We start from the raw sequence: 114286 nt of genomic DNA, 5'->3' as shown, positions 1-114286 counted from the left end.
GGTTTTCCTGCACGCGCTGCGGTGCTGCGGCGACGGCCGGCTGGGGCGCCGGTTCCGGAGCGGGCTGAGGCGGAGCGGCGTTGACCTGCGGCGCCAGGCGCTCGGAGCGCTCGCGTGTCAGCGAGCGGGTCACAGGTTCTGCTGCGGGAGCCATGGCGACGGCGAAGCGGCCACCATCGGACGAATTGCCGTCGCTGTAGCCGGGGCTGGCATAGGCCATGACCGCCGGCTGCTGACGCGGCGCGGCGCGGCGGCCGCGTGCGGTTGGGCGGGCATCGGCCTCCTCGTCGTCGCCGCCGAACAGCGAGGCCCAGAGGCTCTTGCGGCCCGAGGCCATGACGGCGCCCTCGTCGAGTTCGGCCGTGGCATAGCCGGCGACCGCGCCGCCGCCCGACAGGATCTCTGCCTTGGCGAGCTCATAGCCGGCCATCGGCTGGCCGTCTGCCGGCAGATGGACGGTCTTCTCGTCGGGGAAGAGGCGCACGAGCTGGTCGCGCGTCATGCGCGGCCAGGAGCGGACCGAGCCGACATCGAGATGGACGAAGGGGGTATGGGCGTTCGGGTAGAAGCCGACGCCGCCGCGCTGGAGCCGCATGCCGATCTCGCGGATGCGGGCGGTCGGCACGTCCGGCAGATAGAAGTCCATCGCCTTGCCGAGCATGTGCTGGCTGTGTTTGGCGACGGCGCGTGAGCGGCGGCGCAGCATCGCGTTGGTGCCGGGCGCCCGATAGGAGGAGACGACGTGGAAGGGCTGGTCGGAGCCGAGCTGGCGCTGGACCTCCCAGACGACGTCGAAGAGCCGCGGGTCCATCCGGGTCGGCTCGTCGGTGCGCCAGTCGCGCAGCGCCCAGTTCAATTTCTCCAGCCCGGCGGAATCGTAGCGGCCGTCACGCTTGAAGGTGACGGTCGTCTCTTCCTTCGTGTGCATGTGCCGGATGGTGATGGTGCGGGTATCGCCATTGGCGGCGGCGTCCTGCGTGCCGCGGATGCCGACCAGCGAGGCGACCACGGCCAAGCCAAGCGCCAGCGCCTGTCGCGCGGTCGGCCTTGTGCCGGACGGCGCGCATCCTGCAAGCGTGGCGGTTGTCCTGCCCAATCTGTCTGACCCGTCTCGGTGCCCCCGCCGAAGCGGTGCGATAAACGTGAACGAACAGTTGCGGAGAAGCGTTAACGTCTCGTTAGCGAGCCGGCAATCGCCACGCCAAGAAATTCCTGCCGAACGTGGCTAAAGTCGGATCATGGCGAAAAGGTGCCCATAAGATAGGGCACCTCTGCCCAGAGACCCTCAGCCGCCCTGGTGCTCCAGCGCCTGCCGGACCAGCCGGTGGAAGCCGTAGACATCGTCGAAGCGGGTGATCTGGCCGTCGTCGCCGACGACGATGGTGTTGTAGACGAGGTGGATCGGCAGGGGCTGCGGCAGGTTGATGCGGCGCTCGCCCGAGCCGATCAGGCGCTTCAGCCGCTCATGCGACCATTCCGGGCCGAGCACCTGGTCTGCCAGCGCGAAGGGGTTCTCGACGCGGACGCAGCCATGGCTGAGCGCGCGGCGCTCGCCGGCGAAAAGGCGGCGATTCGGCGTGTCGTGCAGATAGACCGCATGCTCGTTCGGGAACATGAACTTGATCCAGCCGAGCGCGTTGCGCTCGCCCGGCGGCTGCCGCACCGAGATGCCGCCGCCCTTGGTGCGGGTCACGACATAGCCGCGCTTGGCGGCGTATTCCGGATCGGCCGCGAGGCCCGGCAGGAATTCCTTCTTCAGGATCGAGGGCGGCACGTACCAGGACGGGTTGACGATGACGTGGTCCATCTTGTGCGAGAAGATGGGCGTCGCCGATTCCGGCTTGCCGATGATGGCGCGGGTCTCGTGCACGACCTTGCCGGAGCGGATGACACGCACGCGCATCTCCGGGACATTGGCCATGATGTGGTCGGTGCCGAGATCGGGCGGCAGCCAGCGCCAGCGCTCCATTTGGGCGATGATGTCCTCTTCGCCGCGCGCGCTGGCCGGCTTGCCGAGCGCGGCGAGCGTGCGCTCGCTGAGGATGCCGTTGGCCGGCAGCCCGGCCTTCTTCTGGAAATCGGTCAGGGCCAGCGCGGTCGAGCGGTCGAAGACCGGCTCCTCGCTGGGGCCAAGGCCAAGGCGGGCGCGCACCAGCGGCACGCGATCGTCGCGCATGCCGAGCTTGAGCGGCGGGCCGGCGGGAATGCGCACCAGCGGCGTGTCGTCGAGATGCTCGCGCATCTCCGCGAGCTTGGCCTTGAGGCGGCGATAGCCCTCATGTGGCGGGTTGTAGGCGGCGAGCACGGCACCGGCATCGGCCGCGCCGGCCAGCTCCGAGAGCACTTCGGTCGCCGAGGGCAGGTAGAGGGTCGGGGTGATCAGCTTGGAGAGCTGGCGCGGGTTGAGGCGGCCGCCACGGGCGTCGCGGGCATAGAGCACGGCGATGGCCGAGAGACGGATATCGGCCTCGGCGAGCTTCGCCCTGTCGCTCGCCTCGAAGACGGGCAGCGCATAGTCGTTCGGACGCAGGCCGTCCTCGCCGGCGCGGCCGAGCTGTGTCGCGATGCGCTTGCCGGCCTCGTTCCAGCCCTTGGCGCCGACCCAGAAGGGGCGGTTCTCATTGGCCTGATACGCCGCGACGATTTCGTTGCGCTCGCGCTCGCCGAGGCGACGCAGCGTCAGCGCCTCAGGCAGGGCAGCGGCGATGGCGGCGGAGAACTCGGAGCCAGGCGGCAATTCGACGACGACCTTCGGCACGTCCGGCATGGGCACCAGCGGCTCGACGGTGCGCAGCGGCCCGGCCTGTGGGGCAGCCTCAGTCGGAGCCGGCGATTTGACGACGGGGGTCAGGGCCGGGTCGGCGGCCGGCATCTCGATCGCGGGAATGTCGAGCGTGACCGCTTCCTCGGTGATGTCGAGGGGGGCGGCGGCATCCTGCTTCGCGGGGTCCAGCAGGCGGTTTCCGGGGATCACCGTGCCGGTGACGATTTCGGCATCGGCGGAATGAGCCGGGGCGGTCGCGGTCTGCGCGGCGGGGGGCGGCGGCGCGACATCGGACAGGCTGAGTTCCGGCTGCTCCGGCAGCGGGATGCCGAGCGTCGCATCGGTGGTGAGAGGGGTCTCGGCGCGGAGCGGGAGGCATCCCAGGATGATGGCCAGGGCGGATGCCGAGGTCAGTTTCGCCCAATGGCGAGGACGCATGGTCGCTATCCCGATTGCTGCCGAACCCCGCCATTCCTGCGTGACTCGGCTGGTTGAGACAAGATGCGGCGGTGCAACAGACCGCCCCATTTCGATTGGTCGCTGCTTATGCCGCGTCGGTTTCATCGCCGTTCGATTCGCTCTCGATCAGCCCGTAATCCTTGAGCTTGCGGTAGAGCGTCGAGCGGCCGATGCCGAGCTTGCGCGAGACCTCGGACATGTGGCCGCGGTAATGCGCGAGCGCGAAGGTGATGATCTCGCGTTCGAGGTCGTCGAGCTTGCGCATGTCGGAGCCGGTGACGAGGTCGAGCGCGTTGGGATCGCGCACCGGCATCTGGATGATGCGTGGCGGCGGCTCGCCTTGCGTCTCGGGGCGGGCGAGCGGGGCGGGGGCCGGCGGAATGCGAACCTCGTAGCCGTCCATCTGCGCGGCGATCTGCGGGAATTCGGTGACGTCGAGCTCCGGACCGTCGGCGAGGACCACGGCACGGAACACGGCGTTCTCGAGCTGGCGGACATTGCCCGGCCAGTCATAGCCGGTGATCAGGGCGGCGGACTCGGCCGTGAGGCCGGTCAGCTTGCGGCCCTCCTCGGCGGCGAAGCGGGCGAGGAAGCCGCGTGCGAGATCGGCGATGTCCTCGCGGCGCTGGCGCAAGGGCGGCAGCGTGATCGGGAAGACGTTGAGGCGGTAATACAGGTCCTCGCGGAATTCGCCGCGCTTCACCTGGTCGAGCAGGCTCTTGTTGGTAGCCGAGATCAGGCGGATGTCGACGCGCACCGATTTCTTGCCGCCGACGGGGTCGACCTCGCCTTCCTGGATGGCGCGCAGCAACTTGACCTGGGCGTCCAGCGGCAATTCGCCGACCTCGTCGAGGAAGAGCGTGCCGCCATTGGCCTCGACGAACTTGCCGAGATGGCGCTCGGTCGCGCCGGTGAAGGCGCCCTTCTCGTGGCCGAACAGGATGGATTCGACGAGGTTGTGCGGGATCGCACCGCAATTCACGGTGACGAAGGGCTTGCCCTTGCGGTCGCTTGAACCCTGGATCGCGCGCGCCAGCACCTCCTTGCCGACGCCCGACTCGCCCTCGATCAGGATCGGGATGTTCGATTTCGCGGCACGCTCGGCCAACCGGACGACGCGGGCCATGTCCGGGCTCTTGGTCGCGAGATCGCGGAAGCCCAGCGTGTTCGAGGCGCGGCGCTTGATATGGCGCAGCTCGTGTTCGAGCGCACCGAGCTTCAGCGCATTGCGTAGTGAGACCTGCAGGCGCTCGGCGCCGACGGGCTTCACCACGAAATCGACGGCGCCGGCCCGCATGGCGGAGACGACGGTCTCGATCGAGCCGTTGGCGGTCTGGACGATGACGGGGATTTCGATTCCGCGTTCGCGCAGGGCCGCCAGCACGCCCATGCCGTCGAGGCCGGGCATGTTGAGGTCGAGGACGATGGCGCTGAAACGCTCGCCCTCGGGTACGCCGAGCAAGGTCAATGCCGCCTCGCCGTTGTCGGCGCTGACGACATCGTAGCCGAAGCGCTTCAGCATAGCGTCGAGCAGGCGGCGCTGGACGGGATCGTCATCGACGATGAGGACGGTGTCGGTCATGGCACCTCGAAAGCCCGTGCAGCATGAAAGAAATCTTGGTCACAGGCGGAATCACCTGTTCCGTTCTGGGGCATGGTCGGCGAGAAGGGTTAAGCGGGGTTTAAGCCCGAGGCCGGTGGCAAGGATGCGTGCCGCCGCCGTTGATCCCCCGGCCCGTGCCGGCCTAAGGATGGGGCTCGTTTCAGTGCGCAGAGGTATCGAGCGAATGGGTTTTCATGACACCGTCCTGCGTTCCGCGGCCAAAGCGGGGGCGGCCAAGTCGGCCAGGGCGACCGGCGATCTGCCGGAATGGGACCTGACCCATCTTTATCCCGGCATCGAGTCGCCGGAGTTCAAGGGCGATCTGGAGCGGGGGCTTGCCGAGGCGCAGGCGCTGGCCGGCCGTTATCGGGGCAAACTCGCGGAGCTGGCTGCCGCGGCTGATGGCAGCACGACGCTGGCTGCCGCGGTGAAAAGCTATGAGGGCCTGAGCGACCTGCTCGGCCGGATCGGCGCCTATGCGGGCCTCGTCTATTCCGGCGACACCACCGATCCGCAGCGCGCCAAGTTCTATGGCGACACGCAGGACAAGTTGAACGCCGCGATCACCGAATTGCTGTTCTTCGAACTGGAGCTGAACCGGATCGAACCGGACCTGCTGGCGAAGGTCGCGAGCCAGGCGCCGCTCTCGCACTGGAAGCCCTGGATCGACGATCTCGCCAAGGACAAGCCGCATCAGCTCGACGACCGGATCGAGGCGCTGTTCCACGAGAAGTCGATGACCGGCGCGGCGGCCTGGAACCGCCTCTTCGACGAGACCATCGCCTCGCTGCGCTTCACCGTCGACGGCGAGGAGCTGACGCTGGAACTCACGCTGAACAAGCTGCAGGACAGCGATGGCGAGGTCCGGCGCAAGGCGGCGGAGGCGCTGAGCACGGTGTTCCGAAGGGAGCTTCGGACCTTTGCGCTGATCACCAACACGCTCGCCAAGGACAAGGAGATTTCCGACCGCTGGCGGAACTTCGAGGATGTCGCGGATTCCCGCCATCTCGCCAATAGAGTCGAACGTGAAGTGGTCAACGCCCTCGTCGCCGCGGTGCGCGAGGCCTATCCGCGCCTGTCGCATCGCTATTACCGCCTGAAGGCCAGGTGGTTCGGCCGCGAGGAACTCGATTTCTGGGACCGCAACGCGCCGCTGCCGCAGGTCGAGCAGCGCACGATTCCCTGGACCGAGGCGCGCGAAACGGTGCTCTCCGCCTATGGCGCCTTCTCGCCGGAGATGGCGGCGATCGCGCAGCGCTTTTTCGACGAGCGCTGGATCGATGCCCCGCCCCGCCCGGGCAAGGCGCCCGGCGCCTTCGCGCATCCGACCGTGCCGTCTGCGCATCCCTATGTGCTGCTGAACTATCAGGGCAAGCCGCGCGACGTGATGACGCTGGCCCATGAGCTCGGCCATGGCGTGCATCAGGTGCTCGCGGCGCCGAACGGGGCGCTGATGGCGCCGACGCCGCTGACCTTGGCCGAGACGGCGAGCGTCTTCGGGGAGATGCTGACCTTCCGCAAGCTGCTCGATTCGACCAATGACAAGAAGCAGCGCAAGGCGATGCTGGCGGCCAAGGTCGAGGACATGATCAACACGGTCGTGCGCCAGATCGCCTTCTATACCTTCGAGCGCAAGGTCCATGAGGCCCGCCGCGAAGGAGAGCTGACGCCGGAAGCGTTGTGCGAAATCTGGATGAGCGTGCAGGAAGAGAGCCTGGGCCCGGCGATCCGGTTGTCGAGCGGCTACGAGCCCTATTGGTGCTACATCCCGCACTTCATCCATTCGCCCTTCTACGTCTATGCCTATGCTTTCGGGGACTGCCTGGTGAATTCGCTCTACGGCGTCTACCAGAACGCTGCCGAGGGCTTCCAGGAGCGCTATTTCGCGCTGCTCTCGGCCGGCGGCAGCAAGCCTTATGGCGAGTTGCTGGCGCCCTTCGGTCTCGATGCGAAGGACCCCGGCTTCTGGCAGATCGGGCTCCGGATGATCGAGGGCATGATCATCGAGCTTGAAGGTATGGAATGAAGGCTCTCGTCATGGCCGGGCCTGCCCCGGCCATGACCGGCCCTATCAGAACTGCACCCTGAGCCCGACCAGCGAGACATTCGCGGTGTAGTCCGAGCCCTGGGCTGTCGAGTTCAGGCGCTCATGGGTGAAGCTTGCGCGCACGGAGAAGGTGCGCGTCAGCTTGTATTCGAGCCGCGCGCCGACATTCGCGTAGTCCTCGCGCAGTCCCTGCCCGTCATACTCGGTCCGGCTGAAATTGGTGAAGCCGGTGACGGTGAGGTTGCGGCGCAATGCATGCGCCACTTCCAGCGTGGCGCGCCGCACCGTGGTGCCCGAGGAGCCGGCGATCGTGGTGTCGCCGAGTTCGGCGCCGCCGCGCAAGGTCACCGTGGTCAGCGGCGTCGGCGACCACAGCACCGCAGCATCGCCGACGAAGCCGCGCAGGTTCTTCAGGCGGTTGTCGTCGTATTTGCGATCCTGATAGCCGCCCGAAACCTCGCCGGTCAGCTGCCGGCTGATCTCGAAGGTGGAGCCGACACGTCCCGTTATGCCGTTCGAGGAGCGCATGTAGCCGCTGGAATCGCTCTTCTCGTCGAACTCGCGCTGGTCGATCTCGGCCTGGACGAAGGGCTTGAAACCGGGCGTGACCTCATAGGCGGCGCGCAGGCGCAGGCCGTATTGCGTCATGTTCCGGTCCTTCTGCGACAGCATGGCGCCGTTGGAGAGCCGGGCATCCTCGTAGTCGCTGCGATCGACCGAGCCGCGCAACGTCAATTGCAGGCGGTTGAAGTCATGCGTGACGCCAGCCGAGCCGCCATACTGGTAGATCTGCGGGCGGCCGGTGACGGCGGCGGTCAGGTCGGGCGAACCGGGCCGCTGCGTGTCGAGCTTGAGCCGCGTTTCCAGGAGGATGCGGGTGTCGCGCGTCGCATCGAGCCGCAGATCGAGACCGCCTTCGGCATCGGGGCGCGAGGCATCCTTGGCGCGGAAGAATTCCATATAGCCGCCGCGCAGCTTGCCCTTCAGCTCATGGACGTTCCAGTCGGACTGGATTTCCAATTCGCCCTCGTGGCGGCTATAGCCCGAGCCCTTGGTGCCCGGCGCGGAGCTGCGCTGCGGATTGGTGTCGTAGCCGATCGAGTTGGTGACCGAGGGCCGCAATGTGATCGAGCCGAGGCGGATGCCGAGCGCGGCATAGGGGTCCTCTTCGCTCGCCGCACGTCGCCGTGGTGGCGGTGGCGGAGGGGGAGGCGGGGGCGGCATGGTCGTCACCGCAGGGGGCGGCGGACGGAACTGGCGCTGGGTGACGCCGCGCAGGGCCGGCGCCTGAATCGGTTGGCTGGCGCGCGGTGGCTGCCGCCCCGAGACGGCCGAACCCTGCCGCTGGACCAGTCCGGCGGGATCGCGGATGGCTTCCGGCTCGGCCGTCGCGGGCGAGAGGGCAGGCTGGGGCGTTGCCGGCTGTTGCGCGACGTAGGTGGGCGTGCCGGTCCTGAGATTGGCGCGCGGCATCTGCTGCGCCTGCGCGACTGCGCAGGCGAGTGCCAGCGCGGCCAGGGCCGTGCCGGACAGAAGCAGGGTCGTCGCGCGGCCGGACACGGGCGTCGCAGGGCTCCAGATGGCGGGCGCGCGGATGGCGCGCATGGTTAATGGAGTTAGAACGAACAGGGTTAAGGAGCCGTCAACGCCGCCCGAGCCTGTTGGCGGATGGTGGAAATGGCTGGCGCCGCCGTGCTACAGCGCCGGCCATGACAGCCGATATCCGCGACTCCGCCCTTCGCACCATCGCCACTGAGCGCGCCGGTCTCGACGCGCTCCACGCCGCGCTGGCGGGCGGCCTCGGCGGGCCATTCGCCGAGGCAATCGCGATGATCCGGGCCTCGAGCGGGCGCGTGATCGTTTCCGGCATGGGCAAGTCCGGCCATGTCGGGCGCAAGCTCACGGCGACGCTGGCCTCGACCGGCACGCCCGCGCATTTCGTCCATCCGGCAGAGGCGAGCCATGGCGATCTCGGCATGGTCCAGCCTGAGGATGTGGTGATCGCCCTGTCCTGGTCGGGCGAGGCGGTCGAGCTTGCCGCGCTCGTCGGCTACACCCGCCGCTTCCGTGTCGGGCTGATCGCGATCACGGCCAATGCCGAGAGCACGCTGGGCAAGGAGGCGGATATCGCGCTCGTCCTGCCGAAGGCGACGGAGGCCTGCCCGAACGGGCTGGCGCCGACCACCTCGACGACGATGCAGATGGCGCTCGGCGACGCGCTGGCCGTGGCGCTTCTGGAAGCGCGCGGCTTCTCGCGGCAGGATTTCTTCGTCTACCATCCCGGCGGCAAGCTCGGCGCGCAGCTCAAGACGGTGGAGAGCATCATGCATCGCGGTGCCGATCTGCCGCTGATCGGGCTCGACACCCTGCTGCCGGACGTCATCGCGATGATTTCCGACAAGGGTTTCGGCTGTGCCGTGGTGATGGATCTGGACGGCAAGCTCGCGGGTGTCGTCACCGATGGCGACCTGCGCCGCAAGGCGGCGATGGGCGGCGGCGTCTCGCTCAGGGCTCGCGACATCATGACGGCGAACCCGCGCCGGATCGGTCTCGATACCCTGGCGGTCGAGGCCTTGGAGCTGGTCAATCGCAGCCGGATCACGGCTCTGATCGTGGTCGATTCCGAGGATTGCCCGGCCGGGCTGGTCCATGTCCACGACCTGCTGGCGATGGGTGTCGCCTGATCGGGCTTGCAACGCGGCGGCATCGCGCTATCTAAATCTATAGAGACTATAGATTTAGAGGTGCTGCCATGACCGCGACCGCCAAGCTCGAGCGCGTGATGCCGATCGGCGCATTGGCTGATCGCACCGGGGTCAAGGTCGAGACGATCCGCTATTACGAGCAGGTCGGCCTCCTGCCGCCGCCAGAACGCTCCGAGGGCAACCAGCGCCGCTATGGCCGGCGCCATGCCGAGCGGCTCGCCTTCATCAAGCACGCGCGCGATCTCGGTTTCGCGGTCGAGAATATCCGCACGCTGCTGAAGCTCTCCGACACGCCCGGCATGGCCTGCGACGAGGCGCATGCGATATCGGTCGCCCATCTCGACGAGGTCCGTGACAAGATCGCGAAATTGCGCTCGCTGGAGAAGGAGCTCGAGCGGATCGCGACGACCTGCTCGGGCGGGGTCGCGGCCTGCGATTGCGCCATCATCGAGGCGCTGGCCGATCACGGGCAGTGCGACCACGCCCATCATTGAAGCAGCGGCGCAGCCCCGAAATCCACCCTGCCTCTCGTCTCCGGGCCGAAAAGGCTTACATAGAATTCCTGCTAGGCGGCTTTCGGGCCGCCTCGCCACGCCAATCCGGGAGGGCGCGATGACGACAGGGCCCACGCTGCCAGGGGCTAGACTCCGAAAAGGGAACAAAACCCGATTCTGCCGGAGTCAGCGATTCGGCCCCGCTTCGTTCCAGACTCGTTCTTGGTGGGTCTCTGTCTGAGACTTGCATAAGCCCCGTCCACGCTCCCGCCCGCATGGGCGGGCGAGAAGATCGGCTCCTGCGCCTTGCTTCCTTTTCGTTCGCTGCCGCCCGCCGCCCGCGCCAACAGCGTCACGGCCGTGCTGGGCCCGACCAATACCGGCAAGACCCATCTCGCCATCGAGCGCATGGTCGCCCATCCCACCGGGATGATCGGCCTGCCGCTCCGCTTGCTTGCGCGCGAGGTCTACCAGCGCGTCGTCGACAAGGTCGGCGCGCAATCCGTCGCTCTCGTCACCGGCGAGGAAAAGATCAAGCCGGAGCGGCCGCGCTTCTGGATCTGCACGGTCGAGGCGATGCCGCGCGATCTCGCGGTCGATTTCGTCGCCATCGACGAGATCCAGCTCGCCGCCGATCTCGACCGCGGCCATGTCTTCACCGACCGCCTGCTCAACCGGCGCGGCCGGGCCGAGACCATGCTGATCGGTGCCGCGACGATGCGCCCGCTGATCGAGCAGCTCATGCCGGGCGTGAACGTCGTCACGCGTCCGCGCCTGTCGCAGCTCACTTTCGCCGGTGACCGCAAGATCACGCGGCTGGCGCCACGCTCGGCCATCGTCGCCTTCTCGGTCGAGGAGGTCTATGCGATCGCGGAGCTGATCCGCCGGCAGAAGGGTGGGGCGGCCGTGGTGCTGGGCGCGCTCTCGCCCCGGACCCGCAATGCCCAGGTCGAGCTCTACCAGTCCGGTGACGTCGATTATCTCGTCGCGACCGACGCGATCGGCATGGGGCTCAATCTCGACGTCAACCACATCGCCTTCGCGGCGGACAGGAAGTTCGACGGGCATCATTACCGCAGGCTCAATCCGGCCGAATTCGGCCAGATCGCCGGGCGCGCCGGGCGGCATCTGCGCGACGGCACCTTCGGTACGAGCGGGCGCTGCCCGCCCTTCGATGCCGAGCTGGTTGAGGCGATCGAGAACCATCGCTTCGAGCCGATCCGCCAGATGCAGTGGCGCAATTCCGATCTCGACTTGCGTTCGGTCGGTGGCCTCCTGGACACGCTGAACCTCCAGCCGTCGGAGCAGGGCCTGACGCGGGCGCTGATCGCCGAGGACATGACGACGCTGGAAGTGCTGGCGCGGGACCCGGATGTCGCGAAGCTGGCGCAAGGGCGCGCGGCGGTCGAGCGGCTCTGGGAGGTCTGCGGCCTGCCGGATTATCGCAAGATCTCGCCGATGCAGCATGCCGATCTCGCGACGACGCTGTATCTCAGGCTGATGCGCCATGGCCGGCTCGATGCCGACTGGTATGCGGCGCAACTGGCCGCGCTCGACCGCACCGATGGCGAGATCGACACGCTCTCGGCACGGATCGCCCAGGTCCGGACTTGGACCTATGTTGCGAACCGTCCTGACTGGTTGCCTGATCCAGAGCATTGGCAGGGCATGGCGCGTCTTGTAGAGGACAAGCTGTCGGACGCTCTGCACGAGCGGCTGACTCACAGATTTGTCGATCGGCGCACCAGCGTGTTGATGCGCCGCTTGCGGGAGAATGCGATGTTGGAGGCTGAGGTCACCGCGACGGGCGACGTGCTCGTCGAGGGCCAGCATGTGGGGATGCTGCAGGGCTTCCGCTTCACGGCGGACCCGAAGGCTGGTGGGTCCGAGGTCAAGGCCCTGAACCTGGCGGCGATGAAGGCGCTCGGCGCCGAGATCGAGGCCAGGGCGGCGCGCGTCGTGCTGGCGGGCGACGATGCCTTCCTGCTGTCGCATGACGGGCTGGTGCGCTGGACCGGCGAGCCGGTCGCGCGCCTGACCGCCGGCGAGAAGGTTCTGGAGCCGCGGCTGCGCCTGCTGGTGGAGGAACATCTCGGTGGCCCCGCGCGCGAGCAGGTCGAAGGCCGGATCAGCCTCTGGCTGAAGAATCACGTCACCAAGCTGCTCGGCGCCGTTCAGGTCCTCGAGGCGGCCGAGAACGTCACCGGCATCGCGCGTGGCATCGCCTATCAGGCGGCCGAGGCGCTGGGTGTGCTCGAACGCTCCAAGGTCGGCGAGGAGATGAAGGCGCTCGACCAGGAGGGCCGTGCGGCCCTGCGCCAGCTCGGCATCCGCTTCGGCGCCTTCCACATCTATATGCCGGCGCTGCTGAAGCCTGCGCCGCGCGCGCTCGCCGCCCAGCTCTGGGCGCTGAAGCATGGCGGGCCGGAGACGGCCGGGCTCGACGACATCGCCCATCTCGCGGCTTCCGGCCGCACTTCCTTCCCGGTCGACAAGGCCGTTCCGAAGGGCCTGTACAGGGCCGCCGGCTACCGCGTCTGCGGCGAGCGGGCGGTGCGCGTCGACATCCTCGAGCGCCTCGCCGACCTGATCCGTCCGGCTATCGCCTATCGCCCCGGCGTCACGCAAGGCACGCCCCCGGTCGGCGCCGCCGATCAGGACGGCTTCGTCGCCACCGGTGCGATGACCTCGCTGGTTGGCTGCGCGGGCGAGGATTTCGCCTCGATCCTGCGCTCGCTCGGCTATGTCTCGGTCAAGCGCCCGGGACCGGCCATCACCGTGCCGCTGGCGCCGCCCCCGGCCGCGACCGCGCCGGCTCAGCCTGTCGCCGCTGCTGAAACGGAAGCGGCTTCCGTTGAGGGCGATGCCGTCGAGGCGTCCGCCCACACCGAGGGCCCGAGCGAGCCGGCGACCGCGCTGAACGAAGACGGGCTGGCCGAGGGCGAGACGCTTGTCGTCGAGGCCCCGGCTGTCGAGACGGCTGATGCGCCGATCGCGACCGAGGCGGAGCTGGATACGGCGCGCGAGCCGGTTCCGGCCGATGCGATGGTCGCGCTTCCGGCTGCCGCTGCCGAAGAGACCGCCTCTGCCGAAGCCGGTGCTGGCGAGACCCCTGCCGTCGAGACTGCGCCGGCCGAGCCCGAGCTGATCGAAATCTGGCGACCGCATCGCCATCAGGGCGGGCGTCGGCCGGAACAGGGCAATCCGCGCGGCCGTCGTGAGGGCGGTGAGCGTCGCGAGGGAGGTGAGCGCCGTGGTGGCGACCGACCGCAGCGCGAGGGTCGCCCTGGTGGCCCGCGCCGTGACGGACGGCCCGAGAACCGGCCGACTGCTGCGGCTGGCGAGGGCGCGCCAGCGCAGCGCCAAGAACGTCAGGATGCGCGCCCGCGTCAGGACGACCGCCCGCGCCGCGATGACCGGCCGCAGCGGCAGGATCGTGCGGAGGGCAATCGCGGTCCGCGTCCCGATTTCAAGCGCGACGGCCGTCCCGGCGGCCCGCGTCGCGAGGAGCGGAGCGGGGCTGAACGCTTCCAGCAGACGCCGCGTCCGCGTCCGGCCAATCGCGAGCCGGATCCGGATTCGCCCTTCGCCAAGCTTGCGGCTCTCAAGGCCCAGCTCGAAGGCAGCAAGAACTAAAGCGGAGGAGGCGCGGGCCGTTTGCAGGACGATCGTCAGCGCCTGGACAAATGGCTCTGGTTCGCGCGCTTCGCCCGCAACCGCCCGGCGGCTGTGCGCCTGGTGGAGGACGGCCATGTCCGCATCGAGGGGCGCCGCTGCGACAACCCGGCGCAAGGCATCAAGCTCGGGGCGGTACTGACGCTCGCCCTGGCTCATGCGACGGTGGTGGTCAGGGTCCTGGCTTTCGCTGAGCGGCGCGGCTCTTTCACCGTGGCCCAGCAGCTCTACGAGCGGCTCGACGGCGGCAGCGGCGATGCGTCGCTTGCGGAGGCGGGGGACGAGGATTAAATCCGCGCCCTGTCTGCGGCGGATGCTGAAATCGGGCCGGGGAGGGAAATCTTCCCCGCAGCGTCCCTGCAATGACAGATCGTTCTGCAAAAGATCACGAAAACGACCTTGAAACCTGCGCCGGGCAAGGGTTTATGGGGTTGTTTAGAAGTGTTGGAAGGGCCGGCCCATGACCTATGTGGTCACCGAGAATTGCATCAAGTGCAAGTACATGGACTGCGTCGAGGTGTGCCCGGTCGACTGCTTCTATGAGGGCGAGAACTTTCTCGTCATCCATCCCGACGAATGCATCGATTGCGGCGTCTGCGAGCCCGAGTGCCCGGCCGAGGCAATTAAGCCCGACACGGAGCCCGGCCTCGAAAGCTGGCTGCAACTCAATGGCAAGTTCGCCGCGAGCTGGCCGAACGTCACCCAGAAGAAGGACCCGCCGGCCGACGCCAAGGAGTTCGACGGCGTGCCCGGCAAGCTCGAGATGCTCTCGCCGGAACCGGGCGAAGGCGACTGATCCGGCCGCCGTTCACCGGCCGCGCTGCATTAACCACGACCTCGCCATGCCAATGCAGGGGAGCGCCGCCCGGCGTTTACCTTTGATTCGGCGTGTTTTTTGTGTTACAAGCTAGTCCCAGTCGAAGTCGTTCCGCATGCCCCTGCGAGATTCAGCAATCGGGGCGCCCCCAAGAGATCACAGACGATGGAAGAGCCGGCCACGGCGCCGGGGCTTCGGTCGTCGTTCTCGTCAGGGGCCCAATGAAAGAATCGACTAGGGAGCGTGAAGCGGTGCGTTTTCCAAGCGTCGCATCAGGCGGAAAGTCTCCTGCCACCCGGCCGGAGGCCAGATCATCACGTGCTCGCGTCGAGCGGGCCGGTCAGGAGTCGTAACGGCATGTCCACTGCGAAGAAAGCTGTTGTGCGCCAGGGTTTCAAGACGGGCGAGTACGTCGTCTATCCGTCCCATGGTGTCGGTCAGATCACGGCGATCGAAGAGCAGGAAGTCGCGGGTTTCAAGCTGGAACTGTTTGTCGTCAGCTTCGCCAAGGACAAGATGACGCTGCGCGTCCCCACCGCCAAGGCTGCCAGCGTTGGCCTGCGCAAGCTCGCCGATGCCGAGTCTGTCGCCAAGGCGCTGACCACGCTCACCGGCCGCGCCCGCGTCAAGCGCACCATGTGGTCGCGCCGTGCGCAGGAATACGAAGCGAAGATCAATTCGGGCGATCTCGTCGCCATCGCCGAAGTGGTGCGCGACCTCTATCGTTCCGAGGCCCAGCCCGAGCAGTCCTATTCCGAGCGTCAGCTCTATGAGGCCGCTCTCGACCGCATGACCCGCGAGATCGCTGTCGTCGACGACGTCACCGAGACCGAGGCCCTCAAGAAGATCGAAGGCCAGCTCGCCAAGTCGCCGCGCCGCGCCGGCAAGGCCGAGGCTGAAGCCGACGCGGATCTGGAAGGCGACAACGACGATATGGCGGAAGAAGCCGCCTGATCGACGTTCTATTCATTGTCTTCGAAGAACCCGGCGGGCGACCGCCGGGTTTTTTTGTTGGGTTCAGTCCAGCGGCGCTACGCCGTTCCCGTCCCAGCCTTGAGGAAGGCCACCGTCCGCGCCCAGGCCTGCTTGGCCGTCGCGGCGTTGTAACGCTCGGCGCTGGTGTCGTTCATGAAGGCGTGGTCGACATCGGGATAGACGATGGCCTCGTACTGGATGTCGGCAGCCTTCAGTGCCTTCTCATAGTCGGGCAGCATCTGGACGAGGCGGGTGTCGCGCGAGGCCTGCTGGATCAGGAGCCGGGCCTTGATCTGCGGCACCTTGGCGAGGTCGGGCGAGCGGCCGTAGAAGACGACGCCGGCCGAGAGTTCCGGGACCGAGACGGCGAGGTCGTTGACCGAGCCGCCGCCCCAGCAGAAGCCGACGGCGCCGGTTCGTCCGGTCGCATCCGGGCGCGAGGTCAGGTATTTCAGCGCGGCGCGGCCCTGGGCGACGACCGCCTCGGCGGGAAGCTGCGGGAAGAGCGCGCGAGCCGCGTCCGGATCGGTCGGCGTGCCGCCGAGTGGGGTAAGGAAGTCGAGCCCGAGCGCGGTGAAGCCTTCCAGCGCCATGCGGCGGGTGATGTCCTCGATATGCGGATTGAGACCGCGGTTCTCGTGGATGACGAGGACGCCGCCGCGCTTCGCCTCGGCCTTGGGCGTGACGAGATACCCCTTCAGCGCCACGCCATCGACGGTCTGGTCGAACCGGCTTGCCGTGATGCGGGCATCGTCCGGCGCCACCTGCTGGGCATGTGCGTAGTTGGGCTCCAGCAGGGCGAGCGCGGCTTCCGCCGCCGCCGTGGTGCCGGCGATGGCGAGCAGCCGGTTCATGAAGACGCGGCGGTCGAGCGGCTTATGCGTGTATTCGTCGTAGAGTTCGACGATCCGGCGATCGAGCGCCATTCTTGCCTCCCTTGGTCATGGCCTTGCGCCAATCATAGCGCCGGGCGCACGCGATGCAGGAGGGCGTTGGACGGACTCGCGGCCTTGTGAAGGCAGCAGGGCTATTCGGCGACGACCTTGTAACGCTGGCCAGGCGTCAGCGCGGCATTGCGGTCGAGCCCGTTGAGGAGTTGGAAGAGCTCGCCCGGTCTGTCCTGCTCGGGCATGCGCTCGGCCATGCTGGCGATCGTGTCGCCGGCTTCGGCCGCGACCAGCCGGATCTGCATCGGTCGGACGGCCTGAGCTTCGGCCGGTGTCATGACCCGGAAGCTGTCGACGATGCTGCGCATCTGCCGCTCAGGGTCGCTGCCGCCGCGTGCAGCCAGGATAAAGCGATAGACCCGGTCGCCGATCTGCACGGCGGCGAGCCTGAAGGTCCAGTCGGTGCCTCGGCCATGGGCGCGGATGGCGGGCTGGCCGGCGATCTCGATCTTCTCGATGCCGGTGGTCTCGACGCCCTCGATCCAGCCGGCGGCGACATAGGATTCCAGCGTCTGGCCGCTCTTCAGCGTGACGGAATCGAAGCGCAGGGCCTGAGCGCCATTGGCGCTGACGCCGATGACCATGTCCTGGGCGGCTTCCAGGCTGAAGCCTTCGGGCGCGCTGAAGCCGATGCGCAGCGCGCTGTTAAGATAGCGCCGCCCGCGGACAACGCCGTCACGCGGATCGTCGCCATAGGCCAGGCCTTCGATCACGCTCAGCCAGCGATTGGCGTCGCGCTCGCCGATACCGGGCGCACCGATCTGGCGGGCGGCGGCGGTGACGGCGGCGATCCGCTCCGGCGTCTGCGGATGGCTGGAGAGGATGTCGAGCCGCTTGTCGTCGGGGCTCTGGTTCTGGCCACTGCTGCGGAAGGCGGTGTTGCGGCCGAGCGTGGCGAGGAAACGGCCGGCGCCATAGGGGTCGTAGCCTGCACGCGAGATGTTGCGGACGCTGATCTGGTCCGCGGTCAGTTCCTGCTGGCGCGAGAACCTGGCGAGCGAGAGCTTGGAGCCTGCGCTGACAGCCGCGCCGCGCGCGGGGTCCTTCAGGACCTGCGAGACGACCTGGTTCACCAACGCCGATTCCGCTTCCTTCTCGGCTCGCTCGACGGCGTGCTGCGCGGTGACATGGGCGATCTCATGCGCCAGCACCGAGGCGATCTCGGAGGTGTCGTTGGCGAGCGCCAGCAGGCCGCGCGTGACATAGAGCCGGCCGTTGGGCAGCGCGAAGGCATTGACCACCGGCGAGTTCAGGATGGTGATGTCGTAATGGCCGATCTGGCCCTCGCCGGCCTTGGCGAGGCGCTGGACGACATCGTCGAGCGCGGCGCGGGCGCGCGGCGCGCGATATTCGCCGCCGAAGGCCGCGAGCAGGCGCTGGTGCTCCTGGTCGGAAGCGCGCTGGATCGTGCTGATACGCGGCGCGATCTCGTTGTCGGAGGTCGCGCTCGCCGGCAGCAGCGGGCTCTGGTCGCCGAGACAGCCGACGAGCAGGAAGCCGGGCAGCATGATGGCTGCCAGCCGCTTCGAAAGTCGCGAAAGCGATGCTCGCCAGGTCTGCTGCATGTCCTCAGTCGATCAATTCCAGAGCGGTTCGCGAAGCGACCTCCAAAAGAAGGCCGTCGCGCCCGGACAGGACACCATAGGCGCGCAGCCGTTTACCGCCGAGATCGCTCGCGGTCCAGCCGGCGCTCTTCAGTTCGCGCCAGAGGCTGCGCGAGAGGACGATCGAGGCAGCCTCCTTCGGGCGGCGGGAGAAGTTCAGGTAGGTCCGCTGGGAGCGCTCGCCGACCGAGGCGATCCGGCCTTCCAGCATGACGTAACGCCCCTCCTGCGCCTTTACCGCGGCGAGATCATGGCCATCGACCGCCGTCAGCGGCGAAACTTGCGTCCGAGATGTTACCGTTTTCTGAATGGGCGCCTTCTGCGGCACTGCGCAGGGGGATAAGCCGGGCTCGGGCATGGGCAAGGCCACGCCCTGCCGCAGCAGCCATTCAGCGAGGTCCTGAGCCGGTTCGCCCGGTGTCGCTGACGGGACGGACAGCCGCGCCGGCAGCCGCCCCCAGCGATCGGGCTCGCCGAGAACGGCAAGACCGAGCGGGCGGCCTAGGAAGCCGCGCAGGCCGGCATCGAAGCGCGACGTCTCCTCGGAGCTCTGGCGCGGCGCGAGACCGACAAGGCGGAGCTTCCGGCCATCGCCCAGAAGCAGGTCTCCTGCGGGATCGAGCCCGGTCAATTGCACGCTCATGGTTGCATCGGCGCCGGGCACGCAGCCGTACGCGGCCCCTGCCGGCATGACGGCAAGGGCCGCGAATATGACGATGGCAAGAAGGGACTTCACCCGCATCGCGATTATGCTACACGGAGTTCTGTGCCTCCCGGTAGCTCAGCAGGATAGAGCAACGGTTTCCTAAACCGTAGGTCAGGGGTTCGAATCCCTTCCGGGAGGCCATTTCCAAGGCAGTGGATAGCAGTCGATGTTCGGGCTGCCCGCGATCGCTGCGCTCAAGGCCGGCGCGACACGATGCCGACGACGATCACGACTGATGCCATCATGCAGCTGACCGTGATCAGCGACGTCGAGAGGGAAACCGTGGTCATCACCGCGCTCACCACGATCACGCCAACCGCGTTTGCCGTCCGCAGCAAGGCGAAGACCTCCGCACGTCGCTTCGGCGGCGCGAGCGTATCGAGGACGAGCGAGTAATAGGTGCCCAGCGGCGCCAGAACCGCGCCGATTAGGACGGCGGCGACGACCGTCACGATCATCGAAATCTGAAGTGCCGCCAGGATCGCTCCGGACGTCATGATCGCCAACTGGACCAGGACCGCCCGTCGGCTCGCCATGCGGTTTCGGATGCTGACCCAGATGCCGCCTGCGACCGAAGCCAGGCAGAGCGGTACGGTGAACAGGATCGCCAGCGACGGTGCGTAGCCGAAATGCAGCGCCAGTGCGACGGCGCCGATCTCCAGCGCGGCCACCGTCGCTCCGCCTGCGGCGGCGCACATGAGCCAAAGCAGGATCGACGGACTGAGGATCGACGCGTCCGGGGCATGGACCTCGTCTGGCGAGGCCTCGGACCGTACTGTCGGAAGCAAGAGCGCTGGGATCGTGCCGAGGATCGCGATGGCCAGGACCGCAAAGACGGGCGAGATGGTGCCCAGCCCTGAAGCTGCCACCGGCGCCAGAACGAATGTGGTCTCGTTCAGCGTTGCCGCGATCCCCAGCGCACGAGGAAGCTTCGCCGCCGGCGCGAGCGCGTTGAGGATCGTCCGCAGATATCCGGCAGCCGCGCCATTCACCAGCCCGGCCAATGCCGATGCCGCGACCAGCCAGATGACGGGCGTTGCATAGTGCGCGAGCAGGGCAAGCGTGCCGAGCGCGATCGTCCTGAACACCACCAGCAGCCTCAGGAATGTCGTGGGTGCGAAGCCGCGGCCCAGGCGTGTGATCGGGATGGCGCCGACCACCTGGGCGAGCGTCATCGACAGGATCATGGCCGCGCCGGCGCTGGTGTCGCCGGTGAGCGCCAGGGCGACGAGCGCGAAGGCGACGGGCCCCGCCGCCTGCGGAACCGTCATCGTCGCAGAGGATATGAACCACCGGATCAGTGGCGTTGCGTTGATCGTGCTGGTCGAGGATGTCGTCATGGGCCGGCCCGAAAGGAAGGGGCCGGGCCGTTCCCGGACATTCTGTATCCCAGGACGGGATCGAGGACGTTACCTCGCGACAAGCGCTTTAGCTTTCGCAAGCGGGACTGGCAAGCTTGCGACCCGAGGCGATGGCGGTCGCAGCGCAAACCTCCCAAAATCGGTGGCCATCGCTGCGATTGTTGCTCTAAGCAGGGGGCATGGAGACCGTCTCGCCGCATGAACTCTTCACCCATGTCCGCATCGTCATGGGCATGGTCATCGGGCTCGGCATCACGCGGATGCTGGCGGGCCTCGCCGGCTTCATCCAGCATCCCGGCCGCCACCGCGTCTCGCTGCTCCATATGCTCTGGGCCGGCTCGATCCTGCTCGAACTCGTGCTGTTCTGGTGGTGGGAGTTCGGGCTGTCGCGCATCCCGGTCTGGAGCTTCGGCGTCTATCTCTTCCTGATCTGCTATGCCGTCGTGCTCTACCTGATCTCGGCGCTGCTGTTCCCGGACAATATCGCCGAGTATGCCGGCTACGAGGACTTCTTCATCCGGCGGCGGCACTGGTTCTTCGGCTTGCTGGCGGCAACCTTCGTGCTCGATGTCGTCGATACGCTGATCAAGGGCAGCGAGCACTGGAGCCAGCTTAGCGGCGACTATCTCGTGCAGGTCCCGATCGGGTTGGCGCTCTGCCTCGTCGCCTATGTCTCCGCGCGGCGCTCGGTCCATATCGCGCTCGCCAGCGCGCATATCCTCTACCAGAGCTACTGGATCGTGCGGGTCGTCTACACGATGGGCTGACGCAGCCTCAGCGCCTTCTCTCGGCAGCGTCGGCGAAGGGCGCGAAATGCCGGGCGACCTGCCGGTAGACATCCTGCTTGAACGGGATGATCAGCTCCGGGGTTTCGGCGAGCCGTGCCCAGCGCCAGGCGTCGAACTCCGGCTTGTGGCCGCCGGCCGGTGTCAGGATGTTGATCTCGTCCTCGGAGCCGGTGAGGCGGAAGGCGAACCATTTCTGGGCCTGGCCGCGCCAGCGGCCCTTCCAGGCTTCCTTGCCGATATCGACAGGCAGGTCATAGGCGAGCCAGCCCGGCGCCTCGCCGAGAAGCTCGACCGAGGTAACATTGGTCTCCTCCGCAAGCTCGCGGCGCGCGGCTTCCAGCGGCGTTTCGCCCGCGTCGATGCCGCCCTGCGGCATCTGCCAGGCATGGCCGGGCGCGACATGCTCGCGCTTGGTCTTGTCGGCGCGCCGGCCGACGAAGACGAGGCCCTCGGCATTGAACAGGGCCAGGCCCACGCAGGGGCGATAGCCTTCGGGGGCCTTGTCGGTCATTGCTGCGATCCGGTGGGCTTGGTCGATCCCGTGCCGATCGATCCGGTGCTCTTGGGCGAGCGGAAGCCGCGGGCCGCGCTGACCGGGACGATGACGAGCTTCTTGGCTTCCAGCGACTGTGCCCAGCGGTTGATCCGCTCGATCGAGACCGGCAGCGCGCTGGCGGCAGCGACAACGACGCCCTGCTCGCGGGCGAGGTTTTCGAGCGCGGCCAGTTCCTTGTCGATCGCGTCGGGGCGGGTGACGCCATCGATGACGCGGTCGATCTTCAGAGAGGGAATGCGGGCACGATCGGCCGAGCCGGCGAGCAGGCTGCGCGGGGAGGAGCCGTCATCGACGACCATCAGGCCGCGGCCCGCAAGCTCACGCAGGACCGGGGAGAGGGCGCCTTCGTCCGCCGTGAAGCGGCCGCCGAGGAAATTGACGATGCCGACATAGCCGGTAAAGCGGCCGAGCGCCCAATGCAGCTTGTCGAGGTTGTCGGGTGCCTTCGGGCCGGTCAGCAGCGTATGCGGACCGGGATCGTTGTCGGGATAGTCGAAGGGCTCCATCGGCAATTGCAGGAAGACCTCGTGGCCTTCGCCGCGGGCGCGCTGGACGGTGCGTTCGAGCTCGGTGCCGTAGGGCGCGAAGGCGAGCGACACGGCCGGGGGCAGCTTCGCGATCGCATCGGCCGTGCCGCTCTGGCTGATGCCGAGCCCGCCGACGAGCAGCGCGATGCGCCCGGCCGGCTTGGTCGCAGGCTCGGGGCCGAGCGGGCGGGCATAGATCTTGGCTGGGGTTGCGCCCTCCGGGCCAACCTTCGGCAGCAGGCCGTAGCGCGAGCGCTCGACAAGGTGATTGTCGGGGGCCGTCGCGAGCTTCTGCGTACGGGCCTCGTCGGGAATGGTGATGACGATGGCTTCCGGCGCATCTTCGCCGGCGCGGGTCACGGTCACGCCCGCGCTGTGCTCGAGCTGGGCTGCGCTGGCCGGGCCCTGCGGCGTCGCCGCGACCGGGCCGGGATTGGCCGGAGCGGATGAGACCGGGGCAGCGCGCTTCTCGATCGCGGCCACGGCCATCGGTTCGCCGCCATCGGGGTCACGACGCAGCGCGACCGTCAGCACGAGCCCGAGAATAGCCGCGCCGACGCAGCCGGCCGCCGCCGTCGCGAGCCAGCGACCCCAGGGCCTGCCAGAGGCCACCGGGCAATCCTGGCCGAGCGGTCGATTGAGCTCCGTCAGCGGCGTTCCGGCCGGGAGAGGCCGTCCTCGAAATTGCGATACGGACCCGAATCAGCAGCCCGCGCGCCAGAGTACGCGCCGATCAGATCGCATCGCAATCTGATCGGACACGCGTTCACGGTCTGGAACCGAGAGCCGGATCGGCTCTCGCGAAGGCGTCTGGAGCGCCCGCAGGCTCAGTTCGGCTGCTTGGGCGCCTCGGTCGTCGCGGGCGCGGCCGGAGCGGCGGGCTTGTCGGCGGCGGCCGCAGCACCCGTCTTGACCCCGCGCAGCTGGTTCAGCGCGGCGATGAGCTGGGTGTCCTTGGTGGCGTCGGACGGGACGTAGGAGCTCGAGCCGGACTGCTCCTCGCCCTCGCCGGCCTTGAGATGGCCCTTGAGCGCGGCTTCGCCCTTGTTCTCGACGAGCTTGTCCTTGATCTCCTGCGGGATGTCCTGCTGGACCTCGATATCCGGCGTGATGCCCTTGGCCTGGATCGAGTTGCCCGACGGCGTGTAGTAGCGCGCCGTGGTCAGGCGCAGGCCGCCATTCGAGCCGAGCGGGATCACGGTCTGGACCGAGCCCTTGCCGAAGGAGCGCGTGCCCATCACGGTCGCGCGCTTGTGGTCCTGCAGGGCGCCGGCGACGATCTCGGCCGCCGAGGCCGACGAGCCGTTGATCAGCACCACGACCGGCTTGCCCTTGGTCAGGTCGCCCGACTTGGCGTTGAAGACCTGGGTCTCCTCGGCATTGCGGCCGCGGGTCGAGACGATCTTGCCGCGATCGAGGAAGGCGTCGGAGACCAGCACGGACTGGTCGAGGCGGCCACCGCGGTTGTTGCGGAGGTCGATGACGAAGCCCTTGAGCTTGTCGGCGCCGATCTCGCTCGTCGTCTTCTCGATCGCCTTGCGCAGGCCGTCATAGGTCTGCTCGGAGAAGGTGCCGATGCGAATGTAGCCGATATCGCCCTCGACGCGCTCCTCGACGGCCGGCACGACGATGGTCGAGCGGGTCAGGGTGAATTCGAGCGGTTCGGTCTTGCCGGGGCGGTCGATCTTGAGGGTGACCTGGGTGTTGATCAACCCGCGCATCTTCTCGACCGCCTGGGTCAGGGAGAGGCCCTTCACCTCCTGGCCGTCGATCTGGCGGATGATGTCGTTCGCGAGGATGCCGGCCTTGGAGGCGGGCGTGTCCTTGATCGGCTTGGCGACCTTGAGGACGCCGTCCTCCATCGTCACCTCGATGCCGAGGCCACCGAACTGGCCGCGCATGTCGGTGTCCATGTCGCGGAAGGACTTGGAGTCGAGATAGGACGAATGCGGGTCGAGCGAGGAGACCATGCCGTTGATGGCGGCCTCGATCAGCTTCTGCTCGTCGGGCTTGTCGACGTAATCGGTGCGGATCTTCTCGAAGATGTCGCCGAAGAGGTTCAGGCTGCGGTAGACCTCGGCCGAGGCCGCGACCGCGCTGGTCGAGCTCAGCAGCCTGGTCTGGGTGGCGAGACCGGTCAGGCCCGCGCCCATGATGGCGCCGGCGAGAACGAGGGAAACCTTGCGCATCATCCGCGAACCTTTTCGCCTTGCGATTTCGTCCACCACGGCGTCGGATCGATCGAGACGCCGTCTTTCCTGAATTCGATATACAGAACCGGCTGCCCGGTTCCCACCCCTACTGTCGTCGCCGCAGCTTCCGACGTTTCGCCCATCGTCGCAACCGGCTCTCCCGCCAGCACGAACTGATTGAGCGCAACGTCGATCCGCTGCATGCCGGCCAGCAGGATGTAGTATCCTCCGCCCGCGTTCAGGATCAAGAGTTGCCCGAACGAGCGGAACGGTCCCGCATACACCACCCAAGCGTCGGAAGGCGCCGAAACTAGGGCGTTGGCGCGGGTTTCCAGAGAAATCCCCCGGATGGTGCCGCCAGCGCCGTCAGGATCGCCGAAACCACGCAATCGTGATCCTGCCGCCGGCAGGGAAAGCAATCCCTTCGCCTCGGCGAAGGCGATCTTGGGGGCGAGCCGCGCGGGGTCCTTGAAGGCAAGTGCCGTCATGCGCTCGCGCTGCTCACGCGTCTCCTGCTCGATCGCCTGGCGGGCGGCATCGGCCGCCTTGTTCGCGACGGAGATTTCCTTTTCGATCTTCTCGACGAAGTCCCGCATCGAGCGGGCCTGGCCGGCAAGTTCCTTGCCGAGCGCGGCCTGTTGCTCGACATCCCGGGCGGCATTGGCCTCGCGCTCGCGCCTTGCCTCGATCAGGGATGCCAGACGCTGGCGCTCGCCTGCGATCTGCTCCATCTCGGTGCCGATCCGGCCTTTTTCCGTGGCGATGCCGTTGCGCAGGCGGACGAGTTCGGCGAGGTCGGTGCCGAGGATCTCGACCTCCTGCCTGAGGTCCGGCACGACGGCGCCGAGCAGCATCGAGGCACGCACGGCCTCCAGGATATCCTCGGGGCGGACCAGCACGGCAGGCGGCGGGCGGCGACCGATGCGCTGCAGCGCGGCCAGCACCTCGGCGATCAGGTTGCGCCGGCCGTCGAGCGAACGGCGGATCGCGGTCTCGCTGGATTGCAGCAGGGCGAGCCTTGTCTCCAGCGCACCAAGCCGCTCCTCGGCTGCCTGGGTCCGCGCGGTGGTGTCGAGCAGGGCCTTGTTCAGGGCGGCGCGGTCCGCTCGGATCGCGGCCATTTCCTTTTCAAGCGCGGCGCGGGCCTCGGTGTTGCCGGCGAGGCGCTGCTCGATCGCCTTGAGCTCGCTCTCGCGCGCCTGCTTCTCGACGAGCTTCTGCATCGCCTCGCGCTGAAGGGCTTCCGGATCGGGCTGCGGCGTCTGGGCGAGCGCGGCACCTGATGTCGCCAGCAGGGCGGCAAGGCACAGGCCGCGCAGTCCGGGGCGAATCAGCGAGCTCATACGCGATGATAGGGGTGACCGGAGACGATCGTCATCGAGCGATAGAGCTGTTCGAGCACGAGCGCGCGCACGATCTGGTGCGGGATGGTGAGGGCGCCGAAGGCCAGCGTGATGTCAGCCTTGTCGCGAATCTCCTCGCTCAGGCCGTCGGCACCGCCGATGATCAGGCTGGCATGGCCGGTGCCGGAATCACGGGCGCCGGCGAGGCGGCTGGCGAAGGCCTCGCTGCCGAGCTGGCGGCCGCGCTCGTCGAGGGCGATGATCAGGCCGGGCTGCGCCTTCGCAAGGATGGCCTGCGCCTCCTCGCGCTTGCGCTCCTCGGAGCGGCGGCCCCGGCCCTCGGCGATCTCGACGATCTCGGGGCCGCTGAAGCCAATGCCGCGGCCCAGCGCGACGCCACGCTCACGATAGCGCTCGCAGAGTTCGCGTTCCGGCCCATCCTTGAGCCGGCCGACGGCGATGACCGCGAGCCGCATCCGGAGACGACGTCAGCTGTCGAGGCGTTCGTTCGGCCGGTCGGTGCCCCACATCTTCTCGAGATTGTAGAACTGGCGCACTTCGGGCCGGAAGACGTGGATGATGATGTCACCGGTATCGATCAGCACCCAGTCGCAGGCAGGCATGCCTTCGACGTTGGGCGTCGGCAATCCGGACGCCTTCAGGGCTTCGATCAGGGCATCCGAGATGGCCGCGACATGGCGGTTGACGTTGCCCGAGGCGATGATCATCGCGTCGGCCAGCGACGTTTTGCCAACGAGGTCGATCACCGTGATGTCCTCGGCCTTCATGTCCTCCAGGACACGCTGGGCAAGGGCGATGCTATCGGCAGAGGGATTGTCCGCGATAGCGGCCTGGGGAAGCGGCTTCGGCTCGGCTTCACCAAGGGTTTGACGGGTCAGTGACGTATCCTCTCGATCCTGATGCGCGGTTGGCGCGATGGGTCCAAAATAAGCCGGAAGGCGCCGGAGTTCAATCGCGGCCGGCCTGTTTGCGCAGCATGGTGGAGGATAACGTCGAACGCTTGCCATGCAGGAAGACCCAGGCCGGAGGCCGCAGGCGTGGCAGGCTTGCGGCCCGGTTCTCGGGCAAGCGCCAGCGCGAGAGCCAGTTGGCGGCGGGCGAGGCCATCGCGCTATGGGTCGAGCCTGGCCGGTCGATGATCGCGATCGGCATCATCCGGGCAATAGTGCGCCATTCGTTCCAGCGGTGGAAACCGGCGAGATTGTCGGAGCCCATGATCCAGACGAAGTTCACGCCGGGGCAGCGCCGCTTGAGCGCGCGCAGCGTATCGGCAGTGTAGCGGGTGCGCAGCATCGCCTCGACGCCGGTGACATCGATGCGTGCATGGCCGGCGACGGCACGTGCCTGCCGGATCCGTTCGGCGAGCGAAGGCAGCTTCGCGTTGTCCTTCAGCGGATTGCCGGGCGTGACCAGCCACCAGACACGGTCGAGATGGAGGCGGCGGAGCGCGGTGAGGCTCGCCAGCCGGTGCCCGTCATGGGCCGGGTTGAAGCTGCCGCCGAACAGCCCGACGCGCAGGCCGGGCGTGAAGGAGGGCAGCCGGGACGGCAGGCGCGGAAGCTCGCTCGTCATGCGCCGGGCTTCGTCTCAGGGCCGGGTCTGGCCCGCGCCATGGACGCGGTATTTGAAGGAGCAGAGCTGCTCGACGCCGACCGGCCCGCGCGCATGCATGCGGCCGGTGGCGATGCCGATCTCGGCGCCGAAGCCGAACTCGCCGCCATCGGCGAACTGGGTCGAGGCGTTATGGATGACGATCGCGGAGTCGACCTCGGCGAGGAAGCGGACGGCGGCGACCGCGTCGGAGGTGACGATCGCATCGGTGTGATGCGAGCCGTAGCGCTCGATATGGTCGATCGCGGCATCGAGACCGGGCACGGCCCTCACCGCGATGATCCGGTCGAGAAACTCGGTCGCCCAGTCTTCTTCGGTGGCGGCGGTCACGCGCGCATCGACGGCACGGGCCGCCTTATCGCCGCGCACGGCGCAGCCGGCATCGAGCAGCGCGGTGACGAGCGGGGCGAGATGGGTCGCTGCGCAGGCCTCGTCGACCAGCAGTGTCTCGGCCGCGCCGCAGACTCCGGTTCGGCGGAGCTTGGCGTTGAGCAGGATATCGCGGGCCATGGCGAGATCGGCCTTCGCGTCGACATAGACATGGCAGTTGCCGTCGAGATGGGCGAAGACCGGCACGCGCGCCTCACTCTGGACGCGGGCGACGAGGCTTTTTCCCCCGCGCGGCACGACGACGTCGATATTGCCGTTGAGCCCCGAGAGGATGTCGCCGACGGCGGCGCGGTCGCGCGTCGGCACGAGCTGGATGGCGTCGCCGGGCAGGCCGGCGGCCTCCAGGCCTTCGCGCATGGCGGCGGCGATCTCGGTCGAGGAGCGGAAGGAATCGGAGCCCGCGCGCAGGATCGCGGCGTTGCCGCTCTTCAGGCACAGCGCGCCGGCATCGGCGGTGACATTCGGCCGGCTCTCGAAGATCACGGCGATGACGCCGAGCGGCGTCGCGACGCGCTCGAAGCGCAGGCCGTTGGGGCGGGTCCATTCCGCCAGAACCCGTCCGAGCGGGTCGGGCAGGTCGGCGACCTCGGCGACGGCGTCAGCAATGGCGACGAGGCGCTTCTCGTCGAGGGCGAGGCGGTCCATGAACGAGGCGCTCAGGCCCGCGGCCTTGCCATCGGCGAGATCCTGCGTATTGGCGGCGAGGATTCTGGCACTGCGGGCGCGCAACGCATCGGCCATGGCGAGGAGAGCTGCGTTGCGCAGCTCGGCCGGGCTCAGCGCGACCTTGCGTGCGGCGGCGCGGGCGCGGCGGCCGACATCCTGCATGACGCTGCCGATATCGGCGGTCTCGTTCGTCGCGATGATGCGCAAGGCGCTGTCGCCGGTCATCTTGTTCAGTCCGATCGCCGCCGGGAAAAGCCGGCTCGTGAGAAAGCTTAGCCCAGCCCGAGCGCCATGTCGTCCCGGTGGATCATCTCGGCGCGGCCGGGATAGCCCAGCACGGTCTCGATGTCGCGGGAGGCCTTGCCGAGCACCAGAGCCGCTTCGGAGGCGTCATAGGCGACGAGGCCGCGGCCGAGCAATTGTCCCTCGGGATCGCGGATCAGCACGGCGTCGCCGCGCGCGAACTCGCCTTCGATCCGGGTGACGCCGACCGGCAGCAGGCTCGCGCCGCCGCGTAGCGCACGGGCCGCGCCGGCATCGAGATGCAGCGTGCCGCGCGGCTCCAGAGAGCCGGCGATCCAGGTCTTGCGGGCGGTGGCGGGGGTCGAGGCGGTGAGGAACCAGGTGCAGCGGCCGCCCTCGGCGACGCTGGCGAGCGGGTTCTTGGCCCGGCCGTCGGCGATCAGCATATGGGTGCCGCCGGCCGCCGCGATCTTGCCGGCCTCGATCTTGGTGCGCATGCCGCCGCGCGAGAGCTCGGAGGCCGCGCCGCCGGCCATGGCGTCGATCTCCGGCGTGATGCGCTCGACGACGGGGATATGCCGCGCCCCCGGGTCCTTCGCGGGCGGGGCCGTATAGAGCCCGTCGATATCGGAGAACAGCACCAGCAGGTCGGCGCCGGCCATGGTCGCGACCCGCGCCGCGAGCCTGTCATTGTCGCCGTAGCGGATCTCGGTGGTGGCGACGGTGTCGTTCTCGTTGATGACGGGGATGGCGCGCAGGTCGAGCAAGCGCCCGAGCGTCGCGCGTGCGTTGAGATAGCGGCGGCGCTGCTCGGTATCGGCCAGCGTCAACAGCACCTGCCCGGCGGTGAGGCCGTGGGCGCCGAGCGCCTCGGCCCAGTTGCGGGCGAGCGCGATCTGGCCGACGGCGGCAGCGGCCTGGCTTTCCTCCAGCCGCAAGGGCCCGGAGGGCAGTCCGAGCACGGTGCGCCCCAGCGCGATAGCGCCGGAGGAGACGACGAGGACATCGGCGCCGCGCTGGTGGAGGTCGGCGAGATCCTCGGCCAGCGCTGCGAGCCAGGCATGGCGAAGGCGGCCGCGGCTGCGGTCGACGAGCAGGCTGGAGCCGACCTTGACGACGATGCGGCGGAAATCGGAGAGCTGAGGCGTCTTCACGGGAGCACGACGTTGTTGCGGCAGTCGCCCTGCCTGTTGGGGAAAATGCGGCGCTTGTAAAGCATAGAGCTGCTTTTCAGGCGCCAATACCGCCCGCCACGGGCCGTTTGCATTGACAGGGCAGTGCGGGCTGCCCATATGCAGGGCTTGGCCCGCCCGCTTGATGGGTGCCGATCCTGCCGTTCTCATGCGTTTGAAGCGTGCAGTATGCAGGACCTGCCGCCCGATAAGCGCTGGAAGCGGGGCTGCCGCGCGTCGATTTCGATACCAATCCGGCCGGATCTGGATTATCTCGCCCGCGCAGGCCGATGAACGCCCGTAACAACCCGAGAGAAGATCACCCTTGAAGAACCCGAACGACCGCAGCTTTACCGACCGCCAGTCCAATTCCGCCAATGCCAAGAAGGCGCTGCTCGAGCGTTTCCAGGCCCGGCCGAAGGCCGACGACCCGGTGATGGTGCAGCGACGCGAGGAGCGGGAAGCCATCGCCCAGGCTCGCGCCGAGCGCGAAGCCGAGAAGGCGAAGATCCGGGCCGAGAAGGAGCGCCTGGAAGCGATCGAGCGTGCGCGCATCGAAGAAGAGAAGCGCCAGGAAGAGCTCGCCCGCGAAGCCGCCCGCAAGGCCGAGCAGGCCAAGCGCGATGCCGAGCGTCCGCGCAAGGTATTGCTGGAAGCCGTGCAGTACATGCAGATGCGCACGGCGGGCAAGCGCCGCTGACGCCGGGAATTTCCGCATAGCGATGAATGCGATTTGGGGCGCAGCGAGCGCCCCTTTTCATGTCTGCTTAACCGCGTTGGCAACGCCCGCCCCGCGCAATGGCTGCTTTTCGGGCAAAAAACTCCTATCCGATCCGCGCCGGCCTATCGGCAAATCCGCGCATGCAGATTAATGTGCGCGCCGGGTTGAACCTTTTCCCCGCTCGCCGCGACAACTGGATGCGAGCCGGGATGCCTGGCCTTCGAGGGGCAATGCATACGGAATCGGACGAGGATCTCGTCAAACGGATCGCCTCCGGCGACCGGCTCGCGATGAAGGTGCTGTTTTCGCGGCATCAGGTGCGGGTCTACCGTTTCGTGCTGCGGCTCGTCCGCGACGAGACGCTTGCCGAGGATGTGATCAGTGACGTGTTCATGGATCTGTGGCGACAGGCGGACCGGTTCGAGGCGCGCGCCTCGGTCTCGACCTGGCTGCTCGCCATCGCCCGGAACAAGGCCTGGTCGCTGCTGCGCAAGCGCCGCGATGCCGAGCTGGACGAGGATTATGCCGAAAGCCTCGAGGACGATGCCGACGGCCCCGAGATCGTGCTGCAGAAGCAGGACAAGGGTCTCGCCATCCGTGCCTGCCTCGAACGGCTCTCGGCCGAGCATCGCGAGGTCATCGACCTCGTCTATTACCACGAGACTTCCGTCGAGGAGGTCGCGCGGATCGTCGGGATCCCCGAGAACACCGTCAAGACCAGACTTTTCCACGCCCGCAAGAAGCTGGGCGAGATGCTCAAGGCGGCCGGCATCGACCGCGGCTGGCCGTAAGATTTCCGATTTTATCAGGCGCGGCTCCGCCGCAAAGGGAGTGGCGTGATGAACGACAGCATCGCCAGCGATCCGAAGCGCCGCGAGCTCGAGGAGCTGCTGCCCTTCTACGCCAATGGCCGGATCTCCGACGCCGACAAGCGCCGCGTTGAAACCGCGCTTGCGACCGATGCAGAGCTTGCCGCCCGGCTCGACCTTATCCGCGACGACATGGCCGAGACGGTTCTGCTCAACGAGAGCCTCGGTGCTCCCTCTCACAACGCGCTCGAAAAGCTGATGGCCGGGATCGAGGCCGAGGCCCGTCCGGTGCCTCTTCTAGCCCGCGCCCAGGAGGGTAGCCGCGGCTTCCTCGGTTGGCTGGGCGGGCTGCTCGCCGCGCAGTCGCCGCGCCGCCTCGCCTATGCCAGCGCTGCGGCGATCGCCCTCATCGCGTTGCAGGGCGTGGCGATCACCGGGCTTGCGCTGCGTGATGGCGGCCCCGGTTTCCAGACCGCTTCGGCTCCTGGCGCACGGCCTTCGGAAAGCTATGTCCTGCTGAGCTTCTCGCCTGAGGCGCGGGCCGGCGAGATCGCCTCCTTCTTCAAGCGCTTCGACGCCTCGGTGGTCGATGGCCCGCGCGCCAACGGTTTCTTCAAGGTGCGTGTCGGCGACGCCTCGCTGTCCTCCGCCCAGGTCGATGCGATCGCAGCGCGGATGAAGGGCGAGAGCGCCATCGTCAGCTTCGTCGCGCCGGCGCCGTGATCCGGCTGGCGCGGTTGCTGGGCGCCATGGCATGATGTCGTCGTCGCAGAAGGGTCAGGTCATGCTGCCGTCCCCGTTCGCCCGCCGGAAAACCTCGGTTCGGTGCCTTGTCGGCGCCAGCCTTCTCGCATGCGCGCTTGTGTTCGTGCCGGGGCTGGCCTTCGCCCAGACAGCGGGCGGGACTGGCGACGGCAAGCGCATCGCGCCGACGACGAGCCCGCAGCAGCCGGCTGCCGGTGGAACCAACCGTTCGATGCGCGTGCCGCCGGGCTCCTGGCTGCAGCCACGGGCCCAGCGCAGCATCGTTCCGGCGCTCGACGAGAACCGGTTCGTCCCTGATGAGGTGCTGTTCGAGCTCGCGCCGAATGTCGAGGCTGAAGCCGTCCTGCGTCGTTACGGCGCGACATTGATCGCACGCCAGCGCTTCGATCTGGCCGGCGTCACCATCATCCGGGCCAAGCTCGAAGCGGGGCGCGATCTGCGCGCCGTGCTCACCGAAATGGGCGACGACGCCAATATCGCCGGAGCGCAGCCGAACTTCCTCTTCGAGCTGCAACAGGATTCGCTATCCAGACCGGGGCCGGCTACCGCGTCCTCGGATGCGAGCGCGCCTGCGCCTGTGCAGGGGGGGCGGGTGACCGATCCTGCGACGGCGGCGCGGGGCAATGCGGCGGTGCGGCGCATGCTGCCGCCGCAATATGTGGTCGACAAGTTGCGCCTGAGCGAGGCGCGCAAATTCGCTCAGGGACGCAATATCCGCGTCGGCCTGATCGATTCCGGCGTCGATATGGAGCATCCGGAGATTCGGGGTTCCGTCCTCGGCTATCTCGACGCGATCGACGGGCTGGCGACGCCGCATGCCCATGGCACCTCGATGGCCACCGCGATCGTCGCTCATGGTGAGCTTCAGGGCATCGCTCCGGCGGCTCTCCTCATTGTCGCCCGTGCCTTCGGCGGCCCGCAGGCAGCCTCGGCCAACGGCAAGTCATTCCAGATTCTGACCGCGCTCGAATGGATCGTCCAGCAGCGTGCCAAGGTGGTCAATCTCAGCTTCGCCGGCCCGCAGGACCGCCTGCTGTCGAAGGCGCTGGCCGGCGCGAAGGAGCGCGGCGTGATCACCGTCGCCGCCGCCGGCAATGGCGGCGCCCGGTCGGCCCCGCTCTATCCCGGCGCCGATCCGAGCGTGATCGCGGTGACGGCGACCGACGCCGAGGACAAGGTCTTCAGCGACGCCAATCGCGGCGCCTATGTCGCGATCGCAGCGCCCGGCGTCGACGTCCTGACGGCCGAGCCCGGCGGGCGCTATGCCTTCACCTCCGGCACCTCGATCGCTGCCGCCCATGTCACGGCGCTGGTCGCGCTCCTGCTCGAAAAGCAGCCGGAGCTCGATACGGACAGCGCCCGCCGGGTGCTTGCCGAGAGCGCGACCGATCTCGGCTCGCGTGGGCGGGACCCGGTCTATGGCGCCGGGCGGATCGATCCGCCGACGGCGCTCGCCCGCGTGCTGCCGGTCGCGACCGCGCGGCCATGAGGCGCAAGCGGGCTTGACCTTCTTTGCCGCATCGGCCTGATGGCGCGATGCCGCGCCCGAAACTCCTTTTCGTCGCCACCGAGGACTGGTTCTTCGCTTCGCATTTCCTGCCGATGGCGCGGGCGGCGCGCGAACTCGGCTTCGACGTCGCGGTGATCGCGCGCGAGCGCAGCCATCGGCGCGTGATCGAGGCGACCGGCGCCCGGCTGATCGGACTGGAGGCGGAACGGCGCAGCCTTGATCCGCGGGCGCTGTTCAAGCAGGTCACGGCGCTGAAGCGCCTGATCGCAGCCGAAAAGCCCGATATCCTGCATTGCATCGCGCTGAAGCCGATCGCGCTCGCCGGGCTTGCCGGCAAGCTCGCGGGTGTCGAGCGGCGGGTCTATGCCCTGACCGGGCTCGGCTTCCTCGGTGCGAAGCAGGGTGCTCTCGCGGCGATGGCGCGCTTTGCGGCGATCACCTGGCTGCGTGGCGCCATCGACGGGCCGCAGGTGCGTTTCCTGTTCGAAAATCCTGACGACCCGGTGACGCTGGGGCTCGATCCGCAGGACGCAAGCAAGGTCGCGATCGTTGGCGGTGCCGGCGTCGACCCGCTGATCCTGATGCCCACGCCGATGCCGCCGGCGCCGCCGCTCAAGGTCGCGCTGGTCGCTCGCATGCTCTGGTCCAAGGGCGTCGATCTTGCCGTCGAGGCGGTCCGGCTCGCGCGGGCCGAGGGCGCCAAGGTCACGCTCACCATCCATGGCGCGCCCGATCCGTCCAATCCTAAGGCCATCCCGGAGACGACGCTGAAGGAATGGGCGGCGCGGCCTGGGGTCGAATGGGCCGGGCCGACGCGCGATATCGAGGGCGTCTGGAAGGCGCATCATCTCTGCATCCTGCCCTCGCGAGGCGGCGAGGGCTTGCCGCGTACGATCCTGGAGGCGGCGTCCTGCGGCCGGGCAATCCTGACGACCGACGTGCCGGGCTGCCGCAGCTTCGTCCGTGATGGACAGGACGGCATGGTGGTCCCGTCCGACGATGCCGCGGCGCTGGCCCGGGCGCTCGTCGCCCTCGCAGGCGCGCCACGCCTCGCCGAACGGATGGGCGAGAGCGCGCGTGCGCGGCTGCTCGATGGCCATACCGAGCGCGACGTGATGAATGGCGTGAAGGCGCTCTATCTTGGCCTGTTGGGACGCACCGCGCCGGACGCTGCGACATGAGCGGCGAAGCAGTGCTCGATCGCGAAGCCTTCATCCGCTCTCATACAAGGCTGCTGCCGGTGCCGCATGCGCCGGAGATCGCATTGCACGTCGCCGAGGAGGCGACGGAACTCTGGCAGAAGACCGAGGACGAACTCGCCGTGATTGGCCTGCCGCCGCCGTTCTGGGCCTTTGCCTGGGCCGGCGGGCAGGCCCTGGCGCGCTACCTGCTGGACAATCCGCAGATCGTCGCCGGGCGGCGGATGCTGGATTTCGCCTCGGGCTCGGGCCTCGTCGCCATCGCGGCGGCGAAGGCGGGGGCCGGGCCGGTCGAGGCCTGCGATATCGATGCCTTCGCGGCAGCGGCTATCGGCATCAATGCGGCTGCCAATGGCGTCACGGTGGCGCTGCGTTGCGATGACCTGATCGGCCGCGACGAAGGCTGGGACGTCATCTGCGCCGGGGATGTCTGCTACGAGCGCGAGATGGCGGAGCGGGTGATCGCTTGGCTGGAAGGGTTGTCGGCGCGCGGGGCGACGGTGCTGATCGGCGATCCCGGCCGCAGCTATCTGCCACGCGAAAGACTGGAAGCGCTCGCGACCTATGAGGTGCCGGTGACGCGCGCTCTGGAAGATGCGGAAATCAAGCGCAGTTCGGTCTGGCGGCTCGCCCGGTAGGGCTTGCCGCCAGACGAAGAGGCCTAGGCCGCGCGCCGCCGGGCCGCGCTCACGCTGCTGATCGCGCCGCCTTGCTCGGTCCGGAAGGCCGAGACCAGCCGGTTGAGCTGATCGATCTGGTCGAGCAGGACCTTCGCCGAGGCGGCGCTTTCCTCGGCCAGCGCAGCGTTCTGCTGGGTGATCTCGTCCATGTGGCTGACGGTCTGGCTCATCTCGTCGATGCCGTTGGCCTGCTCGCTCGAAGCCGAGGCGATCTCCTCGACCGTGCTCGAGACCTTGGCCGAGGCCGCGACGATCTGGTCCAGCGTCTCGCCGGCTTGGCGGACGAGCTTGACGCCCTCGGCGACCTCGGCGTCCGAGGACGAGATCAGGCCGGTGATGTCCTTGGCGGCGCCGGCCGAGCGCTGGGCCAAGGCCCGGACCTCGGCCGCGACGACGGCGAAGCCGCGCCCGGCATCGCCGGCACGGGCAGCCTCGACGGCGGCATTGAGCGCCAGCAGGTTGGTCTGGAAGGCGATGCCGTCGATCACGTCGGTGATTTCCGAGATGCGCTTCGAGGCGCCCTCGATCCGGGCCATCGCCTCGACGGCCTCGCGGACGATATCGCCGCCGGTGCGCGCGACATTGCGGGCTTCGTCGGCCAGCGTGACGGATTCGCGCGAGGCCTGGGTCGAGGTCTTGACCGAGGCCGCGAGCTGCTCGGTCGTCGCCGCGCTCTCCTCAAGGGCCGAGGCCTGCTGCTCGGTGCGCATCGACAGGTCCTGCGCACCGGTGCTGATCTCCTGCGAGGAGGAGGCGATCGCGGCCGAAGTCGCCTTGATCGTGCCGACCATCTCCTGGAGGCGCGCCATCGCACCGTTGAAATGGTCGCGGATCTCGGAATATTCGGCCGGGATCTCGGCGCTCATGCGATAGGTCAGATCGCCATCGGCCAGCGCCGCCATGCTCTGGCTGACGCAGGCGATGGCCTGCTCACGCTCGGCCGCCTTGGCCTGTTCGAGGGCGCGGGCTTCCGCCTCGACCTTCAGCCGCGCCTCCTCGGAGGCTTCTAGATAGACGGTGATGGCATAGTCCATGTCGAGCATCGCCGCCTTGACGATGGCGGCGATCTCGGCCGAGCGCTCGGCGGCGCCGGGCATGCGTTTGCCGAGCGCGTTCTTTGGCCAGCGGGCTTCCAGCACGCCGGCGAGCAGCTTCTCGATGATCAGGGCATAGCCGCCGATATACCAGCGTGGCTCCAGGCCGATGCGGGCATGGACCTTGCCGACCTGGGTGACGGCGCCGATGTATTGCTCGTCGAACTTGCCGGTGGCGATGCCACCCCAATGCCTGGCCTGGCGCTGCTTGGCGCCCTCGATATGCTGCTCGTTGCTGAAGAACGCCTTCGTTTCCGGGAAGGCGCGCAACTGCGCGTAAAAGGCGTCGAGCGCGCCCGGAACGGACGCGCCAAGGGCGTCGCCGACATCGCGGATGCGCGCCTGCGCTTCCGGGCCGAGCTGCATGAAGGCAAGCCGCTTGCCGAGATGATCCATTGCCGTCATCAGGAGGTCCCCAGCCTCGGGCGGAACCGTTCCCGCCGGAGGCCAACCATGGCCCAGCAAGGTTAACAACCTATGAGGGCATGTCTTGATCTGGGTCAATTTCTACAGCGATGTTGCGTGTTATCCCATGGTTGAGGCCTGCGCCATACTGCCGCCGATCGCAAAAAAATCTGCAACTGGAATGAGATAAATCAGATTCTAGCTGCCTTCGTGTCGCTCCAGAAAATCCTCGACGGAGAGGTGGCGGAAATCGGCGAGGGCTGTCCTCAACCGGGCATGGTCCCAGTCCCACCAAGCGAGATCCTGCAATCTTTCCGCGATATTCTCGGCGAATCGGCGGCGCACCGGCCTGGCCGGATTGCCCGCGACGATGGTGTAGGGCGCGACATCCTTGGTGACGACGGCGCCGCCCGCGACCACCGCACCGGTGCCGATCGAGCGGCCGGCGAGGATGATCGCGCCATGTCCGATCCAGACATCGTGGCCGATCGTCACCGCATGCGCCCGACGCCAGTCGAAGAAAGCCTCGTCATCTTCGGCATCGTCGAAATAGGCGGCGGCGCGATAGGTGAAGTGCGACTGGCTGGCCCGGTGCATCGGATGGTTGCCGGGGTTGATCCGGGTCATCGCCGCGATCGAGCAGAACTTGCCGATTGTCGTGTAAATGACATTCGCGTCGTTCACGACATAGGAGTAGTCACCCATCGTCGACTCGGCGAAGCTGGTGCGCGCACCGATCGCGGTGTAGCGGCCGAGCGTCGCCTGCCTCACCTGGGCGGTCGGGTCGATCAGCGGTTCGAGTCCCAGTTTCTTCGCGGCCATGTCCTCATCCTCTCCTGATATCGCGATTCCTGCCCTGCAGGCGGGCGTGCTCGTTCTCGTGGTCGGCCCCTCTGGAGCGGGGAAGGACACGCTGATGGACGCGGCGCGGGCCGAGCTCGCGGCCGATCCGCGCTATCGCTTCGCCCGCCGCCTGATCACCCGGCCGGCCATGGCCGGTGCAGAGGATCACGATTCCTGCGACGAGGCTGGCTTTCGCGCGATCGAAGCCGATGGCGGCCTCGCCCTGAGCTGGCGAGCGCATGGGCTGAGCTACGGCGTCCCGGTGACCGAACTCACGGGCATCGGCGTGGGTGCGGTGGTGATCGTCAATGTCTCGCGCGCGGCGATCGCGGTCGCCGAGCGGCTGGCGGAACGCGTGGTCGTGCTCAACATCACCGCCCCGGTCGCGGTGCTGGCGCAGCGGCTGGCGGCGCGCGGGCGCGAGAGCGAGGCCGATATCGCGGCGCGGCTGAAGCGTGAGGCGCCCCTGACGGCGGAGCGCGCCGAGATCGTGACGATCATGAATGACCGTAGTGTTGCCGAGGCGGCGGCGGAGCTGCTGGCCGTCCTGCGCGCTCTCGGCGGGCATAATTCCTAACCGAAAGAATAGGAATCGAGCAGGCGAAAGCGGCCGGCGCGATCGTCCTGCTTGAACAGCGCGAAACGGTCGATCCTGACCGGGCCGGCTGGAAGCGCCGCTGCATAGGCGGTTTCGAGTGCCTGCTTCACGGGGCCCGTCTGCTCTCCCGGCAGGGAGCCGGTCAGTGTCATGTGGAAGCGGAAGGCGTCACCGACATAGGGGTAGCCATAGGCTTCGAGATAGGCGTGCTGCGCCGGAGTCAGCGGGTTCTTGAGGCGCCTTGCCTTGTCGCCCTCGGACATCGGAGCCCGGAAAAGCTCGAAGGCCTGCACGATCGCGAAAGCGAAGCGCTGCAGGGCCTCGCTGGGTTCGGAGGGCGTCAGGGCCACGAAGGAGCCGAGCGCGGTGACGCTCAAGCCCGCCAATTCCACGGCGTCGAGCCCGGCGGCATGATTGCGCGCGAAGGCGCGCAACTGCTCTTCGCTGCGGCCGTCGGCCAGCTCGAAGGGCGCCTTCAGCGTGGCGTGGAAGCCGTAGCGGCGAGGCTCCTCGGTGAAACCCGGCCACAGGGCCGGATCGCATCCCGGCGGAGCCGCGAAAGGCAGGTCCTCGCCGGTCAGCGCGTCATAGCCAAGCGTCGCGCTGCCGAAGCCCCAGAGGGCGCTCTCGGCAGCGGGGGCGTAATAGACGGCGTAGCGCGGCTTGCTCAAAATGCGCGCTCGCCTTGCGACCAGACCGCGGCGATCACCGGCGTCGCACCCAGCACCTTGAAGCGGACGAGATCGGCGCGCAGGCCGGTCTTGAGATGGCCACGATCCCGGAGGCCGAGGATGTCGGCGACCTTCCAGGTCACCATGCCCATTGCCTCGGGAAGCGCGATGCCATGGTCGGCATTGAGCTTGACCACGGCCTGCAGCAGGCTCGCCGGGACGTAATCCGAGGAGAGCCCGTCGAGCAGGCCTTTCTCGGCCAGTTCCGATACCGAAACACCGCCGGAATGCGAGCCGCCGCGCACGACGTTCGGCGCGCCCGCGACCGTCGCGAGGCCGTGCTGCTTGGCGGCGGCGGCGGCCTCGACCGTGGTCGGGAATTCCGAGATAACCGCGCCCGAGGCGACCCCCTCCTCGACATGCTCCGGAATCGTGTCGTCATGGGTCGCGAGCGGGATACCGCGCGCGCGGAAGATATCGACCACGGCCTGCCAGTTCTTCGCGACATTGGCGGCGCCTTCGCGCTGGCGCATTTCGACGTCCTCCTCGAACTCCGCCACCGTCTTGCCGTTGCCGACAGCATACGTCTTGAGGTGCTGGAGATCGCGCCACTGGCGCTGGCCGGGCGTGTGGTCCATCAACGAGACGAGCTGGACCAGTTCGTCATCCTGATAGGGAGCGATATCGGCGAGAAGTCCCGGGCTCGTCAGCTCGCAGCGCATGTGGATGCGGTGGTCGATGCGGAAGACGTTTTCGCTCTGGCCATAGGCCAGCGACTTCATCACGTCGGCGAAGATGTCCTTGCGATAATCCTTGGCCGAGAAGGGCGTGCCGGCGCAGACCGCGTCATAGACCGTGGTGACACCAGCTGCCGCCATCTGCGCGTCATGGACAAGCGCGGCTGCCAGCCCGTTCGGCCAGAAGACCTTCGGCCGAGGCATGAAATGCTTTTCCATGTTGTCCGTGTGCATTTCGACGAGGCCGGGCGCGACATAGTCGCCGCCGAGATCGATGGCGCCGGGCAGGGAGGATTTGCCCTGGTCAACGGCCGTGATGCCGCTCGCGTCGAAAGCGATCGTGCCGGTGACGACCTCGTTCTCGAGGATCAGCTTGGCATTGGTGAGAACGGTCTGCATCGTCAGGCCTTCCGGAAAGCAGTGATGTCGAGATAGCGCGTCGCGACGCGTTCGCGAACCGCCTCGTCATGGAAAATCCCGACGATTGCCGCGCCGGCGGCGCGCGCCTCGGCGATGAGCTCGACGACGACGTCGCGGTTGGCGGCGTCGAGCGAAGCGGTCGGCTCGTCGATCAGCATGATCGCCGAGGGATCGACGAAGGAGCGGGCGATATTGACGCGCTGCTGCTCGCCGCCGGAGAAGGTGGCGGGCGCGAGGTTCCAGAGCCGCTCCGGCAGGTTCAGCCGGGCCAGCATGGCCTTGGCGCGCTCGGTCGCGGTTTCCGGCGTGGCGCCGCGCGCCAGCAGCGGGTCGCGGACGATATCGAGCGTCGAGACGCGCGGGATCACGCGCAGGAACTGCGAGACGAAGCCAAGCGTGCGGCGGCGGATGTCGAGCACGGTGCGCGGAACGGCGGCGACGATATCGACGGGGCGCCCGGCATGGGTGATGCGGATCGCGCCCGAAGTCGGCTTGTAATTGCCGTAGAGGATGCGCAGCAGGCTCGACTTGCCGGCACCGGACGCGCCCGCGAGCACCAGCGCTTCGCCGGCCTCGACATGGAAATTGACGTTGTCGAAGACGGGCAGACGCGCTCCGCCCTGGTTGTGCAGGGTGAAGGTCTTGGCGACGTTCTCGACCTGAATCATCGTGGTCATGGGGTCAGTGCCTTGTGCCGACGAGGTGACGAGGGTGTGACGAGGTCACACGCTCAGCACCGCCGAGGTAAGAAGCTGCGTATAGGCGTGGTGCGGATCGTCCAGCACCTGGTCGGTCAGGCCCTGCTCGACGACGCGGCCGTCCTTCATCACCATCAGCCTGTCGGTGAGGAGGCGGGCGACGGCGAGGTCGTGGGTGACGATGATCGCGGCGAGGCCGAGATCGCGCACCAGCACGCGCAGCAGGTCGAGCAGGCGGGCCTGCACGGACACGTCGAGGCCGCCGGTCGGCTCGTCCATGAAGACGAGGCGGGGTTCCGAGACCAGCACGCGGGCGATCTGCAGGCGCTGCTGCATGCCGCCGGAGAACTGGCGCGGCCGATCGTCGATGCGGGCGCCGGCAATCTCGACGCGGCTCAGCCAGTCGAGCGCGCGCTCGCGGATCTGGCCGTAATGCCGGTCGCCGCGATCCATCAGCCGCTCGCCGACATTGCCGCCGGCGGTGACATCCATGCGCAGCCCGTCGCGCGGGTTCTGGTGGACGATGCCCCAGGCGGTCCGCATCAGGCGGCGGCGCTCCTGCTCGGAGACCGAGTAGATGTCGAGCGGCTCCGTGCCGCCCCTGAACAGCACCTCGCCTTCGTCGGGCTTGTCGATGCCGGCAAGGCAGCGCAGCAGGGTCGACTTGCCCGAGCCGGATTCGCCGACGATGCCGAGCACTTCCCCCGGCCAGAGGTCGAAGGAGACATCGGCGCAGCCGATGCGCTCGCCATAGAAGCGGCTGACGCCGTCGACGGAGAGCAGGGGGGCGGGTTCGAGCGCGAGCTCGGCCGCTGCGACATGCAGGGTCATGGGTTGGTCTCCTCGACCAGGCCGCTCGCGGCCGCATCGCCCAGCATCGTGCCGCGATGGCCTTCCACCCGGCGGGTCTCGCAATAATGGCTGTCGGAGCAGACGAACATGCGCCCGCCCTGGTCGTCGATCACGACCTCGTCGAGATAGCTGTCGCCCGCGCCGCACAAACCGCAGGGCTGGGTCCAGCTCTGGATGCGGAAGGGATGATCCTCGAAATCGAGGCTCTTCACGCTGGTATAAGGCGGCAGCGCGTAGATGCGCTTCTCACGGCCGGCGCCGAACAACTGGAGCGCGGGTGACATGTGCATCTTCGGATTGTCGAATTTCGGGATGGGCGAGGGCGCCATCACGTAGCGATCATTGACCATGACCGGGTAGTCATAGGTCTTGGTGATCTCGCCATAGCGGGCGATGTCCTCGTAGAGCTTGACCTGCATCAGCCCATACTCGGCCCAGGCATGCATCTTGCGGGTCTCAGCCTCGCGCGGTTCCAGACGGCGTAAGGGTTCGGGCGTCGGCACCTGATAGACCATGACCTGTCCGCTTTTCAGCGGCGCCTCCGGAATCCGATGGCGGGTCTGGATGATGGTCGCCTCATCCGTCGCTTCGCAGGTGCGGGCATCGGCCGTGCGCTCGAAGAACCTGCGGATCGAGACGGCGTTGGTGGTGTCGTCGGCGCCCTGGTCGATCACCTTGAGCGTGTCGGCCGGGCCTATGATCGCGGCGGTGATCTGGATGCCGCCAGTGCCCCAGCCACGGGCCAAGGGCATCTCGCGGGAGCCGAACGGCACCTGATAGCCGGGCACCGCGACCGCCTTGAGCAGGGCGCGGCGGATCATCCGCTTGGTCTGCTCGTCGAGATAGGCGTAGTTGTAAGCCGGCTTGGTATCGTCCGCCGGCATCTGATGGATGGTCATTCCGCAGCCTCCGGCATTGTATCAGGCTCTTTGGCGCCCTGCTCGCGGGCCAGCCGTTCCTCCCGCTCCCTGCGAATGCGGCGGATCAGTTCGAGCTCGCCCTGGAAATCGACATAGTGCGGCAGCTTGAGATGCTCGACGAACCCGGCCGCCTCGACATTGTCGGCGTGGTAGAGGACGAACTCGTCCTGCTGTGCCGGGTAGTTCGTCGCCTCGCCGAAATCGCGCGCCTTCAAGGCGCGGTCGACCAGCGACATCGACATCGCCTTGCGCTCGCTATGGCCGAAGACGAGGCCGTAGCCGCGGGTGAACTGCGGTGGCACCTCTTTCGAGCCCTGGAACTGGTTGACCATCTGGCATTCGGTCAGGGTGACGTCGCCGAGATCGACCGCGAAGCCGAGCTCCTCCGGCACGAACTCGACCGCGACCTCGCCGACGCGAACCTCGCCGACGAAGGGATGCGTGCCGCCAAAACCGCGCTGCACGGAATAGCCGAGGCCGAGCAGGAAGCCCTCGTCGCCGCGCGCCATGGATTGCAGGCGCACGTCGCGATCGGCCGGGAAGGAAACGGGATCGCGCGTGAGGTCGAAGGGGCGCGGATCGCCTTCCGGCGGCTCCTCGGCTTCCATCAGGCCCTCGGCGCCGAGGATATCGGGCACACGCGGCATGGTGGCGTCGAGCGGGGTCGGGGCCGAGCGGGGCGCGGCCTCGCCGCCTTCGTCCATCAAGGCGAAGTCGAAGAGCCGATGGGTGTAATCATAGGTCGGGCCGAGCACCTGCCCGCCCGGCAGATCCTTGTAGGTCGCCGAGACACGGCGGCGGATCGCCATGGCGGCGGTATCGAGCGGCTCGGAGGAGCCGAAGCGCGGCAGGGTCGTGCGATAGGCTCGCATCAGGAAGGCGGCCTCGATCACGTCGCCCTGCGACTGCTTCAGCGCGAGCGCAGCGAGGTCCTGATCGTAGAGCGAGCCCTCGTTCATCACGCGGGCGCAAGCCAGCGCCTGCTGCTCGCGGATCTGGGCGACGGAGATTTCCGGCACGGCCGGATCGCCGCGTCGCGCCTCGGCGACGAGGTCATGCGTGGCGAGGATGGCGGCCTCGCCGCCTTTGACTGCGACATACATCAGCGAACCTCCTCGATCTGCGTCGAGCGCGGCAGGCCGATCAGGCCCTCGCCATGCGCGAGCAGGACATCGACGCCGAGCGGATAGAGCGCGCCGTTTTCGCGGAGCTCATCGATGAAGCCGGGGCGCAGGCTCTGCGGCGTGATGTTGCGCGAACCGAGGATGCCGGGGCCGGAGAGAGCGAGGGCGGAGCCGCCTTTCAGCGCCGTGACTTGTACGATCACGGTTGTCGAGCGATCTGGGAACTGGTCCGTGCCGAGGTTGAAGGCCGAAAGCTTCGGTTCGTAGACCGTGCCGTCGATGACCGCGAAGGCGGCTTCGGCAGGACTCTCGACAAGCGACGCGCCGCAATGGAAGCGTAGCCAGGCGCCGGCCGGGCCGTTGCGCAGGGCTTCCGGCAGCCAGACCGGAGTCTCGTAATCGGCCAGCGTCAGCAGGGCGGTCGCGGTTGCCGTCGTGAGACCTTCCGGCGGCGTGATCTCGCTCGCGACGTTCTGCAACGTGCCGGGTTCGGAGAGCGCGGCGAGCAGGGCGCGGAAGGCGGCCTGCGACTGGAAGACCGGGTGGGAGAAGCCAGGAGCGATCATGGTTCCGGCCGACATCACGAGCCCCTGACCAGTGTGAAGAAATCGACCTTGGTCGCCGCCGCCTTGCGGGAGGCGAGGTCGCGGGCCGAAGTCTGCTGCGCAGCGAGGGTGGCGACGCCCTGATGCAGGTCGCTGCCCTCGGCTTCATCCTGCAGGCGAGCGTCGAGCAGCGCGGCGAGCCGTGCCTTCCGGCCGTCGCGGCCGAGCGCATAGGAGAAGCCCATCCGCCCGTTCGAGAGGCGGACGACGCAGCGCGTCACGGTGGCTTCACCGAGATTGAAGCGGCGGCCGGCGCCGCCGGCCCGGCCCTCGACCATCACGGTGCCGGTCTCCGGCGCCTTGAGCAGGTCGTGATCCGGCGGATCGCCGAGCAGGGTTTCGATCTCGCTGCGGGAGGCGCGCGCCAGCGTCGCCATCCAGCTTTGCCTCGGGGTTCTTGGGCTCATCGGCGCGGGCTCGCTGGTCAGTTCCGAATGTCTAGACTATGCTAGGTGAGTTGATGGCAAAGGTCTATACTTTTTGGGCGACGATTTGATGACGGATACGGCACTGGCGGAGCGGGACGGGGGAACGGCCTGGAGGCGCATCGCCGATGAACTGGCGGAGGCGATCAGCCGGGGCGAGTACCAGCTCGGCGACACGTTGCCGGCCTCGGTCGCACTGGCTGAGCGCTACGGCGTGCATCGCCATACGGTGCGGCAGGCCTTCCGCCACCTTGCCGACCAGGGGTTGGTGACGGTTTCGCGCGGACGCGGCACGCAAGTGACGGCGCCGCGACTGCCTTACCCGATCGGCCGACGCGTCAGCATGCGCACCAACATGGGCAAGCTCGGCATCACAGGCACGAGCCGCATGCTTTCGGCGGAGGTGGTCGTCGGCGAGGCGGGGGCCTGCGCGGCGCTCAAGCTGAAGACCGGGACGCCGCTCTGGCGCGTACGGGGCGTGAGCCTCGCCGACGGCGTGCCGATGGGCACCGGCACGCACTGGCTTGCGGTCGAGCGCTTCCCGGATTTCGACAAGGCCTATCGCGAGGCGGCCGGCTCGATCACCGCCGCCTTCAAGATTTATGGCATCGCGGATTATGTTCGCCTGTCGACGCGCCTGACGGCGCGGCTCGCCGACGAGCGCGAGGCGGAACTGCTGGAGATCGCGCCCGAGTCCGCCGTGATGATCTCGACGGCGGTCGACGCCTTGCCGGATCTGACGCCGGTGCATCTGGTTTCCAGCGTCTTCGCCGCTGAGCGCATGGAAATGGTGATCGAGCCGTTCGGGGATACGCCCTCGCCCTGACGGGAGAAGGCGTCAGCTCGCCCGACGGCCGATGATAGCGAAGCGCAGCTTGCCCGACAGGAAGTCGATGGCCGAGACCGCGGCGAGGACGAGCAGGATCAGGAAGGAGACCTGCTGCCATTCCAGCGTGCGGATCGTCTCGGCGAGATAGAGGCCGATGCCGCCGGCGCCGACGATGCCGATGATGGTCGAGGAGCGGGTGTTCGACTCGATGTAGTAGAGCACCTGGCTCGCGATCACCGGCAGCACCTGCGGCAAGAGGCCGAAGCGGATTTCGTGCGCCTTGCCGCCGCCGACGGAGGAGACGCCCTCGACCGGCTTGCGGTCGGCGGCCTCGATCGCTTCCGAATAGAGCTTGCCGAAGGCGCCGAGATCGCTGGTCATGATCGCGAGCATGCCCGCGAAGGGGCCGAGACCCACGACATTGACCCAGATCAGCGCCCAGATCAGCGCATCGACGCCGCGCACGGTGTCGAGCGAGCGGCGGGCGAGGAAATGGACGACGCGGTTGGCGACGACATTGCGCGCCGCGATGAAGCCGAGCGGCAGGGCGAGGATGGCGGCGAGAACCGTGCCGAGGAAGGCGATGGCGATGGTCTCGAACAGCGCCTTCACGAAGATGACGGCGCGCGCCCAGGAGCCGGGATCGGGCGGCAGCATCAGCACGACGAAGGTGCCGAGATTGCCGAAGCCGGACAATATCTTCCAGAGCGAGGTCTCGAGCGTCGTCAGCCCGTAGACGAAGAAGCCGGCGAGGGCGGCGATGGTGCCGATCGTCGCGAGCTTCGTCTTGAGCGAGCCGCGGATCGCGGCGTCGTGACGGCGCAGGATGTCGGCGCGCTCGGCCGTCGAGAGGGCGAGGCTCATCGGCCATGCTCCAGGCTGAGAAGGGCGTGGCGCAGACGCTCGGTGGCGTAGTCGATCAGCATCACCGCGACGATGATCAGCAGCAGGATGGCGCTGACATCGGTGAAGTAGAACTTGCGGATCGCCTCGATCAGGTCCTGGCCGATGCCGCCTGCGCCGACGAAGCCCATGATCGAGGCGCCGCGGACATTGATCTCGAAGCGCAGCAGCGCATAGCTCGCGAAATTGGAAAGCACCTGCGGCACGACGGCGAAGCGCACGATCTGCCACCAGCTCCCGCCGGCGGCGGTGACGCCGTCAACCGGCTTGAGGTCGATATTCTCGACCACTTCGGAGAAGAGCTTGCCGAGCGCGCCCATGGTGTGGATCGCGATGGCGAGCACGCCGGGCAGAGGCCCAAGGCCGAAGGCGATGACGAAGATCAGCGCGAAGACGATCTCGGGAACGGTGCGGCAGAATTCGAGATAGCGGCGGACAGTGAAGCGCAGCCAGGTGGCGCGGCCGAGATTGGCGGCGGCGGCGAAGCAGAACAGGAAGGCGCCGGCGGCGCCGAGGATCGTGCCGACATAGGCGATGAGCACGGTCTGCCAGAGCAGCTTCAGCCAGCCCTTCAGGCCCCAATACCATTCGGAGAGGTCGGCACTGATGCTGGAGAGGCGCAGCGTCGGCAGCGTCTCGTAGATGTATTTCGGGAAGCGATGGATTTTCTCGAAGAACTTAGCGAGATCGACTTCCGCGCCGCGCGCGGACAGGAGCACGCAGGCGATGAAGACGACGATGCCGATCAGGGCCTGCCGGCGCTTGGCGGATGAGGCCTGCCGATAGGCCTCGGCATGGGCCCGGATGGCCGGGTCGTTGCGGTCGATCGCGAGGGTCATGAGATTTGCGTCCGTTGCCGGAGAGGGCGCCGGGTGGTGGCGCCGCAGCCGTCATGCTCGCCCCTGTGGCCAGCATCCGCGTCCTGAGCGCCGCATGCGATCGGCGCAGCGAAGACGTGGATGGTCGGGACAAGCCCGACCATGACGGCGAGTGCAGGCGTGCTGCTTACGAGGACTTCTTCTTGCGGAGGTCGTCGACGAACTTGTTCAGCTCGATGATCGGGTCGTAGGCCTTGTTGTCGACGGCGACGAGCGGGCCCTGCTTGCCTTCATAGATCTTGTCGAAGGCGGCCTTGTCCTTGGTGGCGAGGTTCAGGACGGCGTCGCGGATCTTGGCCTTCAGCTCTTCCGGCATGTCGGTGAGATAAGCCATCGGCGAGTTCACGATCTGCTCGGACTTGTAGATGATCCGGAAGTCGTCGGCCTTGGCCATGTTCTTGCGGGCCATGCGCTGCAGGTTCGATTCCTGCTCGTCGTTCCACCAGTTGGCGGCGACATCGACCGTGCCCTGCTGGAGCGCGATGATCGCGTTCTCATGGCTGCCGGTATAGACGACCTTCGAGAAGAAGCTTTCCGGCTCGATCTTCATGCCGTTCAGCGCGAAGCGCGGGACGTTGTTGCCGGAGGTTGAGTTCGGATCGACGAGGCCGAGATTCTTGCCCTTGAGGTCCTCGACCTTCTGATAGGGCGAGTCCTTCTTCACGTAGAAGACCGAGTGATAGCCCTTGGTGCCGTCGAGATTGGTCTCGATGGCGAAAGCATCGACCTTGGCGCCGGTCATGCGGGCGCGGGCGAAGGAGGACGGGCCGTAGGAGGCGATGTGGATGTTGCCGGTGCGCTGGCCCTCGATGATCGCGGCGTAGTCATTGGCGATGCGCAGCGTGACCTTGGTGCCGAGCTCCTTCGCCAGATACTGCACGAAGGGGGTATAGCGCTCGGTGACGCCCGAGGCGTTCTCGGAGGGGATGATCGCGAAGACGAGCTCGGGGTATTTCGCCTTCCAGTCCTGGGCGAAAGCCGGGGCGGCGGCGAGGGCGAGGCCGGCGGCGGCGAGCCTGAGGGTATGACGACGGGTCAGCATCGATGTGCTCCTGGTTGCAGTCGTAGTCGGGATGGTCTTCTCGCGGCGACGGCCTTCGGGCCGGTCCGGCGATCTCTGGAAATCAGGCGATCTTCTGGCGGGCGCGCTTCGCTTCGGAAGCGGCGATGGCGTCGAGCGCATCCAGCGCCTCGGCGCCGGCATCCTTTGCCTCGATGCCGTAGAGTTCGGCCGCGATCTCGCGGGTCAGCGCCTGCGGTACGTCGTCGAACACGACCTTGCCGGCAGACATGCCGATCAGGCGGTCACAGTATTTCGCGGCGATGTCGAGGTCGTGCAGGTTGCACATCACGGTGATGCCGTCCTCGCGATTGATGCGGAACAGCGCGTCCATGACGACCTGGGTGTTGCGCGGGTCGAGCGAGGCGATCGGCTCGTCGGCAAGGATGATGCGCGGCTCCTGAACGAGGGCGCGGGCGATGGCGACGCGCTGCTGCTGGCCGCCCGAAAGCGTCTCGGCGCGCTGCGCCAGGAGATGGCCCATATCGAGACGCTCGAGCGCCGCGATGGCGCGGATCTTGTCGTCCTCTGAGAAGCTCTTGACCAGCGTCAGCGCTGCCGAACGATGGTTCAGCCGGCCAAGCAGGACATTGGTCAGCACGTCGAGGCGGCCGACGAGGTTGAACTGCTGGAAGATCATCGCGGTATCGCGGCGCCAGCGCCGGAGCGAGGCGCCCTTCAGCCCGGTGACGTCCTGCTCCTCGCAGACGATCCGGCCGGAGGTCGGCTCGGTCAGGCGGTTCAGCATGCGCAGCAGCGTCGACTTGCCGGCGCCGGAGGGGCCGATGACGCCGACCATCTCTCCCTTCGGCACGGTCAGGGTTACGGTGTCGACCGCGTTCCTGTCGCCAAAGCGCTTGGTCAGGCCTTCGATGCGGAGCATGGACTGGTTCTCGGGCACGATGCGGGCATGAGCGCATCCCCACCCGGTCAGGCCGGCGGGGCAGGCGTCTCGATCGCGGCGAGCCCTAGCGGCCACGGATGACAGCGGCGTGACAGGATGTGGAAGGCCCCGAAACGGGCGATTTGCACTTCCGCGAGCCGGTCAACGTTTCGTGAGGTCTCCAGAATGCGCTTGGACGATCCACGGCTTAGCGGCAGGATGATTGTGGATGTCTGTGTGCGGCGGAGATGCCCGTGACGTTGGGCCTCTTATCGGCAAGCATCTTGCATTGATGCCTGCGAGGCCGAAACGATACGGCATCGGCACAAGAACCGCTGTTTTTGTGCCGCTGTGGCGCGCCGGCATCTTAGCAACGCCTTTCGTTCCATTTAAGACCAATGGGCGGCAACGGAGCCTCCAGCCTGATGAAGCGGTTCGTTCTTCTTGTTCTCGTCGCCGCCATCGCGGGCGGCGGCTATTACGCCTACCGCAACCAGCGCACCGGCACCCAGCAGGCGCAGGCGAGCGCGGTCTCGGGGCCGCGCGGCGTGCCTGTCGAGGTTGCGTCCATCGAGCTGGCGACCGTGAGCGAGGAGGTCGAGGCGCTCGGCACGCTGGCCGCCGATGAATCCGTTGTCATCGCGCCGGAAATCGCCGGCCGGGTCATCTTCCTCGGCTTCAAGGAAGGCGAGCGCGTCAAGGCCGGGCAGGAGCTGGTCAAGCTCGATACGGCGATCCTCGATGCCGAGCTGAAGCAGGCGATGGCCGATCTCGGCCTCGCCCGCGACACCAACGATCGGCTCAGGGGGCTGGTCTCGCGCGGCTCGGGAACGCAGGTCGCACTTGAAGAATCCGCGGCGAAGCTTGCTTCCAGCGAGGCCCGCGTCCAGCTCGCCAAGGCCAAGCTCGCCCAGTCGACCATCGTGGCGCCTTTCACCGGCGTCGTCGGCCTGCGCTCGGTCGGCGTCGGCGACTATGTCTCGGTTGGCAAGCAGTTGATCACGCTGACCAGCATCGACCCGATCAAGATCGATTTCCGCGTGCCCGAGATCTATCTGAGTCGCCTCAAGGTCGGGCAGCCCGTGCAGATGAAGGTCGATGCCGTTCCTGACCGGAAGTTCCAGGGCCAGATCTACGCGATCGACCCGGTGGTCGACGTCAACGGCCGGGCGATCCGCCTGCGCGCCAATATCCCGAACGCCGATCTCGCGCTGAAGCCCGGCCTCTTCGCCCGGCTCGCGATCACGGTGGACTATCGCGAAAAGGCGATCGTCGTGCCGGAGATGGCCGTGGTGCCGGATGCGGTCGGCAAGATCATCTACGTCGTCGACAAGGGCAAGGCGAAGAAGGTCGCCGTCGAACTCGGCAAGCGCCTGCCGGGCAAGGTCGAGATCGTCCGCGGGCTGACGCCCGACATGCAGATCATCACCGCCGGCCAGATGCGCCTGCGCGACGGCGCGATCATCGCGATCAAGGACAAGGTCGTCCAGACCAGCCAGCTCTAGGATCGCCCTCATGAGCTTCTTCGAACTCTTCGTCCGCCGGCCCGTCCTCTCGACGGTGCTGAGCCTCCTCGTGATCCTGATCGGCATCGTCTCCTACGGTCGCCTGACCGTTCGCGAGTACCCGAATATCGACGAGCCGATCGTCTCGGTGCGTACCGATTATCGCGGCGCCTCGGCCGAGATCATCGAGACGCAGGTCACCCAGATCCTGGAGAACTCGATCGCCGGCATCGAGGGCATCGAGATCATCTCCTCGGCCAGCCGCCAGGAGCGCAGCTTCATCCAGGTACGCTTCCGCCCGGATGTCGATCCCGACGTTGCGGCTTCCGACGTGCGCGACCGCGTCAGCCGCGTGCGCAGCCGCCTGCCGGACGAGATCGACGAGCCGGTCATCGCCAAGGTCGAGGCCGACGCGCAGCCGATCCTCTATCTCTCGCTGACCAGCTCGAAGGACGGGCCGCTCGAGCTCACCGACTTCGCCGATCGCTTCATCTCGGACCGCGTTCAGAACGTGACCGGCGTGGCGGAAGTCCGCATTCTCGGCCAGCGCCAGTATGCGATGCGCATCTGGCTCGATCGCGCCCGCATGTCGGCTTACGACATCTCGGTCCAGCAGATCGAGGCGGCCGTCCGGGCGCAGAATGTCGAGATCCCGTCCGGCCGGATCGAGAGCAACGACCGCGAGTTCACGGTGCTCTCGCAGACCAGCATGACGACCCCGGCCGAGTTCCGCGAGATCGTCGTCAAGGACGCCAATGGCTTCCCGGTCAAGCTGAAGGACATCGCCAAGGTCGAGCTCGGCGCCCGCGAGGAGCGCAATGCCGCCTGGTTCAAGGGCACGCCCTCGGTGACGATCGGCATCGTCAAGCAGGCGACGGCCAATCCGCTCGACGTCTCGGCCGGCATCGAGGAGGCGCTTCCGGGCATCATCGAGGACCTGCCCCAGGGCATGTCGATCGCCAAGTCCTACGATACCTCGGTCTTCATCGACCGTTCGATCAAGGCGGTCTACCAGACGATCATCGAGGCGATCGTACTGGTCGTGCTGATCATCTTCATCTTCCTGCGCTCGGTGCGCGCGACGCTGATCCCGCTGGTCACGATCCCGGTCTCGCTGATCGGCTCGTTCGCGCTGATGTACGCGTTCGGCTTCACCGTGAACACGCTGACGCTGCTCTCGATGGTGCTCGCCATCGGCCTCGTCGTCGATGACGCCATCGTCGTGCTGGAGAACGTGCACCGCCATATCGAGGACGGCATGCAGCCGACCCCGGCGGCGATCCGCGGCATCAACGAGATCGCCTTCGCGGTCGTGGCGATGACGCTGACGCTGGTCGCGGTCTATGCGCCGATGGCCTTCTCGACCGGTCGCACCGGCAAGCTCTTCATCGAGTTCGCGCTGACGCTGGCCGGCGCCGTGCTGGTCTCGGGCTTCGTCGCGCTGACGCTGACGCCGATGATGTGCGCCAAGCTCCTGCGCCATCACGAGAAGCACAACTGGCTCTACAATGTGCTGGAAAGCGGCTTCAACGGGCTGTCGCGCGGCTACAAGGCCTCGCTGCGCGGAGCGCTTTCGATCCGCCCGCTGGTCGTGCTGCTGGCGCTGGGCGTCGCCGGCAGCGGCTATTATTTCTTCACGCATCTGCGCGCCGAACTGGCGCCGGTCGAGGATCGCGGCACGATCAACGCGGTCGGCGTCGCGCCGGAGGGCGCCACGATCTCGTTCACGGCCGACTATGCGCGCCAGGTCGAGCAGTATTTCAGCAAGATTCCCGAGGTCGATACCTATCTCGTCATCGCCGGTTTCCCGGACGTGACGCGCGCTATCGGCTTCGCCCGTCTCAAGCCTTGGGAACAGCGCCAGCGCAAGCAGCAGGACCTCGTCGCCGAGATCAACCGGGGGCTGTCGCAGATCCCCGGCATCCGCCTCTTCGCGACCAATCCGGCCTCGCTCGGGCAGGGCCAGGCGAACAGCAAGCCGGTCGAGTTCGTGCTGCGCTCGTCGGAGCCCTATACGCAGATCAAGGCCTATGTCGATCAGCTGATGGCCGATATCTCGGGCTCGCCGGTCCTGACCAATGTCGAGACCAACCTCATCCTCGACAAGCCGCAGATCAAGGTGTCGATCGACCGGCAGCGCGCCGCCGATCTCGGCGTCGGCGTCGATATCATCGGGCGCACGATGGAGACGCTGCTCGGCGGCCGGCAGGTGACGCGCTTCAACATGAACAGCAAGCAGTACGATGTCGTGCTGCAGGTCGAGGGTTCGGAGCGCAACACGCCGCAGGCGCTGCAGTCGATCTATCTGATGGGCCGGGGCGGCGCCGTGGTGCAGCTCTCCAGTCTGGTCAAGATCGACGAGAACGTGGCGCCCAAGGAGTTGACCCGCTTCAACCAGCTGCGCTCGGCCACGATCACCGCGATCCCGGCGCCCGGCTATTCGCTCGGCGACGCGCTCAAGGTGCTGGAGGACAGCGCGGCGCGCGTGCTGCCCTCCTCGGTGCAGGTCGATTATTCCGGCCAGAGCCGCGAGTTCAAGCAGTCGGGCGCGAGCATCTTCATCGTCTTCCTGCTGGCGCTGGGCTTCATCTACCTGGTGCTTGCGGCGCAGTTCGAGAGCTTCGTCGACCCGGTCGTGATCATGGTCTCGGTGCCGCTCTCGCTGACCGGCGCGCTGGCTGCGCTTTACTACACGGGCGGGACGATGAACGTGTACAGCCAGATCGGCCTGATCACGCTCGTCGGCCTGATCACCAAACACGGCATCCTGATCCTGGAGTTCACCAACCAGCTCCGCGAAGAGGGCCGGGAGATGCTCGACGCCCTCGTCGAGGCGGCGGAACTGCGCCTGCGGCCGATCCTGATGACCACGGGCGCCATGGTGCTCGGCGCGGTGCCTTTGGCGATCGCGACCGGCGCCGGCGCGGAAAGCCGCTCGCAGATCGGTTGGGTCATCGTCGGCGGCATGTCCTTCGGCACGCTGCTGACGCTCTATGTGGTGCCGGTCGCCTATAGCTACCTCGCCCGCACGGTCCATGGCTCGCGCCATGCGCCGCATGAGGAAGAGCACGGCGCTCAGGGTGCGCATCCGGCCCCGGCGGAGTAAACGACACCCGCTGTCATCCCGTGCGCGCCGCAGCGTGCAACGCTGCTGCGCAGACACGGGACCGCGTGACGAGAGGGCGCTTTTCCGGGGGGGGACGGTCCCGCATCTGCGCCGCAGCTACTCACGTGCCGCAGCGCGTGCGGGATGACGCGTGGGGAGCGCTACTGCAGCCTGACCGAGACGCTCTCGCTTGCTCCGGTCGCGTCGATCACCGAAATCCGCATGAAGCCCTTGCCGGGTGGCTGCCATTGCGTCTCGCGGCGGCGCTGCGGCTCGGTCACCGGTGTGCCGTCGACCAGCCAGGTATAGGGCGGTGAGCCGCCGGCGACCTTGAGATTGAGCCGGCCATTGCCGTCGAGCGCGGCGGCGGAGAGGTCGATGCGGGCGCCGTCCGGCGGGAAGGCGAGCTTCAGCGCCGGCGTCGTCATCGCCGTGACGGTCTTGGGAACGTCCTGCCGGAGATGCCGCAGCGGCGGCGGCAGATGACCGGTGCTGGCGACGATCGCATCGGCCGGCTGCGGGAAGGGACGCGGGTCGATGCCGAGCCGGGCGAAGGCGTCGAACAGGATCGGTGCTGCGACCGTGCGCCCGACAAGGCCGGGCACGGCGCCGTTATCGGCACGGCCGACCCAGACGCCGATCGTGTGCTTGCGGTCGAAGCCGACAGCCCAGGCGTCGCGATAGCCATAGGAGGTGCCGGTCTTGTAGGCGACGCGGCCGGGCACGGCATTGAGCGGCGGAGGCGCACCGAGCAGCGTATCGGCGACATACCAGGCCGCGACGGGATCGACGAGGCGCGGGGCCGTTCCCGTTTGCGTCGCCTGCGGCCGAAAGCGCAGTGGCAGCATCTCGCCGCCGCGTGCCAACCCGACATAGGCGCGGGTCAGGTCCTGCAAGGTGACGCCGAGGCCGCCGAGACCGACGGCAAGGCCGGGCGCGCCGCTGTCCTTGGGCATGGCGATGGCGACGCCGGCGTCGCGCAGGCGCGAGAGGAAGCGCTGCGGGCCGAGCGCCGAGAGCAGTTCGACAGCGGGCACGTTGAGCGAGAGCTGGAGCGCCTTGCGGGCGCTGACCATGCCCTGGAAGGTCATGTCGAAATTCTCAGGCGTATAGATGCCGTAACGCGCCGGCCGATCCTCCAGCATCGTCTCGGGATGGGCGATGCCGTTGTCGAAGGCGAGCGCGTAGATGAAGGGCTTCAGCGCCGAGCCCGGAGAGCGCAGCGCCCGCGTCAGGTCGAGCGCGCCGGCGCGCTCCGCCGCGAAATAATCGACACCACCGACCGAGGCACGGATCTCGCCGGTCTCGTTGTCGACGGCGAAGATCGCGATCGAGACCTGGGGAGCGAGTCCGAGGCTGCGCTCGCGCGCGAGCCCTTCGAGCGCGGTCTGCAGGCGCGCGTCAAGAGAGAGCTTCTGGACGCGCTCGGCCGGCGCTTCGGCCACCGCCTGCTCGGCGATATGGGGGCTGAGATTGGGGAAGGGGCGGCGCGCGTTCGGGATCGGCTCGTTGCGGGCGGCGGCGACCTCGTCACGCGTGGCCAGGCCCGCCTGCTCGACCCGTTCCAGCACGCGCTCGCGCGCCTTGCGCGCGGCCTCTACGAAACGGTCCGGCCGGCGCGTCTCCGGCGATTGCGGGAGGGCGATGAGCAGCGCGGCCTCGGCGGTCGAGAGCCGCTTCGGCTCCTTGCCGAAATAGGCGAAGCTCGCGGCACGCACGCCTTCGAGATTGCCGCCGAAGGGCGCGAGCGTGAGGTAGAGGTCGAGAATGCCGGCCTTGTCGAAACGCCGCTCCAGCTCGACGGCGCGCACGGCTTGGCGGAGCTTGGCAGCGAGCGTGCGTTCTTCGCGTGGTTCGAGCAGGCGGGCGACCTGCATGGTCAGGGTCGAGCCGCCGGAGACGACGCGGCCGTTCATCAGCATCTGGCTAGCGGCACGCATCATGCCGAGCGGGTCGATGCCATGATGGCTGTCGAAGCGCTTGTCCTCGAAGGCCTTGAGCATGGCGAGGTAGCGCGGATCGACATCCTCGCTGGTGACCGGGAGCTTCCAGCGTCCATCGGTGGTCAGGAAGGGGCGCAGCAGCTTGCCCTCGCGATCGAGCACCACGGCCGAGCGATCGGCGGCGGAGGAAAGGTCGAGCGAGGGGAGGGAGCGGGCGTAGAGGGTGAGGGCGGCACCGGCTGCGATTACCGAGATGGCCAGAACGCCGGTTGCGACCTTCAGCTTGCGGAAGCGTGGCCGCTTACCTTCTCCCCTCAGGGGAGAAGGTGGCAGTGCGAAGCGCTGACGGATGAGGGCTGTCAGGCGGGTCGGCAAACGATCAAGCGTCGCGCCGGCCCTCACCACATCCCTCTCGCCCAAGGGGAGAGGGGACCCTGTCGCGCTCGCCTTTTCCGATTGCGCGTTCACGATCCTACCGCGCCGAGGTGATCTCCACCGCGCCGAAGCCGGTGCGGCCGAAGCGATCCGGCCGGTACATGTCCTCGATCACGGCGGCGGGGGAGACGTAGCGGCCGGGCGAGACGGCCCGCGCGATATAGGCGACGGTGTAGGAGAGCTTGTCGTTCCGCGAGCCGGGGCGCTCGAAGGCGGCGACATAGCGGTCGTCGCGCGCCTCGGTATGGACCGGGTAGACCTCCTGCTTGAGCCAGTCGAGACCCGCGACCGAGGCGCCTTCCGTCAGGTTGGCATTCTCGATCTCAAGCCCGGCCGGGACAGGATCGACCAGCAGCAGCCGGCCATAGCGCGGCGCCGCTTCCGCCACGGTCAACGCCACGACATAGCGCTCGTTCTGGCGCAGGCGGGCGGGATCGGCCTTCTCGCCCTTCATCGTGTAGATCACGCGCTCCAGCCCGAAACCCTGGTTCAGGGCCGGTTCCGGCGCGGTCGGGATGCCGGCGACGGTGATGACCGCCTGGGCATTGCCGGCGCCGGTTTTGGCGATGGTCAGCGACTTCGCCTCCAGCGCCTCGGCGGAGAGCGTGCGGTAGAGCGCACCCTTGCGGGCGGTGCCGTCGACCGTCAGCGTCATGCCCTCGGCGTCCTTGGCCATGGCCTGCGCCGCCAGCACCATCCACATCTGCTCCTGCGTCGAGGTGTAGCTGTAGCGGGCGCTGTTGCGGGTGGCATCGACGATCGAGACGGCGCGCGAGATATCGGCGCGCTCGCCATTGGCTTCCGCGATCAGGGCGAGTACGCCGGCGCCGTCACGCAGGCGGGAGCCGTAATCGGGACGGGAGAAGCCGTCGTCGCTCGCCTGCTGGAGGAGGCCAAGCGCGCTGCCGAAGGCGGCGCGGCCGCGGCCGCGATCGCCCAGCGCCGAGAGCGCTGCGCCGATCTGGGCGCGGGCGAGCGGCGTCGCGAAATCGCCGAGCTTGTTGTCGGCGAGATAGCGCAGGTCGCCCATCACCGGCCGGCCGTTGCGGGCGAGCACATAGAGCGCATAGGCGATGCCGGCCGCTTCCTCCTTGTTGATCTCGCTGGTGTTGACGACCTGATTGCGCAGGCGGTCGAGCGCGAGATTGAAGGCGATCTGCGGTACCGCGAACTGCTTCTCGCGGGCCCGGGTCAGGAAGTCGGTGACGAAGGCATCGAGCCAGAGATCGTCGCCGCCGACGCCCCAAAGGCCGAAGGAGCCGTTGCCGCCCTGTCGCGCGAGCACGCGCTCGATCGCGTTGACGACGCGCTCATCGGCCTTGTCGTCGAGCGCGAGCTGCTCCAGCGAGGCGAGCTGGTTGACCGCCAGCAGCGGCAGGGCGCGCGAGACGGTCTGCTCGGTGCAGCCATAAGGGTAGCGGTCGAGCGCCTTGAGTAGGGCGGGTACGTCGAGCGAGCCGAAGGGCGAAACGGTCACCGAGACCTGGCCGGAATTCGGCACGAGATCGGCCAGCAGGTCGGATGAGACGGTGATCGCCCCGCCATTGCCGGGGATGGCGCGGACGATGCGGCGCGCGATCGTCGCGGCCGAGGGCTGCACGCGCACGGCGAGGTTCTGTACGGTGCCGATGCCGTTCGGGCCGGAGACGCGCACGTCGAACTCGGCGCGGCCGAGGCCGGCGGCGGTGACCGGGATCGTCATCTGCGTCTTGGCGCCGGCGCCGAGTTGCATCGTGCGGCGAGTTGCGTCGGCGGCAACCAGAACCGGGCCCTTCACGTCGAGATCGACGGTGTAGGAACCGGCCGGACCCTCGACATTGTCGACCTGGAGATGGAAGCGCGACTGGTCACCGATGGCTAGGAAGCGCGGCAGCGTCGCCTGGGCGACGACCTGGTCGCGGATGATCACGTCGGCGCTGGCCTGGCCGGTGCGCCCGGCGGACCAGGCGACGCCCATCACGCGGACCGAGCCGTTGAAGGCCGGCAGGTCGAAATCGATCTTCGCCGTGCCGTCGGCCCCAACCTTGACCACGCCGGAATAGCGGGCGAGCGGGTCCTGCGTCGGCTTCTCGCCGTCCATCTTGGGCGCGGCGTCGCCGCCGGTGCGAATCGCACCGCGCGTGCCCTGCATGCCGTCGATCAGGTAGCCATAGAGGTCGCGCAGGTCATGGCCGAGCTGGCGCTGGCTGAAGAAAAACTTGCTGGGATCCGGGCTTTCGTAGCGGGTGAGGTTGAGGATGCCGATATCGACGGCGGCCAGCGTGACATAGGCTTCCTCGCCGGCCTTCATGCCGGTGACCTTGACCGGCAGCGAGAGCGTCGTGAGCGGGCGGACCAGCTTGGGCGCGCCGAGATCGAGCGCGAGCGTGCGCGTCTCCTTGCCGATCTGGAACCAGGAGAGGCCGATGGCGCGGCCGGGCAGGCGCTTGGCGGCGGCGTCCATCGGACGATGGGCGAGCACGACGAGATAGGCGCTGGCGCCCCATTCGGCCTTGACGGGAATGCTGGCCGAGGTGCCGCCCTCGGTGATGTCGATGGTGCGGATATCCGCGACCTTGTCGGTGACGACGGCGAGCGTCGCCTTGCCGGCGAAGCGTGGCGAGAGGCGGACCTGCAGGCTCTCGCCATCGGCGTAAGACGCCTTGTCGAGCGCGACATCGAGCACATCAGGCGTATCGGCCGTCTTGTCGCTCTCATAGCCGACGCTGAAGGAGACCGAGGTCTCGGCCGCCTCGTTGCCGTCGGAGGTGACGTCGAGCCGATAATTGCCCCATTCGACAGGCGCGGCGATCTTGGCGCCGGCCGCTTCCGCCACCGCGACCTCGCCATCGGCGACGCGGCGGGTGGTCTTGACGCCCTCATAGTTCCAGCGGCCGTCCTGGAAGAACCACTGGTAGTTGCGGCGGACCTTGGACAGCACCCATTTGACGCCGGGCCGGGCAAGGCGCTTGCCGTCTCCAGTCGCCATGATGACTTCGAAATTCGCGGTCTGGCCATTGCCGAGGTCGCCGTCGCGGAACAGCTTCTTCACGCCGATGGCGGCGCCCTTCGGCACGATCGGCAAGGTGACCGAGCGGGCGATGGCGCGCCCGCCGGGCTCGCCGACGCGCACGGTCACCTCGACTTCGAGCGGGCGGTTGGTGTCGGCCTGCTGGACGGGATTGGTGATCGTCGCCTTGCCGGCGGCGTCGGTCGTAGCGCTCTCCTCGAACTCGCTCTGGACCGGCTCGAAAGCCTCGTCGGTGAGGCCGACCTGATAGTCCTTGAAGCCGGGGATGGCGCTGGCGTCGGCAGCGCGGATCGTCATCGAACCGGTGACGTCGAGCTCGGAGCCCGGCGCGCCATAGAGATAGCGGGCGGCGACGTCGAGCTCGGCCGGCTGGCCGGCCTGGAGCAGCGGGGCCTTCGGCGTCAGCGTCAGCTCCAGCCGCTCGGGCACGTAATCCTCGACGAGGAAGGAGGTTTCGCCGATCGCCTGGCCCTTCGGGTCGGAATAGGCGAGGACGCGCCAGGTGCCGGTCGCCGAGCCCGAGACGAGCTGGATCGAATGGGCACGGCCGCCCGCGCCCTGATCCTCGACCTGGCGGCGGCGATGTTCGACGCCGTCGGGACGCTTGACGACGATGGTCAACGGCAGGCCGGTGACGGCGGCGCCCTTGGCATCGCGCAGGAGCGAGGTGAGATAGACCGTCTCGCCTGAGCGATAGACGCCGCGTTCGGTATAGAGATAGGCGTCGAGCCCGGCGGGGGCGACACGGCCCTTCACGCCACGATCGGAGAGGTCGAAGGCGGTCTGCTTGAGGTCGAGGAAGCCGTAATCCTCGGCGAGAGAGGCGGTGACGAGGCCGGGCGCATTGCCGCCCTGGCCCTTGCCCAATCCGGCGTCGAAACGGGCATAGCCGTTGCCGTCGGTCTTCGCGGTGCCGAGCACCTCGTTGTTGCGGGCGATCAGGCGCAGTTCGGCATTGGCGATCGGCTTGGCGTCGGCCAGCGAACGGGCGAGCACATGCACGCCGTCCGGGCCGGTGAAGGAGGTCAGGCCGAGATCGGAGACGACGAACCACTGCGTCGCGCGCGTCGAGCCGTCGTCATAGGAATCGCCGTCGTCGCTGGTGGGCGCGGCGGCCGGACCGCCCGAGGGCTTGGCGAACATCACGTAGACGCCGGGCTTCAAGCTGCCGACGGCTTCCGTCACCGGGAAGGCGGTGATCACGTCCTGATTCAATTCGGACTTCACGTCCATCGTGCCGGTCCAGACGGTCTGGCCCTTGTCGCTGGAGATTTGCCGGGCGGAATAGGAGCCGATCTGGCTGAGGAAATCCTCGGAATGGACGGAGTTGATCAGGTTGCGGTCGCCGATCCGCATGACTTCGAGATCGAGCTTGCCGGAATTGACCGAGACCACCGGGATGCCTTGCTGGCCGGTGCGCGGCAGCACGTAGTTCTTGCCAGTGAAGCGCACCGAGGGCGTGCGATCGCGGACATAGATCTCGTAATCGGCCGATTTCAGCAGGGTCTCGTCAGGGATGGCAGAGGGCACGCCCTGACGGATGACGATGGCATAGCGCTCGCCATGCTTGAGGCCGTCGACGCAGATCTGGCGGTCTTCGGCGCTGACGGCGAAATCGCCCTTGCCGCCCGAGATCGCCACGTATGGCGCGACATCGACGCGGCCGCGCGCCAGCGCCTCCGAGAATTCGAAGCAGGCGCGCGGGGAGGCGGCGTCGGAATCGGTCTTGTTCGAGAGCAGGCGGAAGCCGCGCTTTTCGCGCAAACTCTCATAGGAGCTCTGCAGGGCTGCGTTGGCGGCGAGGTCGAGGCTGAGCCGGTAGGTGGTCAGCGCCGGGCGCCAGAGCTCGTTCTTCTCGAAGGTGCGGGCGAGCACGCCGAGCGAGGCCGCCTCGTCATTGCGGTTGGTCGAGCGCTGATAGGCGAGATAGGCGGCGGCGACCGCGCGCTCGCGCAGTTCCCAGCGCTCGCGATAGTCGCGCGGCTCGATCGCATTGGCGGCGCGCGCCATCAGACGCCAGCCGGCGGCATTGCTGGAATCGGCGACGATCGCGGCATTGGCCTGGGGCAGGGCGGAGCGGGCATCGCCGCGGCCGAGCGCGATCTCGCCGGTGCGGATGGCGTCGATAGCCGAGCGGTTGCCGGCCGCGACCTCGCGCTTCAGCCGCTCTTCCAGGCGTTGGCCGTCGGCCTGCAGGTCGTTGCGGACATAAGCCTTCTGAGCGAGGGCAGGGGCCGCCGCCAGCGTGAGCGAGAGGGCGAGCGCGAGACGGGAAAGCAGGGTCATCGTCGGTCCTCTTCGTCGATCGGCCAGCCAAGGATCAGCGGGCATGGCTTCAGGCCGATGACGGCGTGAGACGGGGCCGGCAGGCTATCACCGTGCCGCGGGCGTTCAAGTCATGCGAATGCAGGTCGTGCGAGGTTAGGTGATGTCGCTACGAGAGTCGTTCGCCATGGTTGCGGCGCGGCGCGTTCTGACGCTCAATGCAGCCGCTTCGCCCGTGCTCAAGGACGAGACCCATGCTGCGCGCCACTCTCCAACCCCAGCGAATCACACTGCTCCGCAGTGTAGCGCTCTCGCTCGCGCTGCTGTCGGCGCCGTTCGCCAGCGCGCAGGCTCCCGCTCCAAATCCGCAGATGGCGGCGGCGCAGGCCGGATTCGAGGCGCTGCCCGAAGCCGAGCGCAAGGCGATCCAGAACGACCTGATTTGGGCCGGACAGTTCAACGGCGCGGTCTCAGGCTCCTATGGTCCGCTGACCTTCCGGGCGATCAATGCCTTCAAGGGCACGCGCGGTCCGGCCGACGGGCTGCTGCCGCCGGCCGAGCGGTCCGCGTTGGCCAAGGCGGCGCAGGCAGCGCGCGATGCGGCCGGGTTCAAGGTTCTGGCCGATGACAAGACCGGCGTGCAGATCGGCATCCCCACGAAGCTTCTTCCGAAGCGCGACGTGACGCCCTCCGGCGGCAGCCGCTGGCAGAGCGCCGACGAGAAGGTGACGCTCGACACTTCGACCACCTCGCCGGGCGGCGATGATCTCGCGGCGATCTTCGAGAAGGCGATCACCGTCAGCCCGAACAGCCCGCGCAAGATCACCTACAAACTGCTGCGGCCTGATTTCTTCGTCATCACAGGCGAGACGCCGACCGGGCGGTTCTATCGCCGGCTCTCGGCCGGGCCGCAGGGCCTGCGCGGCTTCTCGATCGGCTATGACAAGGCGCTGGCGCCGACCGTCGACAAGCTGGTCATCGCGATTGCAGCGAGCTTCGAGCCCTTCCCGACCGGGGCGGTTCCGGCCCAGCCTTCGGCGGTTGCCGGCACGGCGGCCAGCCCGTCCTCGGGATTGTCGTCGCTGCTCGCGCCGGCTGCGCGCAGTAATGAGCGCTATGGCGTCGCGCTGGCGCTGAACGAACGGATTGCCTTGAGCGCGGCTTCAGCGGTGGATAGCTGCCGCAGCCTGCGTGTCGGCAATCGTAACGCCAAGCTGCGCCTCAAGGATGACGCGAGCGGGCTCGTGCTGCTCGATCTGGAAGGCGCGGGCGCCGCGAAACCGCCGAGCCTGCGCAGCGAGACGGCGGGCGCGTCCGAGGCGCTGGTGCTGGTCGCCTATGGCAACGATGCCGGCAAGCGGGCCGCCGTCGCGCTGCCCGGGCAGGGCGTGCAGGCCGCCGGCAAGCCGGCGCTGCGGGCGCCACTCCAGCCGGGGCAGGCGGGTGCGCCGGCCTTTGACCGGCAGGGGCGGCTTGTCGGCATCGTGACCGACAATCCGTCCGACAAGATACTGATCGCCGGCGTCGCGCCGCAGCGCAGTTATGGCTTCGCCGATGCTGCTGCGATTCAGGCGATGCTCGGCAAGGCAGGCGTGTCGCTGCCGGCTGCTGCGGCCGGATCGGAGCTCAGCACCGGGGCGGTGGTGGAGCGGGTTTCCGGCGCGGTCCAGCCCGTCGTCTGCGGACTTTAGTCTCGGCCAAAATGAGAGGTTGTCACTGGCCGCGCGATCGGCTCAGATGACGCCCGTCACATCAAGGGAGCCCCGTCGCGGACGAGGAGCGCCCAGACACTAAATCGATTTAGCGGAGGAACTGGGGAATGACCGATTTCATCGACAGGCGAACTGTGCTCAAGGGCGCGGCGGCAGCCGGCGCGAGCCTGATCGCGGCGCCTGCCATCGCGCAGGCAAACTACCCGTCGCGGCCGATCACCATGGTCTGCCCATGGGGCGCGGGCGGCGGCACGGACGCGACCGCGCGCATCGTCGCGCAGCTCCTGGAAAAGGACCTCGGCCAGCCGGTCAACGTGGTCAACCGCACGGGTGGCTCCGGCGTGGTCGGGCACTCGGCCATCGCGACCGCGGCGCCGGACGGCTACAATATCGGCATGCTGACGGTCGAGATCGCCATGATGCACCATCAGGGCCTGACCGACCTGAAATCGACCAGTTACACCTCGCTGGCATTGATGAACGAGGACCCGCCGGGCGTGCAGGTCTCGACCGCCAGCCCCTACAAGGACATCAAGGCGCTGGCCGACGCGATCAAGGCCGCACCTCCCGGCAAGCTCAAGGCATCGGGCACCGGCCAGGGCGGCATCTGGCATCTCGCCCTGATCGGCTGGCTCGTCGCCATGGGCCTGAAGCCTGATCATGTTGCCTGGGTCCCGTCGAACGGCGCGGCGCCCGGCATGCAGGATCTGGCGGCCGGCGGCATCGATATCGTCACCTGCTCGGTGCCGGAAGCACGCGCGATGATCGACGCAGGCAAGGCCAAGTCGCTGGCGATCATGGCGAGCGCACGCAACCCGCAGTTCAAGGACGTGCCGACGCTCAACGAGACGCTCGGCATCAACTACTCGATCGGCGCCTGGCGCGGCATCGGCGCGCCGAAGGGCCTGCCGCCCGAGATCGCGGCCAAGCTGACGGCGGCGCTGAAGAAGGCCTTCGACTCCAAGGACTATCAGGACTTCATGAATTCCCGTGGCTTCGGGATGAAGTTCGCGGACGGGCCGGGCTTCGCTTCCTTCATGGCCGCGAGCGACACCTCCATGGCCTCCGCCATGAAGGCGGCAGGTCTCGCCAAGGGCTAAAGCGGCACCAGACCAACGACGCCGGGAGCAAGCAGCTCCCGGCGTTTTCGTCTCGTCATGATCTGATCGTCCAGGGAGGTTGCGCCCTTGCAACTATCCGACCGCATTACCGGCTCAGCGATCGCCGCGCTTGGAGCTACCGCTTTCTTCTACGGCTCGAAACTGCCGCCGGTGCCCGGCCAGCAGGTCGGGCCCTCCGCCTTTCCGATGGTCGTCGGCGCCGGGCTCGTCATCTGCGGCAGCCTGATCGTCTTCGGGATCGGGCGCCATTTCGAGGAGGTCGCCGAGGCTGACGTGGTCAGTCACGCGACGCCGGAGGAACTCGTGCCGGTGCCGGCCTGGCGCAACTGGCTGGCCCTGCTGCCGCCGGCCCTGCTCGCCTTCTATGCGCTCGCCTCGGAGACGCTCGGTTTCCTGCCGACGACCGCGATCATGGTGCTCACCTGCAGCCTCGCCTTCGGCGCGAAGCCCAAGCTCGCGGTGCCGCTCGCGATCATCGCGCCCTTCGTAATCAACCTGATCTTCCTCAAGCTGCTGCGTGTGCCCTTGCCCGGCGGCATGCTGCCCTTCCCCTGGTGAGCGAGGCCTGACGATGGATACCGTCATCAAGGCCTTCGGGCTGGTTTTCCAATTCGACGTGATGATCGCGATCGTGGCGTCGGCCTTCTACGGGCTGACTGTCGGCGCGTTGCCCGGCCTGTCCGCCACCATGGCGACGGCGCTGCTCGTGCCGGTCACCTTCTATCTCTCGCCGATCGCGGCGATCGCGACGATCATCACGGCTTCCGCCATGGCGATCTTCTCCGGCGATATTCCGGGCTGCCTCCTGCGCATCCCCGGCACGCCGGCCTCGGCCGCCTATACCGACGAAGCCTACGCGATGACGCGCAAGGGTCAGGCGGAGACGGCGCTCGGCATCTGCCTGTGGTTCTCGGCGCTGGGCGGCATCGCCGGCACGCTCTCGCTGATGCTGATCGCGCCGCTTCTGGCCGAGATGGCCCTGTCCTTCTCGACCTATGAGAATTTCTGGCTCGCGATGCTCGGCCTGATGTGCTCGACGCTGGTGGCGCGCTCCTCGCCGATCAAGGCGATCGCGGCGATGCTGCTCGGCCTGCTGATCACCTGCATCGGCATCGACAATCCCGGCGGCGTGCCGCGCTTCACCTTCGGCTCGACCAACCTCCTGGGCGGCATAGAGGTCATCCCGGCGCTGGTCGGCGTCTTCGCGCTGGCCGAGGTGATGCGCTCGCTGACCGAGCGCGACCCGCCGAAGATCGAGAACCGCAAGCTCGGTTCGATCCTCAAGGGGCAGTGGAAGCTCACCAAGGAATATCCGAAGCAGCAGGCGCGCGGAAACATCGTCGGCATCATCATCGGCGTGCTGCCGGGCGCCGGCGCCGACATGGCGGCCTGGGTTAGCTATGCCATGGCCAAGCGTTTCTCGAAGACGCCGGAAAAGTTCGGCACCGGCCATCCGGAAGGGCTGATCGAGGCCGGCGCCTCCAACAACGCCTCGCTCGCCTCGGGCTGGGTGCCGGCGCTGCTCTTCGGCATTCCCGGCGACACAATCACCGCGATCGCGATCGGCGTGCTCTACATGAAGGGGCTGAATCCCGGGCCGACGCTGTTCACCAGCCAGGCCGAGAGCATGTACGCGCTCTACATCATCTTCATCCTCGGTAACATCATCATGATCCCCTTCGGCATCATCATGATCCGGCTGGCGAGCAAGGTCGTCGGCGCGCCGCGCTCGGCGGTGATGCCGGTGATCATGATCTTCTGCGCGGTCGGCGCCTTCGCCACGGCGGGCAACAACCTGTTCGCGGTCTGGTGCGTCGCCTTCTTCGGCGTGTTCGGCTTCGTGATGGAGAAGAACGGTTATCCAGTCGCGGCGATGGTGCTCGGCATCGTCATGGGCACGATGGTGGAGCAGAACTTCGTGACCTCGCTGATCAAGTCGGACGGATCGGTCCTGCCCTTCTTCGACCGGCCGGTCTCGTCGGTGCTGGCGGCGATGACCTTCGCCGCGCTGCTCTGGCCGGTTTTCGCCTGGACGCGCGACTGGCTGAAGGGGCGCAGGCGGGTGGTGGGGGGGGGGGGGGGGGGGCCCGCCCCCCCCCCCCCCCACGCCTCACTTCTTCAGGAAGGCCATGAAGGCCGCCATGGCCTCGGGCGATTTCAGGCGCTCGCCGAAATGGCGGGCCTCGGTCGCGATGGTCTCGGCCACGGCCTGGGCCGAACCACGCTTCAGCAGCATCTTGGTCAAGGCCAACGATTCCGGCGGCAGCGCGGCCAGCGCCTTCGCCTTGGCGAGGCCGGCTTCCAGCGCCGTGCCGTCCTCGGTCACCGTGTTGACGAGGCCGGCCGCGGCAGCCGTCTCGGCATTGAAGGCCTCGCCCAGCATCAGCAGCTCGGCCGCCCTCTTCGAGCCTGCGACGAGCGGCAGCAGGTAGCTCGATCCGCCTTCGGGGCATAAGCCCAGCGTCACGAAGGGCAGGCGGAAAGTGGCCGAGCGGGCCGCGAAGGCGAGGTCGCAATGCAGCAGCATCGTGGTGCCGATGCCGACCGCGAAGCCTTCGACCGCCGCGACGATCGGCTTCTTCGCGGTCGAGATCACTTCCAGGAAATCGATGGCGACGCGCGGGCCCTCGCCGGCCGCGGCGGCCATGGCGAAATCCTTGATGTCGTTGCCGCTGGTGAAGGTGCCGCCGGCCCCGGTCAGCAGGATGGCGCGCACGGAGGCGTCGGCCTCGGCGGCAGCGATCGCCGCGATCAGCCCGGCATAGCTCGCGCGGTCGAGCGCGTTCTTGCGCTCCGGCCGGTTCATGGTGACCTGCACCACGCCGGCCGCGACGGTTTCGCTCAGCACTTCGCTCATCGGTCCGCTCCTGATTGTCGTGCCGGGATCGCATGGGCCTTCGCCGGGGGTCAAGCGAGGCCGGATGCGCCTTTCGTCGCCGACCGGCGCTTGACATCGCGCGGCCCGGATTCTCCCTTGCCTGCCCAGACGCCTTCGCTGCCTTGGCTTGCGAGTCGGGCGCAAGATAGGGATTGCGGAGACGTCGATGACGAAGGTTCAGCTTGAAGTTCGCGGCAAGGTCGCGATCGCCACCATCGACAACCCCCCGGTCAACGCTCTGGGCGCGGCCGTGCGTGAAGGGCTGGCGAGCGCCATCAAGCAAGCCAATGCCGACAAGGCGGTCGCCGCGATCGTCATCGCCTCCGCCGGCAAGGCCTTCATTGCCGGCGCCGACATCAGCGAGTTCGGCAAGCCTCCGGCTCCGCCGTTGCTGCCTGATCTGCTCGACGCGATCGAGGCGTCAACCAAGCCGGTCGTCGCGGCGATCCAGGGCGTCGCGCTCGGCGGCGGCCTGGAGGTCGCGCTCGCCTGCCATGGGCGCGTCGCGCTGCCGGCAGCCAAGCTCGGCCTGCCCGAAATCAAGCTCGGGCTCATTCCCGGCGCCGGCGGCACGCAGCGCCTGCCGCGCCTGATCGGGGCGGCCAAGGCCTTCCCGATGATGCTCTCGGGCGAGCCGATCTCGGCTGGCAAGGCGCTGGAATACGGTTTGCTCGACGAGGTGGTTTCCAGCGATGTCATGGCCGCCGCGATCCGGCTGGCCGAGGCGCTGGCGGCGGAGGGGCGACGCCCGGTGACGAGCGCAGCCACCGGCGAATTGACCGAAGCGGACCGCGAGGCTTTCGAGGCCCTGGCGAAGGACGCCGTGAAGAAGGCCGAGGGCATGCCAAACGTGCCGGCGCTGGTCGAGGCCGTGCGGGCGAGCTTCATGCTGCCTTTCGCGGAAGGAGCGGCGGTGGAGCGCAAGCTCTTCCTGTCGCTGCTCGTCGACGAGCGTTCGAAGGCGCTGCGCCATGTCTTCTTCGCCGAGCGCGAGGTCGCGAAGGTTCCCGGTATCGGGCCTGAGGTGAAGCCGCGCGAGATCACCAGCGCGGCCGTGATCGGCGCCGGCACCATGGGCGGCGGCATCGCGATGTGCTTCGCCAATGCCGGCATCCCGGTAACGCTGATCGAGACGGCGCAGGCCGCGCTCGACAATGGCGTCAACCGCATCGGCGCGATCTACGACATCTCGGTTTCGCGGGGATCGCTGACGCCGGAGGCGAAGGCCGGGCGCATGAAGCTGATCAAGCCGGCGGTCGGGCTCGCGGCTGCGGCCGGCGCCGATATCGTGGTCGAGGCGGCCTTCGAGGAGATGGGCGTCAAGCAGCAGATCTTCGGTGAGCTCGACAAGGTGGCGAAGCCCGGCGCGATCCTTGCCAGCAACACCTCCTATCTCGACGTGCCCACCATCGCGGCGGCGACGAAGCGCCCGCAGGATGTGATCGGCATGCATTTCTTCAGCCCGGCCAATGTCATGAAGCTCCTGGAGATCGTTCGGCCGAAGGGTTCGGCGGACGATGCCATCGCGACCGCCGTCGCGCTCGGCCGCAAGCTCGGCAAGGTGCCGGTCGTGGTCGGCAATGGCTTCGGCTTCGTCGGCAACCGCATGCTGGAGCAGCGCACGCGCGCCGCCGAGCGCCTGCTGGTCGCCGGTGCCCTGCCGCATGAGGTCGATGCCGCGCTGGTCGGCTTCGGCTTCAAGATGGGGCCCTTCGCCATGGCCGATCTCGCCGGCAACGATATCGGCTGGCGCTCACGCAAGGCGCGCGGTCTCAAGGCCGCGGTGGCCGACGCGATCTGCGAGGCCGGCTGGTTCGGCCAGAAGACCGGGCGCGGCTATTACATCTATCCGCAAGGCGCGCGCGCCGGCCAGCGCTGCCCCGAGGTCGAGGCGCTGATCGCCCGCATCTCGGCCGAGCAGGGCGTGACGCGGCGCAGTTTCACGCAGGAGGAGATTCTCGCTCGCCTGCTCGACCCGATGGTGAACGAGGGCGCGCGCATCCTGGAGGAGGGCATCGCGGCGCGGCCGGGCGACATCGATATCGTCTGGATCAACGGCTATAACTGGCCGGCCTGGCGCGGCGGGCCGATGTTCTGGGCTGACAGCGTCGGGCTCGACGTCATCGTCAAGCGGCTGGAAGCGCAGGTTGTCGAGATCGGTGACAAGGCGCTGGAGCCGGCGCCGCTGCTCCGGCGCCTCGCGGCAGAGGGTAAGGGTTTCGCCAGCCTGAAGGGGTGATGGGGCGCGCTGTCATTGCGATGAGCGAAAACCGCTCTATCCTCGCCTGATCCGATAACCTTCCGAGGAGAGCCGCTTGGCTTCGGGGCTGTTTGCGCTGCTGGACGACGTCGCCGGCATCGCCAAGATCGCGGCGTCCTCCGTCGACGATGTCGTCGCACAGGCCGGCAAGGCCGGAGCCAAGGCTGCCGGCGTCGTGATCGACGACGCGGCGGTGACGCCGCGCTATGCCGTCGGCTTCGCTGCCGCCCGTGAGCTGCCGATCATCTGGCGGATTGCGATGGGCTCGCTGCGCAACAAGCTGCTCATCCTGCTGCCCGGCGCGCTCGTTCTGGCGCTGGTTGCACCCTGGGCGATCACGCCACTATTGATGGCGGGCGGCGTCTTCCTCTGCTTCGAAGGCGCTGAGAAGCTCCTGGAGCTGGTCATGCCGCATGGTGCCCATGGCGACGGCAAGGCCGGCGAGGCGACCGGCGATCCGGCGGCGCTCGAACAGCAGAAGATCGCTGGTGCGGTGAAGACGGATTTCATCCTCTCGGCCGAGATCATGGCGATCACGCTGGCCGGCGTCGCCGACCAGTCCTTCTGGATGAAGGCGTCGGTGCTCGCCATCGTCGGCATCGGCATCACCGTCGTGGTCTATGGCGTCGTCGCGCTGATCGTGAAGGCGGATGATGCCGGCATGGCACTTGCCGCCAACCAGCGGCCGGCGACGAGCCTGCTCGGCCTGCGGCGGCTGGAAGCCGGCGAGGCGGGAGCGCTCGACCGCGCCCTGTCATGGCTGACGCAGCCTTTCGGACGCGGCCTCGTCGTCGCCATGCCGCATTTCCTCAACCTGCTCGGCGTGGTCGGCACGGCCGCGATGCTCTGGGTCGGTGGCGGCATCATCATCCATGGGCTGGAAGAATATGGCCTCAGCGGCCTTGGCCATGGCGTCCACGATCTCGCGGTCGCGGCAGGGCGCGCTTTGCCGGCAGCGCTGGCCGGTGCCGGCGAATGGCTGGCCGGGGCGGCGCTCGCGGCCGTGTTCGGTGTGATCGTCGGCGGCCTCACCATCGTCGCGATGCACTGGCTGGTCGGGCCGGTGGTGAAGCTGTTCCGGAAGGATGCGGCGGCACAGACGGGCGTCTGACGCGCTTCAATCCAGCCAGGTTGTGAAGCCCTCGACCGGCTCGCGTTCGGGCACGAGGCGGTTGGCCGGGGCGTCGGGATCGGCCTTGCCGATGGCGATGCCGCAGACCACGACCTCGTCCTCGGGGATTTCGAGCTCGCGCCGGACGATCGGGTGGAACTGCGCGAAGATCGCCTGCGGGCAGGAATCGAGCCCGTGACCCTGTGCGGCGATCAGCAGGGTCTGGATAAACATGCCGAGGTCGAGCCAGGAGCCGATCTCCAGATCGCGATCGATGGTCAGCATCAGCGCGACCGGCGCATCGAAGAATCGCAGGTTGGCGGCGGTCTGGCGCTTCATGCCCTCGGTATCGCCCTTCACCACGCCGAGCAGGCTGTAGAGGTCCCAGCCGACCTTGCGGCGGCGCGCCAGATATGGCTCGCGGAACTGCGCGGGATAGTAGCGGTATTCCTCGACGCCGGGGCGCCCGCCGGCATCGAGCGCGCCGAGCAGCGCGGCTTCGAGGCGAGCGCGCGATTGCGGGCCGATCACACGGAGCTTCCAGGGCTGCATATTGGTGCCGGAAGGAGCCTGCGCCGCCAGGTCGATCAGGCGGCGGACGAGGGCTGGCTCGACCGGATCGGGCAGGAAGGCGCGGATGGCGCGGCGCGCGCGGATGGCACGCTCGATGGCTTGGTCAGGCGTCATCTCGTCGATCATGCCCTGCGCATTCCCCGATCCGTCATGGTGCGTGAGTCTGGCAGAGCCGCTCGTTCGGCGCCATAGCCCTAAAGTCGCCGCTCAGGCCGGCAGGATGCGCCCGCGATTGAGGATGTTGCCGGGGTCGAGCGTGCGCTTCAGCGTCGTCATCAGCGCGAGCTCGGCATCCGAGCGGCTCATGCCGAGATAGGGCCGCTTGAGCACGCCGACGCCATGCTCGGCCGATATGCTGCCCTGCTTCTCGCGGACGAGCTCGTAGACGATCTCGGCGAAGCCGGAGAGATCGCCGGTCTCGTCGTGGAGCGAGAGATGCAGGTTGCTGTCGGCGAGATGGCCGAAGACGATCGGGAAGGCCGTGGCACTGCGCGCCTTGACCCGCTGGCGCAGCAGGGCGACCGCATCCGCCATGGCGCCGAGCGGTATGCTGACGTCGAAATGTACGCCGGGCGGCAGGTCGCGATAGAACTCGTAATTTGCTTCGCGATAGGCCCAGAAGCGCTGCCGGTCGCGGCCGGATTGCGCGATCAGGGCATCGTCGAGCAAGCCTTCTTCCGCCAGCTCGGCCAAGGCTTCGGCGAAGGTCTCCTCGCCCGTGCTGCCCGGCCCCATCGCGGCCTCGATGACGAGGACGAGTTCGGGCTCCCCGGCAAAGGGAACGGGCAGGCCGCCCTGCTCGGTCGCGGCCTTCATGTATTCCGACCACATCGCCTCGAAGGCGAGCAGACCGCCGCCGAGCTGGCCTTCAAGGCGGTTGAGCGCCGCGAGCGCATTGGCGACGCTGCCGGCGGCGCAGAGCGCGGTCTGCGTGCCGGTGACTGCCGGTTGCAGGGCGAGCAGCACGCGGGTGACGATGCCGAGCGTGCCCTCGCTGCCGATGAAGAGCTGCGTCCAGTCATAGCCGGCATTGTTCTTCACCACCTTCTTGAGATGGCTGACGATGCGCCCATCGGCCATCACCGCTTCCAAGCCGAGCACGTTGCGGCGGGTCATGCCGTAGCGCAGCACCTGCACGCCCCCGGCATTGGTGGCGACATTGCCGCCGATGGTGCAGGTTCCGCGCGCGCCGAGATCGACGCCATAGAGGAAGCCGGCAGTCGCCGCCTTCTCCTGCACGACCGCGAGCGGCGTGCCGGCGAGCACGGTCATGGTCCGCGTCACCGGATCGATCTCCTCGACGCCGGTCATCTTCTCGAGCGAGAGCGCGACTTCGCCGGCTTGCGGCGCCGCGCCACCAGCCAGGCCGGTCATACCGCCCTGGACGACGACGGGAAACGCATGCCGCGAGCAGATCGCCAGCACCGCAGCAACCTCCTCCGTCGTCCTGGGCATGACGAGGAGGGCCGGTAGGCCCTCTTCGGCCTTCGAGGCGTCCTTGCGGTTGCGGGCGGGGATCGCCTCGCCGCTGCGCAGGCCACCGGAGCCAACCACCTCCGCCAGCGCCGCGAGCGCGTCGTCGGGAATGGTCATGGCAGGCTCCGTCGGTTCGTCAGTCGGCTTTGCGCGCCGCGAGGAAGGCGGCGTGTTCCTTGACCAGATCGCCGGCCAGCGCCTTGGCGATCAGGGCGCGGGTATTGGGCAGGCCGTAGATCGCGGCGAAGGAGCCGAAGCGCGGGCCCTGATCCTCCCCGAACATCACCTGATAGATCGCCTTCCACCAGTCGCCGGAGACGCCCGGCCGCTCCGGCGTCGCATTCTTGGCGGTGAGGTTCTGGTAGCGCGGGATGGCGCGGGCGACGTCGAGCGCCGTGTCCTGCACCATCTCGGGCGTCGGATCGGCCGGCAGGGCTGCCAAGGCGGCGTCGAGCTTGGTGAAGGCGTTGCGTTCGACCTCGTCGGCCGCGCGATAGTTTTTCGCCGGCTTCACGAAATCGCGGAAATAGGCGATCGCGTAGCCGACCAGCGCGTCGAGGCGGGGATGCGTCTCCGGCGACATGCCCGGCGCATAGCGCTGGAGGAAGCCCCAGAGCACGGCCTTGTCCTCGGAATTCGCGACGGCGACGAGGTTCATCAGCAGGCCGAAGGTGACCTGCGTGCGGACGGTGTTGTCGCCTTCGCCCGAGGCGATGACCTCCGGCGCCGGGGGATTGCCGGCATGGATGTGCCAGACGGGGTTGCCGAGGCGGTTCTTCCAGTCCTGCTTCTCGTAGCCGCCGAGGAACTGGAGATATTCGTCGACCGCGCGCGGGATCACGTCGAAATGCAGCTTCTTGGCCTCGCGCGGGCGTTGGAACATGTAGAGCGCCAGGCTCTCCGGCGGGCCATAGGTCAGCCAGTCCTCGATGGTCAGGCCGTTGCCCTTCGACTTCGAGATCTTCTGGCCCTGCTCGTCGAGGAAGAGCTCGTAGTTGAAGCCGTCCGGCGGGGTGCCGTCGAGCGCGCGCGCGATCTGCGAGGAGACCTTGACCGAGTCGATCAGGTCCTTGCCGGCCATCTCGTAATCGACGCCGAGCGCGACCCAGCGCATCGCCCAGTCCGGCTTCCATTGCAGCTTCACATGGCCGCCGGTGACCGGGGAGACGAAGCGCTCCTTCGTGTCGGGATCGGTCCAGGCGATGGTGCCGGCCTCGACATCGACCTCGTCGATCGGCACCTGCATGACGATACGCGTCTTCGGGTGGATCGGCAGGAAGGGCGAATAGGTCGCGGCCCGCTCCTCGCGCAGCGTCGGCAGCATGATCTTCATCATGGCGTCGTAGCGGGCGAGCATCTTGAGCAGCGTCGCGTCGAACTCGCCGGCACGATACGAGTCGGTCGAGGACTTGAACTCGTAGTCGAAGCCGAAGCTGTCGAGGAAGGCGCAGAGCCGCGCATTGTTGTGGCGGCCGAACGAGTCATGCGTGCCGAACGGGTCCGGCACCTCGGTCAGCGGCTTGCCGAGATTGGCCGCGAGCAGCTCCTTGTTGGGCACGTTGTCCGGCACCTTGCGCAGGCCGTCCATGTCGTCTGAGAAGGCGACGAGCCGCGTCGGGATCGTGTTGCCGGTCAGCACCTGGAAGGCGTGGCGGACCATCGATGTGCGCGCGACCTCGCCGAAGGTGCCGATATGCGGCAGACCGGAAGGGCCGTAGCCGGTTTCGAAGATCACCGATTTCTTGCCGGATTTCTCGATGCGGGCCACGAGCTTGCGCGCCTCCTCGAACGGCCAGGCGGCCGAACGCTGGGCGGCGTCAACGAGGGCTGCGTCGAAGGCGGGCATGAGGGGCGGTGTCCTCTCCTGAGTGAGAAAGCGATATCGCTTATGCGAAGAGCCGGCTTTCGCAGATTGCGAAGGGTGCCGTCAATGCGAGAAGGCACTTGAGATGCGGCAAACGAGGGTGCGGCCCTCGCGCAAAGCGCCTTGCCGGCTCGGCATGACCGTATAGGGTCTGCCTCGCCTTTTTCCAGTTCGACGACGCCTTGAAAGGATGCCCGCCTTGGACCGCGACCTGCTCGACAAGCTGACCGCCTGGCGACGCCATCTCCACGCCCATCCCGAACTCGGGCGCGAGGAGAAGATGACCAGTGCCTTCGTGCAGGAGAAGCTGACCGAACTCGGCGTGCCTTTCGTCGCCAATGTCGGCGGTTACGGTGTGGTCGCGACGCTGAGGAAGGGCTCGTCCGAGCGTACCGTGGGCTTACGCGCTGACATGGACGCGCTGCCGATCCAGGAGGTCAACGATCTCCCCTACAAGTCGAAGACGCCCAATGTGATGCATGCCTGCGGCCATGATGGGCACACCACCTCGCTGCTCGGCGCAGCGGCGCTGCTCAAGGCCGATGACGGCTGGAGCGGCACGGTGCAGTTCGTCTTCCAGCCGGCGGAAGAGGGCACGGGCGGCGCGCTCGCCATGCTCGCGGACGGCGTTCTGGAGCGTTTCCCGATGGAGCGCGTCTTCGCGCTGCATAACTGGCCGGGGCTCGCGGCCGGCACCGTCGCCGTGCATCGCGGCCCGGTGATGTCCGAGCCCGGCCGCTTCAAGATCACGCTGACGGGCAAGGCTGGCCACGCGGCGCTGCCGGAACAGACCCATGACCCGATCGTCGCGATGGGGCATCTGATCGTCGCCTTGCAAACCATCGTCTCGCGCAATGTCGACCCAATGGAATCGGCGGTGGTCTCGATCGGTCAGGTCCATGGCGGACTTGCCTCCAACCAGATACCGACCAATGTCTTCATCGAGGGCACGTTCCGCACCTTCGTTCCGGCCGTGCGCGACCGTTTGCTGGCGCGTCTCAAGGGCATTGCCGAGAACATCGCCGCGACCTTCGAGATGACGGCCGCGGTCGAGTTCACCTATGGCGTCGCTACGATCAACACGCCTGCGGAAGAGGACATGGCCGCCGCTGCCGGCGAGGCCGCCGGCCTGCCCGTCCGGCGCGACATGAAGGCGAGCACGACCGGCGAGGATTTCGCCTATTTCCTGGAGAAGCGTCCCGGTTGCTACATCTGGATGGGCAACGGCCCCTCGGTGAATGGCGGCGACCTGCACAACGATCGCTACAACTTCAATGACGAGATCCTGCCGGCAGCGTCCGGCTGGCTCGCGGCGGTGGCGAAGCAGGCGCTGGCCAGCAACGCGCCCTGACGGTCAATAAGGACTGACCGGAAAAAAGCGCAGATAGAGACGGGCATAGGTGCCGTCGTCCCAGAGGCCCTGCAGCGCATAATCGATCGCGCGCTTCAGGGCGGGCTCGTCCTTGCGCAGCAGGAAGGCGACACCCTCGCCGAAATAGCGGCTTTCCAGGTAGGGGCCGCCCGAGAAGGCGAATTCGCCGCCGCTGCCGGCAAGCGCCAGCGACAGGGCCACGCCATCGCCGAAGACATATTCCGCCTCGCCGCTGCGAAGCGCCGCGATCGCGGCATTCAGATTGGCGCTTTCGCGACGCTGCACGAAGGGCATGAGCCGTTCGAGGAAGGCGAGATGCGCCGTGCCGGAGACAACCGCGACGCGCCGTCCCTGAAGAGCCGCACCGTCGAGCGCTACACGAGCGTTGCCGCGCGTGGTGATGAAGCGCGCCGGGGCACGGAAATAGAGATGGCTCGCGGCGAAGCGTTCACGCAGGGCCGGCGTCAGGTTCATCGCGGCGGCGAGCACGTCGCCACGGCCTTCGGCCAGCGAGTCGGTCAGCGTATCGAAGCGGCGCGGCTGGATCGTGCAGGTCCAGGCCAGCTTCTCGCAAGTCGCGCGGGCGAGCTCGACCGAGAAGCCGGTCAATGCACCGTCCGGCCCGGCGAAATGGAAGGGCGGGTAATCGTCATCGGCGAGGAAGCGCACGACGCGCGGCGGGCCGGGCTCCGGCCGGTCGAGCCGGATGCGCGGGTCCCAGAGATTGGGGATGGCGATGCGCGGCGGCTCCTGCGCCAGGGCCGTGGCGGCGGTAAGGAGCGAGATTGCAAGGGTGAGCGCGCGAAGCATCGCGCCTATGTGGCGTGGGATGCGGATACGGATCAAGACCTTGCCGCCATGCTCGGGCTTGTCGCGAGCATGGCGGGATAGTTTCAGCCCAAGCTCGCCGCCGTCGCCTTCGCGCCCTTGTCGAGGAGTGAGGCGAGGTGAGCGGTCAGCGGTTTTGTAAACCGAAGGTCGCCCGGCAGGTCGGTTCCGAAGATCGCCTCGATGCCCGTGAGCGCCTCGACCAGCGCCCTGGCATCGCGTCCAGCAGTTTCCGCGCGGCGCTTCAGCTCCGTGACCAGCGGATCACGGACATCGATGGCACTGCCCTTTTCGTCGGTGCCGGTGACGTAGCGCATCCAGGCGGCGACCCCGAGCGCGAGGTGGTCGATTGGGGCTCCCGCCTTCAGCCGCTTGCGGATCGTGCCGAGCAGGCGCTGCGGCAGCTTCTGCGAGCCGTCCATGGCAATCTGCCAGGTGCGGTGGCGGATCGCCGGGTTCTGGAAGCGGGTGAGCAGCGCCTTGGCGTAGTCCGCCAACACGACGCCCTGCGGGGCCGGCACGGTCGGGATGATCTCGGCCCAGAGCCCTTCGAGGAAGCGGGCGAGGACGGGATCGCCACTGGCCTCGGCCACCGTCTCATGGCCGGCGAGATAGCCGAGATAGGCGAGCGAGGAATGCGCGCCGTTGAGCATGCGCAGCTTCATGAACTCGAAAGGCGCGACCTCCGAGACCATCTGGGTGCCGACTTCGTGCCAATCCGGGCGGCCGTTGGCGAAGACGTCCTCGATCGCCCATTGCCGGAAGGGCTCGCCGATGACCGGAGCGGCATCCTCGACGCCGATCAGCCGGGCCACCTCGGCGATATCGGCATCGGTCGTGGCAGGGACGATCCGGTCGACCATCGTCGCCGGGAAGGCGCCGTTGGCCTCGATCCAGGCGGCGAGCTTGTCATCGGTGAGCGCCGCGAAATCGCGGACGAGGCCGCGCAGGACATGGCCGTTGGACGGGAGGTTGTCGCAGCAGAGCGCGGTGAACGGCCCGAGGCCCGCATCGCGGCGGGCCTTCAGCCCGGCGACGAGGATGCCGACGGCCGAGCGCGGCGCGAGCGGATTGGCGAGATCATGGACGATATCGGGATGGTCGGCCTTGAGCCTGCCGGTCGCCGGATCGTGGCAATAGCCCTTCTCGGTGACGGTGAGCGAGACGATGCGGGTCTCGGGTGCTGCCAGCCTCGCGATGAGTGCTGAGGGGCTTTCGGGCGCGACGAGGACGTCGAGCACCGAGCCAATCACGCGCAATTCCGGCCCGGTCGGGGCGAGCTTGAGCAGTGTGTAGAGCCCGTCCTGCGGCTGCAGCCGGTCGCGCTGGTCGGGGCGCTGGAGGCTGGCGCCGACGATGCCCCAGGCACTGAGCCGCTTCTCCAGCGCGTCCTCGGTATACTCGGCGAGGTGGCCACGGGCGAAGGCGCCGAGGCCGAGATGGACGATGCCGGGCTTGAGTGCGGCGCGGTCATAGGTCGGGCGGCGGACCGAGGCCGGCAGGCCGGCGAGGCTGGAAGCGGAGAGGCGGGTCACAGCTTGTAGGCCTCCTTGGCGAGGCGATAGGCGAGGTCATAGGCGACCTCGGCGGCCTCATCCTCCTCCAGCCGGTGCTCGGCCACGAGCTTGGCGAGATAGGCGCAGTCGACGCGCCGCGCGACATCGTGGCGAGCGGGGATCGAGAGATAGGCGCGGGTGTCGTCGTTGAAGCCGACGGTGTTGTAGAAGCCGGCTGTTTCCGTCGTCAGCTCACGGAAGCGCAGCATGGCCTCGGGCGCATCGAGGAACCACCAGCCTGGTCCGAGCCGCAGCGCCGGGTAGTGACCGGCCAGTGGGGCGAGTTCGCGCGAATAGGCGGTTTCATCGAGCGTGAAGGCGATGACGGTGAGGTTCGGCTCATTGCCGACAGCGTCGAGCAGCGGCTTCAGCGCTTCCACGTAATTGGTCTCGGTCGGAATATCGCAGCCCATGTCGCGGCCGAAATGCTCGAATAGCGCGGCATTGTGGTTGCGATGGGAGCCGGGATGGATCTGCAGGACGAGCCCGTCATCGAGGCTCATCTTGGCCATCTCCGTCAGCATCTGGCCGCGGAACAGGTCGGCGTCCTTGGCCGAGACCTTGCCCTTCAGGATCTTGGCATAGAGCTTCTCGGCCTCCGCATCCGAAAGATTGGCGGTGCGGGCCGTGGCATGGCCATGGTCGGAGGAGGTGGCGCCGCGCTCCTTGAAATAGGCGCGCCGCTTGCGATGGGCGGCGAGATAGCCGGTCCAGCTGCCGATATCCTCGCCCGTCAGTTCGCCGAATTTCTCGAGATTGTCGGCAAAGCCTTCGAATTCCGGATCGACGACGCTGTCAGGGCGATAGGCCGTGACGACCTTGCCGTCCCAGCCGGAATTGTGGGCCATGTCGTGCCAGCGCAGATCGTCCAGCGCGCCCTCGGTCGTGCTGATCGCCTCGATGTTGAAGCGCTTGAACAGGGCGCGCGGGCGCAGCTCCGGCTCTTCCAGTTTCGCGGCGATCCTGTCGTAGATCTTGTCGGCATTCTCAGGCGTCAAGCGTTCGTTGATGCCGAAGACGGTCGAGGTCGCGTGCTCGAACCAGAGCCGCGTCGGCGTACCCCGGAACAGGTGCCAGTGATCGGCGAAGAGCTTCCAGACCTTGCGCGGATCGGTCTCGACCTCCCCACCATCCTTTCTGTTGATGCCGAGCTCTTCCAGCCGGACGCCCTGCGAATAGAGCATGCGGAAGATGTAGTGGTCCGGCTTGACGAAGAGGGTCGCCGGATCGGGAAAGGCGTTGTCCTCGGCATACCAGCGCGGATCGGTATGGCCGTGCGGCGAGATGATCGGCAGGTCACGGACCGTGGCGAAGAGCCGGCGCGCGATGCCGCGCGTCACCGGATCGGCGGGAAAGAGGCGATCATCGTGCAGCAGCATGGGCATCTCCATCGGTCGCACCGATCTCTAGAGCCGGGCGCGGCAGGGGTCAATCGCCTGGTATACTAGTGCGCCAGACGAGGGCTTTTGCCCAACGGGGATTGCGGTGCGGGCGGGCTTGCGCTCGCCGCGTTTCCCGCGCCATCTTCGCGCCGCAACGAGCATCGGAGCGATGGACATGACGACGCGGCGTGAACTCCTGGCAGGGGCGGGACTGGCAGCGCTGGCGGCGCAGCTCCCCATCGTCGCGCTGGCCCAGGCGAAGGACAGCGTCACCATCGCCCAGACGCTGGAGCCGCCGACGCTGGACCCGACCTCCGGCGCCGCGCAGGCGATCCGCGAGGTGACGCTGCAGAATATCTTCGAGGGGTTGGTCAAGATCGACCGCACCGGCAAGCTGCAGCCCTGCCTTGCCGAGAGCTGGCAGATCGCCGACGACAACGTCACCTACCGCTTCAAGCTGCGGCAGGGCGCGAAGTTCCACGACGACACGCCGTTCACCTCCGAGCAGGTGAAGTTCTCGTTCGAGCGCGCGGTCGCGACCGACTCAACCAATGCCCAGCGCCAGCTCTTCACGCCTATCGCCGAGATCACGACGCCGGACCCGGCAACCGTGGTGATCAAGCTGAAGCAGCCGACGGCGAATTTCCTCTTCGGTCTTGCCTGGGGCGATGCGGTGATCGTGGCGCCGGCCACGGCCGCCAATAACAAGACCAACCCGGTTGGCACCGGCCCGTTCAAGTTCGTGCGCTGGAACCGCGGCGACCGGCTCGAGCTCGCCCGCAACGACGGCTACTGGGGCGAGAAGCCGGCGCTGGCCAAGGCGACCTTCCGCTTCATGTCCGATCCGCAGGCGCAGGTCGCGGCGCTGCGGGCCGGCGATGTCGACGCCCATACCAATCTCTCGGCGCCGGAGGCCGTGCCGCAGCTCAAGGCCGATGCCAAGCTGAAGGTCACGATCGGCGGCACCGAGGGCGAGACGGTGCTCGGCACCAACAACGCCAAGCCGCCCTTCGACAACCTCAAGGTCCGGCAGGCCATCGCGCATGCGCTTGACCGCAAGACCATCGCGCTCGGCGTTTACGGCTTCGACGTCAACCTGATCGGCAGCCATTTCTCGCCGCTGCATCCGGCCTATGTCGACCTGACCGGCACGTACCCTTATGATCCCGCCAAGGCCAAGGCGCTGCTCAAGGAGGCCGGCTTCCCGAACGGCTTCAATTGCACGCTGAAGCTGCCACCGCCCTCCTATGCCCGCCGCTCCGGCGAGATCGTCGCGGCGCTGCTCGCGCAGGTCGGCATCAACGCGGCGATCGAGCCGCTGGAATTCCCGCAATGGCTGGAGCGTGTCTTCCGCAACAAGGATTACGACCTCAGCATCATCGCCCATACCGAGCCGCTCGACATCGATATCTACGCGCGCGACACCTACTACTTCCAGTACAAGAACCCCGAGTTCAACGCGCTGATGGCAAAGATCGCGGTGACCTTGCCGGAAGCGGAGCGCTACGCGCTCTACAAGCAGGCGCAGGAGAAGCTGGCGCGCGATGCGGTCAACGGCTTCCTGTTCATCCTGCCGAAGATCACGGTCGCGAATGCCGCGCTGGAGGGCATGTGGACCGACTGGCCGCTGCCGGTGACGCCGCTGGCGGAACTGCGCTGGCGGTGAGGCAGCCGGCAGACGGCGGCACGCCATGATCGGCTACATCCTGCGCCGGCTCGTCGCGCTGGGCCTGACCCTGCTCGCGGCGGCGCTGGTGATCTTCGTCGTGCTCGAAATCCTGCCGGGCGATCCGGCAGCGGTGACGCTCGGCCTGAACGCCGCGCCCGAGGCGCTCGCGGCGCTCCGGGCCGAGATGGGGCTCGACAAGCCGGCGGTGCTGCGGTTCTTCATCTGGCTCGGGGGGCTCGTCACCGGCGATCTCGGCCAGAGCTACACCTACCGCGTGCCGGTGCTTCAGCTCATCACCGAGCGCATGGCGGTGACCTTGCCGCTCGCGCTGATGGCGATCGCATTGGCCACGGCGATCGGCATCCCGCTTGGCATGCTCGCGGCTTCGCGCCATGGCCGGCTGGCCGATGCCGGCGTCATGGCCTTCGCGCAGGCCGGGCTCGCCATCCCGAATTTCTGGTTCGGCCTTCTGCTCGTGCTCGTCTTCGCAGTCGGGCTCGGTTGGCTACCGGCTGGCGGCTTCCCGGGTTGGCAGGCGGGGATCGGCGTTTCGCTGAAGGCGCTTCTCATGCCGGCACTGGCGCTCGCCCTGCCGCAGGCGGCGATCATCGCGCGGGTGACACGCTCCTCGATGCTCGACACATTGCAGGAGGATTTCGTCCGCACCGCCCGCGCCAAGGGGCTGAGCGAGGGCACGACGATGCGCCGGCATGCGTTGCGCAATGCGTTGATCCCGGTCGTCACCATCCTTGGGCTTCAGTTCTCGGTGCTGATCGCCGGCGCCATCATCATCGAGAACGTTTTCGCCCTGCCGGGGCTGGGCCGACTCGTCTTCCAGGCCATCGCCCAGCACGACCTGATCGTGGTCAAGGACCTCGTCATGCTCTTCGCCGGGCTGGCGATCCTGATCAATTTCGCGGTCGAACTGCTCTACGGGCTGATCGATCCGCGCCTGAGGCAGTCATGAGCGCGGCTCAGGACAAGGCACCGGGCGGCAAGCGGCGCTGGTGGCTCGCGCCGTCCTTCGTGATCGGCGCGGTGCTGGCTGCGCTCGTCATCGCGGCAGCGCTGGTTTCCTATGTCTGGACGCCCTACCAGCCGACGCAGATGATGATCCTGAACCGGCTGAGGGGGCCTTCCGCCACGAACTGGTTCGGCACCGATCAATTCGGCCGCGACGTGTTCTCGATGATCATGGTCGGCGCGCGCAATTCGTTGGCGGTCGGCTTGGGCGCGGTCGGCATTGGCATGGTCGCGGGGACGGCGCTGGGGCTCGTGGCCTCGGTCCGTCGCGACGGCGTCCTCGACCACATCATCATGCGCACGGCCGATTTCACCCATGCCTTCCCGGCCGTGCTGACGGCGATCATGATGACCGCGATCGTCGGGCCCGGCATGCTCAACGCGGTCGTCGCCATCGCCGTGCTGAACCTGCCCTATTTCGCGCGGCTAGCGCGCGGCGCGGCGCTGCAAGTCTGGGCGCAGGATTTCATCCAGGCGGCGCGAGCGGCCGGCTTGAACAACCGGCAGATCACGCTGCGCCATGTCCTGCCGAACATCGCCGGCGTCCTGGTCGTGCAGGCGACGATCCAGTTCGCGCTTGCTGTGCTGGCCGAGGCGGGGCTGTCCTATCTCGGGCTCGGCACCCAGCCGCCGAACCCGTCCTGGGGCCGGATGCTCAACGAGGCGCAGACCTTCATGGCGGCGCAGCCCTGGCTCGCGATCTTCCCGGGCGCCGCGATCGCCTTGACCGTGCTCGGCTTCAACCTGCTCGGCGATGGCCTGCGCGACGCGGTCGATCCGCGCCTGCGCCGGGCCCGGTAAGGCCGTCAGAACAGGGCGGTCGGTGCGAACTGGGCCAGCGCCATCAGCGCGATGCCGGCGAGACCGAGCAGGCCACCGGTCGCGGCGAGCAGGCCGACACCGGTGATGATCGCGGCCGACGAGATGACGATGGCGATCTGGATCAGGCCCGACGCGATGTCGAACTTGTCGTCGCGGGCGGCGGCGATGTCGCGCTGTGCCTCGGCCGCCTTGGCGCGGGCGGCGAGTTCCTTGCGGCCCTCCTGGGTCTCCGGCTCGGAATCGTAGCGCGCGACGGTCTGCCTCCAGCTCTCGATACGCTTGGTCAGGCGCTGCCGGGCGGCCTCGTCGGTGACCCCGGCGAGCTCGACTTCCAGCGCCTCGGCGGCGGTGCGCACGGTCGTGCCGCGAATCGTCTTGGCCTGGAAGAAGGCCCAGAGATTGGAGGCCTCGATATTCTTCGCGACGGCCTCCTGCTCGGCATTCTTGCCGCCGATCTCGGAGAAGGCGAGCGTGAGCGCCAGCAGCGCGATCAGCAGCGCGACGCGCTTGTTGCCGCCCTGGGGTGTTTCGACGGGATCAGACACGAATCACCTCTCAAGGCCACGGTGGCGGCGCTGTTTAAGGCTTTCCGTTCGGGCAGCAAGAGGGCACGATTCGGCTCTGGCATCGGCCTTTCCGAAAACCGCGTTCCGCTATTCCGGCCGATGCTCTAGCGCCCGGCGCGCGGATGGGCGGCGTCATAGGCCGCCATCAGGCGCGCCGAATCGATGCGGGTATAGATCTGCGTCGTCGAGAGCGAGGCGTGGCCGAGCAGCTCCTGGATCGCGCGGAGATCGCCGCCGCGGCCCAGCAAATGCGTCGCGAAGGAATGGCGCAGGGAATGCGGCGTGGCCGAGGAAGGCAGACCGAGCGCGCCGCGCAGGCCCTCGACCGCGAGCTGGATGATGCGGGGCGAGAGCGGGCCGCCCTTGGCGCCGACGAAAAGCGAGCCTTCCGGCGGCAGGCGCCAGGGGCAGAGCTTGAGATACTCGGCGATGGCCGCGATCACGACGGGGAGCACCGGCACCATCCGGGTCTTGCTGCCCTTGCCGATGACGGTGAGCGTGTCGCCGGCCTGAAGCGGGGCCTGGGCGCGGGTGAGCGAGAGCGCCTCCGAGATGCGCAAGCCGCTGCCATAGAGCAGGCCGAGCACGGCGGCGTCGCGGGCGAGGATCCATTGCTCACGTTCCTCGCCGGCGCGGGTATCGGCCTGGGTGACGGCGCGGGCGGCTGAGGGTTCGAGCGGGCGCGGCAGCGACTTGCCGAGGCGCGGGCCACGCGTCGCGGCGAAGGCGGCGGCAGTGAGCTTGCCCTGGCGCTCGCCGAAGCGTGCGAAGGAGCGCAGCGCCGCGAGCTGGCGCATGAGGGTGCGGTTTCCGACATTGTCGCGCCGGCGCTGGCCGAGGAAGGCGCGCAGGTCGACGGGCTTGAGAGCGGCGATGTCGCCAAGCGAGGGCGCGCCGCCGAGATGCCCGGTCAGGAAGGCGTGGAACTGGCCGAGATCGCGCGCATAGGCCTCCAGCGTCTTCGGCGAGAGGCGCCGCTCGGTCGCGAGGTGCGAAAGCCAGTTCTGCCTGAAGGAGTCGAAGTCGGTCATCGTCGCAGCATGGCGCTCCTGCCTTAACACCAGCCGAATCGGTGCTAGACACTGGCGCGATGGATGAGACGGCGGACATGATCGAAGGCGGCACGGTCGATGTGCTGATCCCGCTCGGGCTCGATCAGGCCTATAGCTATGCCGTGCCGGCCGGGCTCGTCCTCAAGCCCGGGGATGTCGTGCAGGTGCCGCTCGGGCTGCGCGAGACGGTCGGCGTCGTCTGGGATGTCGGCTCCGGGCGCGGCGGCAACCTCAAGAAGGTCACGGAAAAATACGACATGCCGCCGCTCGATCCGGCGCTGCGCAAGCTCGTCGACTGGGTCGCCTGGTACACGCTGGCGCCGAAAGGCTCGGTGCTGGCGCTGGCCTTGCGCCGGCAACCCGATGACACGCCGGAGCGGCCGAAGCTCGGCGTCAAGCTCGCTGGCCCGCCTCCTGGCCGCATGACGCCGGCACGGGCGCGGGCCATCGCAGCGGCCGAGGGCGGATTGCTGATTGGCAAATCGGCGCTGGCTGAGGCGGCCTCGGTCAGCGCGGCCGTGATCGATTCCCTCGTCGATGCCGGCACGTTCGTCGTCGAGCCCTTGCCGCGCGAGGCGATCGCGGCCTTGCCCGATCCCGATCATGCCGTGCCGGAACTGTCGGAGGGGCAGGCGGAGGTCGCGCAGGCGCTGGTGCAGTCTGTCCAGGCGAAGGCCTTCGGCGTCTCGCTGCTCGAAGGCGTCACTGGCTCCGGCAAGACGGAGGTCTATTTCGAGGCCGTTGCCGAGGCGATCCGGCTTGGCCGCCAGAGCCTGATCCTGATGCCCGAGATCGCGCTGACCGCGCAGTTCATCGACCGGTTCGAGGCGCGTTTCGGCGTCAGGCCGGGCCTCTGGCATTCGGCCGTGACCGGCCGCAAGCGCGAGCGGCTGCAGGCGGCGATCGCATCGGGCGAGGCAAAGGTCGTGGCCGGTGCCCGCTCGGCCCTGTTCCTGCCCTATAGCGATCTCGGCCTCATCGTCGTCGATGAGGAGCATGAGAGCGCCTACAAACAGGAGGACGGCGTCTCCTACCATGCCCGCGACATGGCGGTGGTACGGGGGCGGATCGAGAATGCGCCGGTCGTGCTCGCTTCCGCGACGCCCTCGCTGGAGACCCGCGTCAATGCCGAGCGTGGGCGCTACGCCCATCTCAGGCTGCCGGAGCGTTTCGGCGGGCGTGAGTTGCCGCAGCTCGGCCTCGTCGATCTGCGCCGCGACAAGCCGGAGCGCGGGCGCTGGCTCTCGGGCGCGCTGATCAAGGCGGTCGAGGCCAATCTGGAGGCGAAGGAGCAATCGCTGCTCTTCCTCAACCGGCGCGGCTATGCGCCGCTGACGCTGTGCCGCGATTGCGGCCATCGCTTTCAGTGCCCGAACTGCTCGGCCTGGCTGGTCGATCATCGCTTCCGCCGGGCGCTGGTCTGCCATCATTGCGGCCATGTCGAGCGCAGGCCGTATGAATGCCCGGCCTGCCACAAGCCTGAGAGCCTGATCGCCTGCGGACCGGGGGTGGAGCGGCTCGCCGAGGAGGTCGCGACGCTTTTTCCACAGGCGCGTTCGATCGTGCTCTCCAGCGATTTTCCGGGCGGGACCGAACGATTGAAGGCGGAGCTGATGGCCGTGGCGGAGGGCGAGTTCGACATCGTCATCGGCACACAACTCGTCGCCAAGGGCCATAATTTCCCGGGGATGACGCTGGTCGGGGTGATCGATGCCGATCTCGGCCTGACCTCCGGCGATCCGCGCGCGGCGGAGCGGACCTTCCAGGCGCTCAGGCAGGTCACGGGGCGCGCGGGACGGGGCGAGAAGCCGGGGCGCGCCCTGCTTCAGACGCATGATCCCGAGCATCCCGTGCTGAAAGCCCTGATCTCGGGCGATCCGGAGCGGTTTTATGCCGCAGAGGAGGCGTCGCGGGAGGCGGCGGGCCTGCCGCCTTTTGGGCGATTGGCGGCGCTGATCGTCTCCGCCAGCAGTCAGGCCGAGGCGGAAAGCCATGCGCGGTCGCTGGCCCGATGTGCTGACGCCGGCGACGGAATCATGGTGCTGGGGCCTGCGGAAGCGCCTCTGGCGGTGCTGCGCGGGCGCCATCGCATGCGCCTGATCGTCAAGACGACGCGGGAGATCAACCTGCAGGATTACCTGCGCGGCTGGCTGAAACGGGCGCCCCGGCCCAAGGGCTCGGTCCGGGTTGCGGTCGATGTCGATCCGCAAAGCTTCCTTTGAACGGCTGAAAGGCGCGGCAAAATCGCCGCTTATGAAGGGCAATCAGCGATTGCGCGGCCCGGAACCACATGCTAGTGCACCGCCACATTTCGGTCGCGAAGTCGTCTTGCCGGCTTCGCGCCTATGATACTCGCAGCGCCGGAACCATGCACTCCACCTTCGCCTCAGAAGGTCGCCGGTGTGGTTCCTTGAAACGAGAGACGGGAAGCGTGGCTGAAGGCGGATCGCAGGGGACATTGGTGTCGGGCGTAGCTCAGCGCTATGCCACCGCTCTGTTCGAGCTGGCTGAGGAGGCGGGTGCGATCGACACCGTCGCGGCCGCTCTGGATAGCTTCAACGGCCTGCTCGCCGAGAGCGAGGATCTCCGTCGCCTGATCGAGAGCCCGGCCTTCACCGCCGAGGAGCAGGTCGCGGCGATCAAGGCCGTGCTCGAGAAAGCCGGCATTGCTGGCCTCGCCGCCAATTTCATCGGCTTCGTCGCCAGCAAGCGCCGCCTCTTCGCGCTGCCGGGCATGATCGCCGGCTACAAGCGTCTGGTCGCCGAGGCCAAGGGCATCGTCTCCGCCGAGGTGACGGTCGCCGAGGAGCCCACGGCCAAGCGCGTCGACGAGATCCGCGCGGCGCTGAAGGGCGTCGCCGGCAAGGATGTCGATGTCTCGATCAAGATCGATCCGGCCCTGATCGGCGGGCTCATCGTCAAGATGGGCTCCCGCATGGTCGACGCCTCGCTGAAAACCAAACTCAACTCAATTCGTCTTGCCATGAAAGAGGTCGGCTGATGGACATCCGCCCCGCTGAAATCTCCGCCATCCTGAAGGCTCAGATCTCGAATTTCGGCTCGGAAGCTTCGGTCACCGAAGTCGGCCAGGTTCTCTCCGTCGGTGACGGCATCGCCCGCGTCTACGGCCTCGACAAGGTCCAGGCCGGTGAGATGGTCGAGTTCGAGTCCGGCGTGCGCGGCATGGCGCTCAACCTCGAGAGCGACAATGTCGGCGTCGTGATCTTCGGTTCCGACCGCGACATCAAGGAAGGCCAGACCGTCAAGCGCACCGGCGCCATCGTCGACGTTCCCGTCGGCAAGGAGCTGCTCGGCCGCGTCGTCGATGCTCTCGGCAACCCGATCGACGGCAAGGGCCCGATCAAGGCCAAGGCCCGCGCCCGCGTCGACGTCAAGGCGCCCGGCATCATCCCGCGCAAGTCGGTGCACGAGCCGATGGCGACTGGCCTCAAGGCGGTCGACGCCCTGATCCCGATCGGCCGTGGCCAGCGCGAGCTGATCATCGGCGACCGCCAGACCGGCAAGACCGCCGTGGCGCTCGACACGATCCTGAACCAGAAGCCGCTGAACGTCGAAGGCGCCCCTGAGAGCCAGAAGCTCTACTGCGTCTACGTCGCCGTCGGCCAGAAGCGTTCGACCGTCGCCCAGCTCGTGAAGGTGCTCGAAGAGCGCGGCGCGCTCGAGTACTCGATCGTCGTGGCGGCCACTGCCTCCGACCCAGCCCCGATGCAGTTCCTGGCGCCGTTCGCCGGCTGCTCGATGGGCGAGTTCTTCCGCGACAACGGCATGCACGCCGTCATCATCTATGACGACCTCTCCAAGCAGGCCGTCGCCTACCGCCAGATGTCGCTGCTGCTGCGCCGTCCGCCGGGCCGCGAGGCCTATCCGGGCGACGTGTTCTATCTCCACTCCCGCCTGCTCGAGCGCGCGGCGAAGATGGGTGAGGCCGCCGGCCTCGGCTCGCTGACGGCTCTGCCGGTCATCGAGACGCAGGCGAACGACGTGTCCGCCTACATCCCGACCAACGTGATCTCGATCACCGACGGCCAGATCTTCCTCGAGACGGACCTGTTCTACCAGGGCATCCGTCCGGCGGTGAACGTCGGCCTCTCGGTGTCGCGCGTCGGTTCGTCGGCGCAGACCAAGGCCACCAAGAAGGTCGCCGGCAAGATCAAGGGCGAGCTCGCCCAGTATCGCGAGATGGCTGCCTTCGCCCAGTTCGGTTCGGACCTCGACGCGGTCACGCAGCGCCTGCTCAACCGCGGCGCCCGCCTGACCGAGCTCCTGAAGCAGCCGCAGTTCTCGCCGCTGAAGATGGAAGAGCAGGTCGTCGTGATCTATGCTGGCGTGAACGGCTATCTCGACGCGCTGCCGGTCAGCAAGGTTCGCGCCTTCGAGGACGGCCTGCTCTCGCTGGTCCGCGGCAAGCATGCCGACATGCTCAACGAGATCGGCTCGTCCAAGGACCTGTCGGACGCCAACGCCGCCAAGCTCAAGGACATCGTCGCGGGCTTCGCGAAGTCCTTCGCCTGATCATCATTGCCGGCGCGGTGAGGCATCTGCCCCCGCCGCGTCGCTTCTCTGAATTGCTTCGTCGCCGCAGACAGGCGGCTGACGGGTAGGGGATCAAGATCGGATGCCGTCCCTTAAGGACCTACGCAATCGCATCGCTTCGGTGAAGTCGACGCAGAAGATCACCAAGGCCATGCAGATGGTCGCGGCTGCGAAGCTGCGCCGGGCGCAGACGGCTGCCGAGGCCGCGCGCCCCTATGCCGAGCGCATGGAGACGGTGCTGTCGAACCTCGCTTCCGGCGTGTCCGGCTCGAGCGCGCCGCGCCTGATCGCAGGCACGGGCTCCGACAAGGTGCATCTGCTGCTGGTGCTGACCGCCGAGCGCGGCCTGTGCGGCGCCTTCAACTCCTCGATCGCGCGCCTCGCCCGCGACAAGGCGAATGCGCTGAAGGCCGAGGGCAAGACGGTCAAGATCATCTGCGTCGGCAAGAAGGGCTACGATATCCTGCGTCGCCAGTTCGCCGCGGAGATCATCGAATTCATCGATCTGCGCGAATTCAAGCAGGTCGGCTTCGCCAATGCGGAGGCGATCGCCCAGAACGTGCTGGCCCGCTTCGGCAATGGCGAGTTCGACGTCGCGACGCTGTTCTTCTCGCGCTTCCGCTCGGTGATCGCCCAGATCCCGACCGCGCAGCGCATCATCCCGGCCGAAATCCCGGAAGGGACGAAGCAGACCGACGCCGTCTACGATTACGAGCCGGACGAGGGCGAGATCCTGGAAGCGCTGCTGCCGCGCAACCTGACCGTCCAGATCCTGCGCGGACTGCTTGAGAACGCCGCTTCCGAACAGGGCGCGCGCATGTCGGCGATGGACTCCGCCACGCGCAATGCCGGCGAGATGATCAAGAAGCAGACGCAGATCTACAACCGCTCGCGCCAGGCGATGATCACGAAGGAACTGATCGAGATCATCTCCGGCGCGGAAGCGCTCTAACCGCCTAATCTTCGCCGGTGGCGCAAGCCGCCGGCTGCCGTCACATCCGAATGCGCTAGTCCCGAGGTTCCGCCATGGCCAAAGCCGCTACCAAGACCACCAAGAAGACCGCCGAGAAGCCCGCCAACACCGGCACCGGCCGCGTTGCCCAGGTCATCGGTGCCGTCGTCGACGTGCAGTTCGACGGCGCCCTGCCGGAGATTCTGAACGCGCTCGAGACCGACAACCTCGGCAATCGCCTTGTCCTCGAGGTCGCCCAGCATCTCGGCGAGAACACCGTCCGCACCATCGCGATGGACTCGACCGAAGGTCTGGTTCGCGGCCAGTCGGTCACCGATACCGGTGCCCCGATCGCGGTTCCGGTCGGCGACGAGACGCTCGGCCGCATCATGAACGTCATCGGCGAGCCGGTCGACGAAGCCGGTCCGATCCTGACCTCCGCCACCCGCGGCATCCACCAGCCGGCCCCGGCCTATTCCGAGCAGTCCACCGAGGCGCAGATTCTCGTCACCGGCATCAAGGTCGTCGACCTGCTGGCTCCCTACGCCAAGGGCGGCAAGGTTGGCCTGTTCGGCGGCGCCGGCGTCGGCAAGACCGTGCTGATCATGGAGCTGATCAACAACGTCGCGAAGGCCCACGGCGGCTACTCCGTGTTCGCCGGCGTCGGCGAGCGCACCCGTGAGGGCAACGATCTCTATCACGAGATGATCGAGTCCAACGTCAACAAGAACCCCAAGGAGAACAACGGTTCGACCGCTGGCTCCAAGTGCGCGCTGGTCTACGGCCAGATGAACGAGCCCCCGGGCGCCCGCATGCGCGTCGCTCTCGCCGGCCTGACCATCGCCGAGGACTTCCGCGACAAGGGCCAGGACGTTCTGTTCTTCGTCGACAACATCTTCCGTTTCACGCAGGCCGGCTCGGAAGTGTCCGCGCTGCTCGGCCGCATTCCTTCGGCGGTGGGCTATCAGCCGACGCTCGCCACCGACATGGGCAACCTGCAGGAGCGCATCACCACCACGAACAAGGGCTCGATCACCTCGGTGCAGGCGATCTACGTCCCGGCGGACGACCTGACCGACCCGGCGCCCGCGACCTCGTTCGCTCACTTGGACGCCCGTACGGTGCTGTCGCGTTCGATCGCGGAAAAGGGCATCTACCCGGCGGTCGACCCGCTCGACTCGACCTCGCGCATGCTCTCGGCCGATATCGTCGGCGAGGAGCACTACGCTGTCGCCACCGCGGTCCAGCAGACCCTCCAGCGCTACAAGTCGCTGCAGGACATCATCGCGATCCTGGGCATGGACGAACTCTCGGAAGACGACAAGCTGACCGTGGCGCGCGCCCGCAAGATCGAGCGCTTCATGTCGCAGCCGTTCTTCGTCGCGGAAGTCTTCACCGGTTCGCCGGGCAAGCTCGTCCCGCTCGAGGACACGATCAAGGGCTTCAAGGGCCTGGTCGAGGGCAAGTACGACCACCTGCCGGAAGCGGCCTTCTACATGGTCGGCTCGATCGACGAAGCCGTCGAGAAGGCACAGCGCCTGGCCGCCGAGGCCGCGTAAGCTTCGCGCATTCTTCCTTTCGGGCGGCTTAGGCCGCCCGGAACCATGCCCGGCATGGATTGTTGACACATCTGGCTTGGCCCCCGACGTCGTCCGGCGATCGGGGTGACGTCGGAGGAAAAAAACAGGCGATGGCCACCTTCAAGTTCGAACTCGTCTCGCCGGAGCGCATCCTGTTCTCGGGCGACGTCGTCAGCGTCATCGTCCCCTCCGTCGAGGGTGAGATGACCGTGCTCGCGGGTCACGCGCCGCTCGTCGCGACGCTCAAGGCCGGTGTCGTCTTCGTCCAGACGACCGAGAGCAACGGCAAGGAATTCTTCATCAATGGCGGCCTCGTCGAGGTCAACCAGGCTTCGACGACGATCCTGGCCGAGCAGGGCCGCTTTATCGAGGATGTCGATACCGCCGTGCTCGACGCCGAGATCCTGACTGCCGAGACCCGTCTCGCCGGCTCGCATAATGACGACGAGAAGAAGCGCCTGCACGACACGCTGGTGCAGCTGCGCGAGTTCAAGCACGTCTTCGAGCAGCGCAAGGCGGCGTGATTCCGCTCTTCAGCTTCGGAATGCGAAAGGGTCGCGCGAGCGGCCCTTTTTCGTTTCTGAAACGGGATGGTCAGGCCGCCGCGAAACCCGCGAAGGCCTGTGCCACCTTCTCGTAGACCGGCCGTTTGAACGGCACGACCAGGCCCGGCATCGCGGCCAGTGGGTGCCAGCGCCATTCGCTGAACTCCGGCAGCTCGTCGCCATTGGGCTTGCCGATATCCATCGCGCTTTCGTCGCCGGTGAAGCGGAAGGCCACCCAGCGCTGGCGCTGGCCGCGGAAGGCGGCGAGCTTGTGCCAGGGCCCGTCATAGGGCGGGAAATCGTAGCTCCACCATTCATCGGTCACGGCGAGCAGCTCGGCCTGCGTGACGCCGGTTTCCTCCTCCAGCTCGCGGCGCGCGGCAGCGACGATGTCCTCGTCCGGGTCGATGCCGCCTTGCGGCATCTGCCATTCGAAGCCGGGCAGGACGATCTCGGGGCCGGCGCTGTGCGAGCGGCCGGCGAAGACGTGGCCCTGCGCATTGAACAGGGCGATGCCGACATTGGGACGGTAGGGGAGGCTCATGGCACGAGCATAGGGCGGCGTTGCGTGAAGCGGAACCGGCGGAAGCTCAATCGTTCAATTTGGGCACGACGCAGGCGAGCAGTCCGGGGAAGCGCTGCTCGATATCGTCGCGGCGAAGCGCGTTCATCCGCGTCACGCCCTCATTGCGGGTACGGATCAGGCCGGCCTCGCGCAGCACGCGGAAATGGTGGGAGACGCTCGACTTTGGCCGGTCGCCCTCCAGCGCCTGGCAGCTCTGCTCACCTTCGACCGCGAGCCGGCGCACGACTTCAAGCCGGAACGGGTCGCTCAGCGCGTGGAAGACGTCTTCGAGCGCGATTTCTTCGGAGGCGGGCAGGCGGGCATGACGCATGAGCTTCAGTCTATCACAGGGTTTTGAACTTGCCAAAGTTCGAAAAATATCGAACTATCGAAACATAGAAATCCACTGCGCGGAGCCGCACCATGCCTGGTCTGTTCGATCCCTTCAGCCTGAAGGACGTCACCCTTCGCAATCGCATCGTCGCCTCGCCGATGTGCCAGTACATGGCGCAGGACGGCGTCGCCAATGAATGGCACCGGGCGCATCTCGCCGGGCTGGCGCGCGGCGGCACCGGGCTGGTGGTGATCGAGGCGACCGGCGTCTCTCCGGAAGGGCGGATCACGCCCGGTTGCCTAGGGCTCTGGAATGACGGGCAGGCAGAGGCGCTCGCGCCGATCGTCGCCGAGATGCGCAAGGCCGGTGCGGTCACAGGCATCCAGATCGGCCATGCCGGGCGCAAGGCCAGCGCCAACCTGCCTTGGGAGGGCGACGACCATATCCCGGCCAATGACGCGCGCGGCTGGGAGACGCTCGCGCCGTCGGCGGTGGCGCATGGCGGCGGGCTGCCGCGCGTGCCGCGCGCGATGACCACGGCCGATATCGAGCGCGTGCGCAACGATTTCGTCGCCGCGGCCGAGCGCGCCCGCGATATCGGGATCGAATGGCTCAAGCTGCATTTCGCCCATGGCTATCTCGCGCAGAACTTCCTCTCGCCGCACGCCAACAAGCGCGACGATTCCTATGGTGGCAGCTTCGAGAACCGCAGCCGCTTCCTGATCGAAACGCTGGCGGCCGTCCGCAAGGTCTGGCCGGAGAACCGGCCGCTCTCGGCCCGGCTCGGCGTGATCGAATATGATGGCCGCGACGAGGAGACGCTGGCCGAAGCGATCGAATTGGTGAAGCGCTTCAAGGCCGAGGGGCTCGATTTCATCGATGTCAGCGTCGGCTTCTCGACCACAGAGGCGAAGATCCCGTGGGGCCCGGCATTCCTGGGCCCGGTTGCCGAGCGGGTGCGACGCGAGACTGGCCTGCCGGCCTCGACGAGTTGGTATATCAGCAAGCCCGAGCAGGCCGACGCACTGGTACGCGAAGGCAAGGTCGATCTGGTGACGCTGGGCCGGCCGCTGCTGGCCGATCCGCACTGGCCCTATGCGGCGGCACAGGCGCTTGGCGTGGAGAACCCGGCCTGGGCGACCCTGCCGGCGCCCTATGCGCATTGGCTGGCGCGTTACCGCGCCGCCTGAGGCGTTTCCCCCGAAATTGAGGTGATGCGACGAGGGGCCTTTCGGCCCCTCGTTCGTTTGCAGGAGGGAACAGGGTCGACCGGCTGCCAGAATGGTGCGGGTATTTTTCTTGCAGGATGGAGCAAGGACCGGCCGCAATCTGAAATCGTGACGGAACTTCCGTCATGTTGACGGCATTTCAACATTTTATGATGTCAGGAAGGCTGGAGCACGGACATGCCGTGCCCCAGACAGCATGGCGCCCGGAGGCCAGACATGCCGATCGCTTCGCTCTTCCGTTCCTCGATGCTGTGCCGACGCGGGTTCGGGCAGCTGGCGGTGGGAGCCGTGGCGGCCTGTGTCGGGGGCGTCGGCACGGCACGCGCGCAGGGCACCACGCCTGTCCGCTTCGCGCTGGACCGGCGCTTCGATGCGCTGACGGCGCCGTTCCTCGCGGCGCAGGACAAAGGCTATTTCGGCACCGAGGGCCTCGATGTCGTGATCGAGCCGGGCAATGGCGCGCGCGCCATGCTGCAGCGGCTGGCATCGGGTGCGCAGGATGCCGGTTTCGGCGACATCAACGCGCTGATCCGCTTCCGCGACGAGAACCCGAGTTCCGATCTCAAGGCGGTGATGATCGTTCATGACCGGCCGGGCTACGCCCTGATCGGCCGCAAGAGCCGGGGCATCACCACCGCACCGACGAGCCTCGAAGGCCGCAAGCTCGGCACCGCGAGCATCGATGCCAGCTTCGCGCAGTGGCCGCTGTTCAAGAACCTCAACAAGATCGACGACAGCAAGATCAGGATCGAGACCATCGGCCTGCCGGTGCGCGAGCCGATGCTGGCCTCCGGCGAGATCGATGCGCTCTTCGCCTTCGGTCCCTCCACCGCCGTTTCCCTGAAGGCGCGCGGCGTGCCGGGCGACGATATCGTGCTGATGGAAATGGCCGAGCATGGTCTCGTGCTCTATGGCAGCGCGGTGATCGTCTCCGGCAAGCTCCTCGCGAGCAAGCCGGATGCGGTGCGCGGGCTGGTGCGCGCCGTGATGCGGGGCATCCGCGACGTCGCCGTCAATCCGGGCGCCGGTGCGCAGTTCGTCCTGCGCCGCAACGAGAGCGCCCAGGCCGATGTCGAGCGCGACAAGCTCGCCGCCGTGATCGAGCGCAACGTGCTGACTCCCTATGTCCGGGCTCACGGGCTGGGTGGTATCGACCGCGAGCGCTGGACGCAGGCGCTGGGCCAGCTCGCTCTGGCGGGTGCGTTCCGCGACAAGGCGCGGGCGGGCGACGCCTTCACCGACGCTTACCTTCCGCCTGCCAGCGAACGCATGTTCTGAGCGCATCGTTACGCTGGGAGATGATACGCAAGACGTGGGTGACAGGGGGGAACGGCCTGCCTATCGTGCCGCGCCTCCCATCGGACATCTATTTTGATCCTGCCAGACCTGACCGATTACGCCGCGCTGCGCGAGGGCTTCCGCTGGCGCATTCCGGATCGCTACAACATCGCCGTCGATGTCTGCGACCGCTGGGCTGCCGCCGAGCCGGGCCGTCCTGCCATTATCGAGGTCTCCACGGATTGGCAGGTGAGTCCGGTCAGCTTCGGCTGGCTGCGCGAGCATTCGAACCGCCTGGCCAATGCGTTGCGTGCGCGCGGCATCGGTCGGGGCGACCGCATCGCCATCCTGCTGCCGCAGGGGCGGGCGGTGCTGACGGCGCATCTCGCGGCCTACAAGCTCGGTGCTATCGCCGTGCCGCTGGCGGCCTTGTTCGGGGTCGATGCGCTGGCCTACCGCCTGACCGATTCCGGCGCCAAGGTCGTGGTGACCAATGCCGGCGGGCTGACGAAGCTCGGCCAGATCACGCAGCCGTTGCCGGAGCTCGCCCTGCGCATCTCGACCGACGGCGCCGATGGCGCGGTCGAAGGCTGGGATGCCCTGCTGGCCGAGGGCAGCCCGGATTTCGCCCCGGTCGAGACGACGCCGGACGATCCCGCGTTGATGATCTACACCTCGGGGACGACAGGCAATCCGAAGGGCGCGCTGCACGGTCATCGCGTGTTGCCCGGTCATCTGCCGGGCGTGCAGATGCCGCATGAATTCATGCCGCGGCCGGGCGATCTCGCCTGGACGCCGGCCGACTGGGCCTGGGCCGGTGGCCTGCTCAACATGCTGCTGCCGGCGCTGCATTTCGGCGTCGCGGTGGTGGCGCGGCCGGTGACGCGGTTCGAGCCGGAGGAGGCCTATCGGCTGATCCAGGATCTCGGCATCCGCAACGCCTTCGTGCCGCCGACCGCGCTCAGGATGATGCGCGGCGCGGGCAGCCCGCAGGGGCGCTGGAACCTGAACCTGCGCACCGTCGCCGCGGCGGGTGAGGCGCTGGGCGCCGAGACCCTGGAATGGGGGCGCGAGGCGCTCGGGCTGACCATCAATGAGGCCTATGGCCAGACCGAGTGCAATCTCGTGCTCGCTTCCAGTGCGGCGATCGGCGTCAGCCGCCCCGGCACCATCGGCAAAGCGGTGCCCGGCCATGAGGTCGCGATCATCCGGCCGGACGGCTCGGTCTGCGCCGCCGGTGAGGAGGGCCAGATCGCGGTGCGCCGGCCCGACCCGGTGATGTTCCTGGAATACTGGCGCAATCCGGAGGCGACGGCGGCGAAATTCGTCGGCGACTGGATGACAACCGGCGACGAAGGCGTCGAGGACGAGGACGGCTATGTCCGCTTCATTGGCCGCGATGACGACGTCATCACCTCGTCCGGCTATCGTATCGGGCCGGGCGAGATCGAGGATTGCCTGCTGCGGCATCCGGCGGTGGCGCTGGCGGCGGCGGTGGGCAAGCCCGACCCGCTGCGCACCGAGATCGTCAAGGCCTTCGTCGTGCTGAAACCCGGCCATGGCGGTTCCAAGGCCCTGGTCTCGGAGCTTCAGAGCTTCGTGCGGGCGCGGCTGTCGGCCCATGAATATCCGCGCGAGATCGCCTTCCGTGACGAGCTGCCGCTGACAACGACAGGCAAGATCATCCGTCGATTGCTGCGGGCCGAGGCCTGAACAGCGCGCGGGCCAGGCGCTCGCGCATGTGAATGGCGAGATCGGCAGGCCGGCGCGGACGCTGCTGCGGGCGCCGGGTCAGGGTGATCGTGCCGAAAGCCTCGTCGCGGGCGCCGAACAGCGGCAGGCCGCCGGGCAGGAGGATCTGCCGGGAAGGCTGCGCCTTGCGCATCATGGCGAGCAGCATCGGCAAGGGCTCAAGCTCGGCATAGGCCTCGTCGCCGACGCCATGATAGAGCCAGCAGGAAGCGCCCTTTCCAAGGGTGAGCGCGGCGGCGATCGGTCTCTCTTCCAGTACGAGTACAGCGATGCGGCAGAGCTTCTGCCGGCCGAGATCGCGGCTCATGCTGCGCAGGAAGCCGGCTTCGCGGGTGTCCTGCAACGTCGCCTTGCCGGCCCGGCCGCGCGAGCCGGAGGCCTCGATCGCCAGCAGGATCTCGACGGCATCGCGCCGGTCGGCCTGGTTCGTGGCCTCGGCGAGGACGAGGCGGCCTCTGTCACGCATGGTTTCGTCGGAGGTGGCGATGCGGGCGGTCGGCGGCAGTTCGAGCCTGCGGCCGACGAGCGGCTGCCAGCCGATCGCCACGCCATGGCCCGCGGCGACGCGCGACAGCGTCGCGGCGAAGGCGCCGGCGGGGTCGATGCCGCGCAAGGCGAACGCTGCGGCGGCATGACTGAGCCCACGCCAGCCGCGCAGAAAGGCGGCGAGCGCGGGTGCGGCGAAGGTGCGGTCGATCAGCGGCGTGCCGTTCAGAAGGCGCGGATCGGCGAAGCCTTCCAGCGTATCGGGCGCAAGGAGGCGGCGGCGCGTCCGGCAAGGAACGAGCCCGACGAGGCGGCGCCGCTCCGAGCCCGGGTGACCCTGCCAGAGCAGCATCAGCTCGGCATCGCGGAAGGACACGAGATGCTGCGCGGCGGCCAGCGCGAAGCCGGGCTCGAGGCAGGGATTGGCTTCGAGTGCACGGCTCGCAAGGTCAGCCCATTCGGGACGGATGGAATCGCAGGCGCCGAGCGCTCTCAACTCGCTATAGATCGCTGCGTCGGGATGGGGAGGTGGCAGGTTCGGCAGGGCCGCCGCCGCGCTGCCTTCGGTCGCCGCCAGAGCTCTGATCGTGCTCATCCGCCCGTACCCTTCCTGGATCGTTCCGGCGCATGGCTGTGCCGGAATGACAAGGCGCGCAGGCGCGCCCTGTGGCTCGCAGGACGGGGATCAAGAAACGGGCCAGAACTCAGGCGGTTTGCGGCTGCGCCGTTGCCTGTCCGAGGAAGGCCGACCAGAGCTTGCGCACCGTGCCTTCCTCGACATCCCTGACGATCAGGACGAGGCGGGAGCGGCGGTCCGAATCCGGCCAGGCTTCGAGCTGGATCGGCGGATGCAGGATCTGCTGGACGGCATGGACGAGCAGGGGCCGGCCGGGCTCGCCGGCGATGTCCACCAACCCCTTCAGCCGCAGTAGGCGCGGGCCGTGGATGGAGCGCAGCAGGGTCCAGAACAGGTCGAAGGTGGTGCGCGCGACCGGCTGCTCCGCCGTCAGGACGAAGGCGCGGATCGAGGCGTCATGGCGGTTGACGTCATGCGGGTCCTGCCCATGGGCGTGATCGTGTCCGTGGTGGTGGTGATCGCCGTGGTGGTGGTGATGATGATGATGGCCGGGCAGGGTGTCTTCGGCCAACCAGTGACGCAGGGTATGCGGCTGCTTTGCGAGATCGTAGAGCCCGGCGTCGATCAGGTCGGCGGCAGGTATGTCCGGCGGCAGGACCGCGACGCCCGGATTGAGGCCGTCGAGGCGTTGGCGAAGGGCGGCCACGTTTTCCGCAGCCGTGAGTTCGGCTTTGGTCAGGACCAGCCTGTCGGCGGCGACGACCTGCCGGCGGGCCTCCTCATGGGCGTCCAGGGTCGCCATGCCGTTGACGGCATCGACCAGCGTCACGACGCCATCGAGCCGGAAGCGCATGGCGAGATAGGGATGATTGATCAGGACGTTGAGGATCGGCGCGGGGTCGGCGAGACCGGTGGTCTCGATGACGAGGCGCGAGAAAGGAGCGATGCGGCCGTTGTCGCGGCCGCGCAGCAAATCTTCCAGCGTGACGATGAGGTCGTCGCGGATGGTGCAGCAGAGGCAGCCGGATTCGAGGAGGATCATGTTCTCCTCGATGCCCTCGATCATCAGGTGGTCGAGGCCGATCTCACCGAACTCGTTGACGAGCACCAGCGTGCCGGCGAGCGCCGGGTCCTTGAGCAGGCGGTTCAGCAAGGTGGTCTTGCCGGCGCCGAGAAAGCCGGTCAGCAGGGTCAGCGGAACGGGCTGTGGGCGGGCAGGGTCGCCGGTCATGGATCACAGGGCCTCTAGGACATCGGGTCAATCCGATGTCCCATCAATGGGATCGATCATCCTCTCCGCGCCCGGCGGGCGCGGGATGATCTAGGCAGGCACGACGCTCCGCCTCGTTTGTTCTAGTATTACATTAGTGGCGATGGCGGCGATGACAAGGGCGCAGCCGGCGTATTGCAGCGGCCCCAGCCGCTCGGCGAGCACGAAGGCGGCGATGATCACGGCGAAGACCGGCTCGGCGCAGAAGGCGAGGCCGGCCGGACCGGGCGCGACGCGCGCGAGAGCGAGGATCTGGAACAGGAAGCCGATGATGTAGCCGCCATAGGTGATGGCGACGGCGATCGGCGCGAGCAGGAAGGTCTGGGGCGGCAGGAAGCCGCCCGTTGCCAGCAGCACCAGCCCGGCGACGGGCAGGATGACGACATGCGACCAGAACAGCTTGGGCAAAGTCGGCGTCTCCGCGCAGCGGGCGGCCGCGAAGAACTGCGCGGCGGCGCAGACACTCGCCAGCCCCGCCAAAGCGAGGCCGCGCGGATCAAGCCCGTGCAGGTCCGGCCCGACGACGAGCGCGATGCCGAGGAAGGCGACGAGCGCGATAGCCAGCCTGTCGATGCGGAAGGGGGCCGGCGTCAGCAGCGGTTCGGCCAGCACGATCAGGACCGGGAAGGTGTAGAACACCACAGCTGCCACCGAGACCGGGACGAAGGCGACCGAGGAGAGATAGGCGATGCCGACAAGCGCCGTCGCCAGGCCGAAGAGCAGGACGGGCTGGCGCTCTGTGCGCCGCAGGGCGAGCGAACCACGCCAGACGAGCGCTGCGCCGCCGACGAGGACGAGCATCAGCAGGACACGGTAGAAGACGAGGAGCGGGCCGCTAAGGCCCGCCTGCCCGGCGATCTGGGCGCTGACGATATTGGTGCCGAAAGCGGCGGCCGAAGCCAGCGCCAGGGCAAGCCCTTGGCGCCCGCTCTTGCGATCCCGCTCCGGGTCCCCAGCGTCCAACCCGGCCTCAGGCGTCGCTGGCGGGCTTGGTCTTGGCGCCGGGCTTGGCCGCAGACGGCTTCACGGCGGCTTCCGCAGGCTTCGGCTTGGCCGGCACGGCGCGTGCCGGTGGGGTCTTGATCGGTTGGGTCTTTGCCGGCTGGGCCTTGGCGGCCGCCTGCGCCTTGTCGGGCTTGGCATTGCGTGCGGCCGGCTTGATGCCGGCGGCAGCGCCAGGGCGCAGGCTCGCGGCATTGGCTGCGCCGGCCTGCACGGCGCCTTGCAAGCGCAGCGGACCGGCCTCGAAAGCGTCGCTGGAAGGCTGCACCGGCGTATTCGTCGGCGCGAAGGCATTGGTGCCGCGCGGGATCGCACCATTGCTCGAAGCGGTGCGGCGGGTCGGCGGGACGACGAGCCCGGCCGCGACCGGGGCTTCAGGATCGATGGTCGGAGTGCCGCGCGCGACACGCGAATTCGGCTGCGCCGTCGCATTGGCGGCGAGCGGGGCGGAGGCCGAACCGGGGCTGCGGCCGAAGGAGACCTGCATCGGAACTACCTCGGCGCGGGGGCCGAGCACGACGCGCCCGCGCGGCGAGCGAGTCGCGAGCGGCGCCGCCGACTGGGTGGTGAAGGCGGTGGCGAAGCGGCCGCCATCGGAATCGTTGCCGCTGGTCGCGGTCGCGGCGGCCGCGATCGGGCCGGAGAGATCGGCATCGTCGGCAAGCGCGACACCGCCGCCACGGTTGCGGACTTCGTCGCAGATATTGGGAGCGCGGGCGCCGCTGGGCGGCATCGAGGAGACGCTGTAGCCGGAACCGCCCCAGGAGGCGAAGCCCTCGTCGAGGAGTTGGGCGGCCTTGACCGTGCGGTCGGTGCCCGAGGTCGAGCCCAGCACGACGGCGATCAGCGTGCGCCCGCCGCGGCTGGCGGTGGCGACGACGTTGAAGCCGGAGGCGCAGGTGAAGCCGGTCTTCATGCCGCCGACGCCGGAATAGCGGCCGACCAGCCCGTTGGTGTTGTGCATCACCTGCTTGCCGAGTTGTACGGCCGAGGTGCCCCAGTAGTCGGAATACCGCGAGAAATCATGCATCAGCGCCATGGCGAGCACGGCGAGGTCGCGGGCGCTGGTCTGCTGGTCCGGATGGTCCCAGCCATTGGGATTGACGAAGCGGGTGTCGCGCATGCCGAGGCGCTGGGCCTCGGCGTTCATCATGGCGACGAAGGTCGGGACGTCGCCGCCGACACCTTCGGCCACGACATAGGCGATGTCGTTGGCTGACTTGACCATCATGATGCGCAAGGCGTTGTCGAGCGTGATCTCCGACCCCGGCTTGGCATAGACCTTCACGCGCGGCTGGCTTGCGGCGAGCTTCGAGACCGGGATCGCCGTCTCAAGGCCGAGGCGTCCTTCCCGGATCGCCTTCAGCGCGAGATAGAGCGTCATCATCTTGGTCGTGGAGGCCGGACGCCAGGCCTGGCTTCCGTTCTCACTCGACAGCACGGCTCCGCTGGAGGCGTCGACGACGAGGCTCGTCCCAGCCGAGGCCGGTCCGGTCAGGACGGCGCCAAGGACGAAAGCGGCGGCTGCGAGGCGGGAAGCGATCATCGGGCGGGTCTGAACCTGTCTTGTTCGGAACGGTCTTGCGGATAGCTTGGCCGGTGACGACGGCGCAGGGTTCAACGCGACGCATGCGGCAATTTCGAGACGGCCGCCGCATTCGTCCGCCCTAGAATGCATACCTACCCTCTGCGCAGCGATTTGCCTAGCTGCGGCGGCCGGTCCACAAGCGGCGGGTTCTCCTGCTTTTCTAGGGCTTGTCGCGTGGCTTTCGGCCTTCTCTGGATACCGGCGACCATCGCCGCCTCGCTCCTGCAGACCGCGCGCAACCTGGCGCAGCGCTCGCTGACCGACATCATCGGCGTCGTCGGCGCGACGCAGGTACGCTTCCTGTTCGGCCTGCCCTTCGCGATGCTGTTCTTGGCGCTCGCCTGCCTCGGCCTGCAGCGCCTGCCGCCGGCGATCGGCATGGCCTCGCTCGGTTACACGCTCTGGGGCGCGTTGACGCAGATCGCGGCGACCGCCCTGATGCTGGCGGCGATGCGCGAACGCTCCTTCGCGGTGACGACGGCCTATACCAAGACGGAGCCGGTGCAGGTCGCTGTGTTCGGCGCGCTGCTGCTCGGCGACGCGCTGACGCCGATGAAGTTCCTGGCAATCGCGATCGCGACGGCGGGCGTGATCGTGGTGTCGTGGAAGCCCGGCGAGAAGCTGACCCGTGCCGGCTTGCGGCCTGCGGTGTTCGGCATCGTCTCGGGTGCCTTCTTCGCTCTGTCCGCGATCGGCTTCCGCGGCGGCATCCAGGCCCTGCCGGAGGGCTCGTTCCTGATCCGCGCCTCGACCATCCTCGTGCTCGGCCTCGGGCTCCAGACCCTGCTGCTGGTCGTCTATATGCTGATCGCCGACCGGCAAGCGTTGATCCTCAGCCTGAGAAGCTGGCGCCGCTCGCTTTCGGCCGGCTTCCTCGGCGCCGCCGCCTCGCAATTCTGGTTCATCGGCTTCTCGCTGACGACGGCGGCGAATGTCCGCACGCTGGCGCTGATCGAGGTGCCGCTGGCGCAGATCGCCTCGCGCAAATTGTTCGCGGAGGGCACGAGCCGGCGCGAAATGCTGGGCATGGCGATGATCGTCGGCGGCGTCGGGCTCCTGCTCTCGCTGGCGTTGCAGTGACCGGGCGGGCCGGCTAGTTCTGGGAACAGCCGCCAGCCGATCCGTGCACGGCCACCATGCGCGGATACCGGCTTGCCGGGCGGCTCAAGGCTGCCAAGATAACGTGTAGCTGCACAGTAAGGGAGAATACGCCATGAGCGCTGCGATCGTCGGCTGGGCCCATACACCGTTCGGCAAGCAGGATGCCGAGACCGTCGAAAGCCTGATCGTGCGGGTGGCGGTCGAGGCCCTCGTCGATGCCGGCATCACCGCCGACGATGTCGACGAGATCGTGCTCGGCCATTACAATGCCGGCTTCTCGGCCCAGGATTTCACGGCCTCGCTGGTGCTGCAGGCCGATCCGGCGCTGCGCTTCAAGCCGACCACCCGCGTCGAGAACGCCTGCGCCACCGGCTCGGCCGCGGTGCATCAGGGCGTGCGCGCGATCAAGGCCGGCGCGGCCAAGGTCGTGCTCGTCGTCGGCGTCGAGCAGATGACCAAGACGCCCGGCCCCGAGATCGGCAAGAACCTGCTCAAGGCCTCCTACCTCCCGGAGGATAGCGAGGTGCAGGGCGGTTTCGCCGGCGTCTTCGGCAAGATCGCGGCCGCCTATTTCCAGCGCCATGGCGACCAGTCCGACGCGCTCGCGATGATCGCGGCGAAGAACCACAAGAACGGCGTCGCGAACCCCTATGCGCAGATGCGCAAGGACCTCGGCTACGCCTTCTGTCGCGAGGAGAGCGAGAAGAACCCCTATGTCGCCGGCCCGCTGAAGCGCACCGACTGCTCGCTGGTCTCGGACGGCGCCGCCGCGCTGGTGCTGGCCGACGCGGAGACCGCGCTGCGCATGCGCCGCGCCGTCGGTTTCCGCGGCATGGCCCATGTCCAGGATTTCCTGCCGATGTCGAAGCGCGACATCCTGAAGTTCGAGGGCGGCGCGCTGGCCTGGAAGCAGGCTCTGGCCAATGCCGGCGTGACGCTCGACGACCTCTCCTTCGTCGAGACGCATGACTGCTTCACCGTCGCCGAGCTGATCGAATACGAGGCGATGGGCCTGACCAAGGAAGGCGACGGCGCCCGCGCGATCAAGGAAGGCTGGACGCAGAAGGACGGCAAGCTGCCGGTCAACGTCTCCGGCGGCCTCAAGGCCAAGGGCCATCCGATCGGCGCGACCGGCGTTTCGATGCATGTGCTCTCGGCCATGCAGCTCGCCGGCGAGGCGCCGGAGGGCATGCAGCTCGACAGCCCGCGCCTCGGCGGCATCTTCAACATGGGCGGGGCGGCGGTCGCGAACTACGTCTCCGTGCTCGAACGCATCAAGTAAGCCTGCGAACGGCCGGCAGAAGCGGAACTCCCGACGTGATCGTCTTCATTGCGCTGCTGCCGGCCTATGTCCTCTCGATCTTCTATCGCTCTTTCCTGAGCGTGATCGCCGGACCGGTCATGGCCGACCTCAACATCGGCCCGGCCGCCTTCGGTTTGCTCGGCGCCGCGTGGTTCTTGGCCTTCGCGCTGGCGCAGTTCCCGGTCGGCTGGGCGCTTGACCGGCTCGGGCCGCGCCGGACGGTGGCCTTCGCCATGGCGATCGGCACCGTCGGCGCCTTCCTGTTTACGCAGGCCGGCAGCGCGGCCATGGCTGCCTTCGCCATGGCGCTGATCGGCATCGGCTGCTCGCCGGTCTTCATGTCCTCGCTGTTCCTGTTCGCGCGCAATGCCGCGCCGGAGCGCTTCGGCCTGCTGACCTCGCTGTTCATCGCGCTGGGCTCGCTCGGCAATATCGCGGGCGCCGCGCCGCTCGCCATCGCTGCCGGGCATTTCGGCTGGCGTGGGGCGATGATGGCGATGGCGATCGGCTTCCTCGTCGCGACCGTTCTGGCGGTGGCGCTGGTGCGCGACCCGCCGCCGCGGCCGGCATCGGCCAAGCCCGACGAGGGCCTGCTGCAAGGGCTTGCCAGCATTCTGGCGCTCAAGCCGCTCTGGCTGATCGCGCCCTTGACCATCACGGGCTATGCCATTGTCGCGACGGCGCGCGGGCTCTGGATCGGGCCGTTCATGACACAGGTCCATGGCTTCGATCCCGTCTCGGCCGGCCATGCCGCTTCGATCATGGCGGCGGCGATGATCGCTGGCGCCTTCATCTACGGCTGGCTGGAAAGCCGCACCGGCCGCGCCAAGGCGATCGTCACCTGGGGCACGCTGCTCACCGCGCTCGGCTTCGTCGCGCTGGCGCTCAGCGGCCAGCAATCGCATGTGACGGCGGTGGCGCTGTTCTCGCTCGTCGGTGCGGCCGGCTTTACCTATGCGATCCTGATGGCGCATGCGCGGCAGTTCTTCCCCGAGCATCTGATCGGGCGCGGCATGACCTTCGTGAATTTCCTCTTCATCGCGGGCGCCGGGGCGCTGCAGTCGGTTTCCGGCTGGTTCATCGCCGAGCAGCGCGCGGCCGGGCTCGACGCGGCTACGACCTTCGCCAACCTGCACTGGGCCTTCGCTGCGCTGCTACTGGCCTCGGTTGGGGTCTACGCGCTGTCGCCGGCCCGCCCGAAGCACTAGAGGGGTTTACGCCTCTCCCGGAGCCTTCGCCGCGATTGCAAGAGCGTGGACGCGGTCCGCCAGCTCCTGCGCCAGCGCCGTATTGACGAGGCGGTGGCGCTCCAGCCGGGACTTGCCGGAAAAGGCTTCCGACACGATATTGACGCGGAAGTGAGTCTCGCCGCCTTCGCGCCAGCCACCATGGCCCTGATGCTGGTGTGATTCGTCGATCACCTTCAGCTCCTGTGGCGCAAAGGCCTCGGTCAGCTTTCGCGTGATTCTTTCAGCGATTGCGGTCATGATCGCGCCACCGTTGCCATGATTGTTTCGTCGGTTCGGCGATGTGCTGCATCGCACTTGCCGGCCCTAGCTCCTGCGTCTCATAACCCGTCGATAATGAACATCAACTCACGCCTTTTCGACAGCATCAGGATCGGAGCTTCCGACGCGGAAGCGCCGCTGGAGAGCGACGCGCCGCGTTGCGACCATCCGGGCTGCGCGCGCGCCGGCGAGTTCCGGGCGCCGAAGGGGCGTGGCCGCGAAGGCCAGTTCTTCCTGTTCTGCATGGACCATGTGAAGGCCTATAACGCGACCTATAATTATTTCGCCGGCATGGATGACGAGGCGCTCGCTGCCTACGCCAAGCAAGAGGAGATCGGCCATCGGCCGACCTGGAAGCTCGGCGTCAATTCCAAGGCGGCGCGGATGTCGCAGCGCGGGCGCAAGGCCAATGGCGAGGCGAGTGCTGACATGCATGACGCCTTCAACCTGTTCGGTGCCCGCAACAAGCAGCAGGCGGCGCAGCCGGAATCGCGCGTCGGCATCGTCGCGCGCAAGGCGCTGGACACGCTGGGCCTGGACGACACGGCGGATTCCGCCGCGATCAAGGCCCGCTACAAGGAATTGGTGAAGCGCTTCCACCCCGATGCCAATGGCGGCGACCGCTCGCGCGAGGGTACGCTTCAGGAGATTCTGAAGGCCTATCAGCAGCTCAAGAGCGTGGGGATGGTCTAGCAGGGCAGGGCGCTGTCATCCCGTGCGCGGTGCAGCGCGAAGCGATGCGCCGCAGACACGGGACCGCATGACGAGAAGGTGCCTTATCCTGATGACGGTCCCGCATCTGCGCAGCAGCACTGAGTGCCGCAGCGCGTGCGGATGACCCGCTACCGCTTCGCCGCCAGCCCCGCGACATCGGCGATGATGCCGTCCAGCGCGAAATCCTTCGGTGTATAAACCCGCGCCACACCCATGTTGCGCAGCGCGTTCTCGTCATCGGGCGGGATGATGCCGCCGACCACGACGGGCACGTCCATGCCGGCGACGCGCAGGCGCGCCGTGACGTCGCGCACCAGCGGCAGGTGCGAGCCCGACAGGATCGAGAGCCCGATGATATCGGCCTGCTGCTCCCTGGCCTCGCTGACGATCTCCTCCGGCGTCTGGCGGATGCCGCCATAGCTGACGCTCATCCCTGCATCGCGGGCGCGCACGGCGATCTGCTCGGCGCCGTTGGAATGGCCATCGAGGCCGGGCTTGCCGACGAGGAAGCGCGGGGCGCGGCCGAGCCGCTCGGTCGCCCGCTCGACGGCGGCCTTGGCCGTGGCGAGGCCGGTAGCGTCGCCGAGCTTCGTCGTATCGACGCCGGTGGGCGCACGGTACTCGCCAAAAATCTCGCGCAGGGTCTGCGCCCATTCGCCCGTGGTGACGCCGGCCTTGGCGCAGGCGATAGAGGCCGGCATGACGTTGCGGTTCTCGCGGGCGCTGGCGGCGAGCTCGGCGAGCGCAGCCTCGGCCGCTTTCGTATCGCGGGCCGAGCGCCAGGCCTTGAGCCGGGCGATGGCCTCGGTCTCGACCGAATCCGGCACAGTGACGACGGCGCCGTCGCCAGCCGAGAGCGGGGAGGGCTCACTGTTGGTGAACTTGTTGACGCCGACGACGACCTGCTCGCCGCGCTCGATCGCCTCGATGCGGCGCGCGCCGTTTTCGACCAGCGCCATCTTCATGTAGCCGCTCTCGACGGCGGCGAGCGCGCCGCCCATGTCGTCGATCTTGGCAAGCTCCTCCAGCGCGGCGGCCTTGAGCGCTGCGACCTTGGCATCGACCACGGTCGAGCCGTCGAAGATATCGCCGAATTCGAGCAGGTCGGTCTCATAGGCGAGGACCTGCTGCATGCGCAGCGACCATTGCTGGTCGAAGGGACGGGGCAGGCCCAGCGCCTCGTTCCAGGCCGGAAGCTGCACGGCGCGGGCGCGGGCCTTCTTCGACAGCGTCACGGCGAGCATCTCGATCAGGATGCGGTAGACGTTGTTCTCGGGCTGCGGCTCGGTCAGTCCGAGCGAATTGACCTGCACGCCATAGCGGAAGCGCCGCATCGCCTCATCGGCGATGCCATAGCGGCCGAGCGTGATCTCGTCCCAGAGCTCGACGAATGCCCGCATCTTGCAGAGCTCGGTGACGAAGCGCATCCCGGCATTCACGAAGAAGGAGATGCGGCCGACCGTGCCGGGGAATTCCTCGGCCGAGACTTCCGGTCGGGCGCGGATCGAGTCGAGCAGCGCGATGGCGGTCGCCAGTGCGAAGGAGAGCTCCTGCACCGGCGAGGCGCCGGCCTCCTGCAGGTGGTAGGAGCAGACGTTCGTCGGATTCCATTTCGGCAATTCACTGGCCGTGAACACGACGATGTCGGTGGTGAGCTGCATCGAGGGGCGCGGCGGGAAGACATAGGTGCCCCGCGACAGGTACTCCTTGACGAGGTCGTTCTGGGTCGTGCCCTGCAGCAGCTTGCGGTCGGCGCCCTGCTCGTCGGCTACGGCGATATAGAGCGAAAGCAGCCAGGCCGCCGTCGCGTTGATCGTCATCGAGGTGTTCATCTGCGCCAGTGGAATCTGGTCGAACAGCGCCCGCATGTCGCCGAGATGGGAGATCGGCACGCCGACCTTGCCGACCTCGCCGCGCGCCAGCACATGGTCCGGGTCATAGCCGGTCTGGGTCGGCAGGTCGAAGGCGACGGAGAGGCCGGTCTGGCCCTTGGCGAGATTGCCGCGATAGAGCTTGTTGGATTCCGCCGCGTCGGAATGGCCCGCATAGGTGCGGAAGATCCACGGCTTATCGCGCTGGGCCGTTTCCCGGCCGCCCTTGTCCGTCGCGGTCATGGCGTCTCCCCGTATTGCAGAGCAATCTGAATGTTGCACTGCGGCGAAGATAACGCCAGAGCTTCGGCGATGTCCCGTGCGACGTTAGGCTGACGATGCCGGTCTTGCCCGGAGGCTAGACGCTTATCGCGAGGGCAGGCTGCCCCGGATGTCGGAAGCCTGCAGCAGCGCCACGCGGCGATCGTCCTTCGGCGGGGCGACGAGGGCGCGCAAGGGCGCCTTGGGCAGGTCGAGATCGAGCGGCCGGCCAGGCGGCAACGGGGCGTTCTTGACCAGCGTGACCAGGGGCGTCTCGAGCGCCGGCCGCTGCGGGGCCGGCATCTCGGGCGCGAAGGCGAGCGGCGCCGAGGCGAAGGAGCTCGCCGTCGTTGCCGACGAAGACGCGGTCGTGAGCGGTACGGCGGTGGTGGAGGCCGAGGCGAGCTGGATCGTCGGCTCCTCGATGCGGCGGCGCTCGGGGCGTTCACCCCGCACGTAGAAGGCGTTGCCGCCCGCCACAGTCACGTAATGCATGTTGTTGTAGCCGAAGCGCAGGCCGGCCATGTGGAAATGCTTGGCGGCGCCGACAGCCTCGTTGCGGCGGCCGTTGAGGATATCCTCGGCGATGGCCTCGACCTTGGGCAGGACCTTGTCTGTCATCGGACGGCTGAGCACGCCGGTGGCGAACTGGCGAGGGGCGCCGACGACGCCGCAAATCGTTTCGGGATATTTCGCCGATTCGACGCGGTTCATCACGACGGTGCCGACACCGAGCAGGCCGGATTCGCTCGACCGGTTCGATTCGAAATACATCGCGCGGACGAGGCACTCCTTCTCGCGCGGATCGGCCTTGGCCAGCGCGACCGCATGTCGGCGGGCCTTGGCGGGCTCTTTCGTGGCGGGAGCGGCGGTGGTGGAGGTCGCGGCCGTCTCGACCGGGGATAGGCTGCAGGCGCCGAGAACCGGCGCCGCGAGCACAATCAGAAGCGGGATCGCCTTGCTGCCATGCCGGATTTTCTCACCGGAACGAAGACCATGCGCAGCGATCGCGGTCCGCTTCATGCGGCAACCTCCTGAGTTCCGGACCCGTGATCGCCGAGGGCGGCAAACCGGGATTGCCGGCAAGGAACCGCGAATTCCTTAACAGAAAGTTAATCCGGGACGGAAGGGGGGAGGCGGCATCGGCGACCGTCGAGCGCCTCCAAGCCGGAAATACCGGGCCGATAGCGCCTTGTTACAAAACGAAAAAGACTCTGGCTTCGCGCGGAAAATTTTCGTTCGCGCCGACTCGCCTTGCATGTCGAAACCGTCATGTCGGCGACGACGAAAGTCATGGCGACCGCGGTTTCGTGATCAGGGCCGGCCCGAGAGCGCGTCAGTTCCCCGAGCCCGGCAGCCGCGGCAAAGGCAGGAACTCGACGCCCTCCTCATGCAGCATCCGGGCATCGTCCGGCGTCGCTTCGCCATAGATTGCGCGCTCTTCAGCCTCGCCATGATGGATCTTAAGGGCCTCGTCGGCAAAGCGCTGGCCAACATGCTCGGCATTCTCGCTGACATGCTGGTGCAGGGCCGCCACCATCTCGCGAAAGGCCTTCTCCTTCTCGCTGATCAGCGCAACCGGTGCGGGCGCTGCTGCCACTGGAGCGGAAGCTTCCACCGCCGGCTGCGGCGCCTTCGGTCCGAGATCGGTGCGTGCGACATTAGGCGCCATGACTGCGCGCTCGACCTTCGCGCTGTTGCAGACAGGGCAGGTCACGAAGCCGCGCTTCGCCTGTTCGTCGAAGCTGGCCGAGGAGGCGAACCAGCTTTCGAATTCATGGGCGTGGTCGCAGATGAGAGCGTAACGGATCATGTCGTCATAGATGGTGACGGGATGTCGGCAAGGCAAACGGGTCGCCGGGTGGCGTCAGGCGGCGAGAAGCTTGTCGAGCTCGCCGCGGGCATCGAGGGCGTGGATATCGTCGGAGCCGCCGACATGCTGCTCGCCAATGAAAATCTGCGGAACCGAGGTGCGCCCGCCGGCGCGGGCGGTCATGGCCTGACGCAATTCCGGCTTGCCGTCGACATCGATCTCGGTGAAGGCCACGCCCTTGCGCGTCAGCAGAGCCTTGGCAGCCTTGCAATAGGGGCACCAGGAGGTGGTGTAGATCGTGACCGACGGCATGAGGACGTGTCTCTCGTTGCAATGGGCTTCATGTAGTGACTTCGCGGCCATCCGTCACGACCCGCGCGAAGGTCAACACATCGACGGCGCTCGCGCCCGCCCGCAACAGCGTGCGCGAGGCGGCGTTGACCGTCGCGCCCGTGGTGAGCACGTCATCGATGAGCAGGACACGCCGGCCTTCGACCAGTCCGCGCGCGGTCGCGGAGACCCGGAACGCGCCTTGAAGATTGTCGGCGCGCTGGGGGCGCGTCAGCCCGACCTGCTGTCGCGTCCGCCTGATCCGCGCCAGGGCCGTCGTCACGAGCGGCAATCCGGCCTCACGGGAGACGATGCGGGCCAAAGCCGCGGCCTGATTGAAGCGCCGGCGCCAGAGCCGGGTCCGGTGCAGCGGAATCGGCACAATGAGGTCGGCCTCGGCGGTAAGCTCGCGCCCGGCTTGCGCCATCATCCGGCCCAGCGTCAGCGAGAGCTCGACGCGGTCGCCATATTTCAGGCGATGGACCAGTTCGCGGGCCGTGCCGTCGAAGCGGCAGACGGCGCGTGCCCGGGCGAAGACCGGCGGATCGGCGATCGCCGCCGGGGAGAGCAGGCCGGCGCCGAGATCGACGGGAAAGGGCGTGCCGAGGCGCTCGCAATAGGGGCGCTCGATGAAGCCGATGCCGCGCCAGCAGGCCGGGCACAGGGCCTGCGCCTCGCCGGTCGCGGCCTGGCAGGCGATGCAGCTCGGCGGATAGACGATGCCGATCAATCCGCGCAGGCCGGACCGGAAAGAGAGGCGGGCGCGCCCGACGGAGGCGCGCCACAGCTCCCTTGCCGAACGGGCGCCTTCAGCGACGCTCGTCGTGGATGGCGCGCGCATCCATTCGGGTGTGGCCTCGCCATCGGGCCTTTCGATCCGCCATTCCGGCATGGTTCTGTTGCCGTCCGACCATCTGGGCCGGCACATGCCGGCTTTGGGAAGCCAGCTTCGCGCGTCGCGCCGAGAAGAACAATCGCGGACACCGATCCGGTGATCGATGGGGCCTTGTCCGATTGTCGAAGGGGTCGCATCGTTGGGCCATGTTCGGGGAAACAGCTCGAAAGCACGATCGCAGTGCGATCCAGCGGCGTGGTCATCCGGGATTTCATTGCGTTCCAGGCGGCTTTCTCGGGGTTTTTCGCAAGGCAGGCATCTTTATGCCGTCGCTATGCAAAAAGCTGTTGCAGGGCCGCGGTTGTCCGACTACATAGGCGCCCTCGGCCAGCGCTGCTCCCTTCGTCTAGCGGTCTAGGACGTCGCCCTCTCACGGCGAAAACAGGGGTTCGAGTCCCCTAGGGAGCGCCATCACTTAGGCCGTACCGGCACTTCCGTTGCCTACAGGCCTTGCCTACAGGCTGCCGCTCTCGGTAGTCATGGGGCCATGACGCGCCCGAAGGCCACGCCCAGATCAGACACCCGCTATCTGCAGCTCATCGGTTCGCGCTGGTACGCCCGCATCCCCGTGCCGAACAAGCTTCGGCCTGAGATGGGGCCTTACTTCCGCAAGGCGCTCGACACCTCGGACATCAGTGTAGCCCGTGAGCGGCGCTGGGATGTGCTCTCTGCGGCCAAGGTGAGGTTCGCCAAGGCGCTCGACAAGGGAAAGCCTGTTGGGGCGATGACGGAAGCCGAGGCGTCCTATGCGGCCTTTCGCGCCAAGCTGCGGGAGGAAGTGGGGCCGGCCCTCGTCGTCAACGCGTTCGACGGTGAGGAGATGCGGAACCCCGCGCTAGACGCCCTTGTCGAGCGGCTGGAGGAGGAGGGCGTCACGAGCCGAGAGGTCTGGAGCGCTGTCGAGGATCACGCCAAGGAGCTGGACCCGCTCTCGGACACCTTGAAGGACTACCTAGCGGCCAACCCGAAGCGCAACGCTACGACCACCAAAAACTACGAGACGACGGTCAAGCTGTGGCAGGCCAAGCACGGAGACAAGGCGATCCACGGGGTCACCCGCAAGCAGGCCATTGAGTGGCTGGAGGGTGTCGCCGAGGGGAAGGCGAAGGACACCGTGAAGCGGTACGCCACGGTGATGTCGCATCTCTGGTCGTGGGCGCATCGGAAGGAAGAAGACCCGCCGCGTAACCCGTTCGAGGACCTGCAGAAGGCCGCGAGCACGAAGGGGCGGGAAGCCACTAGCCATGGGCACTACACTGACGATGAGCTGAAGCAGGCCTACGCCGCAGTTGCGGACGACGACGAACTGCGCCCCACCTTCCTGATCTCGATCTACACGGGCTTCCGTCTGGACGAGTGCCTGCGGGCCGAACGGGAGATGCTGCACGGCGTTGAGTGCTTCGTCCTGAAATCGGGGAAGACCGACAACGCCGCCCGAGTGGTCCCCGTTCATCCCAAGCTGAAGGACGTCGTGGCCCCGCAGGGTGTATTGTCGAGTGCCCTCTCGGTGCGCTACGGGCGGCTCATGCGGGACATCGAGATGCCCAAGGGTAAGACCTTCCATTCCCTGCGCAAGGCGTTCACGACCGCTCTGGAGCGGGCCAACTGCCCCGAAGAAATCGCCGCCCGGCTGGTAGGGCACGCTCCGCTCGGCATCACCTACCGGATCTACTCGGAGGGCAGGCGGGCCTCGGAGCTGAAGCAGTGGGTGGAGAAGGTGAGGCTCCCGGTCTGAGTGCCGATGCCGCTGGCAAGAACTCATCCGGCCAGCACTACGCCATGGCGTTGCCTGTACGTGCCCAGTGTGCGCCGCATGCCGAGCTGAGCAGTCGCGTGCTGTCCGCCCGGCTTACGGGAGCTTCAGGCTGTCCAAAATGGACGACCTAGGGAATGGTCAGTTGAACCGCCCCGGCTTCGCGGGAGGCCGTTTGGTTTGAGTCACGCCGCGATGGCT

95 protein-coding genes, 2 tRNA genes and 1 pseudogene (1 of these 98 cut by a window edge) are annotated in these 114286 nt (G+C 67.7%); 44 read left to right on the top strand and 54 right to left on the bottom strand.

Annotation, left to right across the window (positions count from 1 at the left end; translation table 11 throughout):
* The 3 genes from NUV79_RS15925 to NUV79_RS15915 form a co-directional block, all read right to left on the bottom strand.
* Positions 1 to 1009: the 5' portion of a peptidoglycan L,D-endopeptidase MepK gene (locus tag NUV79_RS15925; RefSeq protein WP_374679283.1), read on the bottom strand. The gene continues 689 nt to the left of window position 1, outside the view; the window shows 1009 of its 1698 coding nt (coding positions 1-1009); its start codon is at positions 1007 to 1009; its stop codon lies off the left edge, out of view.
* Between the two features lie 276 nt (positions 1010 to 1285).
* The gene (locus tag NUV79_RS15920) at positions 1286 to 3202 is read right to left on the bottom strand and encodes a L,D-transpeptidase family protein (RefSeq protein ID WP_257734074.1); all 1917 of its coding nucleotides are present in this window, start codon (positions 3200 to 3202) and stop codon (positions 1286 to 1288) included.
* A 106-nt stretch (positions 3203 to 3308) separates the two neighbouring features.
* Positions 3309 to 4805, bottom strand: coding sequence for a sigma-54-dependent transcriptional regulator (locus tag NUV79_RS15915; RefSeq protein WP_257734073.1), 1497 nt, complete (start codon positions 4803 to 4805; stop codon positions 3309 to 3311).
* Between the two features lie 205 nt (positions 4806 to 5010).
* On the opposite strand from NUV79_RS15915, the gene NUV79_RS15910 reads away from it, so the two are divergent.
* Positions 5011 to 6852, top strand: coding sequence for a M3 family oligoendopeptidase (locus tag NUV79_RS15910; RefSeq protein ID WP_257734072.1), 1842 nt, complete (start codon positions 5011 to 5013; stop codon positions 6850 to 6852).
* A gap of 45 nt (positions 6853 to 6897) precedes the next feature.
* Here NUV79_RS15910 and NUV79_RS15905 read toward each other — a convergent pair whose 3' ends face one another.
* The gene (locus NUV79_RS15905; protein ID WP_257734071.1) at positions 6898 to 8433 is read right to left on the bottom strand and encodes an outer membrane beta-barrel protein; all 1536 of its coding nucleotides are present in this window, start codon (positions 8431 to 8433) and stop codon (positions 6898 to 6900) included.
* A 149-nt stretch (positions 8434 to 8582) separates the two neighbouring features.
* Here NUV79_RS15905 and NUV79_RS15900 point away from each other — a divergent pair, with 149 nt between their 5' ends.
* The 6 genes from NUV79_RS15900 (at position 8583) to NUV79_RS15875 (ending at position 15518) form a co-directional block, all read left to right on the top strand.
* Positions 8583 to 9557 carry a KpsF/GutQ family sugar-phosphate isomerase gene (locus tag NUV79_RS15900; protein ID WP_257734070.1) on the top strand — a complete coding sequence of 325 codons (975 nt, stop codon included), beginning with the start codon at positions 8583 to 8585 and terminating at the stop codon, positions 9555 to 9557.
* Positions 9558 to 9652: 95 nt separating this feature from the next.
* Positions 9653 to 10072, top strand: a complete 420-nt coding sequence (locus tag NUV79_RS15895; protein ID WP_091860771.1) for a MerR family transcriptional regulator — start codon at positions 9653 to 9655, stop codon at positions 10070 to 10072.
* Positions 10073 to 10378: 306 nt separating this feature from the next.
* Positions 10379 to 13708 carry a helicase-related protein gene (locus NUV79_RS15890; RefSeq protein ID WP_257734069.1) on the top strand — a complete coding sequence of 1110 codons (3330 nt, stop codon included), beginning with the start codon at positions 10379 to 10381 and terminating at the stop codon, positions 13706 to 13708.
* 21 nt (positions 13709 to 13729) lie between these two features.
* Complete coding sequence (locus NUV79_RS15885) at positions 13730 to 14038, top strand: RNA-binding S4 domain-containing protein (RefSeq protein ID WP_257734068.1); 309 nt, start codon at positions 13730 to 13732, stop codon at positions 14036 to 14038.
* Between the two features lie 169 nt (positions 14039 to 14207).
* Positions 14208 to 14543, top strand: coding sequence for a ferredoxin FdxA (gene fdxA / locus NUV79_RS15880; RefSeq protein WP_257734067.1), 336 nt, complete (start codon positions 14208 to 14210; stop codon positions 14541 to 14543).
* Between the two features lie 378 nt (positions 14544 to 14921).
* Positions 14922 to 15518, top strand: a complete 597-nt coding sequence (locus NUV79_RS15875) for a CarD family transcriptional regulator (protein ID WP_257734066.1) — start codon at positions 14922 to 14924, stop codon at positions 15516 to 15518.
* Between the two features lie 77 nt (positions 15519 to 15595).
* Here the strand turns inward: NUV79_RS15875 and NUV79_RS15870 are convergent, their stop codons facing one another.
* From NUV79_RS15870 to NUV79_RS15860, 3 genes are all read right to left on the bottom strand, one after another.
* Positions 15596 to 16465, bottom strand: a complete 870-nt coding sequence (locus tag NUV79_RS15870) for a dienelactone hydrolase family protein (protein WP_257734065.1) — start codon at positions 16463 to 16465, stop codon at positions 15596 to 15598.
* Between the two features lie 101 nt (positions 16466 to 16566).
* Positions 16567 to 18051 carry a M48 family metalloprotease gene (locus NUV79_RS15865; protein WP_257734064.1) on the bottom strand — a complete coding sequence of 495 codons (1485 nt, stop codon included), beginning with the start codon at positions 18049 to 18051 and terminating at the stop codon, positions 16567 to 16569.
* A 4-nt stretch (positions 18052 to 18055) separates the two neighbouring features.
* A complete protein-coding gene (locus NUV79_RS15860; RefSeq protein ID WP_257734063.1) occupies positions 18056 to 18733 on the bottom strand; it encodes a hypothetical protein in 678 nt (225 codons plus the stop codon).
* A 127-nt stretch (positions 18734 to 18860) separates the two neighbouring features.
* Between NUV79_RS15860 and NUV79_RS15855 the strand changes: the two genes are divergently transcribed.
* A tRNA-Arg gene (locus NUV79_RS15855) sits at positions 18861 to 18937 on the top strand.
* A 53-nt stretch (positions 18938 to 18990) separates the two neighbouring features.
* On the opposite strand, the gene NUV79_RS15850 is transcribed toward NUV79_RS15855, so the two are convergent.
* Positions 18991 to 20067, bottom strand: a complete 1077-nt coding sequence (locus NUV79_RS15850; RefSeq protein WP_257734062.1) for an MFS transporter — start codon at positions 20065 to 20067, stop codon at positions 18991 to 18993.
* A 269-nt stretch (positions 20068 to 20336) separates the two neighbouring features.
* Here NUV79_RS15850 and NUV79_RS15845 point away from each other — a divergent pair, with 269 nt between their 5' ends.
* Positions 20337 to 20924 carry a hypothetical protein gene (locus tag NUV79_RS15845; RefSeq protein ID WP_257734061.1) on the top strand — a complete coding sequence of 196 codons (588 nt, stop codon included), beginning with the start codon at positions 20337 to 20339 and terminating at the stop codon, positions 20922 to 20924.
* 7 nt (positions 20925 to 20931) lie between these two features.
* On the opposite strand, the gene NUV79_RS15840 is transcribed toward NUV79_RS15845, so the two are convergent.
* The 9 genes from NUV79_RS15840 to proB form a co-directional block, all read right to left on the bottom strand.
* Positions 20932 to 21456, bottom strand: a complete 525-nt coding sequence (locus NUV79_RS15840) for an RNA pyrophosphohydrolase (protein ID WP_257734060.1) — start codon at positions 21454 to 21456, stop codon at positions 20932 to 20934.
* The gene (locus NUV79_RS15835; RefSeq protein WP_257734059.1) at positions 21453 to 22640 is read right to left on the bottom strand and encodes a divergent polysaccharide deacetylase family protein; all 1188 of its coding nucleotides are present in this window, start codon (positions 22638 to 22640) and stop codon (positions 21453 to 21455) included. The genes NUV79_RS15840 and NUV79_RS15835 overlap by 4 nt, the downstream gene beginning before the upstream one ends.
* A gap of 215 nt (positions 22641 to 22855) precedes the next feature.
* A complete protein-coding gene (locus NUV79_RS15830; RefSeq protein ID WP_257734058.1) occupies positions 22856 to 24217 on the bottom strand; it encodes a S41 family peptidase in 1362 nt (453 codons plus the stop codon).
* The gene (locus tag NUV79_RS15825; RefSeq protein ID WP_257734057.1) at positions 24217 to 25563 is read right to left on the bottom strand and encodes a murein hydrolase activator EnvC family protein; all 1347 of its coding nucleotides are present in this window, start codon (positions 25561 to 25563) and stop codon (positions 24217 to 24219) included. Before NUV79_RS15825 ends, NUV79_RS15830 begins: the two co-directional genes overlap by 1 nt.
* Positions 25560 to 26039, bottom strand: coding sequence for a 23S rRNA (pseudouridine(1915)-N(3))-methyltransferase RlmH (gene rlmH, locus NUV79_RS15820; protein ID WP_257734056.1), 480 nt, complete (start codon positions 26037 to 26039; stop codon positions 25560 to 25562). Before rlmH ends, NUV79_RS15825 begins: the two co-directional genes overlap by 4 nt.
* A 12-nt stretch (positions 26040 to 26051) precedes the next feature.
* Positions 26052 to 26381, bottom strand: a complete 330-nt coding sequence (rsfS, locus tag NUV79_RS15815; protein WP_082617706.1) for a ribosome silencing factor — start codon at positions 26379 to 26381, stop codon at positions 26052 to 26054.
* Between the two features lie 151 nt (positions 26382 to 26532).
* A complete protein-coding gene (locus NUV79_RS15810; RefSeq protein WP_257734055.1) occupies positions 26533 to 27156 on the bottom strand; it encodes a nicotinate-nucleotide adenylyltransferase in 624 nt (207 codons plus the stop codon).
* Positions 27157 to 27171: 15 nt separating this feature from the next.
* Positions 27172 to 28413, bottom strand: a complete 1242-nt coding sequence (locus NUV79_RS15805; RefSeq protein ID WP_257734126.1) for a glutamate-5-semialdehyde dehydrogenase — start codon at positions 28411 to 28413, stop codon at positions 27172 to 27174.
* 110 nt (positions 28414 to 28523) lie between these two features.
* Positions 28524 to 29648: a glutamate 5-kinase gene (gene proB / locus NUV79_RS15800; protein WP_257734054.1), complete on the bottom strand. Its 1125-nt coding sequence runs from the start codon at positions 29646 to 29648 to the stop codon at positions 28524 to 28526.
* 343 nt (positions 29649 to 29991) lie between these two features.
* On the opposite strand from proB, the gene NUV79_RS15795 reads away from it, so the two are divergent.
* The 6 genes from NUV79_RS15795 (at position 29992) to NUV79_RS15770 (ending at position 35308) form a co-directional block, all read left to right on the top strand.
* A complete protein-coding gene (locus NUV79_RS15795; RefSeq protein WP_257734053.1) occupies positions 29992 to 30366 on the top strand; it encodes a DUF6481 family protein in 375 nt (124 codons plus the stop codon).
* A 251-nt stretch (positions 30367 to 30617) separates the two neighbouring features.
* Positions 30618 to 31178, top strand: coding sequence for a sigma-70 family RNA polymerase sigma factor (locus NUV79_RS15790; RefSeq protein ID WP_257734052.1), 561 nt, complete (start codon positions 30618 to 30620; stop codon positions 31176 to 31178).
* Between the two features lie 48 nt (positions 31179 to 31226).
* Positions 31227 to 31919 (top strand): anti-sigma factor family protein, encoded by a 693-nt coding sequence (locus NUV79_RS15785; RefSeq protein ID WP_257734051.1) that lies wholly within the window; start codon positions 31227 to 31229, stop codon positions 31917 to 31919.
* A gap of 61 nt (positions 31920 to 31980) precedes the next feature.
* Positions 31981 to 33450, top strand: coding sequence for a S8 family serine peptidase (locus tag NUV79_RS15780; RefSeq protein ID WP_257734050.1), 1470 nt, complete (start codon positions 31981 to 31983; stop codon positions 33448 to 33450).
* Between the two features lie 47 nt (positions 33451 to 33497).
* Positions 33498 to 34652: a glycosyltransferase family 4 protein gene (locus NUV79_RS15775; RefSeq protein WP_257734049.1), complete on the top strand. Its 1155-nt coding sequence runs from the start codon at positions 33498 to 33500 to the stop codon at positions 34650 to 34652.
* A complete protein-coding gene (locus tag NUV79_RS15770; RefSeq protein ID WP_257734048.1) occupies positions 34649 to 35308 on the top strand; it encodes a class I SAM-dependent methyltransferase in 660 nt (219 codons plus the stop codon). The genes NUV79_RS15775 and NUV79_RS15770 overlap by 4 nt, the downstream gene beginning before the upstream one ends.
* Positions 35309 to 35331: 23 nt before the next feature.
* Here the strand turns inward: NUV79_RS15770 and NUV79_RS15765 are convergent, their stop codons facing one another.
* Positions 35332 to 36849: a globin-coupled sensor protein gene (locus tag NUV79_RS15765; RefSeq protein WP_257734047.1), complete on the bottom strand. Its 1518-nt coding sequence runs from the start codon at positions 36847 to 36849 to the stop codon at positions 35332 to 35334.
* 198 nt (positions 36850 to 37047) lie between these two features.
* Positions 37048 to 37671 (bottom strand): LbetaH domain-containing protein, encoded by a 624-nt coding sequence (locus NUV79_RS15760; RefSeq protein ID WP_257734046.1) that lies wholly within the window; start codon positions 37669 to 37671, stop codon positions 37048 to 37050.
* Here NUV79_RS15760 and phnN point away from each other — a divergent pair.
* Complete coding sequence (gene phnN, locus NUV79_RS15755; protein ID WP_257734045.1) at positions 37670 to 38269, top strand: phosphonate metabolism protein/1,5-bisphosphokinase (PRPP-forming) PhnN; 600 nt, start codon at positions 37670 to 37672, stop codon at positions 38267 to 38269. The two genes, NUV79_RS15760 and phnN, sit on opposite strands and share 2 nt — an antisense overlap.
* On the opposite strand, the gene NUV79_RS15750 is transcribed toward phnN, so the two are convergent.
* From NUV79_RS15750 to phnG, 8 genes are read right to left on the bottom strand one after another with little or no spacing between them, the layout of a single operon-like run.
* Positions 38266 to 38961 carry a DUF1045 domain-containing protein gene (locus NUV79_RS15750; protein ID WP_257734044.1) on the bottom strand — a complete coding sequence of 232 codons (696 nt, stop codon included), beginning with the start codon at positions 38959 to 38961 and terminating at the stop codon, positions 38266 to 38268. The two genes, phnN and NUV79_RS15750, sit on opposite strands and share 4 nt — an antisense overlap.
* Positions 38958 to 40097: an alpha-D-ribose 1-methylphosphonate 5-triphosphate diphosphatase gene (locus NUV79_RS15745; protein WP_257734043.1), complete on the bottom strand. Its 1140-nt coding sequence runs from the start codon at positions 40095 to 40097 to the stop codon at positions 38958 to 38960. Before NUV79_RS15745 ends, NUV79_RS15750 begins: the two co-directional genes overlap by 4 nt.
* A gap of 2 nt (positions 40098 to 40099) precedes the next feature.
* Positions 40100 to 40795, bottom strand: coding sequence for a phosphonate C-P lyase system protein PhnL (gene phnL / locus NUV79_RS15740; RefSeq protein ID WP_257734042.1), 696 nt, complete (start codon positions 40793 to 40795; stop codon positions 40100 to 40102).
* A gap of 45 nt (positions 40796 to 40840) precedes the next feature.
* The gene (phnK, locus tag NUV79_RS15735; RefSeq protein WP_257734041.1) at positions 40841 to 41647 is read right to left on the bottom strand and encodes a phosphonate C-P lyase system protein PhnK; all 807 of its coding nucleotides are present in this window, start codon (positions 41645 to 41647) and stop codon (positions 40841 to 40843) included.
* The gene (locus NUV79_RS15730; protein ID WP_308218210.1) at positions 41644 to 42567 is read right to left on the bottom strand and encodes an alpha-D-ribose 1-methylphosphonate 5-phosphate C-P-lyase PhnJ; all 924 of its coding nucleotides are present in this window, start codon (positions 42565 to 42567) and stop codon (positions 41644 to 41646) included. Before NUV79_RS15730 ends, phnK begins: the two co-directional genes overlap by 4 nt.
* Positions 42564 to 43691: a carbon-phosphorus lyase complex subunit gene (locus tag NUV79_RS15725; protein ID WP_257734040.1), complete on the bottom strand. Its 1128-nt coding sequence runs from the start codon at positions 43689 to 43691 to the stop codon at positions 42564 to 42566. The genes NUV79_RS15730 and NUV79_RS15725 overlap by 4 nt, the downstream gene beginning before the upstream one ends.
* A complete protein-coding gene (gene phnH / locus NUV79_RS15720) occupies positions 43691 to 44293 on the bottom strand; it encodes a phosphonate C-P lyase system protein PhnH (RefSeq protein WP_257734039.1) in 603 nt (200 codons plus the stop codon). Before phnH ends, NUV79_RS15725 begins: the two co-directional genes overlap by 1 nt.
* Positions 44293 to 44724: a phosphonate C-P lyase system protein PhnG gene (gene phnG, locus NUV79_RS15715; protein ID WP_257734038.1), complete on the bottom strand. Its 432-nt coding sequence runs from the start codon at positions 44722 to 44724 to the stop codon at positions 44293 to 44295. The genes phnH and phnG overlap by 1 nt, the downstream gene beginning before the upstream one ends.
* An 88-nt stretch (positions 44725 to 44812) precedes the next feature.
* Here phnG and phnF point away from each other — a divergent pair, with 88 nt between their 5' ends.
* Positions 44813 to 45568 carry a phosphonate metabolism transcriptional regulator PhnF gene (gene phnF, locus NUV79_RS15710; RefSeq protein ID WP_257734037.1) on the top strand — a complete coding sequence of 252 codons (756 nt, stop codon included), beginning with the start codon at positions 44813 to 44815 and terminating at the stop codon, positions 45566 to 45568.
* Between the two features lie 12 nt (positions 45569 to 45580).
* Here the strand turns inward: phnF and phnE (NUV79_RS15705) are convergent, their stop codons facing one another.
* The 4 genes from phnE (NUV79_RS15705) to phnC form a co-directional block, all read right to left on the bottom strand.
* Positions 45581 to 46435, bottom strand: coding sequence for a phosphonate ABC transporter, permease protein PhnE (gene phnE, locus NUV79_RS15705; RefSeq protein WP_257734036.1), 855 nt, complete (start codon positions 46433 to 46435; stop codon positions 45581 to 45583).
* Complete coding sequence (gene phnE, locus NUV79_RS15700) at positions 46432 to 47313, bottom strand: phosphonate ABC transporter, permease protein PhnE (protein ID WP_257734035.1); 882 nt, start codon at positions 47311 to 47313, stop codon at positions 46432 to 46434. The genes phnE (NUV79_RS15705) and phnE (NUV79_RS15700) overlap by 4 nt, the downstream gene beginning before the upstream one ends.
* A gap of 166 nt (positions 47314 to 47479) precedes the next feature.
* Positions 47480 to 48394: a phosphonate ABC transporter substrate-binding protein gene (phnD, locus tag NUV79_RS15695; RefSeq protein WP_257734034.1), complete on the bottom strand. Its 915-nt coding sequence runs from the start codon at positions 48392 to 48394 to the stop codon at positions 47480 to 47482.
* An 82-nt stretch (positions 48395 to 48476) separates the two neighbouring features.
* Positions 48477 to 49295 (bottom strand): phosphonate ABC transporter ATP-binding protein, encoded by an 819-nt coding sequence (gene phnC / locus NUV79_RS15690; protein WP_257734033.1) that lies wholly within the window; start codon positions 49293 to 49295, stop codon positions 48477 to 48479.
* A gap of 425 nt (positions 49296 to 49720) precedes the next feature.
* Here phnC and NUV79_RS15685 point away from each other — a divergent pair, with 425 nt between their 5' ends.
* Both NUV79_RS15685 and NUV79_RS15680 read left to right on the top strand, forming a co-directional pair.
* Positions 49721 to 50800: an efflux RND transporter periplasmic adaptor subunit gene (locus NUV79_RS15685; protein WP_257734032.1), complete on the top strand. Its 1080-nt coding sequence runs from the start codon at positions 49721 to 49723 to the stop codon at positions 50798 to 50800.
* Positions 50801 to 50810: 10 nt separating this feature from the next.
* Complete coding sequence (locus tag NUV79_RS15680; protein ID WP_257734031.1) at positions 50811 to 53906, top strand: efflux RND transporter permease subunit; 3096 nt, start codon at positions 50811 to 50813, stop codon at positions 53904 to 53906.
* 161 nt (positions 53907 to 54067) lie between these two features.
* Here NUV79_RS15680 and pbpC read toward each other — a convergent pair whose 3' ends face one another.
* The gene (pbpC, locus tag NUV79_RS15675; RefSeq protein WP_374679282.1) at positions 54068 to 56167 is read right to left on the bottom strand and encodes a penicillin-binding protein 1C; all 2100 of its coding nucleotides are present in this window, start codon (positions 56165 to 56167) and stop codon (positions 54068 to 54070) included.
* 154 nt (positions 56168 to 56321) lie between these two features.
* On the bottom strand, positions 56322 to 61580 hold the full coding sequence (locus NUV79_RS15670; protein WP_257734030.1) for an alpha-2-macroglobulin family protein: 5259 nt from the start codon (positions 61578 to 61580) through the stop codon (positions 56322 to 56324).
* A gap of 233 nt (positions 61581 to 61813) precedes the next feature.
* Between NUV79_RS15670 and NUV79_RS15665 the strand changes: the two genes are divergently transcribed.
* From NUV79_RS15665 to NUV79_RS15650, 4 genes and pseudogenes are all read left to right on the top strand, one after another.
* A complete protein-coding gene (locus NUV79_RS15665) occupies positions 61814 to 63250 on the top strand; it encodes a serine protease (protein WP_257734029.1) in 1437 nt (478 codons plus the stop codon).
* Between the two features lie 128 nt (positions 63251 to 63378).
* The gene (locus NUV79_RS15660; protein WP_257734028.1) at positions 63379 to 64371 is read left to right on the top strand and encodes a tripartite tricarboxylate transporter substrate binding protein; all 993 of its coding nucleotides are present in this window, start codon (positions 63379 to 63381) and stop codon (positions 64369 to 64371) included.
* A gap of 87 nt (positions 64372 to 64458) precedes the next feature.
* Complete coding sequence (locus NUV79_RS15655; protein ID WP_257734027.1) at positions 64459 to 64950, top strand: tripartite tricarboxylate transporter TctB family protein; 492 nt, start codon at positions 64459 to 64461, stop codon at positions 64948 to 64950.
* 13 nt (positions 64951 to 64963) lie between these two features.
* Positions 64964 to 66442: pseudogene (locus NUV79_RS15650) on the top strand (tripartite tricarboxylate transporter permease); the annotation flags it as partial.
* 60 nt (positions 66443 to 66502) lie between these two features.
* Here the strand turns inward: NUV79_RS15650 and NUV79_RS15645 are convergent.
* Complete coding sequence (locus NUV79_RS15645; RefSeq protein WP_257734026.1) at positions 66503 to 67249, bottom strand: enoyl-CoA hydratase-related protein; 747 nt, start codon at positions 67247 to 67249, stop codon at positions 66503 to 66505.
* A gap of 187 nt (positions 67250 to 67436) precedes the next feature.
* On the opposite strand from NUV79_RS15645, the gene NUV79_RS15640 reads away from it, so the two are divergent.
* Entirely contained in the window at positions 67437 to 69509 is a 2073-nt protein-coding gene (locus NUV79_RS15640; RefSeq protein ID WP_257734025.1) for a 3-hydroxyacyl-CoA dehydrogenase NAD-binding domain-containing protein, read from the top strand.
* Positions 69510 to 69585: 76 nt separating this feature from the next.
* A complete protein-coding gene (locus NUV79_RS15635; RefSeq protein WP_257734024.1) occupies positions 69586 to 70641 on the top strand; it encodes a DUF808 domain-containing protein in 1056 nt (351 codons plus the stop codon).
* 6 nt (positions 70642 to 70647) lie between these two features.
* Here the strand turns inward: NUV79_RS15635 and NUV79_RS15630 are convergent, their stop codons facing one another.
* The 3 genes from NUV79_RS15630 to NUV79_RS15620 all read right to left on the bottom strand — a co-directional run bounded on the left by NUV79_RS15630 (position 70648) and on the right by NUV79_RS15620 (position 74536).
* Positions 70648 to 71328 (bottom strand): nitroreductase, encoded by a 681-nt coding sequence (locus NUV79_RS15630; protein ID WP_257734023.1) that lies wholly within the window; start codon positions 71326 to 71328, stop codon positions 70648 to 70650.
* A 93-nt stretch (positions 71329 to 71421) separates the two neighbouring features.
* Positions 71422 to 72807, bottom strand: coding sequence for an FAD-binding oxidoreductase (locus NUV79_RS15625; protein WP_257734022.1), 1386 nt, complete (start codon positions 72805 to 72807; stop codon positions 71422 to 71424).
* Positions 72808 to 72826: 19 nt separating this feature from the next.
* The gene (locus tag NUV79_RS15620) at positions 72827 to 74536 is read right to left on the bottom strand and encodes a lysine--tRNA ligase (protein WP_257734021.1); all 1710 of its coding nucleotides are present in this window, start codon (positions 74534 to 74536) and stop codon (positions 72827 to 72829) included.
* Positions 74537 to 74753: 217 nt separating this feature from the next.
* Between NUV79_RS15620 and NUV79_RS15615 the strand changes: the two genes are divergently transcribed.
* Positions 74754 to 75905, top strand: coding sequence for an amidohydrolase (locus NUV79_RS15615; RefSeq protein ID WP_374679279.1), 1152 nt, complete (start codon positions 74754 to 74756; stop codon positions 75903 to 75905).
* A gap of 3 nt (positions 75906 to 75908) precedes the next feature.
* On the opposite strand, the gene NUV79_RS15610 is transcribed toward NUV79_RS15615, so the two are convergent.
* The 3 genes from NUV79_RS15610 to uxaC form a co-directional block, all read right to left on the bottom strand.
* The gene (locus tag NUV79_RS15610) at positions 75909 to 76736 is read right to left on the bottom strand and encodes a transporter substrate-binding domain-containing protein (RefSeq protein ID WP_257734019.1); all 828 of its coding nucleotides are present in this window, start codon (positions 76734 to 76736) and stop codon (positions 75909 to 75911) included.
* Between the two features lie 83 nt (positions 76737 to 76819).
* The gene (locus tag NUV79_RS15605; RefSeq protein ID WP_257734018.1) at positions 76820 to 78289 is read right to left on the bottom strand and encodes a mannitol dehydrogenase family protein; all 1470 of its coding nucleotides are present in this window, start codon (positions 78287 to 78289) and stop codon (positions 76820 to 76822) included.
* Positions 78286 to 79689, bottom strand: coding sequence for a glucuronate isomerase (gene uxaC, locus NUV79_RS15600; protein ID WP_257734017.1), 1404 nt, complete (start codon positions 79687 to 79689; stop codon positions 78286 to 78288). Before uxaC ends, NUV79_RS15605 begins: the two co-directional genes overlap by 4 nt.
* Positions 79690 to 79867: 178 nt before the next feature.
* Here uxaC and NUV79_RS15595 point away from each other — a divergent pair, with 178 nt between their 5' ends.
* The 3 genes from NUV79_RS15595 to NUV79_RS15585 are packed head-to-tail and all read left to right on the top strand — an operon-like array spanning position 79868 to position 83185.
* Positions 79868 to 81358 (top strand): ABC transporter substrate-binding protein, encoded by a 1491-nt coding sequence (locus tag NUV79_RS15595; RefSeq protein WP_257734016.1) that lies wholly within the window; start codon positions 79868 to 79870, stop codon positions 81356 to 81358.
* Positions 81359 to 81383: 25 nt separating this feature from the next.
* Entirely contained in the window at positions 81384 to 82328 is a 945-nt protein-coding gene (locus NUV79_RS15590; protein WP_257734015.1) for an ABC transporter permease, read from the top strand.
* Complete coding sequence (locus tag NUV79_RS15585) at positions 82325 to 83185, top strand: ABC transporter permease (RefSeq protein ID WP_257734014.1); 861 nt, start codon at positions 82325 to 82327, stop codon at positions 83183 to 83185. Before NUV79_RS15590 ends, NUV79_RS15585 begins: the two co-directional genes overlap by 4 nt.
* Before the next feature lie 5 nt (positions 83186 to 83190).
* Here NUV79_RS15585 and NUV79_RS15580 read toward each other — a convergent pair whose 3' ends face one another.
* Together NUV79_RS15580 and NUV79_RS15575 are read right to left on the bottom strand one after the other, a co-directional pair.
* Positions 83191 to 83751, bottom strand: a complete 561-nt coding sequence (locus NUV79_RS15580) for a DUF4337 domain-containing protein (protein WP_257734013.1) — start codon at positions 83749 to 83751, stop codon at positions 83191 to 83193.
* Positions 83752 to 83876: 125 nt separating this feature from the next.
* The gene (locus NUV79_RS15575) at positions 83877 to 84803 is read right to left on the bottom strand and encodes a tyrosine recombinase XerC (RefSeq protein WP_308218209.1); all 927 of its coding nucleotides are present in this window, start codon (positions 84801 to 84803) and stop codon (positions 83877 to 83879) included.
* A gap of 59 nt (positions 84804 to 84862) precedes the next feature.
* Between NUV79_RS15575 and NUV79_RS15570 the strand changes: the two genes are divergently transcribed.
* From NUV79_RS15570 to NUV79_RS15545, 6 genes are all read left to right on the top strand, one after another.
* Positions 84863 to 87046 (top strand): primosomal protein N', encoded by a 2184-nt coding sequence (locus NUV79_RS15570; RefSeq protein WP_257734012.1) that lies wholly within the window; start codon positions 84863 to 84865, stop codon positions 87044 to 87046.
* 209 nt (positions 87047 to 87255) lie between these two features.
* Positions 87256 to 87825: a F0F1 ATP synthase subunit delta gene (locus tag NUV79_RS15565; protein ID WP_257734011.1), complete on the top strand. Its 570-nt coding sequence runs from the start codon at positions 87256 to 87258 to the stop codon at positions 87823 to 87825.
* Complete coding sequence (gene atpA / locus NUV79_RS15560) at positions 87825 to 89357, top strand: F0F1 ATP synthase subunit alpha (protein ID WP_257734010.1); 1533 nt, start codon at positions 87825 to 87827, stop codon at positions 89355 to 89357. The genes NUV79_RS15565 and atpA overlap by 1 nt, the downstream gene beginning before the upstream one ends.
* Before the next feature lie 103 nt (positions 89358 to 89460).
* A complete protein-coding gene (locus NUV79_RS15555) occupies positions 89461 to 90330 on the top strand; it encodes a F0F1 ATP synthase subunit gamma (protein WP_257734009.1) in 870 nt (289 codons plus the stop codon).
* 74 nt (positions 90331 to 90404) lie between these two features.
* Positions 90405 to 91889 (top strand): F0F1 ATP synthase subunit beta, encoded by a 1485-nt coding sequence (gene atpD / locus NUV79_RS15550; RefSeq protein ID WP_257734008.1) that lies wholly within the window; start codon positions 90405 to 90407, stop codon positions 91887 to 91889.
* Between the two features lie 131 nt (positions 91890 to 92020).
* The gene (locus NUV79_RS15545) at positions 92021 to 92434 is read left to right on the top strand and encodes a F0F1 ATP synthase subunit epsilon (RefSeq protein ID WP_257734007.1); all 414 of its coding nucleotides are present in this window, start codon (positions 92021 to 92023) and stop codon (positions 92432 to 92434) included.
* A gap of 70 nt (positions 92435 to 92504) precedes the next feature.
* Here the strand turns inward: NUV79_RS15545 and NUV79_RS15540 are convergent, their stop codons facing one another.
* The gene (locus tag NUV79_RS15540) at positions 92505 to 92999 is read right to left on the bottom strand and encodes an RNA pyrophosphohydrolase (protein WP_257734006.1); all 495 of its coding nucleotides are present in this window, start codon (positions 92997 to 92999) and stop codon (positions 92505 to 92507) included.
* 46 nt (positions 93000 to 93045) lie between these two features.
* Positions 93046 to 93351: an ArsR/SmtB family transcription factor gene (locus NUV79_RS15535; protein WP_257734005.1), complete on the bottom strand. Its 306-nt coding sequence runs from the start codon at positions 93349 to 93351 to the stop codon at positions 93046 to 93048.
* A gap of 92 nt (positions 93352 to 93443) precedes the next feature.
* On the opposite strand from NUV79_RS15535, the gene NUV79_RS15530 reads away from it, so the two are divergent.
* The 3 genes from NUV79_RS15530 to NUV79_RS15520 all read left to right on the top strand — a co-directional run bounded on the left by NUV79_RS15530 (position 93444) and on the right by NUV79_RS15520 (position 97574).
* Positions 93444 to 94544 carry an NADH:flavin oxidoreductase/NADH oxidase gene (locus NUV79_RS15530; RefSeq protein ID WP_257734004.1) on the top strand — a complete coding sequence of 367 codons (1101 nt, stop codon included), beginning with the start codon at positions 93444 to 93446 and terminating at the stop codon, positions 94542 to 94544.
* A gap of 255 nt (positions 94545 to 94799) precedes the next feature.
* Complete coding sequence (locus NUV79_RS15525; protein WP_257734003.1) at positions 94800 to 95861, top strand: ABC transporter substrate-binding protein; 1062 nt, start codon at positions 94800 to 94802, stop codon at positions 95859 to 95861.
* 96 nt (positions 95862 to 95957) lie between these two features.
* Positions 95958 to 97574, top strand: a complete 1617-nt coding sequence (locus tag NUV79_RS15520; protein ID WP_257734123.1) for an AMP-binding protein — start codon at positions 95958 to 95960, stop codon at positions 97572 to 97574.
* Here NUV79_RS15520 and NUV79_RS15515 read toward each other — a convergent pair.
* The 4 genes from NUV79_RS15515 to NUV79_RS15500 all read right to left on the bottom strand — a co-directional run bounded on the left by NUV79_RS15515 (position 97543) and on the right by NUV79_RS15500 (position 102494).
* On the bottom strand, positions 97543 to 98694 hold the full coding sequence (locus NUV79_RS15515) for a GNAT family N-acetyltransferase (protein WP_257734002.1): 1152 nt from the start codon (positions 98692 to 98694) through the stop codon (positions 97543 to 97545). The genes NUV79_RS15520 and NUV79_RS15515 overlap by 32 nt on opposite strands.
* A 109-nt stretch (positions 98695 to 98803) precedes the next feature.
* Positions 98804 to 99907 (bottom strand): CobW family GTP-binding protein, encoded by a 1104-nt coding sequence (locus tag NUV79_RS15510; RefSeq protein ID WP_257734001.1) that lies wholly within the window; start codon positions 99905 to 99907, stop codon positions 98804 to 98806.
* A gap of 90 nt (positions 99908 to 99997) precedes the next feature.
* Complete coding sequence (locus NUV79_RS15505) at positions 99998 to 100909, bottom strand: DMT family transporter (RefSeq protein WP_257734000.1); 912 nt, start codon at positions 100907 to 100909, stop codon at positions 99998 to 100000.
* A 7-nt stretch (positions 100910 to 100916) separates the two neighbouring features.
* Positions 100917 to 102494, bottom strand: a complete 1578-nt coding sequence (locus NUV79_RS15500; protein WP_257733999.1) for a serine hydrolase — start codon at positions 102492 to 102494, stop codon at positions 100917 to 100919.
* 216 nt (positions 102495 to 102710) lie between these two features.
* Between NUV79_RS15500 and NUV79_RS15495 the strand changes: the two genes are divergently transcribed.
* The 3 genes from NUV79_RS15495 (at position 102711) to NUV79_RS15485 (ending at position 106148) form a co-directional block, all read left to right on the top strand.
* Positions 102711 to 103616 carry a DMT family transporter gene (locus NUV79_RS15495; RefSeq protein ID WP_257733998.1) on the top strand — a complete coding sequence of 302 codons (906 nt, stop codon included), beginning with the start codon at positions 102711 to 102713 and terminating at the stop codon, positions 103614 to 103616.
* Positions 103617 to 103749: 133 nt separating this feature from the next.
* Positions 103750 to 104919 carry an acetyl-CoA acetyltransferase gene (locus tag NUV79_RS15490; RefSeq protein ID WP_257733997.1) on the top strand — a complete coding sequence of 390 codons (1170 nt, stop codon included), beginning with the start codon at positions 103750 to 103752 and terminating at the stop codon, positions 104917 to 104919.
* Positions 104920 to 104954: 35 nt separating this feature from the next.
* Positions 104955 to 106148 (top strand): MFS transporter, encoded by a 1194-nt coding sequence (locus tag NUV79_RS15485; protein WP_257733996.1) that lies wholly within the window; start codon positions 104955 to 104957, stop codon positions 106146 to 106148.
* A gap of 6 nt (positions 106149 to 106154) precedes the next feature.
* Here the strand turns inward: NUV79_RS15485 and NUV79_RS15480 are convergent, their stop codons facing one another.
* Positions 106155 to 106427 carry a BolA family protein gene (locus tag NUV79_RS15480; protein WP_257733995.1) on the bottom strand — a complete coding sequence of 91 codons (273 nt, stop codon included), beginning with the start codon at positions 106425 to 106427 and terminating at the stop codon, positions 106155 to 106157.
* A gap of 96 nt (positions 106428 to 106523) precedes the next feature.
* Here NUV79_RS15480 and NUV79_RS15475 point away from each other — a divergent pair, with 96 nt between their 5' ends.
* Positions 106524 to 107141, top strand: coding sequence for a J domain-containing protein (locus tag NUV79_RS15475; RefSeq protein ID WP_257733994.1), 618 nt, complete (start codon positions 106524 to 106526; stop codon positions 107139 to 107141).
* Between the two features lie 149 nt (positions 107142 to 107290).
* Here NUV79_RS15475 and NUV79_RS15470 read toward each other — a convergent pair whose 3' ends face one another.
* From NUV79_RS15470 to NUV79_RS15450, 5 genes are all read right to left on the bottom strand, one after another.
* Positions 107291 to 109276 (bottom strand): protein meaA, encoded by a 1986-nt coding sequence (locus NUV79_RS15470; RefSeq protein WP_257733993.1) that lies wholly within the window; start codon positions 109274 to 109276, stop codon positions 107291 to 107293.
* A 123-nt stretch (positions 109277 to 109399) separates the two neighbouring features.
* Positions 109400 to 110317: a cell wall hydrolase gene (locus NUV79_RS15465; RefSeq protein ID WP_257733992.1), complete on the bottom strand. Its 918-nt coding sequence runs from the start codon at positions 110315 to 110317 to the stop codon at positions 109400 to 109402.
* A gap of 313 nt (positions 110318 to 110630) precedes the next feature.
* The gene (locus tag NUV79_RS15460; RefSeq protein ID WP_257733991.1) at positions 110631 to 111107 is read right to left on the bottom strand and encodes a DUF1178 family protein; all 477 of its coding nucleotides are present in this window, start codon (positions 111105 to 111107) and stop codon (positions 110631 to 110633) included.
* A 54-nt stretch (positions 111108 to 111161) separates the two neighbouring features.
* Positions 111162 to 111419: a glutaredoxin 3 gene (gene grxC / locus NUV79_RS15455; RefSeq protein ID WP_257733990.1), complete on the bottom strand. Its 258-nt coding sequence runs from the start codon at positions 111417 to 111419 to the stop codon at positions 111162 to 111164.
* 28 nt (positions 111420 to 111447) lie between these two features.
* The gene (locus NUV79_RS15450) at positions 111448 to 112278 is read right to left on the bottom strand and encodes a ComF family protein (RefSeq protein ID WP_257733989.1); all 831 of its coding nucleotides are present in this window, start codon (positions 112276 to 112278) and stop codon (positions 111448 to 111450) included.
* Between the two features lie 389 nt (positions 112279 to 112667).
* Here NUV79_RS15450 and NUV79_RS15445 point away from each other — a divergent pair.
* Positions 112668 to 112743: transfer RNA gene (locus NUV79_RS15445), tRNA-Glu, on the top strand.
* A 76-nt stretch (positions 112744 to 112819) separates the two neighbouring features.
* The gene (locus NUV79_RS15440) at positions 112820 to 114067 is read left to right on the top strand and encodes a DUF6538 domain-containing protein (RefSeq protein WP_257733988.1); all 1248 of its coding nucleotides are present in this window, start codon (positions 112820 to 112822) and stop codon (positions 114065 to 114067) included.
* The last annotated feature ends 219 nt before the right edge of the window (positions 114068 to 114286 follow it).

Source organism: Allobosea sp. 47.2.35 (genome assembly GCF_024655635.1).
Taxonomy (GTDB): domain Bacteria; phylum Pseudomonadota; class Alphaproteobacteria; order Rhizobiales; family Beijerinckiaceae; genus Allobosea.
The sequence above is the reverse complement of the archived record's forward strand: the minus strand, read 5'-3'. Positions and strand labels throughout refer to the sequence as shown.

What these genes read in the sequence shown, in the direction of transcription:
- NUV79_RS15500 (WP_257733999.1), bottom strand. Translation starts at nt 102,494, where the DNA reads ATGATCGCTTCCCGCCTCGCAGCCGCCGCTTTCGTCCTTGGCGCCGTC.
- NUV79_RS15785 (WP_257734051.1), top strand. Translation starts at nt 31,227, where the DNA reads ATGAACGACAGCATCGCCAGCGATCCGAAGCGCCGCGAGCTCGAGGAG.
- NUV79_RS15770 (WP_257734048.1), top strand. Translation starts at nt 34,649, where the DNA reads ATGAGCGGCGAAGCAGTGCTCGATCGCGAAGCCTTCATCCGCTCTCAT.
- NUV79_RS15450 (WP_257733989.1), bottom strand. Translation starts at nt 112,278, where the DNA reads ATGCGCGCGCCATCCACGACGAGCGTCGCTGAAGGCGCCCGTTCGGCA.
- NUV79_RS15585 (WP_257734014.1), top strand. Translation starts at nt 82,325, where the DNA reads ATGAGCGCGGCTCAGGACAAGGCACCGGGCGGCAAGCGGCGCTGGTGG.
- NUV79_RS15645 (WP_257734026.1), bottom strand. Translation starts at nt 67,249, where the DNA reads ATGAGCGAAGTGCTGAGCGAAACCGTCGCGGCCGGCGTGGTGCAGGTC.
- NUV79_RS15640 (WP_257734025.1), top strand. Translation starts at nt 67,437, where the DNA reads ATGACGAAGGTTCAGCTTGAAGTTCGCGGCAAGGTCGCGATCGCCACC.
- NUV79_RS15730 (WP_308218210.1), bottom strand. Translation starts at nt 42,567, where the DNA reads ATGACCATCCATCAGATGCCGGCGGACGATACCAAGCCGGCTTACAAC.
- NUV79_RS15465 (WP_257733992.1), bottom strand. Translation starts at nt 110,317, where the DNA reads ATGAAGCGGACCGCGATCGCTGCGCATGGTCTTCGTTCCGGTGAGAAA.
- NUV79_RS15670 (WP_257734030.1), bottom strand. Translation starts at nt 61,580, where the DNA reads ATGACCCTGCTTTCCCGTCTCGCGCTCGCCCTCTCGCTCACGCTGGCG.
- NUV79_RS15665 (WP_257734029.1), top strand. Translation starts at nt 61,814, where the DNA reads ATGCTGCGCGCCACTCTCCAACCCCAGCGAATCACACTGCTCCGCAGT.
- NUV79_RS15630 (WP_257734023.1), bottom strand. Translation starts at nt 71,328, where the DNA reads ATGACGCCTGACCAAGCCATCGAGCGTGCCATCCGCGCGCGCCGCGCC.
- NUV79_RS15535 (WP_257734005.1), bottom strand. Translation starts at nt 93,351, where the DNA reads ATGCGTCATGCCCGCCTGCCCGCCTCCGAAGAAATCGCGCTCGAAGAC.
- NUV79_RS15575 (WP_308218209.1), bottom strand. Translation starts at nt 84,803, where the DNA reads ATGACCGACTTCGACTCCTTCAGGCAGAACTGGCTTTCGCACCTCGCG.
- NUV79_RS15525 (WP_257734003.1), top strand. Translation starts at nt 94,800, where the DNA reads ATGCCGATCGCTTCGCTCTTCCGTTCCTCGATGCTGTGCCGACGCGGG.
- fdxA (WP_257734067.1), top strand. Translation starts at nt 14,208, where the DNA reads ATGACCTATGTGGTCACCGAGAATTGCATCAAGTGCAAGTACATGGAC.
- NUV79_RS15870 (WP_257734065.1), bottom strand. Translation starts at nt 16,465, where the DNA reads ATGGCGCTCGATCGCCGGATCGTCGAACTCTACGACGAATACACGCAT.
- atpD (WP_257734008.1), top strand. Translation starts at nt 90,405, where the DNA reads ATGGCCAAAGCCGCTACCAAGACCACCAAGAAGACCGCCGAGAAGCCC.
- NUV79_RS15530 (WP_257734004.1), top strand. Translation starts at nt 93,444, where the DNA reads ATGCCTGGTCTGTTCGATCCCTTCAGCCTGAAGGACGTCACCCTTCGC.
- phnE (WP_257734036.1), bottom strand. Translation starts at nt 46,435, where the DNA reads ATGAGCCTCGCCCTCTCGACGGCCGAGCGCGCCGACATCCTGCGCCGT.
- phnG (WP_257734038.1), bottom strand. Translation starts at nt 44,724, where the DNA reads ATGAGCCCAAGAACCCCGAGGCAAAGCTGGATGGCGACGCTGGCGCGC.
- NUV79_RS15625 (WP_257734022.1), bottom strand. Translation starts at nt 72,807, where the DNA reads ATGACCATTCCCGACGACGCGCTCGCGGCGCTGGCGGAGGTGGTTGGC.
- NUV79_RS15860 (WP_257734063.1), bottom strand. Translation starts at nt 18,733, where the DNA reads ATGAGCGTGCAATTGACCGGGCTCGATCCCGCAGGAGACCTGCTTCTG.
- NUV79_RS15620 (WP_257734021.1), bottom strand. Translation starts at nt 74,536, where the DNA reads ATGCCCGCCTTCGACGCAGCCCTCGTTGACGCCGCCCAGCGTTCGGCC.
- NUV79_RS15760 (WP_257734046.1), bottom strand. Translation starts at nt 37,671, where the DNA reads ATGGCCGCGAAGAAACTGGGACTCGAACCGCTGATCGACCCGACCGCC.
- NUV79_RS15840 (WP_257734060.1), bottom strand. Translation starts at nt 21,456, where the DNA reads ATGACCGACAAGGCCCCCGAAGGCTATCGCCCCTGCGTGGGCCTGGCC.
- NUV79_RS15775 (WP_257734049.1), top strand. Translation starts at nt 33,498, where the DNA reads ATGCCGCGCCCGAAACTCCTTTTCGTCGCCACCGAGGACTGGTTCTTC.
- NUV79_RS15490 (WP_257733997.1), top strand. Translation starts at nt 103,750, where the DNA reads ATGAGCGCTGCGATCGTCGGCTGGGCCCATACACCGTTCGGCAAGCAG.
- phnE (WP_257734035.1), bottom strand. Translation starts at nt 47,313, where the DNA reads ATGACCCTCGCGATCGACCGCAACGACCCGGCCATCCGGGCCCATGCC.
- phnF (WP_257734037.1), top strand. Translation starts at nt 44,813, where the DNA reads ATGACGGATACGGCACTGGCGGAGCGGGACGGGGGAACGGCCTGGAGG.
- NUV79_RS15875 (WP_257734066.1), top strand. Translation starts at nt 14,922, where the DNA reads ATGTCCACTGCGAAGAAAGCTGTTGTGCGCCAGGGTTTCAAGACGGGC.
- phnH (WP_257734039.1), bottom strand. Translation starts at nt 44,293, where the DNA reads ATGTCGGCCGGAACCATGATCGCTCCTGGCTTCTCCCACCCGGTCTTC.
- NUV79_RS15595 (WP_257734016.1), top strand. Translation starts at nt 79,868, where the DNA reads ATGACGACGCGGCGTGAACTCCTGGCAGGGGCGGGACTGGCAGCGCTG.
- NUV79_RS15590 (WP_257734015.1), top strand. Translation starts at nt 81,384, where the DNA reads ATGATCGGCTACATCCTGCGCCGGCTCGTCGCGCTGGGCCTGACCCTG.
- phnN (WP_257734045.1), top strand. Translation starts at nt 37,670, where the DNA reads ATGTCCTCATCCTCTCCTGATATCGCGATTCCTGCCCTGCAGGCGGGC.
- NUV79_RS15610 (WP_257734019.1), bottom strand. Translation starts at nt 76,736, where the DNA reads ATGCTTCGCGCGCTCACCCTTGCAATCTCGCTCCTTACCGCCGCCACG.
- NUV79_RS15510 (WP_257734001.1), bottom strand. Translation starts at nt 99,907, where the DNA reads ATGACCGGCGACCCTGCCCGCCCACAGCCCGTTCCGCTGACCCTGCTG.
- NUV79_RS15805 (WP_257734126.1), bottom strand. Translation starts at nt 28,413, where the DNA reads ATGCAGGATGTCGGCCGCCGCGCCCGCGCCGCCGCACGCAAGGTCGCG.
- phnC (WP_257734033.1), bottom strand. Translation starts at nt 49,295, where the DNA reads ATGCTCCGCATCGAAGGCCTGACCAAGCGCTTTGGCGACAGGAACGCG.
- NUV79_RS15900 (WP_257734070.1), top strand. Translation starts at nt 8,583, where the DNA reads ATGACAGCCGATATCCGCGACTCCGCCCTTCGCACCATCGCCACTGAG.
- NUV79_RS15745 (WP_257734043.1), bottom strand. Translation starts at nt 40,097, where the DNA reads ATGCAGACCGTTCTCACCAATGCCAAGCTGATCCTCGAGAACGAGGTC.
- rlmH (WP_257734056.1), bottom strand. Translation starts at nt 26,039, where the DNA reads ATGCGGCTCGCGGTCATCGCCGTCGGCCGGCTCAAGGATGGGCCGGAA.
- NUV79_RS15790 (WP_257734052.1), top strand. Translation starts at nt 30,618, where the DNA reads ATGCATACGGAATCGGACGAGGATCTCGTCAAACGGATCGCCTCCGGC.
- NUV79_RS15865 (WP_257734064.1), bottom strand. Translation starts at nt 18,051, where the DNA reads ATGCAGCAGACCTGGCGAGCATCGCTTTCGCGACTTTCGAAGCGGCTG.
- NUV79_RS15910 (WP_257734072.1), top strand. Translation starts at nt 5,011, where the DNA reads ATGGGTTTTCATGACACCGTCCTGCGTTCCGCGGCCAAAGCGGGGGCG.
- NUV79_RS15850 (WP_257734062.1), bottom strand. Translation starts at nt 20,067, where the DNA reads ATGACGGTTCCGCAGGCGGCGGGGCCCGTCGCCTTCGCGCTCGTCGCC.
- NUV79_RS15685 (WP_257734032.1), top strand. Translation starts at nt 49,721, where the DNA reads ATGAAGCGGTTCGTTCTTCTTGTTCTCGTCGCCGCCATCGCGGGCGGC.
- NUV79_RS15765 (WP_257734047.1), bottom strand. Translation starts at nt 36,849, where the DNA reads ATGACGGCAATGGATCATCTCGGCAAGCGGCTTGCCTTCATGCAGCTC.
- NUV79_RS15570 (WP_257734012.1), top strand. Translation starts at nt 84,863, where the DNA reads ATGGATGAGACGGCGGACATGATCGAAGGCGGCACGGTCGATGTGCTG.
- NUV79_RS15915 (WP_257734073.1), bottom strand. Translation starts at nt 4,805, where the DNA reads ATGACCGACACCGTCCTCATCGTCGATGACGATCCCGTCCAGCGCCGC.
- phnD (WP_257734034.1), bottom strand. Translation starts at nt 48,394, where the DNA reads ATGCTGACCCGTCGTCATACCCTCAGGCTCGCCGCCGCCGGCCTCGCC.
- NUV79_RS15660 (WP_257734028.1), top strand. Translation starts at nt 63,379, where the DNA reads ATGACCGATTTCATCGACAGGCGAACTGTGCTCAAGGGCGCGGCGGCA.
- NUV79_RS15830 (WP_257734058.1), bottom strand. Translation starts at nt 24,217, where the DNA reads ATGCGCAAGGTTTCCCTCGTTCTCGCCGGCGCCATCATGGGCGCGGGC.
- phnL (WP_257734042.1), bottom strand. Translation starts at nt 40,795, where the DNA reads ATGACCACGATGATTCAGGTCGAGAACGTCGCCAAGACCTTCACCCTG.
- NUV79_RS15545 (WP_257734007.1), top strand. Translation starts at nt 92,021, where the DNA reads ATGGCCACCTTCAAGTTCGAACTCGTCTCGCCGGAGCGCATCCTGTTC.
- NUV79_RS15810 (WP_257734055.1), bottom strand. Translation starts at nt 27,156, where the DNA reads ATGACGAGCGAGCTTCCGCGCCTGCCGTCCCGGCTGCCCTCCTTCACG.
- NUV79_RS15725 (WP_257734040.1), bottom strand. Translation starts at nt 43,691, where the DNA reads ATGTATGTCGCAGTCAAAGGCGGCGAGGCCGCCATCCTCGCCACGCAT.
- NUV79_RS15475 (WP_257733994.1), top strand. Translation starts at nt 106,524, where the DNA reads ATGAACATCAACTCACGCCTTTTCGACAGCATCAGGATCGGAGCTTCC.
- NUV79_RS15470 (WP_257733993.1), bottom strand. Translation starts at nt 109,276, where the DNA reads ATGACCGCGACGGACAAGGGCGGCCGGGAAACGGCCCAGCGCGATAAG.
- NUV79_RS15480 (WP_257733995.1), bottom strand. Translation starts at nt 106,427, where the DNA reads ATGACCGCAATCGCTGAAAGAATCACGCGAAAGCTGACCGAGGCCTTT.
- NUV79_RS15440 (WP_257733988.1), top strand. Translation starts at nt 112,820, where the DNA reads ATGACGCGCCCGAAGGCCACGCCCAGATCAGACACCCGCTATCTGCAG.
- NUV79_RS15555 (WP_257734009.1), top strand. Translation starts at nt 89,461, where the DNA reads ATGCCGTCCCTTAAGGACCTACGCAATCGCATCGCTTCGGTGAAGTCG.
- NUV79_RS15780 (WP_257734050.1), top strand. Translation starts at nt 31,981, where the DNA reads ATGCTGCCGTCCCCGTTCGCCCGCCGGAAAACCTCGGTTCGGTGCCTT.
- atpA (WP_257734010.1), top strand. Translation starts at nt 87,825, where the DNA reads ATGGACATCCGCCCCGCTGAAATCTCCGCCATCCTGAAGGCTCAGATC.
- NUV79_RS15460 (WP_257733991.1), bottom strand. Translation starts at nt 111,107, where the DNA reads ATGATCCGTTACGCTCTCATCTGCGACCACGCCCATGAATTCGAAAGC.
- grxC (WP_257733990.1), bottom strand. Translation starts at nt 111,419, where the DNA reads ATGCCGTCGGTCACGATCTACACCACCTCCTGGTGCCCCTATTGCAAG.
- NUV79_RS15920 (WP_257734074.1), bottom strand. Translation starts at nt 3,202, where the DNA reads ATGCGTCCTCGCCATTGGGCGAAACTGACCTCGGCATCCGCCCTGGCC.
- NUV79_RS15515 (WP_257734002.1), bottom strand. Translation starts at nt 98,694, where the DNA reads ATGAGCACGATCAGAGCTCTGGCGGCGACCGAAGGCAGCGCGGCGGCG.
- uxaC (WP_257734017.1), bottom strand. Translation starts at nt 79,689, where the DNA reads ATGCTGCTGCACGATGATCGCCTCTTTCCCGCCGATCCGGTGACGCGC.
- NUV79_RS15540 (WP_257734006.1), bottom strand. Translation starts at nt 92,999, where the DNA reads ATGAGCCTCCCCTACCGTCCCAATGTCGGCATCGCCCTGTTCAATGCG.
- phnK (WP_257734041.1), bottom strand. Translation starts at nt 41,647, where the DNA reads ATGACCCTGCATGTCGCAGCGGCCGAGCTCGCGCTCGAACCCGCCCCC.
- NUV79_RS15680 (WP_257734031.1), top strand. Translation starts at nt 50,811, where the DNA reads ATGAGCTTCTTCGAACTCTTCGTCCGCCGGCCCGTCCTCTCGACGGTG.
- NUV79_RS15845 (WP_257734061.1), top strand. Translation starts at nt 20,337, where the DNA reads ATGGAGACCGTCTCGCCGCATGAACTCTTCACCCATGTCCGCATCGTC.
- NUV79_RS15825 (WP_257734057.1), bottom strand. Translation starts at nt 25,563, where the DNA reads ATGAGCTCGCTGATTCGCCCCGGACTGCGCGGCCTGTGCCTTGCCGCC.